This is a genomic window from Geomonas azotofigens, from assembly GCF_018919395.1.
In the GTDB taxonomy this organism is placed as follows: domain Bacteria; phylum Desulfobacterota; class Desulfuromonadia; order Geobacterales; family Geobacteraceae; genus Geomonas; species Geomonas azotofigens.
Genome location: NZ_JAHLME010000002.1, coordinates 403,559 through 518,901, shown reverse-complemented (window position 1 = coordinate 518,901; position 115,343 = coordinate 403,559). Strand labels below are relative to the sequence as shown.

General features: G+C 59.5%; 100 protein-coding genes and 2 tRNA genes (2 of these 102 running past the window's edge). 68 read left to right on the top strand and 34 right to left on the bottom strand.

Annotated elements, in window-relative coordinates; all coding sequences use genetic code 11:
• The 3 genes from KOL99_RS07280 to KOL99_RS07270 form a co-directional block, all read left to right on the top strand.
• Positions 1-159, top strand: partial view of a carotenoid biosynthesis protein gene (locus KOL99_RS07280; protein ID WP_216509812.1) — the final stretch only. 723 nt of this gene lie to the left of the window's left edge; 159 of the gene's 882 nt are visible here — the last part of the coding sequence; its start codon lies beyond the left edge, outside the window; it ends in the stop codon at positions 157-159.
• Between the two features lie 116 nt (positions 160-275).
• Positions 276-752 carry a cytochrome P460 family protein gene (locus tag KOL99_RS07275; protein WP_216509811.1) on the top strand — a complete coding sequence of 159 codons (477 nt, stop codon included), beginning with the start codon at positions 276-278 and terminating at the stop codon, positions 750-752.
• 141 nt (positions 753-893) lie between these two features.
• Positions 894-2,168, top strand: a complete 1,275-nt coding sequence (locus KOL99_RS07270; protein ID WP_216509810.1) for a M16 family metallopeptidase — start codon at positions 894-896, stop codon at positions 2,166-2,168.
• 308 nt (positions 2,169-2,476) lie between these two features.
• Here the strand turns inward: KOL99_RS07270 and KOL99_RS07265 are convergent, their stop codons facing one another.
• From KOL99_RS07265 to KOL99_RS07250, 4 genes are all read right to left on the bottom strand, one after another.
• Positions 2,477-4,009: a phospholipase D-like domain-containing protein gene (locus KOL99_RS07265; protein WP_216509809.1), complete on the bottom strand. Its 1,533-nt coding sequence runs from the start codon at positions 4,007-4,009 to the stop codon at positions 2,477-2,479.
• A complete protein-coding gene (locus tag KOL99_RS07260) occupies positions 4,006-4,746 on the bottom strand; it encodes an endonuclease/exonuclease/phosphatase family protein (protein WP_216509808.1) in 741 nt (246 codons plus the stop codon). The genes KOL99_RS07265 and KOL99_RS07260 overlap by 4 nt, the downstream gene beginning before the upstream one ends.
• Positions 4,747-4,926: 180 nt before the next feature.
• Entirely contained in the window at positions 4,927-6,402 is a 1,476-nt protein-coding gene (locus KOL99_RS07255; RefSeq protein ID WP_216509807.1) for a leucyl aminopeptidase, read from the bottom strand.
• A gap of 18 nt (positions 6,403-6,420) precedes the next feature.
• On the bottom strand, positions 6,421-7,773 hold the full coding sequence (locus tag KOL99_RS07250) for a class II 3-deoxy-7-phosphoheptulonate synthase (RefSeq protein WP_216509806.1): 1,353 nt from the start codon (positions 7,771-7,773) through the stop codon (positions 6,421-6,423).
• Positions 7,774-7,953: 180 nt separating this feature from the next.
• Between KOL99_RS07250 and KOL99_RS07245 the strand changes: the two genes are divergently transcribed.
• Positions 7,954-9,456 (top strand): C13 family peptidase, encoded by a 1,503-nt coding sequence (locus tag KOL99_RS07245; RefSeq protein WP_236025877.1) that lies wholly within the window; start codon positions 7,954-7,956, stop codon positions 9,454-9,456.
• A 114-nt stretch (positions 9,457-9,570) separates the two neighbouring features.
• On the opposite strand, the gene KOL99_RS07240 is transcribed toward KOL99_RS07245, so the two are convergent.
• Entirely contained in the window at positions 9,571-10,953 is a 1,383-nt protein-coding gene (locus KOL99_RS07240; RefSeq protein WP_216509805.1) for a TldD/PmbA family protein, read from the bottom strand.
• Entirely contained in the window at positions 10,938-11,177 is a 240-nt protein-coding gene (locus tag KOL99_RS07235) for a DUF4911 domain-containing protein (RefSeq protein WP_216509804.1), read from the bottom strand. The genes KOL99_RS07240 and KOL99_RS07235 overlap by 16 nt, the downstream gene beginning before the upstream one ends.
• Before the next feature lie 193 nt (positions 11,178-11,370).
• On the opposite strand from KOL99_RS07235, the gene KOL99_RS07230 reads away from it, so the two are divergent.
• The 5 genes from KOL99_RS07230 to KOL99_RS07210 all read left to right on the top strand — a co-directional run bounded on the left by KOL99_RS07230 (position 11,371) and on the right by KOL99_RS07210 (position 22,398).
• Entirely contained in the window at positions 11,371-12,600 is a 1,230-nt protein-coding gene (locus KOL99_RS07230) for a COG1470 family protein (RefSeq protein WP_236025875.1), read from the top strand.
• Between the two features lie 190 nt (positions 12,601-12,790).
• Positions 12,791-18,397, top strand: a complete 5,607-nt coding sequence (locus KOL99_RS07225) for an OmpA family protein (protein WP_236025873.1) — start codon at positions 12,791-12,793, stop codon at positions 18,395-18,397.
• Positions 18,394-19,617 (top strand): hypothetical protein, encoded by a 1,224-nt coding sequence (locus KOL99_RS07220; RefSeq protein ID WP_216509802.1) that lies wholly within the window; start codon positions 18,394-18,396, stop codon positions 19,615-19,617. The genes KOL99_RS07225 and KOL99_RS07220 overlap by 4 nt, the downstream gene beginning before the upstream one ends.
• A 12-nt stretch (positions 19,618-19,629) precedes the next feature.
• Positions 19,630-21,417, top strand: coding sequence for a sensor histidine kinase (locus tag KOL99_RS07215; RefSeq protein ID WP_216509801.1), 1,788 nt, complete (start codon positions 19,630-19,632; stop codon positions 21,415-21,417).
• Between the two features lie 12 nt (positions 21,418-21,429).
• The gene (locus KOL99_RS07210) at positions 21,430-22,398 is read left to right on the top strand and encodes a diguanylate cyclase (RefSeq protein WP_216509800.1); all 969 of its coding nucleotides are present in this window, start codon (positions 21,430-21,432) and stop codon (positions 22,396-22,398) included.
• On the opposite strand, the gene KOL99_RS07205 is transcribed toward KOL99_RS07210, so the two are convergent.
• Positions 22,376-23,623, bottom strand: a complete 1,248-nt coding sequence (locus tag KOL99_RS07205) for a peptidase U32 family protein (RefSeq protein ID WP_216510285.1) — start codon at positions 23,621-23,623, stop codon at positions 22,376-22,378. The genes KOL99_RS07210 and KOL99_RS07205 overlap by 23 nt on opposite strands.
• Positions 23,624-24,053: 430 nt before the next feature.
• Here KOL99_RS07205 and KOL99_RS07200 point away from each other — a divergent pair, with 430 nt between their 5' ends.
• The 8 genes from KOL99_RS07200 to KOL99_RS07165 all read left to right on the top strand — a co-directional run bounded on the left by KOL99_RS07200 (position 24,054) and on the right by KOL99_RS07165 (position 32,376).
• Entirely contained in the window at positions 24,054-25,055 is a 1,002-nt protein-coding gene (locus KOL99_RS07200) for a LysM peptidoglycan-binding domain-containing protein (protein ID WP_216509799.1), read from the top strand.
• A gap of 19 nt (positions 25,056-25,074) precedes the next feature.
• Positions 25,075-26,154 (top strand): DNA-processing protein DprA, encoded by a 1,080-nt coding sequence (gene dprA / locus KOL99_RS07195; protein WP_216509798.1) that lies wholly within the window; start codon positions 25,075-25,077, stop codon positions 26,152-26,154.
• Between the two features lie 25 nt (positions 26,155-26,179).
• On the top strand, positions 26,180-28,522 hold the full coding sequence (gene topA, locus KOL99_RS07190; protein ID WP_216509797.1) for a type I DNA topoisomerase: 2,343 nt from the start codon (positions 26,180-26,182) through the stop codon (positions 28,520-28,522).
• A gap of 395 nt (positions 28,523-28,917) precedes the next feature.
• Positions 28,918-30,228 carry a methylenetetrahydrofolate--tRNA-(uracil(54)-C(5))-methyltransferase (FADH(2)-oxidizing) TrmFO gene (gene trmFO / locus KOL99_RS07185; RefSeq protein WP_216509796.1) on the top strand — a complete coding sequence of 437 codons (1,311 nt, stop codon included), beginning with the start codon at positions 28,918-28,920 and terminating at the stop codon, positions 30,226-30,228.
• A 41-nt stretch (positions 30,229-30,269) separates the two neighbouring features.
• Complete coding sequence (locus KOL99_RS07180; RefSeq protein ID WP_216509795.1) at positions 30,270-30,470, top strand: hypothetical protein; 201 nt, start codon at positions 30,270-30,272, stop codon at positions 30,468-30,470.
• 372 nt (positions 30,471-30,842) lie between these two features.
• Positions 30,843-31,418 (top strand): Maf family nucleotide pyrophosphatase, encoded by a 576-nt coding sequence (locus KOL99_RS07175; protein ID WP_216509794.1) that lies wholly within the window; start codon positions 30,843-30,845, stop codon positions 31,416-31,418.
• 15 nt (positions 31,419-31,433) lie between these two features.
• The gene (locus KOL99_RS07170; protein ID WP_216509793.1) at positions 31,434-32,129 is read left to right on the top strand and encodes a YggS family pyridoxal phosphate-dependent enzyme; all 696 of its coding nucleotides are present in this window, start codon (positions 31,434-31,436) and stop codon (positions 32,127-32,129) included.
• Positions 32,130-32,142: 13 nt separating this feature from the next.
• Positions 32,143-32,376 (top strand): hypothetical protein, encoded by a 234-nt coding sequence (locus KOL99_RS07165; RefSeq protein WP_216509792.1) that lies wholly within the window; start codon positions 32,143-32,145, stop codon positions 32,374-32,376.
• On the opposite strand, the gene KOL99_RS07160 is transcribed toward KOL99_RS07165, so the two are convergent.
• Entirely contained in the window at positions 32,373-32,750 is a 378-nt protein-coding gene (locus KOL99_RS07160; RefSeq protein ID WP_216509791.1) for a hypothetical protein, read from the bottom strand. The genes KOL99_RS07165 and KOL99_RS07160 overlap by 4 nt on opposite strands.
• 486 nt (positions 32,751-33,236) lie before the next feature.
• Between KOL99_RS07160 and KOL99_RS07155 the strand changes: the two genes are divergently transcribed.
• From KOL99_RS07155 to KOL99_RS07145, 3 genes are all read left to right on the top strand, one after another.
• Positions 33,237-34,859: an ABC-F family ATP-binding cassette domain-containing protein gene (locus KOL99_RS07155; protein WP_216509790.1), complete on the top strand. Its 1,623-nt coding sequence runs from the start codon at positions 33,237-33,239 to the stop codon at positions 34,857-34,859.
• A gap of 125 nt (positions 34,860-34,984) precedes the next feature.
• Positions 34,985-35,362, top strand: coding sequence for a hypothetical protein (locus KOL99_RS07150; protein ID WP_216509789.1), 378 nt, complete (start codon positions 34,985-34,987; stop codon positions 35,360-35,362).
• A 284-nt stretch (positions 35,363-35,646) separates the two neighbouring features.
• Positions 35,647-36,846, top strand: coding sequence for a class I SAM-dependent rRNA methyltransferase (locus KOL99_RS07145; RefSeq protein WP_216509788.1), 1,200 nt, complete (start codon positions 35,647-35,649; stop codon positions 36,844-36,846).
• A 9-nt stretch (positions 36,847-36,855) separates the two neighbouring features.
• Here the strand turns inward: KOL99_RS07145 and KOL99_RS07140 are convergent, their stop codons facing one another.
• Positions 36,856-37,263, bottom strand: coding sequence for a bacteriohemerythrin (locus KOL99_RS07140; protein ID WP_216509787.1), 408 nt, complete (start codon positions 37,261-37,263; stop codon positions 36,856-36,858).
• Positions 37,264-37,380: 117 nt separating this feature from the next.
• Between KOL99_RS07140 and KOL99_RS07135 the strand changes: the two genes are divergently transcribed.
• Positions 37,381-37,977, top strand: a complete 597-nt coding sequence (locus tag KOL99_RS07135) for a hypothetical protein (protein WP_216509786.1) — start codon at positions 37,381-37,383, stop codon at positions 37,975-37,977.
• A gap of 72 nt (positions 37,978-38,049) precedes the next feature.
• Here KOL99_RS07135 and KOL99_RS07130 read toward each other — a convergent pair whose 3' ends face one another.
• Positions 38,050-38,235 (bottom strand): hypothetical protein, encoded by a 186-nt coding sequence (locus KOL99_RS07130; protein WP_216509785.1) that lies wholly within the window; start codon positions 38,233-38,235, stop codon positions 38,050-38,052.
• A gap of 74 nt (positions 38,236-38,309) precedes the next feature.
• Complete coding sequence (locus KOL99_RS07125) at positions 38,310-39,131, bottom strand: polysaccharide deacetylase family protein (RefSeq protein ID WP_216509784.1); 822 nt, start codon at positions 39,129-39,131, stop codon at positions 38,310-38,312.
• Between the two features lie 151 nt (positions 39,132-39,282).
• On the opposite strand from KOL99_RS07125, the gene KOL99_RS07120 reads away from it, so the two are divergent.
• The 8 genes from KOL99_RS07120 (at position 39,283) to KOL99_RS07085 (ending at position 47,231) form a co-directional block, all read left to right on the top strand.
• Entirely contained in the window at positions 39,283-39,729 is a 447-nt protein-coding gene (locus KOL99_RS07120; protein ID WP_216509783.1) for a thioredoxin family protein, read from the top strand.
• 100 nt (positions 39,730-39,829) lie between these two features.
• On the top strand, positions 39,830-39,976 hold the full coding sequence (locus tag KOL99_RS07115) for a hypothetical protein (protein WP_216509782.1): 147 nt from the start codon (positions 39,830-39,832) through the stop codon (positions 39,974-39,976).
• A gap of 129 nt (positions 39,977-40,105) precedes the next feature.
• Positions 40,106-41,887 carry a sensor histidine kinase gene (locus KOL99_RS07110; RefSeq protein WP_216509781.1) on the top strand — a complete coding sequence of 594 codons (1,782 nt, stop codon included), beginning with the start codon at positions 40,106-40,108 and terminating at the stop codon, positions 41,885-41,887.
• 1 nt (position 41,888) lies between these two features.
• Positions 41,889-42,299 (top strand): response regulator, encoded by a 411-nt coding sequence (locus KOL99_RS07105; protein ID WP_216509780.1) that lies wholly within the window; start codon positions 41,889-41,891, stop codon positions 42,297-42,299.
• Between the two features lie 142 nt (positions 42,300-42,441).
• Positions 42,442-43,104 (top strand): outer membrane protein, encoded by a 663-nt coding sequence (locus KOL99_RS07100; protein WP_216509779.1) that lies wholly within the window; start codon positions 42,442-42,444, stop codon positions 43,102-43,104.
• Between the two features lie 23 nt (positions 43,105-43,127).
• A complete protein-coding gene (locus KOL99_RS07095; protein WP_216509778.1) occupies positions 43,128-43,940 on the top strand; it encodes a PAS domain-containing protein in 813 nt (270 codons plus the stop codon).
• Between the two features lie 318 nt (positions 43,941-44,258).
• The gene (locus tag KOL99_RS07090) at positions 44,259-46,664 is read left to right on the top strand and encodes a PAS domain-containing sensor histidine kinase (RefSeq protein ID WP_216509777.1); all 2,406 of its coding nucleotides are present in this window, start codon (positions 44,259-44,261) and stop codon (positions 46,662-46,664) included.
• Between the two features lie 87 nt (positions 46,665-46,751).
• The gene (locus KOL99_RS07085) at positions 46,752-47,231 is read left to right on the top strand and encodes a WbuC family cupin fold metalloprotein (protein WP_216509776.1); all 480 of its coding nucleotides are present in this window, start codon (positions 46,752-46,754) and stop codon (positions 47,229-47,231) included.
• On the opposite strand, the gene KOL99_RS07080 is transcribed toward KOL99_RS07085, so the two are convergent.
• From KOL99_RS07080 to KOL99_RS07050, 7 genes are all read right to left on the bottom strand, one after another.
• A complete protein-coding gene (locus tag KOL99_RS07080; RefSeq protein ID WP_216509775.1) occupies positions 47,228-48,136 on the bottom strand; it encodes a polysaccharide deacetylase family protein in 909 nt (302 codons plus the stop codon). The genes KOL99_RS07085 and KOL99_RS07080 overlap by 4 nt on opposite strands.
• A 17-nt stretch (positions 48,137-48,153) precedes the next feature.
• Positions 48,154-49,065 (bottom strand): formyltransferase, encoded by a 912-nt coding sequence (locus KOL99_RS07075; RefSeq protein WP_216509774.1) that lies wholly within the window; start codon positions 49,063-49,065, stop codon positions 48,154-48,156.
• A complete protein-coding gene (locus KOL99_RS07070) occupies positions 49,055-49,993 on the bottom strand; it encodes a glycosyltransferase (RefSeq protein WP_216509773.1) in 939 nt (312 codons plus the stop codon). The genes KOL99_RS07075 and KOL99_RS07070 overlap by 11 nt, the downstream gene beginning before the upstream one ends.
• On the bottom strand, positions 49,990-51,153 hold the full coding sequence (locus KOL99_RS07065; RefSeq protein WP_216509772.1) for a DegT/DnrJ/EryC1/StrS family aminotransferase: 1,164 nt from the start codon (positions 51,151-51,153) through the stop codon (positions 49,990-49,992). Before KOL99_RS07065 ends, KOL99_RS07070 begins: the two co-directional genes overlap by 4 nt.
• Positions 51,154-51,167: 14 nt before the next feature.
• A complete protein-coding gene (locus KOL99_RS07060) occupies positions 51,168-52,208 on the bottom strand; it encodes a bifunctional UDP-4-keto-pentose/UDP-xylose synthase (protein ID WP_216509771.1) in 1,041 nt (346 codons plus the stop codon).
• Between the two features lie 58 nt (positions 52,209-52,266).
• Positions 52,267-53,928: a phospholipid carrier-dependent glycosyltransferase gene (locus KOL99_RS07055; protein WP_216509770.1), complete on the bottom strand. Its 1,662-nt coding sequence runs from the start codon at positions 53,926-53,928 to the stop codon at positions 52,267-52,269.
• A 323-nt stretch (positions 53,929-54,251) separates the two neighbouring features.
• Positions 54,252-54,326, bottom strand: a tRNA-Val gene (locus KOL99_RS07050).
• A 522-nt stretch (positions 54,327-54,848) separates the two neighbouring features.
• Here KOL99_RS07050 and cobO point away from each other — a divergent pair.
• The 11 genes from cobO to KOL99_RS06995 all read left to right on the top strand — a co-directional run bounded on the left by cobO (position 54,849) and on the right by KOL99_RS06995 (position 62,759).
• Positions 54,849-55,379 carry a cob(I)yrinic acid a,c-diamide adenosyltransferase gene (gene cobO, locus KOL99_RS07045; protein ID WP_216509769.1) on the top strand — a complete coding sequence of 177 codons (531 nt, stop codon included), beginning with the start codon at positions 54,849-54,851 and terminating at the stop codon, positions 55,377-55,379.
• A gap of 34 nt (positions 55,380-55,413) precedes the next feature.
• Positions 55,414-55,818, top strand: a complete 405-nt coding sequence (locus KOL99_RS07040) for a cobalamin B12-binding domain-containing protein (RefSeq protein WP_216509768.1) — start codon at positions 55,414-55,416, stop codon at positions 55,816-55,818.
• 188 nt (positions 55,819-56,006) lie between these two features.
• The gene (gene meaB / locus KOL99_RS07035; protein ID WP_216509767.1) at positions 56,007-56,951 is read left to right on the top strand and encodes a methylmalonyl Co-A mutase-associated GTPase MeaB; all 945 of its coding nucleotides are present in this window, start codon (positions 56,007-56,009) and stop codon (positions 56,949-56,951) included.
• 80 nt (positions 56,952-57,031) lie between these two features.
• On the top strand, positions 57,032-57,868 hold the full coding sequence (locus KOL99_RS07030) for a L,D-transpeptidase (RefSeq protein ID WP_216509766.1): 837 nt from the start codon (positions 57,032-57,034) through the stop codon (positions 57,866-57,868).
• Between the two features lie 72 nt (positions 57,869-57,940).
• Positions 57,941-58,579, top strand: a complete 639-nt coding sequence (locus tag KOL99_RS07025; RefSeq protein ID WP_216509765.1) for a DedA family protein — start codon at positions 57,941-57,943, stop codon at positions 58,577-58,579.
• Between the two features lie 178 nt (positions 58,580-58,757).
• The gene (locus KOL99_RS07020) at positions 58,758-59,495 is read left to right on the top strand and encodes an RNA methyltransferase (protein ID WP_216509764.1); all 738 of its coding nucleotides are present in this window, start codon (positions 58,758-58,760) and stop codon (positions 59,493-59,495) included.
• Positions 59,496-59,609: 114 nt separating this feature from the next.
• Positions 59,610-60,356 carry a 5'/3'-nucleotidase SurE gene (gene surE / locus KOL99_RS07015; protein WP_216509763.1) on the top strand — a complete coding sequence of 249 codons (747 nt, stop codon included), beginning with the start codon at positions 59,610-59,612 and terminating at the stop codon, positions 60,354-60,356.
• 59 nt (positions 60,357-60,415) lie between these two features.
• Positions 60,416-61,060: a protein-L-isoaspartate(D-aspartate) O-methyltransferase gene (locus tag KOL99_RS07010; RefSeq protein ID WP_216509762.1), complete on the top strand. Its 645-nt coding sequence runs from the start codon at positions 60,416-60,418 to the stop codon at positions 61,058-61,060.
• Positions 61,061-61,108: 48 nt separating this feature from the next.
• Positions 61,109-62,098, top strand: coding sequence for a sigma-70 family RNA polymerase sigma factor (locus KOL99_RS07005; protein ID WP_216509761.1), 990 nt, complete (start codon positions 61,109-61,111; stop codon positions 62,096-62,098).
• 17 nt (positions 62,099-62,115) lie between these two features.
• The gene (locus tag KOL99_RS07000) at positions 62,116-62,631 is read left to right on the top strand and encodes an adenine phosphoribosyltransferase (protein ID WP_216509760.1); all 516 of its coding nucleotides are present in this window, start codon (positions 62,116-62,118) and stop codon (positions 62,629-62,631) included.
• A 51-nt stretch (positions 62,632-62,682) separates the two neighbouring features.
• Positions 62,683-62,759: transfer RNA gene (locus KOL99_RS06995), tRNA-Arg, on the top strand.
• 95 nt (positions 62,760-62,854) lie between these two features.
• On the opposite strand, the gene KOL99_RS06990 is transcribed toward KOL99_RS06995, so the two are convergent.
• Positions 62,855-63,166, bottom strand: coding sequence for a helix-turn-helix transcriptional regulator (locus tag KOL99_RS06990; RefSeq protein ID WP_216509759.1), 312 nt, complete (start codon positions 63,164-63,166; stop codon positions 62,855-62,857).
• A gap of 827 nt (positions 63,167-63,993) precedes the next feature.
• On the opposite strand from KOL99_RS06990, the gene KOL99_RS06985 reads away from it, so the two are divergent.
• Positions 63,994-66,165: an Lcl domain-containing protein gene (locus KOL99_RS06985; protein ID WP_216509758.1), complete on the top strand. Its 2,172-nt coding sequence runs from the start codon at positions 63,994-63,996 to the stop codon at positions 66,163-66,165.
• 214 nt (positions 66,166-66,379) lie between these two features.
• On the opposite strand, the gene KOL99_RS06980 is transcribed toward KOL99_RS06985, so the two are convergent.
• On the bottom strand, positions 66,380-67,273 hold the full coding sequence (locus tag KOL99_RS06980) for a hypothetical protein (RefSeq protein WP_216509757.1): 894 nt from the start codon (positions 67,271-67,273) through the stop codon (positions 66,380-66,382).
• 363 nt (positions 67,274-67,636) lie between these two features.
• On the opposite strand from KOL99_RS06980, the gene KOL99_RS06975 reads away from it, so the two are divergent.
• The 4 genes from KOL99_RS06975 to KOL99_RS06960 are packed head-to-tail and all read left to right on the top strand — an operon-like array spanning position 67,637 to position 70,492.
• The gene (locus tag KOL99_RS06975) at positions 67,637-67,903 is read left to right on the top strand and encodes a hypothetical protein (RefSeq protein ID WP_216509756.1); all 267 of its coding nucleotides are present in this window, start codon (positions 67,637-67,639) and stop codon (positions 67,901-67,903) included.
• Positions 67,904-67,948: 45 nt separating this feature from the next.
• Complete coding sequence (locus KOL99_RS06970) at positions 67,949-68,614, top strand: SOS response-associated peptidase (protein ID WP_216509755.1); 666 nt, start codon at positions 67,949-67,951, stop codon at positions 68,612-68,614.
• A gap of 50 nt (positions 68,615-68,664) precedes the next feature.
• Entirely contained in the window at positions 68,665-69,933 is a 1,269-nt protein-coding gene (locus KOL99_RS06965) for a hypothetical protein (protein WP_216509754.1), read from the top strand.
• A 19-nt stretch (positions 69,934-69,952) separates the two neighbouring features.
• A complete protein-coding gene (locus KOL99_RS06960; RefSeq protein ID WP_328759932.1) occupies positions 69,953-70,492 on the top strand; it encodes a thermonuclease family protein in 540 nt (179 codons plus the stop codon).
• A gap of 288 nt (positions 70,493-70,780) precedes the next feature.
• Here the strand turns inward: KOL99_RS06960 and KOL99_RS06955 are convergent, their stop codons facing one another.
• Both KOL99_RS06955 and KOL99_RS06950 read right to left on the bottom strand, forming a co-directional pair.
• Positions 70,781-72,106, bottom strand: coding sequence for an amidohydrolase family protein (locus tag KOL99_RS06955; protein WP_216509753.1), 1,326 nt, complete (start codon positions 72,104-72,106; stop codon positions 70,781-70,783).
• A gap of 157 nt (positions 72,107-72,263) precedes the next feature.
• Positions 72,264-73,706, bottom strand: coding sequence for a hypothetical protein (locus KOL99_RS06950; protein ID WP_216509752.1), 1,443 nt, complete (start codon positions 73,704-73,706; stop codon positions 72,264-72,266).
• Positions 73,707-74,003: 297 nt separating this feature from the next.
• On the opposite strand from KOL99_RS06950, the gene KOL99_RS06945 reads away from it, so the two are divergent.
• From KOL99_RS06945 to KOL99_RS06870, 16 genes are all read left to right on the top strand, one after another.
• Positions 74,004-75,824, top strand: a complete 1,821-nt coding sequence (locus KOL99_RS06945) for a hypothetical protein (RefSeq protein WP_216509751.1) — start codon at positions 74,004-74,006, stop codon at positions 75,822-75,824.
• Positions 75,825-76,054: 230 nt separating this feature from the next.
• Positions 76,055-76,552, top strand: a complete 498-nt coding sequence (locus KOL99_RS06940) for a DUF1643 domain-containing protein (RefSeq protein WP_216509750.1) — start codon at positions 76,055-76,057, stop codon at positions 76,550-76,552.
• Between the two features lie 406 nt (positions 76,553-76,958).
• Positions 76,959-78,512, top strand: coding sequence for a P-loop ATPase, Sll1717 family (locus tag KOL99_RS06935; protein ID WP_216509749.1), 1,554 nt, complete (start codon positions 76,959-76,961; stop codon positions 78,510-78,512).
• A 1,213-nt stretch (positions 78,513-79,725) separates the two neighbouring features.
• Positions 79,726-80,694 (top strand): P-type conjugative transfer ATPase TrbB, encoded by a 969-nt coding sequence (gene trbB / locus KOL99_RS06930; RefSeq protein ID WP_216509748.1) that lies wholly within the window; start codon positions 79,726-79,728, stop codon positions 80,692-80,694.
• A 12-nt stretch (positions 80,695-80,706) separates the two neighbouring features.
• Entirely contained in the window at positions 80,707-81,183 is a 477-nt protein-coding gene (gene trbC / locus KOL99_RS06925) for a conjugal transfer system pilin TrbC (RefSeq protein ID WP_216509747.1), read from the top strand.
• A gap of 1 nt (position 81,184) precedes the next feature.
• Positions 81,185-81,496 carry a conjugal transfer protein TrbD gene (locus KOL99_RS06920; RefSeq protein ID WP_216509746.1) on the top strand — a complete coding sequence of 104 codons (312 nt, stop codon included), beginning with the start codon at positions 81,185-81,187 and terminating at the stop codon, positions 81,494-81,496.
• The gene (locus KOL99_RS06915; RefSeq protein WP_216509745.1) at positions 81,493-84,030 is read left to right on the top strand and encodes a VirB4 family type IV secretion/conjugal transfer ATPase; all 2,538 of its coding nucleotides are present in this window, start codon (positions 81,493-81,495) and stop codon (positions 84,028-84,030) included. The genes KOL99_RS06920 and KOL99_RS06915 overlap by 4 nt, the downstream gene beginning before the upstream one ends.
• Complete coding sequence (locus KOL99_RS06910) at positions 84,027-84,800, top strand: VirB8/TrbF family protein (protein ID WP_216509744.1); 774 nt, start codon at positions 84,027-84,029, stop codon at positions 84,798-84,800. Before KOL99_RS06915 ends, KOL99_RS06910 begins: the two co-directional genes overlap by 4 nt.
• A 12-nt stretch (positions 84,801-84,812) precedes the next feature.
• Positions 84,813-85,706 carry a P-type conjugative transfer protein TrbG gene (trbG, locus tag KOL99_RS06905; protein WP_216509743.1) on the top strand — a complete coding sequence of 298 codons (894 nt, stop codon included), beginning with the start codon at positions 84,813-84,815 and terminating at the stop codon, positions 85,704-85,706.
• A 2-nt stretch (positions 85,707-85,708) separates the two neighbouring features.
• Entirely contained in the window at positions 85,709-86,137 is a 429-nt protein-coding gene (locus KOL99_RS06900; protein ID WP_216509742.1) for a conjugal transfer protein TrbH, read from the top strand.
• A 3-nt stretch (positions 86,138-86,140) separates the two neighbouring features.
• A complete protein-coding gene (locus tag KOL99_RS06895) occupies positions 86,141-87,520 on the top strand; it encodes a TrbI/VirB10 family protein (RefSeq protein WP_328759925.1) in 1,380 nt (459 codons plus the stop codon).
• Positions 87,521-87,553: 33 nt separating this feature from the next.
• On the top strand, positions 87,554-88,312 hold the full coding sequence (trbJ, locus tag KOL99_RS06890) for a P-type conjugative transfer protein TrbJ (protein WP_216509741.1): 759 nt from the start codon (positions 87,554-87,556) through the stop codon (positions 88,310-88,312).
• Positions 88,313-88,345: 33 nt separating this feature from the next.
• On the top strand, positions 88,346-88,507 hold the full coding sequence (locus KOL99_RS06885; protein ID WP_216509740.1) for a hypothetical protein: 162 nt from the start codon (positions 88,346-88,348) through the stop codon (positions 88,505-88,507).
• A 24-nt stretch (positions 88,508-88,531) separates the two neighbouring features.
• Positions 88,532-90,232: a P-type conjugative transfer protein TrbL gene (gene trbL / locus KOL99_RS06880; protein WP_216509739.1), complete on the top strand. Its 1,701-nt coding sequence runs from the start codon at positions 88,532-88,534 to the stop codon at positions 90,230-90,232.
• Positions 90,214-90,837 carry a transglycosylase SLT domain-containing protein gene (locus KOL99_RS06875; protein WP_236025870.1) on the top strand — a complete coding sequence of 208 codons (624 nt, stop codon included), beginning with the start codon at positions 90,214-90,216 and terminating at the stop codon, positions 90,835-90,837. Before trbL ends, KOL99_RS06875 begins: the two co-directional genes overlap by 19 nt.
• Positions 90,838-91,270: 433 nt before the next feature.
• Entirely contained in the window at positions 91,271-91,834 is a 564-nt protein-coding gene (locus KOL99_RS06870; RefSeq protein ID WP_216509738.1) for a hypothetical protein, read from the top strand.
• A 656-nt stretch (positions 91,835-92,490) separates the two neighbouring features.
• Here KOL99_RS06870 and KOL99_RS21595 read toward each other — a convergent pair.
• From KOL99_RS21595 to traJ, 6 genes are all read right to left on the bottom strand, one after another.
• Positions 92,491-95,400 carry a zincin-like metallopeptidase domain-containing protein gene (locus tag KOL99_RS21595; protein WP_236025868.1) on the bottom strand — a complete coding sequence of 970 codons (2,910 nt, stop codon included), beginning with the start codon at positions 95,398-95,400 and terminating at the stop codon, positions 92,491-92,493.
• 28 nt (positions 95,401-95,428) lie between these two features.
• On the bottom strand, positions 95,429-95,683 hold the full coding sequence (locus KOL99_RS06860; RefSeq protein ID WP_236025866.1) for a protein TraD: 255 nt from the start codon (positions 95,681-95,683) through the stop codon (positions 95,429-95,431).
• 398 nt (positions 95,684-96,081) lie between these two features.
• Positions 96,082-96,606, bottom strand: coding sequence for a conjugative transfer signal peptidase TraF (gene traF / locus KOL99_RS06855; protein ID WP_216509737.1), 525 nt, complete (start codon positions 96,604-96,606; stop codon positions 96,082-96,084).
• Positions 96,603-98,591, bottom strand: a complete 1,989-nt coding sequence (locus KOL99_RS06850) for a type IV secretory system conjugative DNA transfer family protein (protein ID WP_216509736.1) — start codon at positions 98,589-98,591, stop codon at positions 96,603-96,605. Before KOL99_RS06850 ends, traF begins: the two co-directional genes overlap by 4 nt.
• Complete coding sequence (gene traI / locus KOL99_RS06845) at positions 98,588-100,873, bottom strand: TraI/MobA(P) family conjugative relaxase (protein WP_216509735.1); 2,286 nt, start codon at positions 100,871-100,873, stop codon at positions 98,588-98,590. The genes KOL99_RS06850 and traI overlap by 4 nt, the downstream gene beginning before the upstream one ends.
• A gap of 47 nt (positions 100,874-100,920) precedes the next feature.
• Positions 100,921-101,286, bottom strand: coding sequence for a conjugal transfer transcriptional regulator TraJ (traJ, locus tag KOL99_RS06840; protein WP_216509734.1), 366 nt, complete (start codon positions 101,284-101,286; stop codon positions 100,921-100,923).
• A 340-nt stretch (positions 101,287-101,626) separates the two neighbouring features.
• On the opposite strand from traJ, the gene KOL99_RS06835 reads away from it, so the two are divergent.
• The 6 genes from KOL99_RS06835 to KOL99_RS06810 all read left to right on the top strand — a co-directional run bounded on the left by KOL99_RS06835 (position 101,627) and on the right by KOL99_RS06810 (position 107,708).
• A complete protein-coding gene (locus KOL99_RS06835; RefSeq protein WP_216509733.1) occupies positions 101,627-102,025 on the top strand; it encodes a TraK family protein in 399 nt (132 codons plus the stop codon).
• Positions 102,025-102,750 carry a nucleotide-binding protein gene (locus KOL99_RS06830; protein WP_216509732.1) on the top strand — a complete coding sequence of 242 codons (726 nt, stop codon included), beginning with the start codon at positions 102,025-102,027 and terminating at the stop codon, positions 102,748-102,750. Before KOL99_RS06835 ends, KOL99_RS06830 begins: the two co-directional genes overlap by 1 nt.
• Positions 102,750-103,217: a conjugal transfer protein TraM gene (locus tag KOL99_RS06825; protein WP_216509731.1), complete on the top strand. Its 468-nt coding sequence runs from the start codon at positions 102,750-102,752 to the stop codon at positions 103,215-103,217. Before KOL99_RS06830 ends, KOL99_RS06825 begins: the two co-directional genes overlap by 1 nt.
• Before the next feature lie 556 nt (positions 103,218-103,773).
• Entirely contained in the window at positions 103,774-104,520 is a 747-nt protein-coding gene (locus tag KOL99_RS06820) for a hypothetical protein (protein WP_216509730.1), read from the top strand.
• 176 nt (positions 104,521-104,696) lie between these two features.
• Positions 104,697-105,455: a hypothetical protein gene (locus tag KOL99_RS06815; RefSeq protein WP_216509729.1), complete on the top strand. Its 759-nt coding sequence runs from the start codon at positions 104,697-104,699 to the stop codon at positions 105,453-105,455.
• The gene (locus tag KOL99_RS06810; protein ID WP_216509728.1) at positions 105,456-107,708 is read left to right on the top strand and encodes a ParB N-terminal domain-containing protein; all 2,253 of its coding nucleotides are present in this window, start codon (positions 105,456-105,458) and stop codon (positions 107,706-107,708) included.
• A gap of 32 nt (positions 107,709-107,740) precedes the next feature.
• Here the strand turns inward: KOL99_RS06810 and KOL99_RS06805 are convergent, their stop codons facing one another.
• The 5 genes from KOL99_RS06805 to dndB are packed head-to-tail and all read right to left on the bottom strand — an operon-like array spanning position 107,741 to position 113,553.
• Positions 107,741-108,520 carry an endonuclease NucS domain-containing protein gene (locus KOL99_RS06805; protein WP_216509727.1) on the bottom strand — a complete coding sequence of 260 codons (780 nt, stop codon included), beginning with the start codon at positions 108,518-108,520 and terminating at the stop codon, positions 107,741-107,743.
• A gap of 14 nt (positions 108,521-108,534) precedes the next feature.
• A complete protein-coding gene (gene dndE, locus KOL99_RS06800) occupies positions 108,535-108,909 on the bottom strand; it encodes a DNA sulfur modification protein DndE (RefSeq protein WP_216509726.1) in 375 nt (124 codons plus the stop codon).
• A complete protein-coding gene (dndD, locus tag KOL99_RS06795; RefSeq protein ID WP_216509725.1) occupies positions 108,906-110,879 on the bottom strand; it encodes a DNA sulfur modification protein DndD in 1,974 nt (657 codons plus the stop codon). Before dndD ends, dndE begins: the two co-directional genes overlap by 4 nt.
• Positions 110,876-112,459 carry a DNA phosphorothioation system sulfurtransferase DndC gene (gene dndC, locus KOL99_RS06790; protein WP_216509724.1) on the bottom strand — a complete coding sequence of 528 codons (1,584 nt, stop codon included), beginning with the start codon at positions 112,457-112,459 and terminating at the stop codon, positions 110,876-110,878. The genes dndD and dndC overlap by 4 nt, the downstream gene beginning before the upstream one ends.
• Positions 112,460-112,461: 2 nt before the next feature.
• Positions 112,462-113,553, bottom strand: a complete 1,092-nt coding sequence (gene dndB, locus KOL99_RS06785; RefSeq protein ID WP_216509723.1) for a DNA sulfur modification protein DndB — start codon at positions 113,551-113,553, stop codon at positions 112,462-112,464.
• Between the two features lie 119 nt (positions 113,554-113,672).
• On the opposite strand from dndB, the gene dndA reads away from it, so the two are divergent.
• The gene (gene dndA / locus KOL99_RS06780; RefSeq protein WP_216509722.1) at positions 113,673-114,806 is read left to right on the top strand and encodes a cysteine desulfurase DndA; all 1,134 of its coding nucleotides are present in this window, start codon (positions 113,673-113,675) and stop codon (positions 114,804-114,806) included.
• Between the two features lie 127 nt (positions 114,807-114,933).
• Here dndA and KOL99_RS06775 read toward each other — a convergent pair whose 3' ends face one another.
• Positions 114,934-115,343: the final stretch of a tyrosine-type recombinase/integrase gene (locus KOL99_RS06775; RefSeq protein WP_268898911.1), read on the bottom strand. Its footprint extends 847 nt past the window's final position; 410 of the gene's 1,257 nt are visible here — the last part of the coding sequence; its start codon lies off the right edge, out of view — the gene reads right to left on this strand; the stop codon is at positions 114,934-114,936.

Below are 115,343 nucleotides of genomic sequence, written 5' to 3'. Positions count from 1 at the left end.
ACCGGCATCTTCATCTTCACCCTGCCGGTGGTGATGGCCGTGGTGCTCTTTCGTCAGAAGCTGGACCGCTACCACAAGGACGAGCTCGCCGCCCACCTGGCCGACTATCCCTGGTCTCCGGCCGCTTCGGGAGCCGGCGGCCGCACTCAGGCAAAATGAAATTCATCCAACGCTTGTTTGAACGGGATGCCGCCTGTGGTATCCCTGTAGGGGCGAATGATCATTCGCCCGTCTTGTCCCACAAGGACCAACTCTCAACTCTTCGGAGGCCTGACATGAAAAAAACCCTTTCCGTTCTCACCCTCGCCACCATCCTCGGTACCGTCGGCGCTGCCTGCGCCGCCGACCAGGGCTCGCTCCCCAGAAACTACGAGAACTGGGACAAGAGCAAGGCCCGCGTCATCACCGACAAGAAGTCCATGTTTTACGGGATCCACTACATCTACGTGAACAAGAAGGCGATGCCCACCTACAAGTCCGGCGGCGCCAACTACCCGGACGGGAGCCGCTTCGTCGCCGTCAACTACTCCATCAAGGAGGAGGGGGGGAAGCAGGTGCCGGGCAAGAAGAGCATGATCGTCATGATGCAAAGGGACAAGAAGGCGCAGGACACGGGCGGCTGGCGTTTCGTCGGCTTCACCCCGGATGGCAAGCCCTCGGGGCTGGACGGCAAGCGCGACTGCTTCGGGTGCCACGAAAAGGACGCCAAGGACCGGGGCTTCGTCCTCTCCCGCTACGCCGACTTCAAGTAAGCTTCCCTACTTCTCCACCTCTAAAGCGCGCCTGCCGGGCCACCGGCAGGCGTATTTTTTCCCTGACTGTTTTCCTTAAGGCGCCGTGTTATAATTCCTGACATCCAAACCGAAACAATTCCGTAGCTTTAAGGAGCTTATATGTTTACTTCGTCGATGCCCCCCAAGCTTCGTCTCACTACGCTCCCCAACGGGGTGCGGGTAGTCAGCCAGCAGATACCCGGCATGCAGAGCGCCGCCATCGGTATCCGCATAGACAGCAGCACCCGGAACGAGGATCCCGACACCGGCGGCGCCTCCCACTTCATAGAGCATCTCCTCTTCAAGGGGACCCCGACCCGCACGGCGGACCAGATCACCGACGAGTTCAACAGCATCGGCGCCCGGGCCAACGCCTACACCAGTCAGGAGGAGGTCTTCTACTACGCCGTTTCCCTCGCCTCCATCATCCCCGCCACCTTCGACATCCTGGCCGACATGTTCGTCCATTCCTCGCTTCCCGAAGAGGAGGTGGAGAAGGAGCGCGGTGTCGTGCTGCAGGAGATCCTGATGAACCAGGACAATCCCGGCCGGTTCATCTATAACCAGTTCCACCAGGGGTTCTGGCAGGGGCACCCGCTGGGGACGCCGATCCTCGGAACCGCGGAGACCATCGGCGCCATCACCAGGGAGCGCCTGATGGAGCACAAGCTCGCCAACTACCTGACCAACGCCACCATCGTCTCGGTGGCGGGCAACGTCGACCACGACCAGGTCGCGGACCAGGCGGCCCGCCTTTTGGGGGAGCTCCCGACGGGGACGCCGCGCGGCAAGAAAGCGGCGTCCGGATATCACGTCGCGGTGGGCGAGCACATGCACTACACCCGCCCCATGGAGCAGACCCATTTCTACATGGGCTATCCCCTGCCGCCGGCGGGCAACGAGCATCGGCACAAGCTGGCGGTGTTCAACCAGATCCTTGGCAGCGGCATGAACTCGCGCCTGTTCCGCGAGGTGCGCGAGCGCAGGAGCCTCGCCTACACGGTCTACTCCATGATGTCCTCGTACACGGACTCCGCCGGCCTCATGATCTACGCCGGGACCGGTCCGGAGCGCGCGCAGGAGGCGGTTGACGTCTGCCACGCCGAGGTGTTGAGGTTCTGTGACGAGAAGGTGACCGAGGAGGTCCTGGTGGCCGCCAAGGAGCAGATCCGCTGCGCGAGGCTGATGGCCCTGGACGACTGCGAGACCCAGGTGCGCAGGATCTCCAACACCACCTCGCTCTTGGGAGCGCCGGAGCCGATCGAGTCCTCGCTGGAGGCCATCGCCGCGGTCAGCGCCGAAGAGGTGCGCGAGGTGGCCCAGTTGCTGTTCAAGGACGTGGTGCCGCGCGTGGAATCGGTGGGGCCGGGAGAAGGGCCGGGACTGCCCCGCTAGGGGAAACAGCTGCCACGGAAAATGGAAAGGGGCGAGATGACTCGCCCCTTTTTTTGCGTCTGCCGAACACGGCCTCTAGCTCATTTCGTCCGTGTCCCCGCACAGATGCGGGAAGTGCTCGTGGTGCATCTCGTGTTTCAACCCGGTTATGGTGCCGCACGAGGCGCAGAGATACCTTTCGCTTTGATCGCTGTACACGTTGCGTTCACAGGAAGAACTCCAAACCCTGACGTCGCAGGAATGATCATCCATCTCTACTCCCGTCTGTCTCCTTTCGTCTGTCATGTCGGTAGCCTCCTTTTCCCTTTCTAAAGCCCGATGATCATCTGGCTTAATTTAAATATACCCCTTGCGAAGGAACCAAGCTCCGATTTTGTGAGGCTCTCGAAGATGAGCTCGTTGCCGACGGGGTGTTCAGGGTCGACCACGCGCTGGATCGGCTCCAGGACGTCGGGCAGATCGCTGTTCTCGAAGGTGGTATCCGGCTGGTAGCGGCACAGGCGGGCGTCATGGTCGTCGGCCAGGCATTCGAGGTGCCGGGTCAGGTTCTCCACGTTCTCAAAGCGCCAATCCTCGCCGCACCCCAGAAGCCCCGCGTGCTCAGCGAGAAGCGAGGCCCGCAACGCGCGGATGGCGGCGGTCATCTCCTGTGCCCCACAGGAGGGATCCACCTCCCAGGCGACGTTCAGTTCCGTGTCCAGCCCCATGCTGCGGTTGGTGGCGTTGGCCGAACCGATGGTGAGGAAACGGTCGTCGACCAGGAGCAGCTTCGAGTGGATGAAGGTCATTTTGCGGTTGCCGTGGTCCATCTCGGCTGAGGAGTAGACGCTCAGCGTGTGACCGGTTTTCTCGGCTACCTGCTGCAGGGCCCGGATCATGCGCATCTGGGGGAGTCCCAGGAACAGCTCCTCGGTGAGCGGCAGCCGGTCCGGGAGCATCATGATGATCTGCAGGGGAGGGCGCTCCGCCATGCTCATCCGCGCGACCAGCGACCAGAACACCGCCTGCGAGCTGAAATACTGGTTTTCCAGGTAGATGAGGTGCTGCGCCGACATGATGGCGTTGACGAAAAGGTGCCGGATCTCATGGATTTCCCGCCGGTCGGCGAGGGGGGTGCGCGCCACGGTGCGGCAGACCGCGACCCGGGACGCGGGGAGGGGGAAGGCGCCGGCGGGAACCGTCGGGATCAAGGCCCCGGCCCGTGGCAGCTTGAGCTCGCCGCCTCCCGAATCGCGCCACCTTTGCCGGAACAGTTCGAGCAACACCCCGACAACGGGTCCGGTGTGGTAGGTCTGGATGTCGTGATAGGAACCGTACCTGGTGCCGTCCACGTCGACACGGTCCGGGTTGTCCTTCATGTGGCGGCGATCGTCCCAGCGCGATGAGCAGATGTCCATCCCCCCCAGGTAGGCGATGGCGCCGTCGGCGATGATGAATTTCTGGTGGTGGGTGGCGCCGCTCGCGTGGACGCTGTCGAAACGAAACTGCACCCGCTTGTTGGTGTTCCAGTTGAAGATGATGTCCTGGAACCACTCCCGTTCCAGCGAAAAGACGGCGCTGAAGTCCCAGGCGAGTATGTAGATGTGCAGCTGCGGTTTCGCCTGGCAGAGCCGCTCCAGAAACTTTAGGAACCGGGTGTCCCCCGCCGAGTCGTGTTCGTCGTCCCCGCGCAGAAGGCGCACCTCCGAGTCGAACTGCCACCCGGCGAGGAGGAGGTAGCTGCGAGCGGCCAGTGCGGTGTGGTAGAAGGCGCGATAGTAGTCCTCCGCGTCAACCAGCACCCCCGTTTCCTCGACCGGATAGATGCCCATGCAGTTGGTGCCGGGGTTCAGAACGGTCATGGCAACTCCAGCGTGACGACCAGCGGCAGGTGGTCCGAGGCGACCCTGGTGAGCGGGGTGCGCGGCACCGAGACCTGGCGCACCTTGAGTTCCCGCGAGACGAACATGTGGTCGATGCGCATGAACGGCAGCTGGGACGGCCAGGTACCGCGGGGCAGACGTCCCGTGAGGCCCCGCTGCACGTCGTGCAGTTGCCGGGTCAGCAGCCGGTAGACCTGCGAGCCGGCCATGGCGTTGAAATCGCCGCAGAGCACCACCGGGTGGCTGCATTCCGGATGCTCAAGCCATTCATGACCCGTCATCGCCCTGGCCTGCTGCACCCGTTCGCCGCGATTGAGCCCGAAGTGGGTGGCGAGCACCTGGATCACGTGACCGCGCAGCACCACCTCCGCCCAGACCGCGCCCCGGCGCTCGAACGAGGGACGCAGCGGGTCGGTCGGCACCGCGCCCGCCTTGATGAGCCGCACCTCGCCGCGGCTCAGGATCGCGTTGCCGTAGCCCCCTTCTTTTAAGTGGATGGAGGAGTGGAAGTGAAACGACATCTCCAGGGTCATGGCGATGAGGTGGGCCTGGTCGATCATCTGGGTGCGCGGCAGTCCGGCGTCGAGTTCCTGCAGCGCCACGATGTCCGGGTTGCACCGGTCGATGACCTCGGCGATGCGCAGCGGGGAGAGCTTCCGGTCGGTCCCGATGCAACTGTGGACGTTGTAGGTCATCACGGAGAATGTTTTGGGCATGGCGGGGTCCCGGGGCCCAAGTAAAATTAAAAAACTTTTATAGGGTAGCGGGAGCGGGGGGGATGTCAATTGAGGCCGGTCGGCTGAAGCTGGGGGGGGAGGGCTAGGGCAGAGCAGAGCGGGGTGGGGCGGGGCGACGTGATCCCCCTCCCCTTGCGGGAGGGGGAGGGACAAAGGCAGTTATCGTGCCTGCAAAAACTCCAGCAGCAGCCGGACACCGACGCCGGTGGCTCCCTTGGGGCCGTAGGGGCGGGCCTTGTCGTTCCAGGCCGTGCCGGCGATGTCCAGGTGGGCCCAGCGGGTGTCGCCGACGAACTGCTTCAAAAACCACCCCGCGCTGATGGCGCCGCCGTCACGGCTCCCGGCATTCTTCAGGTCGGCGACGTCGCTCTTCATGACCTCGCCGTACTCCTCCCAAAGCGGCAGCGGCCAGACCCGCTCGCCGGTCTCGTCGCCGGCCCGCTTCAGGGCGTCCACCAGGCGCTGGTCGTTACCCATCAGGCCGCTCGCCTCGTGCCCGAGGGCCACCACGCAGGCGCCGGTGAGGGTGGCGAGGTCCACCATGGCGGCGGGCTTGAACTGCTCCCGGGCGAAGTGGAGCGCGTCGCACAGGATCAGGCGCCCCTCCGCGTCGGTGTTGGTGATCTCGATGGTGGTCCCGGACAGGGAGGTGAGGATGTCGCCCGGCTTGAAGGCGTTGCCGTCCGGCATGTTCTCGGCGGTCGGGACGATTCCCACCAGGTTCACCGGGAGCTTCAGGCGCGCCGCGGCCTCCATGGTGCCAAGTACCGCCGCGCTCCCCGCCATGTCCGTCTTCATCGCCTCCATGCCGGCGCCGGGCTTGATCGATATGCCGCCGGAATCGAAGGTGATCCCCTTGCCGACCAGGGCGACCGGACGCCCCTTGCCCCCCTGGTACCGCAGCACGATGAGACGCGGCGCGACGGCGGCCCCCTTGCCGACGCCGACCAGGGCGTTCATCCCCATCCGCTCCAGTTCCTCCAACTCGTAGACCCGGCACTCCAGCCCGTTGCGCTCGGCCAGTTCCCGCGCCGCCTGGGCGAGATACACCGGCGTCACCACGTTGCCCGGGTGGGAAACGAGGTCGCGGGCCAGGGTGACCCCTTCGCTGACGATGCGCGCCCGTTCCAGCGCCTGGCGCTCGGCCTCGGCCTCCTCGCCGGAGTCCAGCAGCACGGTCACCGCGTCGAACGTGAAGCGCAGCTCTTTTTCCTTGGTCTTGTACTGCTCGAAACTGTAGCTGCCGAGGAGCATCCCCATCGCGACGGTCTCGGCGGCATGGGGCAGGGAGGCGGCGTGGTGCAGGGCGCTGCTGAACGACGCCACCCGTGCGCCGCGCAGCGCCGAAACCGCGTTGCCGGCACCCTGGCGCAGGCGCTCGGCGCTGATATCCTTCTTCTTCCCAAGTCCCACCAGCAGGAGCCGCTCGGCCGGGAGCCTGCCCAGCGTGTGCAAAAGCCGGGCTGAACCGTGCTTTCCGGTGAACTCGCGGCTCTCCGCAAGGCGCCCGAGCAGGCCGCCCAAGGCGGTGTCGCAGTCGTGGTACAACGGGTCCCTGTCATCCTCGAAGCAGCCGATGACCAGGGCGGGGGTGGCGTGCTCGAGCGGCTTCGCCGAGCCGATGTCGATTCTCATGGGAACCTCCCGGTATGGTTACTTGCAGGGGTGCAGCATCTCAGCGAGTTCGAAGGCGAGTTCGACGCTCTGCTCCGCGTTGAGGCGCGGGTCGCAGTTGGTCTGGTAGTTCTCGTGCAGGTGCTTGTCCAAAAGCTGCCGGCTCCCCCCCGTGCACTCGGTGACATGGTCGCCGGTCAGCTCCAGGTGCACGCCGCCGGCCACGGTCCCCTCGGCCTTGTGGATCTCCCAAAAGGTCTTGATCTCGCGCAGGATGTCCTCGAACTTTCTCGACTTCTGGCCGAACTCGTTCTGGTAGGTGTTGCCGTGCATGGGATCGCAACTCCAGACCACGCGGTACCCCTCGCTGGTCATCTCACGCAGCAGCTTGGGGAGGTGGTTGGCCACCTTGTCGGCGCCGAACCGGGTGATCAGGGTGAGGCGGCCCGGTTCGTTGTCCGGGTTCAGCCGCTCCACGATCGCCTTGATGTTGTCGGGGTCGTAGTTGGGGCCGATCTTCATGCCGAGTGGGTTCTTCACGCCGCGCAGGAACTCGATGTGGGCTCCGTCCAACTGCCGGGTGCGGTCGCCGATCCAGAGCATGTGGCCGCTGCAGTCGTACCAGCCGCCGGTGGTGGAATCCATTCGCGTGAGCGTCTCCTCGTAGTCGAGCAGCAGCGCCTCGTGCGAGGTGTACAGGGTCACCTGGTTCAACTGCGGGGTGTGCTGCGGGTCGAGGCCGATGGCGGTCATAAAGTTGATGGTCTTCCAGATCTGGCGCACCAGGTCCTCGTACTTCTGGCCGGCGGGGAGGGCGTCCAGCGAGGCGCGGTGCCAGGCCTGCACCCGGTCCAGCGCGGCGTAGCCGCCCAGGGTGAAGGAGCGTACCAGGTTCAGCGTGGCGGCGGCGCGGTAGTACCCCTCCAGCATGCGGCGCGGGTCGGGCGTTCTCGCCTCCAGGGTCGGCTCGGGGCTGTTCACCATGTCGCCGCGGTAGCTCGGGAGCTCGACCCCGTTCACCAGCTCCGTGTCCGAGGAGCGCGGCTTGGCGTACTGCCCCGCCATGCGCCCGATCTTGATGACCCGCTTTTCGCCGGCGTAGGCGACGACGACCGACATCTGCAGGATGACCTTCAGCAATTCGCGGATATCGGGACCGGTGCAGCGCGAGAAATCCTCGGCGCAGTCGCCGCACTGCAGCACGAAGGCGTTACCGTCGACCGCGTCGGCAAGCTGTGATTTAAGCGTCTGGCACTCGCCCGCGAACACCAGCGGCGGCAGCTGCGAGAGCGTTTTCAGCGATTCGTCCAGAGCCGGCCCCGCCGGCCACACCGGCTGCTGCAGGGCGGGAAACGAGCGCCAGCTCGATTTGCTCCATTTCGTGGTAGGCATGCTGAAACCTCTTTGATTCCTGGGATTGGGCATCCGGGGCGAGCGCGCAAGCGTGCCGGGGAACGCGTTGCAATGGTAGCAGGATTGACGCCGATTGAAAAACTAAAAAGTTAATAAAATCAATGAAGGTCATGTTAAAGACTCTTCCAAACCGGCGCCGTCGTGGTATGATGCACGACCATGAATGAGGATCACCCCACCGACATGACACCGACCAGCCCTACCGAATCACCCGCCGCAACAACGGCCGGCGCCGCCGCCCGCGCCGACGAGGACGGCTTGAACCATGCAACACCACCGGACCCGGTCACGCCGAGGAGCGTTCTGTCCCATCTCCGATTAGACCTTTACGGCGGTCTGCGCGGCGCATTCTTCCTGCGCTCCGGCTTCGAAACGCTCGATTCAACCCCGGCGAGCCTGGTGTTGCTGGTGCTCGCCGACCTGGTGCTGAACCTGCTGGTCTCCTTGCTGCTGGTCGGGCGCGGCGGAAGTTTCTCGTACTCTTCCATCCCGTATTTCCTGTTCTACCTTCCACTGTTCCTGCTCTTCGGGGTCGCGGCGCAGCGGCTGCTGCGGCGCCCCTCCGCGCTGGTCGGCGTGGTCTGCGCGCTGGTCGCCTTCAGCATTCCCATCGAGCTCTGCCACGGCCTCTTGGAGTGGCTCGCCCAGTGGCGCCCCTTCGAGGGGCTCTCCGATCACCTCGCCGCCCCGCACTACTACCGCTTCTTCGGCTGGTGGCTGGCGGCCTCGCTCGTCTTCCTGCTGCGTCTGGCGCGCCCGGGAGGTTGGCACCGCCGGCTCGAACTCGTCTTGCTGTTCCTGGTGCTGCTGGGTCCCCCCTTGTACTTTTACCAGCGCGGCGACCTCTGGGTGAGCAACGAGGGGGGGAACGAGAGCGGAGAGCTCTCCCTCACCGACCAGGTGCTCACCGCCCAGGACCACCTCCTCAACGACCAACTCGGCGCCCTGCTCCCGGGGCGTCCTGGCCACAGCGACCTCTACTTCATCGGGTTCGCCGGGGACGCCTCGCAGGATGTCTTCCTGAAGGAGCTGAGCGCGACCCGGCAGCTCTTCGACACCCGTTTCGGGACCGCTGGGCGTTCCGTGCTGCTGGTCAACAACCCGCAAAGCGCCACCACGCTCCCCTTCGCCACCGTGGGCAACCTCGAGCGGGCCCTGGTGCGGGTGGGCGAGGTGATGAACCGCGACGAGGACGTGCTCTTCCTCTACCTCAGCTCGCACGGCTCCAGGGACCAGGAGCTCGAGGTGAGCAACGCTCCGCTGGAGCTGAAGCAGGTGACGCCCGAGTCGCTGCGGCGCATGCTGCGCAAGGCGGGGATCAGGTACAAGGTGGTGGTGGTCTCTGCCTGTTTCTCGGGAGGGTTCATCCAGCCGTTGCAGGACGACGGCAGCCTCGTCATCACCGCCGCTGACGCGACCCACGAGTCGTTCGGCTGCGGCTTCGGGGAGAACTACACCTGGTTCGGGGAGGCCTTCGTGGGGGATGCGCTGCGGGGGACCTTCAGCTTCACCGATGCCTTCGAGAAGAGTCGCGACACCATCAGGAAATGGGAGGAGGAGCGGGGCGAGACCCCTTCCAACCCCCAGATCTGGGCCGGCAAGGAGATCTGGCCGGTGCTGAAGCGGCTGCAAAAGGAGCTGGAACAGCGGAAAGCAAAGTAGGTAGTGCCCCGGGGCGGGTGAGGGAGGTTGCCCGCGCCAACCCCCTCACCCTGGCCTCTCCCCGGGGGGAGAGGGAATTACCAACGGCGGAAGATCAGCCTGACCGGTCTTTGTCTAGCGCGCGCCGCCGACGGTGATGGCGGGGATGAGGAGCGTCGGCTGCGCGTCGGAGACCGGCACCCCCTGGCCGTCCTTGCCGCAGGTGCCGATGCCGAAACCGAGATCGTTCCCCACCATGGCGATCTGCCGCAGCACCTGTGGGCCGTTCCCCGCCAGGGTCGCCCCCCGGACCGGCTCGCCGATGGCGCCGTTCTCGATCAGGTACCCCTCGGTCACCTCGAAGACGAAGTCCCCGTTCACCGTGTTGACCTGACCACCCCCCATGCGCTTCACGAAAAGACCGTCGGACACGCTCCTCAAGATATCGGCCGGATCGCTCTTCCCCGGAGCGATCAGCGTGTTGGTCATACGCACGATGGGGCGGTTGCGGTAGGACTCGCGTCGGCCGTTGCCGGTGGACGCGCACCCCTCCTTAAGGGCCGAGAGCCGGTCGTACAGGTAACCCTTGAGGATGCCGTTTTCCACCAGCACCGTCTTTTGTGCCGGCGTCCCCTCGCTGTCGAAGCCGAAAGAGCCGCGCGCGTACGGGATGGTGGCATCGTCGACGACCGTGATCAGCCCGGAGGCGACCTGCTCGCCGATCCTCCCCCGATACACCGAACTCCCCGCCTGGACCAGGTCCGCCTCCAGCCCGTGGCCGATCGCCTCGTGCACCATGGTTCCCCCCGCCTCGCTGGAGAGGACCACCGGGAACTGCCCCGCCGGTGATTTCCTGGCCCCGAGCATCATCACGCCGCGTGCCGCTGCCCGCAGCGCCAGTTCCTCGGGTGGAAACTCGTCGAAGAGCTCGAAGCCCCGGGCGGCACCCACCGGCTCGTACCCGGTCTGGGTCACCGTGCCGTCCTGCGCCACGACCTGGGTCATGAACACGGTGGAGCAGGAACTCTCCTCGTGGAACTCCCCCAGCGAATTGACACTCTGGGTCTTGACCCGGGCATCGCGGTACACCGCGAGCACCTGCCGGACGCGCGGATCGAAGCCGCGTGCGGCGCGGTCGGCGCGGGTCACCAGCGCGACCTTTCGCACCAGCTCCACCTGGTCGGGGGGGATGGCCGCCGCGCACCCGCCCGCCGACCTCGGGGCGCAGAGGTTGAAATCGGGATGGGGCACCCCGCCGCGCACGCCGCGGCTCACCGTCTCGGCAAGTTCCAGAAGGGAGTCCAGGCTCAGCTGGTTGGTGTAGGCGTAGGCGGTCGAGAAGCCCGAAATGACGCGGATCCCGATGCCGCGGTCCGTCGCCGACAGCACCCGCTCCACCTTGCCGTCCTCGCAGGTGACCGAGGTATAGGCGCCGTCCTCGTAGTAGATGTCGGCGAACTCGCCGCCGGCGGCGAGGGCCCGTTTCAAGATCGCAGCGGCGTCTACGCTTTCGAGCACGGCTCACCTGCCTCGGTCACCTCGGTGACCTCTATTTCCTGCGCCAGCGCATGCATCATGGAGTCCACCTCGGCGGCGAAGCAGACCGGGTAGTTGACCCGCACGATGCCCCGTTTGCCGTCGATGGTGCTCATCATGGTGAGCCCTTCGTGGGCCTCCAGGATGTATTTCATGTACACGATGTCGCGGTTGGCCAGCTGGTAGTAGCGGTTGGCGGTATCCATCATTCCTCCCTCGGGCCCTTCGGCCCGGTTTTCGTACATACCATCTGGGCGTACAAAAGACAAATTTTCTTTCCCTCCGGTTGCCTATGCGCCACCGTCTGATATTTTCTAAGCCATGATATTAGTTGATTCTAATAAATTCCCGGTATCCCCTAAGACCCTGTCCCGACGGCTTGCGCAGCTCTGCTGCGTTTTGTTTTTCCTGTTCTTCATGGGAAACGGGGCCTTCGCCGCGGGCCGCCCCGACCTCATGGTCCGCCTCGCCAGCGAGACCGACGCCGCCTACATCGGCGAGGGGATCTACGAGAGCACCGCCACCGTGCAATCGCGCTCCCAGCCTTCCTACCCGGGGCTCCCGGCCCAGTTCCGGGTGCTCTTGAAGAATGCGGGTGACCAGCCGGACCGCTTCCTGCTCACCGCTCCGGGAAGCGGCGGCGCCATCACCGTCAGCTACCTCGACGCCACCGGCGCCGACCTGGCCAGCGCCTTGTCCGGCTCGGGATATCTGAGCGCACCCCTGGCGCCAGGTGAGTCGCTGGCGCTGCTGGTCCGGGTGAACCCGACCACCTTCACCCTGGGGGCGAGCTACCGCGTCGCCGTGACCGCGCTCTCCATCGGCGACCCGCAGGCGACCGACCAGGTGAAGACCGAGACCGTCGCCTGCGTGCAGACCGCCGCGGTCACCGTCTCGGCGCCGCCGGACGGCTCCGGCGCACCCGGCACCGTGGTCAACTACCCGTACACGGTGAAAAACGTCGGTAACGGCGATAACGCCTTCGCCCTCACCGTCACCATGGCAAGCGGCTGGAGGGGAGAGCTCTTCGCCGACGACGGCGCCGGGGGAGGGATCGCCGGCGACGGGGTACGCCAGTCCGGGGAGAGCCACGGCTGCCTGGGAACCGGGACGCTGGCGCCGGGAGCCTCCTACCGCTTCTTCCTGGCGGTCACCGTCCCCGAGGCGGGTGGCGACGGGGCGCGCGGCGAGTCGCTCCTCGCCGTATCAGGCACCGGTGCGAACGGGACCGACCAGGTCACCACCACCGTGGTGGCGGCCGCGGTATTCCTTACCGAAGGGGTGCGCAACCTCACCAGGGGGGGGATCTTCGCGGCCAACGCCGAGGCCGTCCCGGGGGACCTGCTTCAGTACCGGATGGCCGTCACCAACGGAGGCTCCGCCCCGGCGACCTCGGTCAGCATCGACAGCCCGATCCCCGCCGGCCTCGTGGTCGCACCCGACTCGCTGTTGCTGTCCCTCGCCTCCACCGGCGCGGGGGCCCCCTGCGCCGCGGCGGAATGCGGACAGGCCAGGATCGCGGACGGGAGCGTCATCGCGCAGCTCGGCGAGGGAGCCACGGTTTCCAGCGGCGGCACCCTCGCGCCCGGCAAGACCATCTACCTGTACTTCAAGGCGCAGGTCCAATAACGCATCAAGATGAGGCCTGATCCTCCGCTGCAGACATCCTAAATCCCCTCTCCCTCTGGGAGAGGGCTAGGGTGAGGGGATTGGCGCGTGAAACCGGCCATCACCGGCCCTTCGGGCACCCTCTCCCGGGGGGAGAGGGGACTAGTGGAAGATCTTGGGTAAGCAGGTACTACATTGATCGGGGAAAGTGATGACGGTCCCGGGATGGCGCAAGATGGGGGGGGAACTGGTCCTGGCATGCCTCCTTGGCATGGCACTCACGCTCGCCCTTCCCGCCGCCGCGCTCTCCCTTACCCCTTCCGGGACCGTGATCAGCCACGATTTCGCCGCCCGCTTCGCGACTCCCGCCCCGCGTCAGGTCCGCTCCAACCTGACCCAGATAACGATCAAGGACCTGGCGGACCCTGAGCTGGTCCCACCCCGGACCGCGACGGCGAAGGTGGGCGTTCCCGTCGATTTTCAGCATGTCCTGACCAACAGGGGGAACTTCCCCGACAGCTTCCAGGTGAAGGCGCTGCTCCCCCAGGGGGTGACCGAGAGCGGGCCCGCGCCGGCCTTGCGTTTCTACCAGGGCGACGGCGTGACGCCGGTGCCGACCGGCCCCGGGGGAATCCAGGTCGTCGGGCCCGTCCCCGCCGGCGCCTCGGTGGACCTGGTGCTGCGCGCCGTGCCCGCCGCGGGGAGCGAGGGGAGGGTGACGAGCATCGTGGTGTCGGCGACCTCGGTACTGGTTCCCGCCCGCAACAGCAGTGTCAACGACCAGTTGCAGGTTCCCGTCCCCGGGAGCGTCACCGTTTTGAAGAGCGTGAGCCCGGAGGGCGCGGTCCTGCCCGGCGCCGTGCTCTCCTTTGGACTCGCGCTCAGAAACGGTGGGGCCGCACCCGTCTCCGGGGTGCTGGTGGTGGACCCCCTGGATGAGCTTCTCGAGTACCAGCCCGGCAGCGCCGTCCTCCCCGATGGCCTCTCCGGCGCGGTGAGCTATGACGCGGGGAGCCGGTCGCTGCGCTTCGACATCCCGACCGTCCCGGCGGGGTATAGCGGCACGGTCACCTTTCGCGCCGCCGTGCGAGCGGACGCTCCCGGCAACGCCCCCATCGTCAACACCGCCGGCGTCACCAGCAGCCTGAGCGGCACGCCCGTTCTCAGCAACAGCACCTTCAACACGGTGCTCGCCCGCGCCCTGGTGGTGACCAAGCAGGCCGGCAGCGCCGTGGCCGAGGCGGGGGACATCGTGGCCTACACCGTGCGGGTGGAGAACGTCGGGGCGGCGCTTTTGGAACACGTCACGGTGGAGGACCGGATCCCCCGGGGCTTCCGCTACCTGAAGGGATCGAGCCACCTGGACGGCTTCGCCGTCGCCGACCCGGTGGGAGCGTCGCGGCAGTTGAGCTGGGACACGGGGAGCATGGCGCCCGGCGCGGTGAAGGTACTTTCCTACCGGCTGGTCCTCTCCGCCGAAGTCCCCGTCGGGACCAGCGTCAACTGGGCCCGGGCCTCAGGGGTCACCCAGGCCGGGAGTGCCAGCATCTCGCCTCCGGCCAGCGCGGCCATCAAGGTGCGCCCCTCCATCCTGGGGGACAAGGCGGTGATCATGGGAAGGATCTTCCGGGACAGTAACGGCAACGGCGTGCCCGATCCCCATGAGCCGGGCGAGCCCGGGGTCAGGATCTACCTGGAGGACGGCTCCTACGTGTTCAGCGACGGCGAGGGGAAGTACAGTTTCACCGGGGTCGCTTCCGGCGACCACGTCTTGAAGGTGGACCGCGGCACCCTGGATCCCGCGCTGCGCCCGCTGCCGTACAATACCGCCTTCGCCGGGGTGGGGTGGTCGCAGTTCGTGACGGTCCCCTTCGGCGGCCCGGCGCGGGGCGACTTCGCCCTGGTGGCGGCACCCGCCGCGCCATCTCCCCCGGACGCCGGCGCCGCGGGCGCTGCGCCCCCCACGCCGGTCGCTCCGACGGCTCCCCTGGTTCCCTCCGCTGCGGTGCCCCCCGCGCGCCCGGACCACCCCGCCGACTGGCTCCTGGTCGGGTTGGGCAGCGCCACCGTGGGCGCCAAGGCCGGTGGCGACGCGGGCGTTTTCCACGAGGAGCGTCTCGCCTTCTACACCCGCGGCACCCTCCTGGGCGACTACCGGCTCACCGCCGCCTACGACTCGGACAAGGAGCGCCGCGACGGGGTCTTCCAGGCCATCGACCCGGAGAAGTACTACCCGGTCTACGGCGACGCCAGCGACATCGGCTACGACGCCCAGTCCAGGGGGAAACTCTTCCTCAAGGTCGAGTCCGGCCGCTCCCACCTCATGGCGGGCGACTACCGCACCGACCTCTCCGAGAACGAGTTCTCCCGCTACGACCGCGCCCTGAACGGCGTGAAATTCGAGGTGAACCGGGACCACCTCACCGCCAAAGGGTTCGAAAGCCGCACCGAGGAGGCCATCATCCGCGACGAGATCCACGGCGACGGCACCTCCGGATACTACCTGTTGTCCCGAAAGCCCGTCTTCGAGAACAGCGAGCGGGTCCGCATCGAGGTGCGCGATCGCTACCACTCGGAGCGGGTCCTTTCCATCACCGAGAAGGTCCGTTACGCCGACTACTCCATCGATTACCTGGCGGGGACCATCCTCTTCAAGGAGCCGGTACCCTCGCTGGACCAGTTCCTGAACCCGGTCACCATCGTGGTCACCTACCAGGGGCTGGGGGGGGGCGAGCAACGCTACGTCTACGGCGGACGGGCCCAGTACCGCACCGACCAGGGCTCCTGGCTCGGAGGCACCGCGGTGGTCGAGGAGCACGCCGGCAAGGACACGTCCCTCTACGGTCTCGATGCCGGCTGGCGCCTCGGCTCCTGGCTCACCGTGAAGGGGGAGGGGGCGGTCAGCGAGAGCCTGGACAAGGGACGGGGGAGCGCCTGGAAGACCGACCTCACCCTGCGACCGATCGAGCCCCTCTCCCTCGGGCTTTACTACCGGAAGGTTGACGCGGATTTCTTCAACCCGTCCATGAGCGGCAACGAGACCGGCACCGAGAAGTTTGGCGGCCGGCTCGATTACCGCGCCCCCGGCGACACGCGGCTCTTCGCGGAGAGCTTCGTGCAGCGCGACGAGATCGCCGGGCGCAGGCTGGTCGGGAACCAGGTGGGGGCGACCCGCAGGTTCACCCTCCTCGACGCGGAAGCCGGGGTGAAGCTCGTGAGCCAGGAAAAGGATGGTAAGAACGGCGACTCGGACCTCGTCTACGGCGGCGTCAAGGGAAGCCTCACCCCGAGGCTCGACGCGACCCTGCGCCGCGAGCAGCTCCTCTTCGCCTCCACCATCCCGGAATACCAGTCCAAGACCTTCCTGAAGCTCGACTACCGCCTGAGCGACCGGACCAAGGCCTTCGTCACCGAGGAGTACCAGGAGGGCTCCCCGCTGATCCGGCACGCCACGCTTTTTGGCCTGGAGAGCAGGCTCTCCGAACGGATGCGCGTAACCACCGGCTACAGCCTGTCCAGCGGCGTCCTCGGCAACACCGAGCAAAGTAACGTCGACCTGCACAGCAAGCTGGTCGAGACGGACGGCTTCAGCCTCGCCTCCCGCACCGGCTACCAGCTGGAAAACTCCCTCTCCGGCGAGCGGGGGGAGGCGGTCCTGGGGCTTAACAGCCGCTACCGTGTGGCGCAGGGACTCTTCTTGAACTCGAGCTTCGAGCGGCTGCAGACGGTGCAGGGGGCGGATGGGACCCGCACCGCCTTCACCCTGGCCGGCGAATACCTGCGTGCCCGCGACGTAAAACTCACCGGCCGTTACGAGATCCGCACCGGTCCCGGCGAGACCGCCTCGCTCTACGGCGCCCACGCGGCCTACCGCCTGACCCCCTCGTTCACCCTTTTGGGCAAGGTTTCCCTCTGGGATCGCGACGCCGACGCGGGCAACGACGTCACCGTGGACAGCTACGTGGGCGGCGCCTTCCGCCCCCTGGCGGGGAACCCGCTCCATCTCCTCTCCCTGGTGCGTTACAAGGTGGATCGGCGGGGGACGCTGCCGGGCGCACCGGACAGCCGCAGCGTGATCGTCTCGGCGGAGCCCACCTACCGCCTGGTGAGCCGCTGGACCGCGCAGGGGAAGTACGCCGGGAAGGTGAGCTGGTCCGAGGGGACCGGGGGGGGCTGGAACAGCTACACCGACCTGGTCCTGGCGGGCCTCTCCTACGACCTCGCCGAGCGCTGGGAGCTGTCCGCCTACCTGAAGCTGTTGAACCAGTACGACGCGGGGATGCACTCGCTCGGCGCGGTCGGCAGCGCCGGGTACCGGGTCTACCGCAACGTGGTCGTGTCGGCCGGCTACAACTACGCGCGGCTGGACGACCGCGACCTGACCGGCGAGAGCTACCAGGGGCAGGGCCCCTTCTTCGGCATCAAGGTGAAGTTCGACGAGGACATGTTCGAGTCCGCCGCCGCCAAGGTGCCGCCGCCCCCTCCGCCACCCCCGGCGCCGTTGGCGGCACCCCTCCCGGACCCCGAACCGGAACTGGTCCCCGCCGTGCTGGTGACCCTGGAGCGCCTGGACGAGCCGCTGCTCTTGTCCGGCAGCGCTGAACTCTTCACCCTGCTGGTGAACGGCGAGGCGGCCCGGCTTCCGTCCACCGCGGTCAGCCTGTCCCGGGAACGGCTCGCCTCGCTCGATCTGAAGGGGGGACGCTTCGCGGAACCGCTGCGGCTTTTGACCAGCGTCGACGAGCCGGACCAGGTCCGCTCCTGGAGCGTCACCTTCCTGAACCGCGCCGGCGAGGAGATCCGGAAGATCGGCGGCAACGGCGCACCCCCCAAACGGGTCGCCTGGGAGGGGAAAACGGACCGGAGCCGGGTCGAGCGGGGGGAGATCTACCAAAGCCAGCTCCAGGTCACCTACCTGGACGGCTCGGTGTTCCGCACGGGCCGGGAACTCTTCGGGGTCAACCGCCGCGAGGCCGTGCTGCTGACCCTGGCCGGCGGAGCCTTCGTCTTCGACAAGGCGCTCCTGACCACCGAGGCCAAGCGTCTCCTGACCGGGGCGGCTCGCGTGCTGCGCGAGCATCCGGACGAGCAGGTGATCGTCGAGGGGCACACCGACGGCATCGGCGGCGTGGAGTACAACATGGCCCTCTCGAAACGGCGCTGCGACGCCGCCGCCGATTACCTGGTGCGGGTGGAGGGGATCGCCCCGTCCCGCCTGCTGCGGCGCTGGTTCGGCAAGTCCAGGCCGGTCGCGGACAACGCCACCACGCCGGGGCGCCGGCTGAACCGCCGGGTGGAGCTGAAGGGTGATTACCAGCAACTGCGCCCGACCGACCCCGACGACCGGTACCGGACCCGCCCCTTCGTCGTCATCAACGGGCGCGATGTCCCGGTCGACCCTCTCGGGCGCTACGAGACCTCCGTCCCCGGGGAGACCGCCCGACTCAAGGTGGAGATGGGGGACTCGCGCGGGAGGTTCCTGGCCACCGAGCTCCCGCTCCCGGAGCTGACCGTGGCGCAGCCCGACCGCTTTGTCCTGGTCCGCTACGGCGCGACCGTTTCCGGCGTCACGGTTTCCCCGGACGGCGCCATCTTCTGCCGGCTCTCGGGCCGCACGGGAGAAGGGGAGCGGATCGAACTGGACGGCCGCGAACTCCCCCGCACCCCGCTGGGCGCCTTCGCCCTCGACGTCCCGCTGGGGAGCGGGGACCGGGTGCTGGGGATGGTGGTCCGAAACGGCGCCGGGTGCTCCAAGCTCTTGAACCTGCGGCTGCGCTCCGAGAAGCAGCTGGTCGCGCCGACGGAGGTGCCGCCATGAGCGCCCGGGACCGCCTGAGAAGGCTCCTCGGGGTGGCGGCCGAGACGGCGCTCGCGCTCCTGCTCGTCCTCGCGCTCTTCTGGCTTTTCATCCTGTTCCTGTTCGCCGTGTTCCCCTCGGGGACCCCGATCAAGGAGCTGGTCGCCGATTCGGGCGAACGCTCTCCCCTGGCGCGCGGCGGCGCCAAGCGCCCCGAGGCGGCCCTGCAGTCCCTGGTGCGCGACGTCCGCTGCCGGCGCGGCGATTCCGTGGCGTGGGGTGACGCCAGCGAGGGGATGATCCTGTACAACCGCGACGCGGTGCAGACCTTCGACCGTTCCGGCGCCACCATCTCCTTCGCCCCCGGTGACGCCCTCGCCATGGGGAGTAACTCCATGGTGGTGGTGACCCGCCTGAACGAGACGCTGGAGGGGGGACCGCGGTCGTACCGGGTGCACGTGGAGGGGGAGTTGCGCGGCACGTTCTCCTCGGCCAAGAGGGTGCGCCTCGAGGTTGCCACCGCCGGGCACCTGGCCCGGGTCGTGCCGGGAGCATCGCGCTTCAGCTTCACCCCGCTCGGCGACAACGCCTCCAGCCTCACGGTCCTTGCCGGCGAGGTGCGGGTCCAGGGAGAGGACCGGGTGATCCGGGTTCCGGCCCGTTTTGGCGTGACGCTCAGGCGCGGGGTGCCGGTGGGGCCGGCGCTTCCCCTGCCGGGCGCACCGAGGCTTAAGAACGAGAACCTGCTCTACCGCTTCCGCCAGCTCCCTCCCAAGGTCCGCTTCAACTGGACCGGCGGCGAAGGGGTGTACCACTTCCAGCTCTCCGACGAGCCTCGCTTCCGGAAGGTGCTCATGGACAGCAGGGTGAACGGGGCCGAGCTCGACGCGGGGACCCTGGAGGCCGGGAACTACTACTGGCGGGTGAGCCGCATCGAGGAGGGGAGGGAAGGCCCCTTCAGCAGGACCGGGCGCTGCCGGCTGCTGCAGCTGTTGAACCCGCCGCGGCTTCAGGTCGACTTCCCGCCGACGACGATCGGCGTGGGGGGCTTCCGCCTGGCCGGCAGGTGTCAGCCCGGCTCCAGCGTCTACGTGAACGGGGCGGCGGCCACCATGGCCGAGGACGGCAGCTTCAGTCGCGAGATCGAGCTCAGCTCCGGGGTCAACCTGATCAGGGTCGAGGCGGTCGACGAGGCGGGTAACGCGAGCTACGCCTCGCGGGTGGTGTACGGCAAAGAATAGGGGAGGGCTTACATGCGAAGCAGACTGAAGTTCCCGCTCAGGTTCAAGATGCTGCTCTCACAGCTCCTGGTGGTCTCGGTGGTGCTGAGTCTCATCACCTTCACCATGGCGAACCTGTTCCAGGCCGACAAGACCGCCTACATCCACGACCTCACCTCGACCATGGTGCTGCACAGCGCCGAGGAGGCCAACACCCTGGTGGCGGGGTACACCGAGAAACTGAGGCTCTTCTCGCGGCTGATGGGGGACCAGGAGATGGGGGGGCGCGAGCAGGCGCTGCAGGGGCTATTCGAGGAGTTCGGCGAGTTCGTCATGGTGAGCCGCAGCGGCCCCGACGGCGAGCAGAACGTCTACGACCAGGGGGCGCTGGCGACCGCCGGGGTCACCCCGGAGCAGTTGCTCTCCTACCGCGAAAGCCACCCGCTTCCCCCGCCCGCGCCGGGGACGGGGCCACGCCTCGAGCTCTCCACGGTCGCCCCCGGGCTCCCCACCCTGACCCTCACCATCGCCGAGCCCGCCGCCACGGGTGAGGAACCGGTGGTGGCCTCCGGCGTGATCCGCCTGGACCGGCTGCAGCGCCTGGCGAGCCGCTCCCGGGTCTTCGATACCTTCCTGATCGACGCCTGCGGCAACTACCTGGCGAACGCCGACCGGGCCAGGATCGGGCAGCCGCCGAGGACCGGGTGGTGGGGCAAGGTGCGGGGCACCCCGCGCCTGAGCGGCCTTACCCTCGAGTACCAAAACGGCGACCGCGCCATGGTGGGAGGTTTCTCCCGCACCGAGGTGGGGGGGATCACCGTGGGGGTGCAGATCCCGAAAAGCGCGGCCTTCCTCACCTCCCGAGCACTTTTGGCGGACCTGCTGGTCCTCTCCCTGGTTCTCCTTGGGGGCGCGGCGCTCCTGAGCCAGTTCTGGTCGCGACGGCTCACCCGCCCCATCGAGAAGCTCTCCGAGGCGACCAGGATGGTCGGGCAGGGGCGCTTCGAGATCGAGGTGCCGGCGGTTTCCGGCGACGAGATCGGCGCCCTGGCCGGTTCCTTCAACCGGATGGCGGCGGAACTGAAACAGCGCGAGCAGGCCCTGAAGGACCTCTACGGGCAGCTGGTGCAGTCCGAGAAGATGGCGGCCTTCGGCGCGCTCGGCGCCGGCATCGCCCACGAGGTGAAGAACCCGCTCGCCGGCATCCTCGGCATCACCCAGCTCTCCCTGCGCGGCGTGGAGAGCGGCAATCCCTTGGAGAAGAACCTGCACATCATCGAGAAGGAGACCAAGCGCTGCAAGACCATCATCGAGAACCTCTTGAAGTTCGCCCGGCAGGAACAGGTGGAGTTCGCCGAGGTGGACCTGGCCCAGGTGGTCGCCGACGCGCTGGCCATCGTCGACCACCAGCTGGGGATCAACAGCGTCAAGGTGGAGCACGAGGTGGAGCCGGGGCTTCACGCCTGCCGCGGCAACGCGAACCAGCTGCAGCAGGTGCTCATGAACCTGATGATCAACGCCCAACAGGCCATGGGGGGGACGGCGGGGCTGGTGCGGCTCTCGGCGCGCCGGCTGGAGCAGGGGGGGCTGGAGCTGCGGGTTTCCGACAACGGCCCGGGGATCCCCAAGGAGATCCAGGCCAAGATCTTCGATCCCTTCTTCACCACCAAGCCGGCCGGGCAGGGGACGGGACTCGGGCTATCGGTAAGCTACGGCATCGTCAAGGACCACGGCGGTGAAATCCGCCTTGAGAGCGAGGAGGGGGTGGGGACGACCTTCATCATCACCCTCCCCCCTCCCGCCGCGGCCAACGCGGCATAGGGGAGGACGGACATGGATCTGTTAGTCGTCGACGACGAGGAGACCTTGAGAAGCGTGGTGTCGCAGGTGCTTTCGGCGGACGGGTTCACCGTCTCCGAGGCGGCCAGCGGGGAGGAGGCGCTGGAGGCGTTCCGGGCCGGCTCGCACCAGCTGGTGATCACCGACATCAGGATGGGCGGCATGAGCGGCATCGAGCTCTTGAACGAGATCAAGAGTCACAACCCGGACACCCAGGTGGTGATCATGACCAGCCACGCCTCGCTGGACAGCGCGCTCACGGCGCTGCGGGCCGGCGCCTACGACTACCTGGTGAAGCCGTTCGAGAGCCTGGACCTGATCTCGGCGGTGGCGGGGAGGGCGGCTGAGAAGGCGCGCCTGGTTGCGCAGAACCGCAAGTTATTGGAACAGTTGACCAAGGCCAACCGGGAACTGCAGGAGGCGAACCAGGCGCTCAAGGAGGTGGCGGTGCGCGACGGCCTCACCTCGCTGTACAACCACCGCTATTTCCAGGAGGCCTTCGCGCAGGAGGTGGCCCGCTCCAAGCGCTTCGACAAGCGCTGCAGCCTGATCTTCTTCGACGTGGACAACTTCAAGCACTACAACGACACCCACGGCCACCCCGAGGGTGACCGGCTCCTCAAGGGGCTGGCCCAGATCGTCATGTCCCACTCGAGGGCCTGCGACGTCGCCGCGCGCTACGGTGGTGAGGAGTTCGTGCTGCTCTTGCCGGAAACGGGGAAGGAAGGTGCCGTGAAGGCGGCCGAGGAGATGCGGGCGCGGGTGGCCGCGCATCCCTTCGCGGGAAGGGAGAGCCAGCCCCTGGGGCGGGTCACCGTGAGCGTCGGGGTGGCCTCCTTCCCCGAGGACGGCGGCGAGGCCCAGGCGCTCCTGGAACGTGCCGACCAGTACCTGTACCAGGCCAAGAACAGCGGCAAGAACCGTGTGGTGGCGGGGGGGGCTACGCCGTCTTCTCCCGCCTGATCAGGTCGAACTCGCCGGCGCCGGTCACCCCGGTTAGGACCACGTGCTGGTTGGGGTGGGCCACGGTGAGCGGGACCCCGTCCAGGTCGGTCATGGCGGACAGCGTGAAGCGGGTGAAATGGGCGCCCTGCCCGATCAGCTCGAGGACATCGCCGGCCTGGAGCCGGTTGCGCACCACCACCTGGACCCCCCCCTCCACCTCCTTTTCCACCAGCGCGACGAATTCGAAGGTGCGCACGTAGCAGGAGAGGTACTCGTGGTCCACGTCGCGCGGCTTGCCGAGCAGAAAGCCGGTGGTGTAGCCCCGGTGGCTCACCTTGGCCAGCTCCTCGAGCCACTCCGGCTTGAGCCGGTATCCCTGCGGGTCCTCCCAGTAGCGGTCCAGCGCCTCGCGGTAGATCCGGATCACGCTTGCCGCGTAGTAGATCCCCTTCATGCGCCCCTCGATCTTCAGCGAATCGACGCCGCACTCCACCAGCGCGGGAAGCTGCTCGATCAGGCAGAGATCCTTGGAGTTGAAGATGAAGGTGCCGCTTTCGTCCTCGTGGATCGGGAAGTACTCGCCGGGGCGGGTCTCCTCGACGATGGAGTAGTTCCAGCGGCAGGGCTGGGTGCACTCACCCTTGTTGGCGTCGCGCCCGGTCATCGCCGAGGAGAGCAGGCAGCGCCCCGAGTAGGAGATGCACATGGCGCCGTGGATGAAGACCTCGAGCTCCAGGTCGCAGCGCTGCGCCGTCTCCCTGATCGCGTCCAGGGACATCTCGCGGGCGAGGTTCACCCGTTTCACACCCTGGGCCTGCCAGAAGCGGGCGGCGCGCCAGTTGGTGGTGTTGGCCTGGGTGGAGAGGTGGATGTCGCGCCCCGGGCAGCGCTCGGCCAACAGGGCCACCACGCCGGGGTCGGCGGCGATGAAGGCGTCGAAGGGGATGTCGGCCACCTCGCACAGGTAGCGCTCCAGGGCCGGGAGATCATCGTTGTCGGCGAAGGCGTTGACGGTGAGGTAGACCTTCACCCCGTGCGCGTGCGCGTAGGACACCGCCTCGTCGAGCTCGATGCGGGTGAAGTTGCCCGCCAGGTTCCTGAGCCCGAACGCCTTGCCGCCCAGGTACACGGCGTCCGCGCCGTAGCGGATCGCCACCTTCAATTTCTCCATGTTGCCGGCGGGCGCCAGCAGCTCCGGTTTCACCCTCGGGCGTGCCACCCGCTCGTGCGGTAGCTCAGCCATCCCCAACTTCTCCAGCTCCTTCCCGTCACCAGTCAAACCATGCTCCTTGTCGGCGCTTCGCCGCCGGTTCGCCTTTCCGCTCAAGCGGCGCGCCCGTACACCGGGACAACCTAGCATACACCGGGCGGCTAAGGGAACCCCCCAAAGGCGCTTTCCCCTTGACATTGATAGGCAAAAGGCTTTAATTATGTTAAATTTTTTTCGGCACCAAGGGTTGCAAGTCCAAAAGATGGGCCAGCTAAGCTCGCGGTTTCAGGAGCTTATCCGGCGCCCATTTCCGGCTTTTTCCTGAAAACGCGTCCCGAAAACTAATGAATGGCTGGCCGCTGATCTGGTTACCAATGTCATGAGCGCTGTATCACTTTGCACGCCTCGCCGCGGGGTAAGGGCGAGGAGGAGGGTGGGGCGATTCGTGCCCCTAAAGGAGCCTATGAAAAAACACCTCTGTCTGGCACTGCTCTTCCTGGGCCTGACCGCCACCGCACCGTTCGCGGCGGCACAGGAACAACCCACCATTTACACCATCGTTCCCGGCGACACCCTGTGGGGGCTGTCGCAGCGCTTCCTGAAGGACCCCTACTACTGGCCCAACGTCTGGGCCAACAACCAGACCGTCGGCAATCCCCATTTCATCTATCCCGGCCAGAAGGTGCGCATCTACTCCGACCGCATCGAGATCGAGCCGGCGCCGGCTTCCGCCCCGGCGGCCCAGACCCCCGCACAACCGGACCTGCGCGAGGAACCGCAACCGGTGACCTTCTCGGTCAACGGCAGCGAAGGGTTCCTGATCGAGAACGGCATGAGGCCCTCCGGGACGGTGATCTCCCTGCACCAGAGCCGCGAGATGGCCGGCACGGACGACATCGTCTATACCGATATCGGGCGCGTCCATGGCGCCAACCCCGGCGACCGTTATCAGGTATTCAAGAAGATCGGTCCGGTGAGCCACCCGGTCACCAACGTGATCCTCGGGCAGCAGGTCGTCCCGCTGGGAGAGCTGCAGCTCTCCGAACTCGAAGACAAGGCCTCCAAGGCCATTGTCACCAAGTCTTTCCAGGAGATCAGCGCCGGCTCCTTCCTGCTTCCCTACCAGGAGCGCAAGCTGACCATCCCGCTCAAGTCCGCCGACCGCGACCTGACCGGCTACATCGTGCAGACCCAGACCGGGAACCAGGCCCTGGCGGTGAGCGACGTGGTCTTCCTCGACCTGGGCAAGGCGCAAGGGGTGCAGCCGGGCAACATGCTCTACATCGTGCGCGACGTGGTGCCCGACCAGCGCTATGCCAACGCCAAGATCGAGAAGCTCCCGGTCGAGGTGGTCGGCGCGCTGGTGGTGGTCAACATCGGCATGAACAGCTCCACCGCCGTGATCGTGAAGAGCGTGGACACCATATACCGCGGCGACCGCGTGGAGATGAAGAAGAGCAGGTGACGCCAAAGGGGGTAACCCCATGGATCACTACTACTGGTTCGCACTGAAATCGGTGCCGCAGGTGGGCAACGTCACCTTCCTGCGGCTGCTGGCGCATTTCGGGTCCCCCGAGAAGGCCCTCAGTGCCCCGTTCGACGAGCTCGCCTCGGTGAAGGGGGTGAGCGCGGCGGCGGCCCGTTCTATCGTCGAGCACGACCACCGCTCCGGTGCCGAGGCCGAATGCGAGCGGGTGCGGACCAGCGGCGCGCAGGTGGTCGACATCCTGTCGGAGCGCTACCCGCGCCTTTTGATGCAGATACCCGACCCGCCCCCCTTCTTCTATCTCAAGGGGTCGCTCGACGGGAGCGAGGCCGCGGTGGCCATGGTCGGGTCCCGGCACGCCTCCCAGTACGGCCTGTGCACCGCGACCCGCCTCGGCAAGGAACTGGCCGAGCAGGGGGTGACCGTCGTTTCGGGCATGGCGCGCGGCATCGACACCGCGAGCCACTGGGGGTGCCTCAAGGCGGGCGGGCGCAGCGTCGCCGTTCTTGGCTGCGGCGTCGACGTGATCTACCCGCCGGAGAACGACACCCTGTACCGCACGCTGTGCGAGCAAGGCGCCTTGATCAGCGAGTTCCCCATGGGGACCTCGCCGCTGCCGGAGAATTTCCCCCGGCGCAACCGCATCATCAGCGCCCTCGCCAAGGGGGTGCTGGTGGTCGAGGCTGGGGAGGGGAGCGGATCGCTGATCACGGCCCAGTACGCGCTGGAGCAGGGGCGGGAGGTCTTCGCCGTCCCCGGCAACGTCACCACGTCCGGCAGCCGCGGCGTCAACGGCCTCATCAAGCAGGGTGCCAAGCTGGTGGAACGGGTGGAGGATATCCTCGAGGAGCTTGCCATCGAGCCGCTGGCGACGCACCCCCTGGAAAAGCCCCCTTCCTTCCCGCTCACCCCGCAGGAAGCCGAGCTCTACGCCCTGCTCTGCCATGGCGCGCTGCAGATCGACGACATCATCGTGCAGTGCGCGTTGACAGCCGGCGAGGTTTCCGCTACCTTACTTCGCTTGGAAATGAAAGGGATCATCATCCAGCTTCCCGGCAAGCGCTTCGCGGTCGTCTGAACCAATACCGACACCAGGTGGACACATGTCTCAGAATCTCGTCATAGTCGAGTCTCCCGCCAAGGCGAAGACCATAGAAAAATTTCTCGGCCCCGATTACAAGGTGCTGGCGTCGTTCGGTCACGTGCGCGCGCTCCCCAGCAAGCAGGGGTCCGTGGACGTGGAGCACGATTTCGAGCCCAAGTACGCGGTGCTCCCCGAAAGCAAAAAACACATCGACGCCATCAAGAAGGAGATGAAGGGTATTTCCTCGCTGCTCCTGGCGACGGACCCCGACCGCGAGGGGGAGGCGATCTCCTGGCACCTTTTGGCGGCGCTCGGCTTGGAGGGTAAGAAGAAGATACCCTTCGACATCAAGCGGGTGGTGTTCCACGAGATCACCAAGGACGCCATCGTGCACGCGGTGCAGAACCCGCGCGGCATCTCCGAGCACCTGGTGGACGCGCAGCAGGCGCGCTCGGTCCTTGACTACCTGGTCGGCTTCACCCTCTCCCCGTTTCTCTGGAAGAAGATCCGCTACGGCCTCTCCGCCGGGCGCGTGCAGTCGGTCGCGCTGAGGCTCATCTGCGAGCGCGAGAAGGAGATCCAGGCTTTCAAGGAGCAGGAGTACTGGACCATCGGTGCCAAGCTTGAGACCGCGAAGAAGCAGGGACTCACCGCGGCGCTGGTCGAGGCGGCAGGGAAGAAGCTCGGCAAGTTCGACATCCCCAACCGCGAGGTGGCCTTCGGGCTCTACGAGAAACTGGGCGGCACGGGTCAATTCCCCAAACAGGAAGGTGACGACGGCGCGACGCCGCTGGTGGTGAAGACGCCGGCCACCCCCGAGTACCGCGTCGACAAGGTCACCAAGAGCGAGAGAAAGCGCTCGCCGTCGCCGCCGTTCACCACCTCCACCTTGCAGCAGGAGGCGGCCAGGAAACTCGGCTTCTCCGCCAAGAAGACCATGTCCACCGCGCAGAAGCTCTACGAGGGTATCGACGTCGGCGAAGGCGCGGTCGGTCTCATTACCTACATGCGTACCGACTCCGTGGCGCTCTCCAACGTGGCCCTCGAGGACGCGCGGCAGCTGATCACCTCGCTCTACGGCAAGGAGTACGCATTGGAGAAGCCCCGCTTCTTCAAGAACAAGTCCAAGAACGCCCAGGAAGCGCACGAGGCGGTCCGCCCGACCTACATCTCCAAGACCCCCATCGAGGTGAAGAAGTTCCTCACCTCGGACCAGTTCAAGCTCTACGACCTGATCTGGAAGCGGACCGTCGCCTGCCAGATGGCCGAGGCGCTCCTGGACCAGACCTCCGTCGAGATCACCGCCGGCGAGGGGTACCGCTTCCGCGTGGCCGGCACCGTGATCCGCTTCGCCGGCTTCATGAAGCTCTACATCGAGGGTGTCGACGACGAGGCCGAGGACAAGGAGAAGGAAGGGACGCTTCCGCCGCTTGCCGAGGGAGACATCCTCAAGCTGCAGCAGCTCCTCCCCGAGCGCCACTTCACCCAGCCGCCGCCGCGCTACACCGAGGCGACCCTGGTGAAGACCCTGGAGGAGTACGGCATCGGGCGTCCGTCCACCTACGCCTCCATCATGAACACCATCATCGAGCGCAAGTACGCGCGCCTGGACAAGAAGCGCTTCTTCCCCGAGGACGTGGGGATGGTGGTCTCGGACCTTCTGACCAACCACTTCAACCAGTACGTCGACTACAACTTCACCGCCAACCTCGAAGAGCAGCTCGACATGGTATCGCGCGGCGAGAAGCAGTGGCGGCCCTTGTTGCACGAATTCTGGGGTCCCTTCATCAACCTTTTGAAGCTGAAGGAAGGGGAGGTGAGCAAGTCCGACCTGACCACCGAGGCGACCGACGAGGTCTGCCCCGAGTGCGGCAAGCCGCTGGTGGTCAAGCTCGGCAAGTTCGGCAAGTTCTTCGCCTGCACCGGCTATCCCGAGTGCCGCTACATCCGTCCCCTGGACAAGGAGACCGGCGAGGTCGTCGAGCCGGTGATTTCCGAGGAAGTGTGCGACAAGTGCGGCAGCCACATGCTGATCAAGGACGGGCGCTTCGGCAAGTATCTGGCCTGCTCCGCGTACCCCAACTGCAAGAACATCCAGCCCCTGGTGAAGCCCAAGGGGACCGGTATCACCTGCACCGCCTGCGGCAAGGGGGAGCTGATCGAGAAGAAGTCCCGTTTCGGTAAGCTTTTCTACTCCTGCAACCGGTATCCCGAGTGCAAGTTCGCCCTGTGGGATCTCCCCGTGCAGAAGCCCTGTCCCAAGTGCGGTTTCCCGCTGTTGGTGAAGAAGGTCTACAAGCGTGAGGGCGAGTTCCTCAAGTGCCCGAAAGAAGGGTGTGACTACCAGAGCAACAAGGAGTAGGTGCGAGGGGACTGGCTCCGCAGGTGCCTGTCCCCTTTAGCGTGAGTAGCGTGCGCGGGGTCTTCGGACCCCGCTTTGATTTTGGCCGCGCAAAGAACAAAAGCTTCAACGCAAAGGCGCCAAGCCGCCAAGGCGCAAAGGGGAAAGCGGGTTAAAGACAAAGGCTTTTTGAAACGCAAAGCCGTAAAGGGAACCGCGGGTGTGGTTTTCCCCGGAAGTTTCCTTAGCGTCTTAGCGCCTCTGCGCCTTTGCGTTAAATAACTGTTTTGGGTTGTCGGTTTGTTTCTCTGCGCCTTTGCGTTAATAAAAGATTTTGTTTTCCGGTTTGTATCTTTGCGCCTTCGCGGCTTTGCGTCTTTGCGTTGAAGCTTTTGTTTAAAGATTTAGGAGAAAGAATGACCCAGCAGATCACGGTAATAGGCGGCGGACTGGCAGGATGCGAGGCGGCCTGGCAGGCGGCCAAACGCGGCGTCAAGGTCCGCCTGTACGAGATGAAGCCCGGCAAGTACTCCGAGGCACACCACCTCCCGGGCCTCTCCGAGCTGGTCTGCTCCAACTCCCTGCGCGGCGATTCCCTGGAGAACGCCGTCGGGCTCTTGAAGGAAGAACTGCGCCGCCTCGACTCGCTCTTCATGGAAGGGGCGCAGGCCACCAAGGTCCCCGCCGGTGGCGCGCTTGCCGTGGACCGCGAACTCTTCTCCAGCTACGTCACCGCTAAGATCGAGGAGCATCCCGACATCGAGGTGGTGCGCGAGGAGCTGACCCATATCCCCGAGGAGGGGATCGTGGTGGTCGCCTCCGGCCCGCTCACCAGCGGCCCATTGGCCGAGGAGATCGGCCGCCTGGCCGGCAGCTACCTCTACTTCTACGACGCCATCGCCCCCATCGTTGCCGCCGATTCCATCGACTACGACAAGGCCTTTCGCGCCTCCCGCTACGGCAAGGGGGACGGCGACGACTACCTGAACTGCCCCATGGACGAGGCCCAGTACCACGACTTCGTCAAGGAACTGCTGGCCGCCGAGAAGGTGGAACCGAAGAGCTTCGAGAAGGTCGTCCACTTCGAGGGGTGCATGCCCATCGAGGAGATGGCGAGCCGCGGCGTGGAGACGCTGCGCTTCGGCCCGATGAAGCCGGTGGGGCTTGCCGATCCCCGGGTCGGCGTGGAGCCCTACGCCGTGATCCAGTTGCGCCAGGAGAACCGCGAGGCCACCATGTTCAACCTGGTCGGGTTCCAGACCAAGCTCACCTGGCCCGAGCAGAAAAGGATCTTCCGCATGATCCCGGGGTTGGAACAGGCCCAGTTCCTGCGCCTTGGCTCCATGCACCGCAACACCTTCATCAACGCGCCGCAGCTCCTCTTGGCGACCTGCCAGTTGAAGAGCGATCCCCGGATCCTGTTCGCCGGGCAGATCACCGGCGTCGAGGGGTATGTGGAATCCGCTTCCAGCGGTTTCGTCGCCGGGGTCAACGCGGCGCGCCTGGCCAAGGGGGAGGAATTGATCATTCCCCCCGCCGAGACCGCCATCGGCGCGCTGGCGCGCCACATCACCAATACCGAAGCGGCGCACTTCCAGCCCATGAACGTCAACTACGGGCTCTTCCCGCCGCTGGTCGGGCGCATCAAGAAGAAGGAAAAGCGCGGGCTCCTGGCGCAGCGGGGCCTGGAGTCGCTGGCAGCGTGGCTCCCCGAGGTGAAGGGGTAGCCGCTTCGCGTCCCCGACGGGGCGCGCCCGAGGGAGGTGCTATGACGGGGAACAAGGAACAGCAGGAGATAAGCGTCGTTGGGCGGCTGCTTTCGCTGGAGGCCCTGGTCTTCGTGATGGGGGTGGCCTCCCTGGTGTATGGCGTTGTTACCGGCAGCCACTGGAAGACCATCCTCGGCGTGCTGGTGGTGCTGGCGATCGTTTTGATCTTCAGGTACTGCCGTCGTTGTCGGGGCGAATAATCATTCGCCCAGCCGCCGATGCCCCCGTCGCCGTTAGTAACGCGGCAGAGCCGGCCCGGCAACAACCGACCTGTCGGGGCGAATAATCCTTCGCCCAGCCGCCGATGCCCCCGTCGCCGTTAGTAACGCGGCAGAGCCGGCCCAGCAACAACCGACCTGTCGGGGCGAATAACCCTTCGCCCAGCCGCCGATGCCCCCGTCGCCGTTAGTAACGCGGCAGAGCCGGCCCGGCAACAACCGACCTGTAGGGGCGAATAATCATTCGCCCACCCCCCGATGCCCTGACCACCGCCGGGGCACGCCAGCCACTGACGCGGCAGAGGGGGGCGAATGATTATTCGCCCCTACAGTTTCCACGATCAAGGAGCAACCATGTCCGTAGCACCCATCGTCCTAGCCTCCGCCTCCCCCCGTCGCAGCGAACTCCTGGAATCCGCCGGGATCAGCTTCCGCGTCCTGCCCGCCGACATCTGCGAGGACCAACTCCCCGGCGAGGAGCCGGTCGATCACGTGCTGCGTCTGGCCGAAGGAAAGGCCCGGGCCGCCGCCGAAAAGACCGACGGGCGCTTCTTTCTGGGCGCCGACACCATCGTTCTTTGCGACGGCGAGATCATGGGCAAGCCCAAGGACCACGCCGACGCGCAGCGCATGCTGAGAAAACTCTCGGGCGTGCCCCACGAGGTGGTCACCGGCTTCGCCATCTACGACCGGCAGCGCGACGATGCCCTGGTGGAGGCGGTGCGCACCAAGGTGTTTTTCAAACCGCTGCGCGACGAGGAGATCGACGCCTACATCGCCACCGGCTGCCCCTTCGACAAGGCCGGCGGCTACGCCATCCAGGGGGGCGCCGCCCACATGGTGCAAAAGATCGACGGCTCGTACACAAACGTGGTGGGGCTGCCGCTGTGCGAGGTGGTCGAGAAGCTCAGGGTTCTGGGAGCGCTGTAAGGGAAGGGGGACGTGATGGGGGAGATTGAAGAACATCTCAGGGAGATCCGTGAACGCATCGCGCGGGCGGCCACGAGGGCCGGGCGCGATCCGGAGACGGTGCGTCTGGTCGCCGTTTCCAAGACCAAGCCTGCCGCCGCCATAGCGGAGGCCTTCGCGTGCGGCCAGGTCATCTTCGGCGAGAACTACGTGCAGGAACTGGTGGCGAAGCAGCCCGAGCTTCCCGCAGAGATCTCCTGGCATTTCATCGGCAGCCTGCAGAGCAACAAGGTGCGCCAGATCGCCGGCAAGGTGGACCTGGTCCACTCCGTCGACCGCCCAAGCCTCGCCCGCGAGATCGACCGGCAGTGGGGCGCCCTGGGCAAGGTGTGCGACATCCTGGTGCAGGTGAACATCTCCCGCGAGCAAACCAAGGGAGGAACCAGCAGCGAGGAGCTTCTCGGGCTGGTACGCGAGGTGGCGCAACTGCCGCACCTCAAGGTGAAGGGGCTGATGACCATGCCCCCCTTCTTCGACGACCCCGAGGGGGCGCGCCCCTACTTCCGCAAACTGCGCGAGCTGTCGGACGAGGTGAGGGAGGCGGCCATTCCCGGAGTGGAGATGCGGGAGCTGAGCATGGGGATGTCCGGCGATTTCGAAGCGGCCATCGAGGAAGGCGCCACCCTGGTGCGGGTCGGTTCCGCCTTGTTCGGCGAGCGCCAGTATCACTGAAACGGGGGGAGCCGTGGAGCCAGGGCAGGAAAAGCAGGTATCAAAGCTGCGGCGCCCCTTCGTGCTAGCGGGCGCCGTGGTCGGAGCGATGGTGAGCGGCTGGTATCTCTATCGTAACTTCGGCGGGAGCGGCGTCACGGCCGATCCCGTCTGGACCCGTTTCGTCAACGTCGCCCTCATCATGTTCGTGGCCATTTACCTGGCCAACCTGCTGCGACGCGGCGTCGAGTCCATCAGGAAACGCTAGTCTTCCTCGGCTATCTTGGCGCGGACCGGGACCAGCGCCAGGAAGTCGGAAACCCTCTGGGCGATGAGCGATTCCAGCACGGCGAAAGCCAGCGAGATGGTGGCGTAAATGGCCAGCGTCGCCTCCATCGAGGCGGGGATGGCGAGGTCATGCTGGGAGTTGCGCACCATCCAGATCATCGCGACCGCCACCGCTCCGCAGCCGAACTGCCGCCACACCCAGCTGTTCTGCTCGACCAGGAGCTGCATCAGGTTCTCGGTCTCCCCTTCCAGGAAGTACCGTTCAGCGACGATCCAGGACATGTAGATGCGAGGCAGCATGACTGCGGTCATGGTCATGGTGACGGTCATCATCAGTGCGCCGAACATGTTCATAAATTCCCCTCCCGCTACCGTTCAGATTCGTTTCCTTCGCTGTAGCACAAAGAAAGCCCAAAACCCCTCCTGGCGACATTATCTCTCATTAAGACAAAAAGTGTGTGGTAACACGATGTTACAGTAGAGGCGAGGGCAGCCAAGGGTAAGGTGGGGTGAGGTAGGGGGGCCACGCTGTACGGCTTTTGAACAGATGCTGTTCGGTTATTACGCGAAATCGCCCAAAGGCAAACCATTGGCCACGGAGAACATCTGAGGAAATCTGAGACGACGAACCCGAACTCTTTCAACCGTTCTTTCATCACAAGTCGTCAGATTTTTCTCTGGTAGTGGTTTGTCTTTTGCTTTGAGCTTTTCTCAGAACTTCTCAGATTTTCTCCGTGGCTAATGGTCCGGTTTTTAGGGTCTTTTACAAAAAATTAAGTTGTCACTGTTGCGGCTTCGTGCTAACGCTGGAAAGTTGCGAATTCAGCACAGGGAGAAAGCATGATCCATCTGTCCAACATAACCAAACAGCACGGCTCGCAGGTCCTTTTCCGCGATGCCAGCTTCCAGATATTGCCCAGTTCCCGGTCCGGCCTCGTGGGCCCCAACGGCGCGGGCAAGACCTCGCTGTTCAGGATCATCACCGGCGAGGAAGAGGTCGACGCCGGCGAAATCACCGTCGCCAAGAAAACGACCATCGGCTACTTCTCGCAGAACATCGGCGAAATGGCGGGACGCTCAGCCCTGGACGAGGTGATGGCGGTCTCGGCTGAGACGGTGCGGCTGGCCGCGGAACTGAAGCAGATGGAGGAGCAGATGGGGCTCCCCATGTCCGATGACGACATGGCGGCTCTCCTGGAGCGTTACGGTTCCGCCATGGAGGAGTTCGAGCACCGCGGCGGCTACGATCTCGACTCGCGCGCGAAGGAGGTCCTGACCGGCCTCGGCATCGGCCCGGACCGCTTCCACAACCCCGTGGAATCCTTCAGCGGCGGCTGGCGCATGCGCGTGGCGCTGGCCGGTATCCTCACCCTGCAGCCCGACGTGCTCCTCCTGGACGAGCCGACCAACCACCTCGACGTCGAATCGATCATCTGGCTCGAGGAGTGGATCGCCAACGAGTACAAGGGCGCGCTCCTCATGACGAGCCACGACCGCGACTTCATGAACCGCGTGGTGAACCGGGTCGTCGAGGTGGCCAACAAGACCGTGACCACCTATGGCGGCAACTACGACTTCTACGAGAGGGAGCGCGACATCCGCCGCGAGCAGCTCCTGGCGAGCCACAAGCGCCAGCAGGAGATGCTGGCCAAGGAGGAGGAGTTCATCGCCCGTTTCGCCGCCCGGGCCTCCCACGCCGCCCAGGTGCAGTCACGGGTGAAGAAGATCGAGAAGATCGAGCGCATCGAGATTCCGCCCGAGGAGCGGGTGGTGAAGTTCGAGTTCGCCACCCCGCCCAGAAGCGGCGACGACGTGGTGGTCATGGACAACCTGGGCAAGAGCTGGCTCAACCCGGACGGCAGCGTGCATCCCATCTTCTCCGGGGTCACCGGCGTCATCAAGCGCATGAGCAAGATCGCCGTGGTCGGGGTGAACGGCGCCGGCAAATCGACCTTCCTCAAAACCATCGCCGGCCAGACCGATGCCACCGAGGGGACGGTGAACCTCGGTGCCAACGTCGAACTCGGCTACTTCAGCCAGCACGCCATGGAGATCCTCGACCCCAAGAAGACCATTTTCGAAACGGTGCAGGACGTGATCCCGATGGCGACCATCGGGGTGATCCGCAACCTCCTGGGCGCCTTCCTGTTCCAGGGCGACGACGTCGACAAGCGCATCGAGAACCTCTCCGGCGGGGAGAAGAGCCGCGTGGTGCTGGCGACCCTGCTGGCGCGTCCGGTGAACTTCCTGGTGCTCGACGAGCCGACCAACCACCTGGACATCCGCTCGCGCGAGATCCTCCTGGATGCCCTGGAGAACTTCCAGGGAACGGTCATCCTGGTCAGCCACGACCGTCACTTTCTGCGCAAGCTGGTGGACCGGGTCATCGAGGTCGATCACGGCGAGATGAGACTCTACGAAGGGAACTACGATTACTACCTCTCCAAGACGGCGCACGCCTGATCGGAGGGTGAGCGCCGCGGCCGCCTGGAAGATTAACGGCGCTTACATTCATTGTTTGCCTTGAGCGGCCGCTCCGTGCTATAAGGATTCCCTGTAATTCAATGTCATCTACAAAGGAGATTGCAATGTCCAAAAAACAGAATGAAATGACCTTTAAATACATCTTCACCTACGATTACAACCCCATCTACGTCAACGGCGCGCACGGCGGGATCTCCCCGCGCGGCGAACTCGTGATCAACTTCTACCTCGAGCGCCAGCCGCTCCCGAACGCCATCAGCCATGAGATCACCCCGGCCGGCGCCATCGGTCCCGAGACCGAGGTGGAGCCGTCGGATCTGGGCCGCAGCCTGGTGCGCCAGGTCATCAACGGCGTCGTGGTGAACCACCAGACCGCACGCGAGCTGCACTTCTGGCTGGGCGAGAAGCTCAAGGAGCTCGACGCCATGGAGCAGGCGCGTCAGGCCATGGTGGCCGAGCAGGGCGCCCAGGTCACCCACTAGAGTCCCGCTGACAGCGAAGTACCAGGGGCGGCATCCCGTACGGGATCGCCGCCCCTGTTTATTTGACCACCGGTTCCGCTTGCGGGAACACGGTCCCGTACAGCGGCCGCGTCGCCTCGACGCGCATCTTCCCCAGCACCCATCTCTCCTCTCTCCCTCCGGGAGCGGGCGGGGTGAGGGCGCTGCACCAGAGAATGGCGCTTCCGGCAAGCCGCTCCCCGCGTGCCCTACGGGCACCGTCTCCACCTGGTGGAAGGGATGGTGGGGCACTATCAAGGAGTCACATGTCCAAACAGTACGTGGTAGGAAACGAGTCGGTGCGCATGATCGAGCTGGGACACCCCTGGATCATCGCGGATGCCTATACCAGGAAATGGCCCGCCGGCGAGGCGGGGGACCTGGTGGAGCTGGTGGACGGCTCCGGGCGCTTTCTCGCCACGGCCCTGCTCGACCCCAAGGATCGCATCGTGGCCCGCGTCCTGTCGCGCGAGCGCATGCGCCTGGATCAGCGCTGGGTACGGGCGCGCCTGGAGGCGGCCGTGGCGCTCAGGAAGAACCACGCGCAGCTGGACGACTCCGATGCCTACCGGCTGGTGAACGGCGAGGGGGACGGTCTCCCGGGGCTCACCGTGGACCGGTACGGCGACTACCTCATGGTGCAGGTCTACTGCTCGGGATGGCGCAAGCATCTGAAACTGGTGACCCAGGCGCTCGATGAGCTCCTGGCGCCGGCGGGGATCTACGAGAAAGGACGCCCCCAGAACACCCGGGAGCTTGAGGCGGAGAGCGACGACAAGAAGTACGGACGCCTGCTGGCGGGCACGGCGGCGCCCGAGCCCCTCCTGGTGCGCGAGAACGGGCTCACCTTCCGGGTCAGCCTGGAGCGCGGCCTCAATACCGGCCTGTTCCTCGACATGCGCAAGAACCGGAGCGACCTCATGGCGCGGGTGTTGGGCAAGCGCTTCCTGAACCTCTTCTCCTACACCGGCGCGTTTTCGGTCGCCGCGGCGGCCGCCGGAGCGAGCGTCGTCACCAGCGTGGACGCCTCTCCCACGTACATGGCGCAGGCCCGGGAGAACTTCGAGTTGAACCGGCTGAACCCCAAGCGCCACGAGTTCCTGGTGGGGGATTGCTTCACCCTCCTGGACGAGCTGGCCCGGCAGAAAAAGGTCTACGACGTGATCCTGATGGATCCCCCCTCCTTCTCCACCACGGCCAAGAGCCGCTTCACCACGCGCGGCGGCACCTCGGACCTGGTGGCCGCGGCGCTCAGGCTGCTCAAAAGCGGGGGGCTACTGATCTCGTCCTCCAACCACCAGAAGGTGGACCTGGCCGACTACCTAAAGGAACTGCGTCGCGGGGCGCTGCAGGTGGGGGACCAGTTGCAGGTGGTTTCCTTCAGCGGCCAGCCCGAGGACTTCCCGTACCCGGTCACCTTCCCCGAGGGACGCTACCTCAAGTACGTCGTCGCCGTGAAGGGGTGAACGGCGGGATCAGCTCACGCCGCAATCGTGCAGGAACTTCGCGTAACGCTTGTCGGTGAGCTCGATGTGGTTGAGCACCCAGCTGGACAGGAAGGTCAATAGCTCCAGGGCGAGCCCCGGACGCTTCGAACTCAGCCGCTCCTTGAAGGCGAACGCCTTGGCGATGAAACGCTGGTGCTCCAGTTCGTGCAGTGCCATCTCCGGATATTTGTGGGTGCGGAACAGCTCTTCCTCCACCGCGAAGTGGGCTTGGGCGTAGTTGAACAGGTTGGTGAGCACGTCTTCCACCACGTCGGCCGTCTCGTTGTTCCTGATCGCCTGGTCCAATTCTTCCATCAGCTGGATCAGCCTTTTGTGCTGCTCGTCCACCTTGCCGATTCCCACGCTCAGACTTTCCGACCACTCTATTATTTCCATGAACCTCTCCCTTTTGGGGCGTGTTAAACTCTCTGATCTTGCTCCGTAGCCAACCGGACCCACTCTGTGGTATCTTTGCCAATCGCCGCCAACTTCGCCGTGTCACCCGGAGCCTTCATGGCCGAGCCCCGACAGCATGAATTGGAAATCTCCTGCCAGCAGGTACTGCTGCCCGACTCCACGGTCTATTCCGTCCAGTGGATCGATCTCCCTCCCCATGCGGCGCCGCGGGCGACCCCCCCCTTCCTGCTGGAGTACTACTTCAAGGTGGTGCGGCGGTGCACCCTGGGGCTGATCACCCCGGTCCTCGACCCCCACGGCGTCGAGTTCCGGGTCACCGGGACCCGCTGCGCCCTGCTCGCCTTCAGCGCCGCCCGCTTCGAGGCCTTCGAGGGGACGCGGGCGGTCCACCTTTGCATCGGCGGCGGGGTGCTGGTCCAGCCCGGGGAGTGCGACCGCGGCATGTTCTCCCTGCTGAGCGCGCCCGGACCGGAAGGAGTGCGCGTCACGGTGCAGCTCTCCGACTACTGCCCGCTCCTTTTGGGGAGCCGGAACCCGTCGCGGCTGCGCAAGCTCTGCTACGGGATGACGCAGTCCTTCTTCCACAAGGTGGTCACCTTCAGGTACCTTGCCTCGCTCTACCGGGAACTGTGCGGCGTGAAGGCGCGGGTGAAGGTCAGGTACGTGGTGGTGCGGCAGGGTAAGGACATCTGACCCAAGCTACTTTTCGGATCTCGGGGATACTACTTGAGGGAATTGAGAAGGCGGGGCTGAAACAGGCGGGCGCTATTGCGGTTTCTTCCGGTTCAGGCTTTCGTAGAGCGCGATCTGCTCGGCGCTGGAGAGTTTCTTGACGGGTTTTTTGTGCCCCAGGCACATCCTGCACCGGTCGTCGGAACACCACTGGCAGAAGGTGCAGTCCGGGCAGGGGTGCTTCTTGCAGTTATCGGGGCGGTTTTTCTCTTCGTCCATGACACGTTCGCGACTCTGTGACAGGTAAAGCGGCGCCGGCACCATCGCCGTGCGCCGCTTCTGTCTTTGCGGTATCAGTACACCAGGTTCCGCTTGGGCGCGGTCCCCTCGACGATGCGGGCGAAGGATTTCCCCTGGTCCGCGTTGATGAGCAGGTAGCGCGGCAGCTTCATGGCCACATCGCTTGGGCCCGCGTGGTGCGCCTCGATGGTGAAGGTCGCGACGTAACCCGCCTCGGCCGCCTTCTTCAGCAGGTAGTCGTCGTAGATTCCGAACGGCCAGGCCAGGAGGTCGACCTTGGTGCCGAGCTTCTCTTCCAGCCTCGCCTTGGACTTCTTGAGCTGGATCTGCACCGACTTCTCGAACTCGGCGGGAGCCATCTTCTTCTTGTCGCGCTTGAAGTTGGGATGCCAGAAGGTGTGGGACTGGATGTCGAAGCCGTTCTTCTGCAGGGTCTTCAGCTGTTCCCAGGTCATGGCGTACTTGGCGTTGGAGATCGCGGAAGGGTAGACGAAGACGGTGACCGGGACGTTGTACTTCTTGGCCAGCGGCAGCATGTCGCTGTAGACGGACTTGTGCGCGTCGTCCTCGACGATGACCACCGACTTGGGTGCGGGGGCGGGCCCCTTCTTCAGGTAGTAGTCCACGAGCTTTTTAAGCGGGATCACGGTGTAGCCGTTGTCCCTTAGGTACTTCAGGTGTTCCTCGAAGACCGACGTCTTGATGGTCATGCCGTCGGCCACGGTGGGGCCGAAGCGGTGGTAAAGGAGTATGGGGACGTTGACCCCCTGGCTGGCGGCGGGCTGGGCCGGCTTGGCGGCGGGGGTGGTCGCCTGTGCGCCCGGTACGGCCAAAAGGGCGACGGCGAGGAGCAGGAGCAGGATGCGGTACTTCATGCGGTACGAAACCTCCGTTGAATTTTCAAACAACCCAACATACCAGAAAGCGCGCAAATGTGAAACGCGGAATTCGCCCTTGAAACAAAAGGGGGATGGACGGCCGGCGGGATGGTAGAATTCTGCAGTCCATCAAGCAAAGGAGGTAGCCATGGCATCGTTCCAACTGAACTGTCCCCGTTGCGGCGCCGCCAACCGCATCCCCGCCGACAAGGAGGGGGTGGCCGGTCGGTGCGGCAGCTGCCGCGCCCAACTCCCGCCTCTCTACAGCACGCCGCGCGCGCTCACCGATGCGACCTTCGACGCCTTCGTCGCCGCGTATCCCGGTCCGGTCCTCGCCGAGTTCTGGGCCCCCTGGTGACCGCACTGCGTGTCATTCGCACCGGCGGTGCGAAAGGTGGCGGAACTCCTGGCCGGGGCGGCCGCGGTGGTCCAGGTCAACACGGATGAAAGCCCGGCGCTGTCGGGGCGCTTCGGGGTGCGGGGCATCCCGGTACTGCATCTCGTGCGCGGGGGGAAGTCGGTGCAGCAACTGGCCGGTGCCCAGTCGGCTGAGTCAGTGCTCTCCTGGTTCAAGCGTTATACCGAAGGGCGGTGACACAGTCTCGGCGGTGACTATATGGAAGTCGCATTGACAGCTCGCCCGTGTTTGGCAGAATTGGTCTCTACAACTTCATAATGAGAATGGGGAGGTGGCGATGACGAGGGACCAACTGCAGATCCTTGAGAACCAGCTGGTGGCCAACTGTCAGTACAAAGGCGTTCAGACCACGCTGCACAAGCTGCTTGAGAGTCTCTTCGAGGGGAAGTCCCTCGACGCCATCCTCGCCGAAATGCTCGAGTGAACCCCGCCCGCGCGGGTATCAGATGACACAGGGGGCTCCCGCCTCCCGGCAAGGAATTCGATGTTTCGACACGCGAAGCCCACAATCCGTCTCCAGTTATCCATTCTCGTCGCCGCCTGCGTGTTGCCCGTGTGGCTGATAGCCGCCTTGATGGCGCGTCACGTCTACGTCACCAAGCTGGACCAGGTGAGCCGCGACCTGCTCGAGAACGCTCGCGCCATGGCCATGGCGGTCGATCGCGAGTTCGCCAACGTGCAGGCCTCGCTCACCGCGCTGGGAACCTCCCCGTCCTTCCGGGGGCGCGACTTCGTCGCCATCCATCTGCAGAGCAAGGAGATCCTCAAGAACTATCCCGGCGCCGACATCATCGTCGCCGACAAGGACGCCCAGCAACTGGTCAACACCTATCGCCCCCTGGGGAGCGCGCTCCCCAAACGCAACAACCCCGACATGGTGCGCCGCATCTTCGAGGGGGGCAAGCCCGTCGTCAGCGACCTCTTTTACGGCGCGATCACCAAGCGCCCCGTCATCGCCGTGGACGTGCCGGTCTTCATCGACGGCACGGTCGCCTACGACCTCTCCATGTCCTTCCCCTCCCACGTGCTCTCCTCGGTGCTGCAAAGCCAGAACGTGTTCAAGGAGTGGTACGGCACCGTCGTGGACCGAAAGGGCCTGATCACCGCCCGGACCCGCAACCTCGACGTCTTCGTCGGCAAGGAGTTAACCGCTGACCTGCGCGCGGCCATGGCGCGGGGGAACGAGGGGACGGTTTCGATCAAGACCGCCCAGGGCGGCACCGCCTTGTCCGCCTTCACCAAGTCCCCCCTCTCGGGATGGACCGTCGCCGTCGCGGTCCCCCGGGCAACCGCGCTCGGGGAAATCTATCGCTGGATGCGCTGGGCGGTGGGCGTGGGGGCCGCCATCTCGCTGCTCGGGATACTGCTCGCCTCGTGGATCGCGAGCCGCATCGCCCGTGACATCCAGTCCCTGGTGCAGCCCGCCCTGAACATCGGCCGCGGCGAAGTGGTGGCGGCGGTCGGCACCGACTCGGGCAAGGAGACCTCCGAGGTGGCCGAGGCCTTGGTGCAGGCCTCCGATCTCCTGCAGCGCCGGGCGGCGGAACGGGACCTGGCGGAACGGGAGCTTTCCCTGACCATAGAGGAGTTGCGGCGCGAGACCGCCGAGCGGATCCGCGCCATGGAGGAGGTGCGCCGACAGGAGCAGCTCCTCACCCAGCAAAGCCGGCAGGCCGCTCTCGGGGAGATGGTCGGCAATATCGCCCATCAGTGGCGTCAGCCGCTGAACGCACTGGGACTTTTGGTGCAGCAGCCGCTGCTGCTTCATGAACTTGGGCAATTGGACCGGGAGTTCCTGGAGGAGCACGTCGCCAAGTCCATGACGATCGTGAAGCACATGTCGCAGACCATCGACGATTTCAGGAATTTCTTCCGTCCGGACAAGGAGAAACTCCGCTTCCGGGTCTGCGACGAGGTCGCCAAGGCGCTGTCGCTGGTCGACGGCAGCCTGCAATCCCTCGGCGTCTCCCTTGACCTGCGCCAGGACGGGGATCCCACCATCGAGGGATACCCCAACGAGTTTGCCCAGGTCCTGCTCAACATCCTGATCAACGCCCGCGACGCCATCGCCGAGCGCGCGGTGGTCGCACCCAGGGTGCAGGTCCGCATCGCGGAACAGGGGGGGAGGGCGGTGGTGACCGTGACCGACAACGCCGGCGGGATACCCGAGGAGATCATGGACCGGATTTTCGACCCCTACTTCACCACCAAGGGGCCCCAGGCCGGGACCGGCGTCGGCCTGTTCATGTCCAAGACCATCATCGAGAAGAACATGGGTGGGCTGCTCACCGCGTGCAACGTGGACGGGGGCGCCCAGTTCAGGATAGAGGTGTGAGATGGCGACGACCATGATGCTCGTTGAAGACGACCGCGACACGCTGGAGATTCTTTCGGTCGTGCTGCGGCGAAAATACGGCGACCTGCTCCTGTGCACGGCGGACAACGGCCGCAAGGGCGTCGAGCTTTTCAGGGAACGGGAGGTGGACATCGTCATCACCGACGTCAACATGCCCGAGATGGGTGGCGTCGCCATGGTCCAGGAGATCAGGGGGATGAAGCCGCAGGTCCAGTTCATCTTCATCACCGCCGATGCCGGCAGGGCGACCCTGGAACACTCTGTCGGCGAAGGGTTCCAGCTGGATCATTACATCGAGAAGCCCGTCGACTACCGTCATCTTTTCGCCGCCATCGATCAGTCGCTGGCAAAGGTGAGGTCTGTGCCACCCGACGGCGGGGGCCATGACTGAAACGGTTCGCCCCCGAGGAGCGTTATGAAATATGGTGAATAACGAAGTCGTGTACAAGAGGGCATTCAAGCTGTATACTTTCGTCGTTTGCCGCTGACAGGATGTTATGAAAGAGACCCCGCAACAACCAAGGAGGACGTCCATGAAAAAGAACCTGTTCGCTCTACTCGTTTTGGCCCTGCTCGCTCTTCCCGCGGTCGCTTCGGCGACGCCGCTGTACCCCGGCCCCTACGTTTCCGGCTTTGTCGGGGTGACCATCCCGGAGACCACCAACGCCACCAGTTTCACCGGAGGCACCGTTTTCGACGACCGAATCAAGTTCGACCCCGGCCTCAACGTCGGCGGAACACTCGGCTACGACTTCGGCTTCATGCGTTTCGAGGGGGAGATCTCCTACAAGGACCTGCAGCTGAACACGGTGACCGACAGGGGTACCGGTGAGCGGTTCCGGGTCACCGATGGCAACGTTGATACCACCGCCTTCATGGCCAACGTCTTCGTCGACTTGCACAACGACACCCCCATCACCCCCTACGTCGGGGGGGGCGTCGGATTCGCGGCCTTGCACATGAACGATGTCGTGGGCTACTCCTTGAGCACCCCCGGCGTTACGGGATTGTACATGGCCGACGACCAGGTCGTCTTCGCCTACCAGGCGGGCGGCGGCCTGGAGCTCGCTTTGAACCGGCAGCTTTCCCTGGATCTCGCCTATCGCTACTTCGGCACCTCGCAGGCGTCCTTCATCAGCACCGAGTTCGAAGTCAAATCGCACAACGCATCGGTGGGGCTCAGACTGAAGTTCTGAGGCGGGACGGAGCCAGGGAAGCCATGAACGATCTCAACGCTCACAATCAGGAACTGGAACGGCAAAACCAGCAGCTTCTCGATGCCTACGCCCAGTTGGACAAAGCCCTCGCCCAGTATGCCGAACTCTACGACTTCGCGCCGGTAGGGTACCTGACCCTGGGGGAAGGGCGGCGCATCGTCAGGGCCAACCTCACCTGCTGCGCCATGATGCAGAGGGACCGCGTCGTCCTGCAAGGCAAGGAGTTCGTTGATTTGGTTCTGAAGGAGGACCGCCAGACCCTGCTTGATTACCTGGGGCGGCTGTGCCAGGGGACCGGGAAGGTGGACTGCGAAGTCAGGTTGCATAACGGCACCCCGGTACGGCTGGAGTCGGCGGTTTCCCAGGGGCAGCGGGAGTGTCGCATCATCATGCTGGACATAAGCCGCCAAAAGGAGGTCGAGGCGGCCCTGAGGGAGAGCGAGAAGCGTTTCAAGGCGCTGGTGGAGGTGACCTCGGACTGGGTCTGGGAGGTGAACGACGCCGGCGTCTACACCTACTCCAGCCCGAAGGTGTTCGACCTCCTCGGCTACACCCAGGAGGAGGTGGTGGGGAAGACCCCTTTCGACTTCATGCCGCGGCGCGAGGCCGACCGACTGCTCCTGGTCTTCGGCGACCTGATCGCCCGCAAGGAAGCGTTCCACAATCTCGAAAACGTGAACCTGAGGAAGGACGGCAGGGAGGTACTCCTGGAGACGAGCGCGGTCCCCATCTTCGACGCCGATGGCGCCTTTTGCGGGTTCCGGGGCATCGACCGGGACATCAGCCAGCGCAACTCCCCCGGCCCGAAAGCGTAGACCCTCTTCGCCGCGCCCGGATGATCCATGAGAAAGGCCAGGTCTGACGACCTGGCCTTTCTCTTTACAGCGCTTCACTCGATCGTGACCTTCCCGACGTACTCCGCCAAAGCTTCACCGCATATTATTTCTATGTAATAAGCCTCTTGTATGATATTTTGGCCACCACAATGACGGGCTTCGTCCAGCCGGTGCCGCCATTTCTGTCGCGAGGAAGCTGACCATGCGTCACCTTGCACCATCGGCGCCTCCATCGGCAGGTTCTGGTTCCGCCAAGGCAACCTTTGCCACGCAGGCTGTTGTTAATGGTGATTGATTATGTACTGGTTTGGTAACATCGCCGCGCCTCTGCTCGTCTGCTTCACGACGCTGATCGCGACCCTTTACTGGGCGGACCCCCGGGTGGTTTTGGAGCCGACCGCGCTGCTTCCCCTCCTGAATACCGTATTCCTCGCCGTAACCCCTTTCTGCATCGTCTTCATCTCTACAAAGCTCTTTCTGGCCGTCGGCCGTCTTCCCCTGCTCATGCTGGGGTGCGGCATGCTCGCCCTTGGGGGCGGTGGGGCGGTCTCCGGATGGTTCATAGCTGAAAGCAACGGCCCCAACACCACCGTCACCATCTACAACTGTGGAGCCCTGCTGAGCGGTCTCCTGCTCCTGGCAAGCGTCGTCGTTCGGTTGCTCGAGCCCAAGGATTACCCGCCACGGGGCCGGTTCCCCCTGGTCCTTACGTCCTATCTCGGCGTGGTGCTGCTGTCGTGCGGCGTCGTCGTCGCCGCGGTCACCGAACGGTTCCCGCCGTTCATCGTGCAGGGGTCCGGCCCAACCATGACCGGCCGGGCGATACTGGCCGCCGCGATCGCTTGTTACGCGGCGACCGCGGCCTTGTCCGTGAGGCAGTACCTGAAATCCCGGGTGGAACAGCTGCGCTGGTACGCTACCGGCCTCGCCCTTTTCGCAACCGGGTTGGTCGGCGTGCTCTTGCAGAAGTCGGTGGGGAGTCCCATCGGGTGGGCCGGGAGGACGGCTCAATACACCGGCGGGGTCTGCATCCTCATCGGAGTGCTGACCTTCTGGAAGACCATCATCAGTACCGGGCGCCCCATCGCGGAGGCCTTCGGGGAGGTCTCCCGCAGGCGCATCAGCGAACTGGAACAGATGAACGCCCAACTGAAGGAGATGATGCAGGAGCAGAGCATCATCCTCCAAAACGTCCCCATCGCCATATTCAAGATTGTGGACCGCAAGCAGGTCTGGATCAACCGCAAGGCGGAGGAACTCTTCCAGTACTCGAAGACGGAGATGGAGTACCAGACGACACGCAAGCTTTACCCGTCCGAGGAGGCCTATGAGCTTTTGGGGCGGGAAGCCTATCCGGTCCTGACCCAGGGGCTGCCGTTTGAAACGGAACAGGAGCTGATACGCAGGGACGGCGGGCGCCTGCGCGTCAGGTACATCGGCAAGGCCATCGATCCGCCGGACCTTTCCAAGGGGACGCTGTGGCTTTTGGAGGACGTGACCGAGCGCAGGACGCTGGAGTCGAAACTCGCGGAGAGCGAGGCGAAGTTTCGCAGCCTGGTGATGAACGCGCCGTTTCTGGTCACCAACGTGGACCGCGCCGGGACCATCGAATTCATCAACAGGTGTTCGGACGGTTTCGATGCCGATGCCGTAACCGGGACCAGTTCGTACGACTACCTGGAGGGTGACAGCAAGGAGATCTACCGCGCCGCGCTGGAGCGGACCTTCGCGGAGCAGACGCCGCAAAGGATCATGGTGGCGGGCCTTGGCGACAACGGCGCCACGCGCTGGTTCGAGACGGTGCTGGGGCCGCTGGTGACGGACGGGAGGATCGAATCCGCCATCCAGGTCACCATCGACATCACCGAGCGCAAGCTGGCGGAAATGGCCCTGGAGAACGCACGCGACGAGTTGGAGCGGCAGGTCGCGGCGAGGACGGAATCCCTGACCGCGGCCAACCTCCGGCTGCGTGCCGAGGTCGAGGAGCGCATGCGGGCCGAAGACCAGATTCTCGAGCACCAGAAGAAAATGGAGGCGCTGACCCAGGAACTCTCCCTCACCGAGGAGCGCGAGCGCGAACGGATCGCCGGGGAGTTGCACGACCAGGTCGGCCAGCACCTCATCCTGGTGAAGCTCAAGCTGCAGTGGCTCGCCAACGAGCTCGCCTCCGAGAAGGAGATCGCGGTAGCAGAGGAGATCGACAAGCTCCTGTCCCAGTCGATCCAGGACATCCGGTCCCTGACCTTCCAGTTGAGGCCCCCCATACTGGCCAACGCGGGGCTGGGAGCGGCCATCAAATGGTTGGCGGAAGAGCTCAGGGAGACCCACGGACTCGACTTCGAGCTTGTCGACAACCACACCCCCTTGAGCCTCAGGTACGAGGTCCGCTCCTCGATCTTCCAGGCGGTGCGAGAGATCCTTTTGAACGTGGTCAAGCATTCGCGGTGTAGCCTGGCCCGCATCAGGTTGAGCGGTGACGGCGGGCGGATGCTGATCGAGATATCCGATAACGGGACCGGTTTCGACCCGGTCGAGGCGGCCAGGAAAAAGAGTCGCACCGGCGGTTTCGGCCTGTTCAACGTGCGCAAGAAGATCGAGTACCTGGGGGGCGAGTTCCGGATCGAGACCGAACCTGGGGCGGGGACGCGGGTGGTGGTCCTCGTGCCGGCCGACCTGGCCGGCTCGGCAGAGCCACACCAGTAATAAGGGCCGGGGCGGCAAGGCACCCGGCGGCACGGCGGCAGCAGGAATCGGCGCACGCGCCTCATCTACGTGTTACGGAGCAGCAATATGAAAACAATCGCTTACGACGACCTAGCCACCCTGAGCGCCGAGGCACGGCGGTCGCCACGCCAGCGCATGAACCTGAACCTTCATGCGGATCTGGCCGACCCCGTCCAGCGCCTGGCCATCGCCATGGAGCCGGGGACCTACATCCGTCCCCATCACCATGGGCAGACCTGGGAGGTGCTTACCCCGCTTAGGGGGCGCTTTGTGGTGTTGATCTTCGATGATAGCGGTGTGGTGGTGGGACGTGCCGTGCTGGGTGAAGATGCCTGCGTCGTCGAAATACCCGTGGGGGGGTGGCACGCGGTGCTTTCTCTTGATGCCGGGGGTGTCATCTTCGAGGTCAAATGCGGCCCCTATGCGCCCTTCAAGGAGGAAGACTTCGCCTCCTGGTCCCCTGCCGCCGAGGAGGACGCGCACGGCGGACTGATGCGCTGGTTCCGCACCGCCGCGGTGGGTGAGCGCTGGCCCGGCCGCGCTTAGAGCGCGGGTCCCTGCAAGGCGACCGGCATCGCACGGCCGGCGGTAAGCCCCATTGCCACCGCGCAGTCGGGGGCACCGGCACCGTACGCGGCGGCGGCCTCCCCGAGCGTCATGAGGCGCACGCCGCGCCCGGTCAGCCGGCTGAGCAGGTCTTCGAAGGTGGCGAGGAGGGCGTTACCCTCGAGTTCCGCGTGGATGGTGTGCACGTTCAACCCGGACCGAAGGCGCCTGAGGTAGATGTCGTTCACCGTGTCGGCTCTGACCCCGTTCTCCCCGATCAACTCGTCCATGGTGGGCCAGGTGGAAGGAACCTGCAGGGTCTTATAGCGCCTGCCGTTCAACACGGGGTAGAAGGGGAACTCTCCCCTGGTGTCGCTGCAGTAGGCAAGGCCGAGTGCGTCCTGGACCTCGAAGGACGCGGCACTCACCGTCCAGCCGGGGGCGGCGCAGGTGGCAGCGGGACGGCCGAAGATCTCCTCGAAGCTGGCACGGGCGCGCGCGAGCTCGGCCTCGACCTGTTCGCGGGAGAGCCGGTGCAGGTGGTCGTGCCATTCCACGTGATCCCAGCAGTGGATGCCGATTTCGTGCCCGGCATCCTGAACGCTCCTGATCACCTCGTGAAGTTCCCGGCCGATCACCGGCGCGGGGAGCACGGTCCCGTAGAGCATGGTTTTCAGGCCGTACATGGCCGGTGCCTTGGTGCGCAGCATCTTGGCCAGGAACCCCTTGTGCAGGAGGCGGCGCACCGCCTTGCCGGAGTTGTCGGGCCCCAGGGAGAAGTAGAAGGTGGCACGGACCCCGAACGCTTCGAACAGCCGCAGCAGGTTCGGGATCCCGTCACGGGTGCCGCAGTAGGTGTCGACATCCACCTTGAGCGCTACGGTCTGTGGTTCGTACTGGTGCATGCGGTCTCGCTCCCGGTTCAGGTGAAAAGCTCGCCGTGGCAGGGCGTCGTTCGTACGAAGTCGGCGGCGCACAGCTCCGCTTCCCCCTCGAACTGCAGGCGCCTCAGTTCCAGCACCCCGCTGCCGGTGCCTACCAGGAGCGGCTGCGTGGAGAGCACCCGCCCCGGGTCCCCCGTCCCCTCGACGGGATAAGCCTGCCAGACGAGGAGCTTTTTCCCGGCCAGGGTGGTGAAGGCGCCGGGGTAGGGGTGGGTGACGCCGCGCACCAGGTTGTAGATCTCCACCGCGCTCATGTTCCAGTCGATGCGGCCGTCCTCGGGCTTGCGGCCACGGCAGTAGTTGCCGGCTGTGAGATCCATCGGGATGCGCGGCGCCGTCCCCGCCACCAGAAGCGGCCACGAGCGGCGCAGCACCGTCAACGCGGCCTCGGTCACCTTGTTGAAGACGTCGAAGGCCGTATCTTCGAAGGCGATCTCCACCTGCTCCTGGTCGACGATCTCGCCGGCGTCCGGCTTCTCCACCATGTAGTGCAGCGTGGCCCCCGTGGTACCTTCTCCCTTGATGACCGCCCAGTTGACCGGCACCCGGCCCCGGAAGCGCGGCAGGTAGGAGCCGTGCAGGTTGAGCGCGCCGCGCGTAGCCAGTGCCAGCACCTGCGGGGTGATCATGTTGCGGTAGTAGAAAGAGAGCAGAAAGTCGGGGGCGAGTTCCGCGAGGATGGCCCGGTTCTCGGCATCGTTGATACTGCTGGTGATGCACGGGATGCCGTGGCGCGCGGCCAGGTCACGCACCGACTGGAACCAGATCTCCTCTCCGGGGGAGTCCTCATGGCTGAATACGAGGCGGACGTCGGCTCCCTGCCGGAGCAGTTCCTCCAGGCAGCGGTAGCCGACGTTATGGTAGGCGCAGACGACCACCTTATCCTTCATCGCTTCCCCCGTAGACCCTTCGTACCACGTAACGCGGCCTGCGCCGCACCTCCTGGTAGATCCTGCCCACGTATTCCCCGACGATCCCGATCCCGAAGATGGTGATGCCGATGAAGAAGAACAGGATGGCGAACAGGGTGAAGACCCCCTCCACCTCGGCGCCGACCATGAAGCGCCTGACGAGCAGGAACAGGGCGAAGGCGACGGCGCCCAGCGCGGTGACGATGCCGGTCAGGGCGAAGAGCTGCAGCGGCACCACGGAGAACCCGGTCATCAGGTCGAAATTGAGGCGGATCAGCTTGTAGAAGGAGTACTTGCTCTCCCCGGCGCTGCGCTCAGCGTGCGCCACCTCGATCTCGCTGGGGCTCGAGGCGAAGGTCTGCGCCAGGGCCGGGATGAAGGTGCTCGCCTCGTGGCAGCGGTTGATGTTGTTCACCACGTTTCTGTGATAGGCCCGGAGCATGCAGCCGTAGTCGGTCATCTTCATGCCGGTCATCTTGCGGGTGGTGATGTTGACCAGGCGCGAGGCGCTCTTGCGGAAGACCGAGTCCTGGCGGTTGTGCCGGATGGTGCCCACCACGTCGTGGCCGTTCTCCATCTCCGCCACCAGCTTGGGGATCTCCTCGGGCGGGTTCTGCAGGTCGGCGTCCAGGGTGACCACGATCTCGCCCCGGCTGATCTCGAAGGCGGCCATGATGGCCATGTGCTGGCCGAAGTTGCCGTTGAACTCGATCACCCGCACCTCGGGGTACTCCTTGGCCAGGCGCTTCAGGATCTCCAGGGAACGGTCGCGGCTGCCGTCGTCGGTGAAGATGATCTCGAAGGGGCGCTTCATCCCCGTCAGTGCCGGGTAGAGGCGCTGCATCAGGTTGTCCAGGTTCCCTTCCTCGTTGTAAACGGGAACCACGACGGAAAGGTAGGGGGTCATTTGCGGTTCCTTGCTATCACGTTTTTCACCGCCTCGACCACGTCGCGGGCGTCATCCTCGGTCATCTTCGGGAACAGCGGCAGCGACAGTATCCGGTCCGAGGCGTAGTCGGCGTTGGGCAGCGAGTTTTCCGGCTGCGGCAGGTTGGCCTGGTACCAGGCATGGCGGTGCACCGCCTTGTAGTGCAGGCCGCTGCCGATGTTGAGCTCCTTCAGCTTGACCATGAAGCCGTCCCGGTCGATGGCGAGCCGTTCGATCTTCACCAGCGGGGTGTAGAGATGCCAGGCGTGGCGCTGCGGGTAGGGGGCGTACGCGGGGAGGCACAGTTCCGCGACGTCGGCCAGCGCCTCGTTGTAGAAATGGGCGATCTCGGTGCGCCGGTCGATGAAGCCGTCCAGCTTGGGCAGCTGGTGGATGCCGATGGCTGCCTGGATGTCCATCATGTTGTACTTGAAGCCGGGGAGCACGATGTCGTAGTTGGGGGTGCCGCTGGCGGCGAAGCGTTTCCATGCCTCGCGGCTCATGCCGTGGAACTTCAGCAGCGACACCTCCTCGGCCAGCGCCTCGTCGGCGGTGCAGACCATGCCCCCTTCGCCGGTGGTGATGTTCTTGTTGGGGTGAAAGGAGAAGATGGAGACGCTGTCGAGGGAGCCGATCCTGCGCCCCTTGTACTCGGTCCCGGCGGCGTGGGCCGCGTCCTCGATCACGGTGAGGTTGAACTCGCGTGCCAGTTGAAAGATCGGGTCCATGTCGCAGGGCTGGCCGGCAAAGTGCACCGGTATGATGGCCCGGGTGCGGGGGGTGATCTTCTCGCGCACCCGGGATACGTCGAGGTTGAGGGTGCCCGGCTCGATGTCGACCAGGACCGGTTTCAGTCCGCACAGGACGCAGATGCTCACCGTGGAGGCGAAGGTCATCGGCGTGGTGATCACCTCGTCCCCCTCCTGGAACTTCAGGGCGAGCAGGGTGAGGTGCAGCCCGGCAGTCGCCGAGGACAAGGGCACCGCGAACGGGGCCCCCACGTAAGCGCGGAATTCCTCCTCGAAGCGTTTCACCTTGGGGCCGGTGGTGATCCAGCCCGACTTCAAGGAGTCGACCACCTCGTTGATTTCGGCGTCCTCGATGGTCGGTTTGGAAAAGGGTAGAAACTCGCTACGCACGTGGCCTCCGGAGATTATAAAAGGTGCTGGATGGTTTCCCGCTGCTCGATCAGGTAAAAGTCCATGGTCCGCTTCAGGGCGTCGTCCACGGAGGTGGTCGGCTCCCAGCCCAGGTGCGTCTTCGCGTTTTGCACCGAGGGGACGCGGTTCAGCATGTCCTGGTACCCCTTGCCGTAGTACTCGCCAGAGGTGACCTCGACGATGCGGCAGTTTTGCGCCTTGTCACGGTAATCGGGATACTGTTGTACCAGTTCCAGCAGCTTGTGCGCCAGTTCTTTCACGGAGAGGTCGTTGCCGGGGTTGCCGATGTTGAAGATGCGCGCGTCGGCGCAGCCGTCGCGGTTCTCGATGATCCGCATCAGGCAGTCGATGCCGTCCTCGAGGAAGGTGAAGGAGCGCCGCTGCTCGCCGCCGTCCACGAGCTGGATCGGCTCTCCGGCCAGGATGTTGTAGAGGAACTGGGTCAGCACGCGGGAACTCCCCTCCTTGGCGGTGCTGATCGAGTCTAGCTTGGGGCCGATCCAGTTGAAGGGGCGGAACAGGGTGTAGCGCAGCCCCTCGTGGGCCCCGTAGGCGTAGATGACCCGGTCCAGCATCTGCTTGGCGCAGGAGTAGATCCAGCGCTCCTTGTTGATCGGGCCGAGCATGAGCGGCGAGCTCTCCTCGTCGAACTCGCGGTCGGGGCTCATGCCGTAGACCTCGGAGGTGGAGGGGAAGATGACGCGCTTGTTGTACTTGGCGCAGAGGCGGATCACCTTGAGGTTTTCCTCGAAGTCGAGCTCGAAGACCCGCAGCGGGTCCTTGACGTAGGTGATGGGGGTGGCGATGGCCACCAGCGGGAGCACCACGTCGCACTTCTTTATGTTGTATTCGATCCACTCCTTGTTGATGGTGATGTCACCTTCGAGGAAGTGGAAACGCTGATGCCCCATGGACCGTTCCAGCTTGTCGCAGGCCATGTCGAGGCCGTGGACTTCCCAGTCGGTGGTGGTCAGGATGCGGTGGGTAAGGGCGTTGCCGATGAAACCGTTCACACCCAGGATCAGTACCTTCATATGTTCTCCTCTGCCACTGATTACCTCTGGCGGGCTGAGCAAGCCGGAACTTGATTGGTTATCTGTTGGTGACGAGGTAGTGCTTCGAACTCTGCCACAGGATGCGCGGCTTTATGCTGGACCCCTCCGACAGCTTTTCCAGGTAGTCGCGCAGTATCATGGCGTACACGGGTTTGGGGCCGTTCCAGAGCGCACGGAGGCCGTCGCGGTTCAAAAACCAGGCGGATTGGTCGCCGATCTTGCTGCCGAACTCGATCTCGCCGGGGCCGTCGAAGATAACGCAGCGGCGCTCCGCGTAGTAGCTCAGTCCCTGTCGCAACCCCTGGCTCACCAGCACCGCGTCCGGCGCGGCCAGCTTTTTCACGATTGTCCCGGGTTCGCGGTACGATTTGCGCTCCACGAAGAGCGGGAAGACGATGAGGGGTGCGGTCAGAAAGAGAAGGATGGAACCGACAAGGAGGCCGCAAAAGAGCTGGCGCGGGTCCTGGCGCTTCACCGCGGCGAGCCCGACCGCTCCCTGCATGATGACGATGGAGCCGATCACCAGCCCCCCGATAGGACCGACCACCGCTCGGTGTGCCACCAGCGGGTAGAGCAGCGCAGCGCACCCCAGCAGGACCATGAGCCAGCCAGAGGCAAGCGCGGGACGGCGCAGGGGGCGGAAGTCGCCGTTGAAGGCCCGGTCGAACAGCCCGGCGATCAGGATGGCCAGCGCCGGGTACACCGGCAGGATGTACGCCGGCAGCTTTGAGTTCGACTTGGAGAAAAACGCGAAGATGATGATGGCCCAAAGGGCGAGGTAAAGGCGTGCTTCTCCCCCTGCAGCGTTCCGGTTGCGCCAGAAGTTGCGCAGCGCGCTGGGAATGAACAAGGACCAGGGGATCATGAAGCCGAGCAGGATGGGGATGAAGTACCAGAAGGGTTGGTAACGGCGGTGCACCTTGGTCAGGAAGCGCTCGAAGTGTTCGTGGATGAAGAAGAACTGGAAGAACTCCGGGTTGCGCTGGCACACCAGTACGAACCAGGGTGCTGCAACGGCCAGAAACAGCAGTAGCCCCGTGACCAGGCGCATTTCCTTCAGGATGCGCCAGCGGCGGGTCAGCACGATGTGCCAGAAGATGATGGCGCCAGGAAGGACGATGCCGATGAGTCCCTTGGCCAGTACCGCCAGCGCAGCGAAGAGGTAAAAGAGGTAGTAATAGCCGGGCCTGGGCTGGTCGGCGTCGCGGGCGGCCAGGATGTAACTCCCCAGCGCCACGGTCATGGTGAAGGTAAGCGGTATGTCGGTGATGTTGATACGCGCCTGGATCAGGAACCCGGTGCAGCCGCCGAGGATGAGGGCGGCGAGGAGTCCGGTGCGGCGGCCGAAGAGCTCGCGGCCGAGGTGGTAGCTGAAGAGCACGGTGCCGAGGCCGCTCAGGGCGCAGGCGAGTCGGGCGGTGAATTCGCTGATACCGAACAGATAGAAGGACGCGGCGTTCAGCCAGTACAGCAGCACCGGTTTCTCGAAGTACTTTACGTAATTGAGTAGCGGGGTGATCAGGTCGCCGCGTTCGAGCATCTCCCTGGGGATCTCGGCATAGCGTGTCTCGTCCGGGTCGATGAGGGGGAAGTGGCCCAGGAGTTGGAGAAAGAGCAGGCCGAACAGTACGGTGAGCAGCAACAGGTCCCGTCGCCGCGATTCGTGCGACCGGGTAAGGTAGTCCAGCTGAAGTGGCATGCGGGTGGCTCCCCCTAGTGACTGCATCGTCACGCGACGGCGGGTGTGATCGGTAAACGGTCGTCCATGTTAGGGTAAACTGCATTACCTGTGTATGACATGTATATTACAATACTGTCATAAAACAAGGTGCGTGCTGTGCTTGACTGTTAAAAATAAGTTGTTTGTGGATGATTAGTGGGTGGTGATGTTCGTTGCGGGAGCGCTGGTGGTCGTCGTAGTGGATGATCAACTAGAAGTAGAGAGTGGTGGTGGGAAGTGTACGTGGGATGTGCAGTAAAGAAAAAAGGCCAAGTCATTGGACTTGGCCTTGGTTGTTTGCATGGTGGGCGATACTGGGTTCGAACCAGTGACCCCTGCCGTGTGAAGGCAGTGCTCTCCCGCTGAGCTAATCGCCCATGCGTCCTGTCTATTTAGCAGATGCCTTTTTCGATGTCAAGGCTTGTTTGTGGCGGCGTTCGCTGCCTCAGAGCGGTTCTTGCCGTAACTATGTAAAGAACCGCGCACTGTTATTGCCAAAGCACAAGTTGAAAAAGGTCCAAAGCATCATTTCAACGCAAAGCCGCTAGACGAACTTCTGAGTTTTTTGCCGTATGCCTGCTTTGCGCCTCTGCGCCTTTGCGTTAAAAATGCAGTTACGGTCCACCTGTGCAGGTGGGCGATCCCTCAATCTGTCCACGAAGCCCAGCACGAGCCCTCGCGTCCTCCCCTTTGCGAAGGGGAGACAGAGGGGATTTGCCTTGCTATTTGATATGCGCGAACTCGTTACTCATTACCCTAACGTTGTTCTAGATATGGCCTCTTTGGCCTTGACACTTTCCGTGGCCAGTTGCTATAGTGCTGCGTCGCCGCGGAGCTTCCGTTAGCGTCAGCGCAAACCGTCCAAGGCGGCCGCGGCCAAAACACCACCGGGGGATATCTTGAAACTGGAACGCGGTCTTATTCAGGTGTATACCGGCAACGGCAAGGGGAAGACCACGGCTTCGCTGGGACTCGCGCTGCGCGCCACCGGCCGCGAACTGAAGGTCTGCATGATCCAGTTCATGAAAGGTGGCGGGCCGTACGGCGAGCAGATGGCCGCCGAGAAGCTCGCTCCTTTTCTCACCATCATCCAGACCGGGCGGCCGGGATGGGTCAACAAGGACAACCCCGCCCAGGCCGACAAGGATCTCGCCGCCCAGGCGCTCGAGCTTGCGACCGAGAAGGTGTGCGGGGGCGAGTACGACCTGGTCATCCTGGACGAGGTGAACGGCGCGGTTTCCATGGGACTCCTCCCGGTGGAGCGATTGCTGGAGCTTATGGCCGCCAAGCCGCCCCTGGTCGAACTGGTTCTGACCGGCCGCAACGCCCACGAGAAGGTCATCGAGGCGGCGGACCTGGTCACCGAGATGCGCGAGATCAAGCACTATTACAAAGCCGGCGTCGACGCGCGCGTCGGCATCGAGAAATAGATTCCATTGAATTTACTGATATCGGAGGTTTGCCATGGCTGAAAGAAGAATTCGCGTGCTGGTGGGAAAGCCTGGTCTTGACGGCCACGACAGGGGTGCCAAGATCATCGCCCGCGCGTTTCGCGATGCGGGTTTCGAGGTAATCTACACCGGTCTGCACCAGACCCCGGAGCAGATCGTCTCCGCCGCCATCCAGGAGGACGTGGACCTGGTTGCCCTTTCCATCCTCTCCGGCGCCCACAACACCCTGCTCCCCGCGGTGAAGGAGATCATGAAGGAAAAGGGTGCCGCCGACATCGTGCTGATGGCGGGCGGCGTCATCCCCGAGGATGACATCCCGGGCTTGAAGGCGGCCGGCATCGCCGAGGTCTTCACCCCTGGCACCTCCACCGAGACCATCGTCGGCTGGGTCCGCGACAACATCACGCCCCACGCCTAAACCTAAAGAACGTTCTACGTTCTGTGTTCTAGGTTCTACGTTAAGACCGGTACTGAAACATGTGCGCCGCGCAGCTGCCAAGAGCAGCCCGCGGCGTATCACTTGGTGCCAGGTTGTTGCAGTTTCAACGTAGAACGTAGAACGTAGAACGTAGAACGTAGAACCTAGAACGGATTCTGGAGCCTCCCATGACCCTGGCCGAACGCGTGCTCGACGGCGACATACGCGCCGCCGCGCGCCTGATGCGCGACATCGATGACCGCTTCAAAAGCGCCATCGAGGAGTTGAAAACCCTCTACCCCCACACCGGCAACGCCTATATCATCGGCATCACCGGCCCCCCGGGGGCGGGAAAGTCGACCCTGGTGGACCAGATCGTCTCCGCCTACCGGAAAAAGGACCTCCTGGTCGGCGTCGTGGCCATCGACCCCACCAGCCCCTTCTCGGGCGGCGCCATCCTCGGCGACCGCATCAGGATGAACCGCCACGCCGACGATGCCGGCGTCTTCATCCGCAGCCTCGCCACCCGCGGTGCGCTGGGAGGGCTCTCCCGCTCCACCACCGACGTGGTCAACGTCATGGACGCCATGGGGATGGACGTCATCGTCATCGAGACGGTCGGGGTAGGGCAGGACGAGGTGGACATCGTGAGCACCGCGCATACCACCGTGGTGGTCATGGTCCCGGGGCTTGGCGACGACATCCAGGCCATCAAGGCCGGTATCCTCGAGATCGGCGACGTTTTCGTGGTCAACAAGGCCGACCGCGACGGCGCCGACCGCACCGCCCGCGAGCTCACCACCATGCTGGAGATGAAGCACCCGGACCCGGCCGGATGGGCGCCGCGCGTGCTGCAGACCGAAGGGGCACGGGGCGTGGGCATCGAGGCGCTGGTAGAGGAGTTCGACGCGCACCACATCTACCTGAAGGAGTCGGGCGCCCTGCAGCGCCTCATCGAGGAGAGAAACGCCAAGCTCTTCGCCGACACCCTCCGGGAGGAGCTCTTCGAGACCGTGTTCGGCGCCATCAAGGGCAACGGCAAGTACGACGAGATCCTGGCCGGGATGCGCGACAAGAGCATCGACCCCTACAGCGCGGTGCAGGAAGTCATGGCGGGACGCGCTTTTCCTTGACCGAGCGTGGCAAAGGTGTTAATTAAGAACGAAATGGGGCGTAGGCCCCATTAGTCGTTTCTCGGTTGGGAGCAGGCAAGATGTTACGTAAGGTTTTGGTTTTTGTTGTCCTCGCGGTCCTTTTTTCCATAGTGGTCTATAACCCCACTGCCACTTCCGAGCCCGGCGCGAACCCGCAGGATCCGGCCAAGGAAGACCTCTCCCGGGTAGAATATCCAAGCCTCGCCAAGGTCCCCTGGCGCGCCCATTTCATAGAACCGCAGGAAACGCTGGAATCCCTCTTCGGTGCCGACTGGGTCACCGTGGCCCGCTTCAACCGCATCGACCGCCGCCACGTCTATCCCGGCATGACCATCAAGGTCCCGGTCGACATCGTCGCGGCCCGCAGCTACACCCCGATGCCCGAGGAGTATCCCGCGGCGAAGGGGCACGGCAAGTACATCCTGATCGACATGACCGAACAGTGGATGGGGGCCTACGAAAACGGCAAACTCAAGTTCTCCGCCCCCGCCGCGACCGGCGCCCCCGGCCATGAGACCCCGGTCGGCGTCTTCCGCATCGATGCCCGCCACCGCAACCACACCTCCTCCCTCTACAAGACCGAGGACGAGACCGGCCAGTACCCGATGGACAACGCCATGCGCTTCCACATCGGTCCCGACAATGTCTCCTACTGGATCCACGCCCGCGACCTCCCTGGCAAGCCCGCCTCGCACGGCTGCGTCGGACTCTATGACGAGGGGATGCAGAACCGGGTCTACGGCATCCCGGACAAGCCGCAGCTGATCGACTCGCAGAAGTTCTACGCCTGGGCCGTCGGCGAGAATGAGTACGAGGACGACACCGGCGAACTTGAGGAACTGGAAGACGCCCCCGTCGTCGAAGTCAGGGGCACCAACCCGGTTTACCGGAAGTAATAAGGCGCTATACTCTCCAGATGTGCCCGTCACTGGATCTGCGGCGATTCCACTGTCACAGCTGGAGCTTTTGTGCAGGAACTCTTCAAAGAATACCTGCAGGTGCACGGCTACTGGGTGCTCTTCCTCGGGACCTTCCTGGAAGGGGAGGCCATCCTCATCTTCGCCGGTTTCCTCGCTTTCCAGGGCTACCTCGACATCTACCTGGTCATGCTTGCCGCGCTGGTCGGCTCCTTCCTCGGGGACCAGTTCTACTTCCATATCGGCCGTATCAAGGGACCGCAGCTGTTGCGGCTGTTTACCACCTTCGCCCGAAAGTTCAGAAAGGCCCTGCGGCTCATCGAGCGCTACGGGACCTTCGTCGCCTTCGTGTCCCGCTACACCTACGGCTTCCGCATCGTGCTTCCCGTCATCCTCGGCATGACCACCTTCCCGTCGCGCCGTTTTCTCTATCTCAATTTTCTCTCCGCCCTGGCCTGGTCCATCGTGTTCTCCCTGGCCGGCTACCTCTTCGGCAAGACCGCCTCCCTGTTCATCGAGGACCTGCGCAGCTACGAGCCCTACCTGATGCTGGGCCTGGCCGGTATCATCCTCTGTCTGTGGTCCAGCCACTTCGTGGTTCATAGGTGGCGCAAGCGGCACGCGCGCGCCCGGCTCAAGCGCATCAAGTCCCGCCCCCGCCGCCCCAAAACCGGCCACAACCACCGTTAGGAGAAAAGGGGACTGGCTCCGCAGGTGCCTGTCCCTTTTGCCTCTGTCCCTTTGCTTTTCGTCACCGCTTCTCGTTGTCAAACGCCAATTGTCAATTGTCAATTGCCTTAGGTTGTGGTCTAATGCCGCCCGCGCCCACGCTTCGGGCCGCTTATTCCGCTACAACGAAGGGCATTGCATGGATTTGAAGGAAAGAGTTTCCATCGTCTTGGTCGGGACCCAGAGCCCCGGCAACATAGGGATGGTCTGCCGGGCCATGAAGAACATGGGGCTGCGCGACCTGCGCCTGGTCAACCCCTGCCAGGTGGACCACCTGGACGCGATCAAATTCGCCGTCTCCGCGCGCGACCTCCTGGAGAGCGCCCGCATCTTCACCTCCCTGGAGGAGGCCATTGCCGACAGCGAGTACTCGGTGGCCACCACCAGACGCCACGGCAAGTACCGCGCCGAGATCTCGACCCCTCCGGAGATCGTGGAGCGCTTCGCCGGTTGCGCACCCACCAGCCGCCTCGCCCTCGTCTTCGGGCGCGAGGACAGCGGGCTCACCACGGACGAGGTGGCGCTTTGCCGCTGGCAGTCGACCATCGAGACCGCCGACGAGTTCGGCTCGCTGAACCTGTCCCAGGCCGTGCTCATCTTCTGCTATGAGTTCCTGAAGGGCGCCGCACCCGCGCCGGTCAAGGCCGCGCGGGAATTGGCCGGCTCGGCTTCGCTGGAACCGATGTACGGCCACATGGAAAAGACCTTCCTGCGGATCGGCTACCTGAACCCGCAGAACCCTGACCACATGATGCGTACCATGCGGCGCATCTTCGCCCGTGCCGAACTGGACGAGCGCGAGGTGGCTTCGCTGCGCGGCCTTTTGTCCCAGATCGACTGGGCCTGCGCCGAGTTCAAGGGGAAGAAGGGCGCCTGATTCCCTTCATGATTAAAATGTGCTAAAGTTTGTCTCCGCGCCGCCGAAGCGAGAGGGGTAAGGCTGGCGCGCATCCGGACCTGTTCTGCTGTAACTGACTGCGAGGGGCCTACCGTGAAGATTCTCCTTACCAACGACGACGGTGTCCATTCCCCCGGCCTGGCGGCCCTGATCAAGCGGGTGTCCCAGGTGGCGGAAGTGGTCGTGGTGGCGCCGGACCGCGAGCAAAGCGCGGTCTCCCACGCGCTCACGCTGCACCATCCTCTGCGCGCCGCGCGCATCGCCGACAACATCTACGCCGTCGAGGGGACACCCACCGACTGCGTCAACCTCGGCATCCACAGCCTCCTTTCCTTCCGCCCCGACCTGGTCATCTCCGGGGTGAACCGCGGCGCCAACCTGGGCGACGACGTCACCTACTCCGGCACGGTAGCGGCCGCCCTGGAGGCGACCTTGATGGGGATTCCCGCCATCGCCGTGTCGCTGGTCACCCGCAGCACCGGGGAGAACTTCGACTCCGCCGCCGCCTTCGCGGCGCACCTGGCCCAAAGCGTCTTAAGTCGCGGCCTCCCCCGTGACACCTATCTCAACGTGAACGTGCCCGACCTTCCCGCTGAAAAGCTCCTCCCAGCGCAGATCACCTGCCAGGGGAAGAGGAGCTACGAGGGGACCATCGTTGACAAGGTCGATCCCAGGGGCAGGAACTACTACTGGATCGGCACCGTGGACCTCAGCTTCCAGGACGTTCCCGGCACCGATTACCACGCCGTCTCGCGCGGTCACATCTCCATCTCGCCCCTGCACATAGACCTCACCAACCACGCCGCCATCGGTGAGCTGAAGGGGTGGGAACTGCCGTGATGCTGGACTTTTAGCACGTCATTTGTTATATTTCCCCGCTGCCAAAGATCGGGGGGGGAATGAATTCAGCTGTAGCACGCAAGAGGATGGTCGCCGAACTGGTGAAACGCGGCATCAAGGACCAGCGGGTGATCAGCACCATGCTCGAATTGCCCAGGCACATATTCGTCGAGGAGGCGATGGCCGCCCAGGCCTACAGCGACGGATCGCTCCCCATCGGAGAGAAACAGACCATATCGCAGCCCTACATCGTGGCGCGCATGACCGAGCTCTTAGCCCTTACCGGGCGGGAGAAGGTGTTGGAACTGGGCACCGGTTCCGGGTACCAGGCCGCCGTCCTGGCCTCCCTGGCCGACCGGGTCTGCACCGTCGAGAGGATTCGCCCTCTCGCCATGAAGGCGCGCAAGGCGCTGGACAGCCTGAGGCTATTGAACGTGAACCTGAAGATCGGGGACGGCACCGAGGGATGGCCCGAGGAGGCGCCCTTCGACGCCATCCTGGTCACCGCCGGCGCTCCCGGTCTTCCCGAGTGCCTGGTCGAGCAGTTGGCGCCCGGCGGGCGGCTGGTCATCCCGGTCGGTGACCGAGTGGACCAGAAACTGTTGGTGATACGGAAGGGGATGGACGGCACCGTTTCCCGCGAGGAAGCGGATGACTGCCGTTTCGTGAGGCTGATCGGCAAAAACGGCTGGAACGACGAGTAGCGGCAGAAGTTGCGTCACAACACTCTGGCTTTGCCAAAGGAGTCTGGCATGGAAAACGAAGAGCTTTTAGAGGAGAAGGAACCTCTCTTTCTTGATGGCGAACATGACCCTGATCCGGACTCACTCGAACTCGAGGAGGTCGAAGAAGTCGAAGAGGCCGAGGTCGAGGAAGAAGAAATCAAGGCCGCCGTCGTGGAGCACTTCGACGACGCCATCAAGCTCTACCTGCGCGAGATCCAAAAGACCAAGCTTTTGACCGCCGACGAGGAGAAGGAACTCGCCGCGCGCATCGACCTGGGCGACAAGGCGGCGCGCGACCGGATGATCGTCTCCAACCTGCGCCTGGTGGTCAAGATCGCCAAGCGCTACATAAACCGCGGCCTTCCCTTCCTCGACCTGATCGAAGAGGGGAACATGGGGCTGATAAAGGCGGTGGAGCGTTTCAAGCTCTCCAAGGAGTGCCGCTTCTCCACCTACGCCACCTGGTGGATCAGGCAGTCCATCGAGCGCGCCCTGGTGAACCAGTCGCGCACCATCCGCCTGCCGGTGCACGTCTCCGACGACATCAACAAGATGCTCAGGGTGACCCGCGAGTTGGTGCAGAAGATGAACCGGGAGCCGAGCGTCAAGGAAGTAGCCGACGCCCTCGAGGTGAACGTCACCTACGTGCGCCGGCTCATGGTGCTGTTGAAGAAGACCTACTCCATCGAGCGCCCCATGGGTGAGAACAACGACTACTTCCTCATCGATACCATCGAGGATACCTCGACCATCTCGCCCGCCGTGCTTCTGGAGGACCTGAACAAGTACGAGCTGGTCTCCAAGTGGTTCGAGACCCTCTCCGACGCTGAGAAAAAGATCCTGACGCTGCGTTTCGGTCTCGATGATAAGGACCCGCAGACGCTGGACACCATCGGTCGCAGTTTCGGCGTGACCCGGGAGAGGATTCGCCAGATCGAGGCGAAGTCCCTTGAGAAACTGAGAAAAATCGTAGAAGCCACCGACATAATGGGGCGCAGTGCAACTACTGGTAATTAAAGGAGCGGCCGTTGGATATGGAAGATCTTAAAAGCATCATCAGGAATATTCCCGATTTCCCCAAGAAGGGGATCCTCTTCAAAGACATCACCACGCTTTTAGGGGACGCCAAGTCGTTTCAGCGCATGGTCGACCTTTTGTCCCACCGTTACGTCGGGCAGAAGATCGACAAGGTCGTGGGGGTCGAGGCGCGTGGTTTCATCATCGGCGCCGCCCTCGCATACAAACTTGGTGCCGGCATCGTGCTGGTGAGAAAGCCCGGCAAGCTTCCGTCCACCACCTTCAAGAAGACCTACGATCTCGAGTACGGCACCGATACTCTCGAGATTCACACCGACGCCTTCAACAAGGGTGACCGTGTGCTGATCGCCGACGACCTCCTGGCCACCGGCGGCACCATGGCCGCCGTCGTCGACATGATCAAAAGCATGGACGTCGAGTTGGTCGAGTGCTGCTTCATGGCCGAGCTCGAGTTCCTGGAAGGGGCCAAGAAGCTTCCCGAAGGTAAGGTGTTCTCGCTGTTGAAGTTTTAATAAAACTTCTTGCCAAACAGACGGTGGTATTGTATAAAGTCCGTCTGACTTGTCCCCGTAGCTCAGCCGGATAGAGCACTTCCCTCCTAAGGAAGGGGTCGGACGTTCGAATCGTCTCGGGGACGCCAATAATAATAAAGGGTTACGGTTTTAAGCCGTAACCCTTTTTTGTTTGAGTGAACTTTTGAGTGAACTTTTCGCCAGGGTGGTGAACTATCCGGTTTCACTCATCTGACCCTCCGGGGTCCAGGCGGGTATTCTGGCCAAGGGCAAGAGGAAGCGTGCTGTCGACACCCAGCTGACTCCCCACAATGCTTCCCGAGGCTTTTGGTACAGGTCCCCCCTCTGGTGCGCCCCTCAAAACCCTTTCACGATCCTCAAGCCATTTTTCAACTTCCACCAGGTGCCAGCCTACGAGGCCCTTTCCGATTCTTACCCGTGCAGGAAATTGCCCCGCTCGCTCCATACGCCACTGGGTCGTGGAGCTGACGCCGATGAGTTCCAGCAGCTGTTTTCGCCTGACTACTCTGTCCATGGTTGGCCTCCGAGTTTTTCGCTGAGGGCGGTTCGCGCTCGGTTTGCTCGGCCGACATTTTCGCTGTCGGATTCTGTTAAGGGCGAGGTGGGCAGCAGCGACCTTTAAGAGGGGAAGCCTCATATATGGCATTCAAAGACACTCCCCCCCTTGTTCAGCCATCGGCTTTTGCGGCATACTCCCAAGGAGTATATTTAGAATACTTTAATTCTCAACTCGTGCATGCCATTTCTTGCTGTGGGGGGAGAGGTTGGCCTGAAGGTGCGGTCGCGTGCGTTCGCTCCTTCAGGTGCTTTTGTGGGTTTCCGGCTGTCGGCCTGCCTGAACGGCTGGCGGGGAGACGGTGTTGTGAGGAAAGCCGGTTTTCGGGAGACCGGCGGAGCTGGAGCGAAGGCGGAAGAGACGACGGGGGCACGGAAACGGGCTGAGGCCGGTAACGCGGCCAGAAGGGATCTCCTTCTGGCGGCATTGGCCCATCTGCTGGGTTTCGGGGGCGTTGCGGGGACCTCCCCGCAGAGGGGGGAGCGGGAAACGTCAGGGGGCTTTCGCCCTGGCGGTTCCCGCGGGGGGGAGACTTCCCCCTTTTACCACTGCTTTTTGCTGTTGAATTTTGGGGAACCCAAGCGAGGAACTTAAGCCAAACAAGAAGCAGTTATGGCACACAATGCGGTCAATAATGCCCTCATTAAAATGAAATTTATCTTACTTTATAGTGCAGTTACTGGTATATGATACCGTATCTTCGTTTTACACTAACCAAGCAAAGCGGGTCATAAGCAGTTACGTTAAAAATTTGTGATTAAAAAGTATATTTTGGGAGGGCTGCAATGATTGGTATTAAACCTACTGTGATAGCACTTGCAATAACAATGTGTGCTGCAACCACATCACCTGCTGGCAGCATTCAGCTCCCTCAGACTGGCCAAACTAAATGTTATGACTCCCTCGGGACAGAAATTAACTGTACTGGTACTGGCCAAGATGGAGAATTGCGGGCAGGGGTCGCCTGGACATTTCCTCGCACTATCATTAATAGCGATGGCACAATTACAGACACCTTCACCGGTCTAATCTGGAGTAGGAATGCACAAGTGGCAACGGGACTCAGCTGGCAGCAGGCCGTTGACTATGTAATAGCTCTCAATGATCAAAAATATCTAGGTCACAACGATTGGCGGTTGCCCAATGTGGTTGAATTGCGAAGTTTAACAAACTTCCAAAGCTCAGGCTCAGGAGACGTCTGGCTCAGCACCCTTGGATTTTTAAATACCAAATATGGATCTTGGTGGTCATCTACATCTAGTGCTAATAATCCGGCTTCAGCTTGGCTAGTGGATATGAGTGGTCAGCATATGATCGTTGGCAAGACCCTTTTGCGTTCTGTTTTACCAGTTCGTACGAACGCGGAAATCTCTGGCACCATCAGGCTGCCAAAAACAGGACAAACGTCGTGCTACGACAATCTGGGCCTTACTGACTGTGCTGGCACAGGGCAAGATGGAGACCTGCAGATGGGTGAACCGTGGCCCTACCCTCGCTTTACCGTCAATGATCAAACTATATCCGACAACCTAACAGGGCTAATGTGGAGTAAAACCTCAACACCAGACGTTGCAGATCCTTGGAATTACCGTATGACCTGGCAGAACGCCATTGATTATGTAAAATTACTGAATGCACAAATTTATTTGGGTTATAGTGACTGGCGACTGCCTAACATCTACGAACTAGATAGTTTAAATGACATGAGCCAACCCAATCTAGGCTTATGGCTAAGAAGTCAAGGTTTTCCACCCGTCTGGGATACATACTGGTCATCAACCTCCGTAGTTACAACTGGTTATACTAATTACGCTTACTCGTTTTCTTCAGCCGGCAGCGTCATGGCCCGAGCCAAGGATCAACTAATTTTTATGAGACCGGTGCGTGGCGGGAGGATTTCTATAGGCAAGTTAGAAATCAATCCACGTGCAATTAACTTTGGTGAACAGGAAAACGGCACACGCTCTAATTCGCCACAAGTAATATCATTGTCAAATTCAGGGAATTACGATTTAAAAATTTCACAAATCACAGTAATGGATTCCCAAAATTTCCTTTTAAACGTCTCTGGTCCGCAGCCATGTAATTCAATTGATACAACTATAGCACCAGGAGACTTCTGCACATTCGGAATTAGTTTTACACCATCCATATTGGGAACATTAAGCAGTTACATAACAATATCGTCTAACGAGTCAAGCAGCCCAAAGGTTGTGCAGGTTTCCGGAGTAGGAATAAACCACCCTTCCATCTCCATCAACAACTTTGCCCAAAAGAGCCAAATTAACAGCAAACGAGACGCATATTTTGACATTTTCATAGAAAACACTGGCGGTGAGCCTTTTACGAATGTAGATGTGCGAGATGAACAGTGCGATCATTTTAGTGAAATTGACCACGTTGGCGATAACGTCTTTGACCCTGGTGAAAAGTGGCATTATAGATGTATAAAATATAAAGTAATATATGATCAGGTAAACACTGCAACAGTAAAAGCAACTACAAGCACTGGGGTTTCTCGAACAGGATATGCTGTGGCCACTGTAAAAGTAGATCACGCAGCACAATGTGATCCAACTTTATACACTAATCTTTGCGACCAAAAAGGACAACTTGTAACTGGATCTTATACGTTATCAAAAAAAGAGCTTGAGACATTTAAGTGTAAACCTGGTGCGAAAGAGGAAGATCTGAAAAACGGGGATAGAGTCTGTAGTGAGACCGTTGTTGTCGGTGAAGAGAGCACAGGTTGTCTAGGCCGTTGTGGTCCGGGATGCAATGACTCTATTTTCTCCTGGAACATTCAAGAGCGTTATACCCAAGAATGCCTGAATCATGATCTCTGTGTGCGCGCTACCGACAAAAACAGCGCACCATGGAACGGAGGGGGGCCATGTGAAGATGAATTTAATGATGCTGAAGAGGGTTATACAATCTGTGGCCCCACATGTCCCTAGCTCGCCGTTATGCCAGAGCCTCTTGGAGCACCAAGGCCCCACGTCCATGCGACTGTCCGTGCCGCTGTGGCAGCCGACCTACTTTCCCTAGGCCTCAGGTAGCGGTCGCGGTATGAAGAGTTGCCTACATAAAAATGGGTTACAGCGTTCCGACTGTAACCCATTGGCATTTCAGGTGCCGTTTTCATTCATGTTTTGCGGGGGCAGAGAAGCATTACAGCAAAATTACGGGCGACTCAATCTGGGGACATGCTTTCTTTTTCTTGTACGAGGTAAATGCTTTCCAGCCGCCATAACCCACTGCAAGGCCCGCAGCACCACCAGCAATTATGGGCCACACCGGAGCGGATACCAATCCCAGTGAAAGTGCCACTGCTCCTAGACCATGTGACCCGAGTACAGTGACGCTTCCTGTAGCTAAACACCCGCCAATTGCCGCACCTGTTATGCCTGCAGTGCCAGAAATTACCTGAGATTCAGGAGCGTCTGACATCTCTTTGAGAATTGCCTGTAACTCTTCCCACGTTTTCAGTGGTATCTCAGATGAAGCGGAAACAAGTTGAATGACATCGTCCTTAAGCCTAGAAGCGGTTTCCAGGACGGAATCGTCTGTTGCTACGCGCCTTGCGCCGTCGATCAGAAGGGCCAAACCAACAGCGGTTACAGAGGCACCTTCTAAATAGTCACTGAAGCCCGGTCCGAAAAAGTCCTCTGCAATTCCGGCAGTGGTATACCCGCACGCGCCGAATATCATAGCTCCGCCGCTTACCAGCAGTATGGCTGGAATAGCTGGTACCATGGTGACTCCTGATATTCCGGAAATACCGCCAATAAACACCGACTTCAAAAGGGTTGCAGCGATTGCGGGGACACCGATTGCCCCTGCTCCAGCGGACACCACACCACCTACATCCGCCCACTTGCTGCCGACAATGTCGGTGCCCAAGTCGACAAGACCATTCTGTAGGCCCCATGCGATAATACCTGCTCCGAGAGCCATCTCTGCCACGCCGGCGATGACTTGATGCTCATTACCCCAGCTGATACAGTAGTCGAGCCCTTTCCTGAAAGCGGTCTTGTCATTTTCATACAGCGCGATTTCCTGCATTGCTCGCCCTCCTTAAGTTAGGTGTGGAAGTGGTAGATGATGTTGATGGTCACAAAAGATGAATCTGAATCTAATCAGTCCGTATGGGAAAAACAATGGTCGTGAATAATTAAATATGTATAATATTTTGCTTCGTTTTTATATGTAAACTTGATATGTCGGGCGTGTTGACAGTGAGGCCTGCGAGCAGACTGTGTTGTGGGGAAGCGTTTGGTAGGCAAGGGGTCGCAAACGGTCTTGAATAAGGAACGGAGTGGAAGGCTACCCAAGGGTGCCAAGGCTCACTGAATGTCCCAACCGGATTGAAGTATCCTTAATTTACATGTACTATAACAGTCCCTGGCAAAGCTGTACTGGATGTCAATGCTGCCAAAAGTTACCAGCTTAAAACTTGAAGGAGCTATCGTGCGCAAACAGCAAGGCTATATCCGACTGAATGGGATTTCGGAAACAGGGGACACAAAACAGGCCCAGGCATTGCGGCTCTTTCTACAGGGGACGACTAAAGAGGAGTATGCCATCTCCTTACGCGGCTACACAAAATCCTTCGATGAGATGCTAAGGTTTTTCATCGCCAATGGCTATTCCTCATCGTCCGATGGCACCAGAACGTACCTGAAAAAGCAATAGGCGGTTCTTCGCCGCCTCTTGCCTTTGAAATGGAGGCAGTGCAACGTGTGTGGACGATTCGCAGCAGATGTTGCTCCCGAGGTGGTGTCGGAGATCTTTGGTTTGTCAGAGATTCCCACTATAAGACCTCGATACAACGTGGCACCTACACAGGAAGTCGGTGTAGTGAGGGAGGGCGCGGACGGCCGAAACCGGCTCGACCTTTTGCACTGGGGGTTGATTCCGGCCTGGGCGAAAGAGCGGTCTATCGCGTATAAGATGATCAACGCTCGGTCTGAGACGCTCCAGGAGAAGCCCTCGTTCCGCCAGGCATACAAGTACCGCCGCTGCGTGGTGCCGGTATCCGGGTTCTATGAGTGGCGGCATGAAGGGAAGGCGAAGCTTCCACATTTCATTCGAATTCGGGACGGGCATCCTATGCTGTTTGCCGGGCTGTGGGAGAACTGGAAATTACCAGAGGGGGAGGTGGTGGAGTCGTTCACCATTCTCACCACCAGCGCAAACAAGCTTTTGGAGTCGATACATGAGCGCATGCCGGTTATCCTGCACCCGGCCGAGTGTGGACGCTGGCTTGATCGCAGTATTACCAACCCGTCAGGGCTTGCTACACTGTTCCAGCCTTACCCTGCTGACCTGTTGGAGATGTGGCAGGTGTCGCCGTTGGTAAACACGGTAAAGCATGACAGTTACGAGTTGATTGCGCCGATTTAGGCTCCTATGAAGCACTTTTTAATTTCATGTTCTGCAAGAGGGAATTTACGATGGAAACAACTAGTCCGATAGCTGCCTATATCCACGATATCATGACCGATACCGCCGCTTTTCTAAGACGGTCTCTGGACGTGTACTGGCCTACCAATGTCGGCTCTTTGAATGATCTTCCGGAAAGGAATCTCTCCGCTCACTTTAGCCATGCGGTTTTATCGCGTAATTTTCATCTTTTTGCCGAGGTAAACAACCAATACAAGAGCGAAAAGGAGCTCCTTGATATCTTATGCATCTCGCCGGACAAAAGATACCACCTGACGTGCGAGTTCAAAACCTACACGAACGGCAGCATGAGAAGGTCCGTCCGAGACATAGACCGCGTCCATTCTTTCCCCCTCAATGTCGGCCTCTGCCCTGAAATCTTTGGTAGCACCTTCGTCAACACGTTGCAGCAATGCCAATCGCGAATTGGCGTTATCGCTGGAGTCCTTTGGAGGAAGAGCTTCGAATCTCCGTCACTCAATAGCGCAGCTCAGCAAGCATTTGCGAGACGGGTTGAGGAACTAAACGGTGTGATAACAGATGATCCGATTTTGGTGAGGGAGTACAGGCCGGGCAGCGGGTCTCCCTTCTCGTCATGGGAAGGAGCGTACTACCTTTACTACGCCCTGGTCGGCGACCTCCATATTGAGGTGGATCACCTGGGGAATCAAGTGGGGGGGGGGGAGGCAGCCTCCCTAAACGGCTTCGTTTTCCCTCAATCGTACCCACCAGTCGCTGCGAATGAAGTCCATCCGATTCAAAAGGGCAGCGAGCCTGAGTTTACCGTTGACGCAGCGAATGTGTGCAACGGAGCCAGTAACTGTAATCCGGTAGGAAATGCAGAATTTACCATTCAAGGAGCTGTCGCAGCTCCAAAGGTATCTGCGTGTTCCACTCACACAAGTGATGACATGCCTGCGTTGCTCTTTCACCCCAATTACCGCAGGAGACTTACTGATGCAGAGGGAAAACGCCTTGCTGAACTCGACTCCAAGAGTGACTTGAACCCTTCTGAGAAAAGTGAGTTTGCGTCTCTTAGGAGGATTAAAGGTTTAAGCTTCAGTGGGGCACAACCTCACTCTCTGTTTAACAAGAAAATAAAGACGTACCGGCAGGGCTGCTTTGACGACGGCAAGTACCTCTTTTACTCTCCGACTTTCTGTAACCAAAAAAAGGGGGCGGGGCCGCCAACGACCTGGGTGGCCACTTACGATCAAACGGGAACACCCGTTTGGGTGTGTTCCGGGTGCCTAAGCGTCTATCCCCGAAAAGAGAAATAGTTTTTATGGGAGAAGTTCTGTGAAATCAGCGGCCTTGATGGCTATCATCCTTATTTTTAATGTTACTCCTGCTTTGGCGAGGCCCCCTGTTAGGACCATTGACGCTTTTGTCTCCAAGGTCAGCGACGGGGATACGGTGCAGGTGCAGGATGCCCTGGGGACCAAGTTAAAGGTCCGGCTGTACGGCATCGACGCGCCGGAGACGGAGAAGAAGAACCGGAAGACGGGCAGGGTCTCCAAGTCGGGACAGCCTTACGGGGAAGAGGCGTTTCAGGCCCTTAAGGGGAAGATCGGCGGGCAAAGGGTGAGGGTTGAGGTGCGGGATGTCGACAGGTACCGGCGGGCTGTCTCTGTGGTGCGCCTTGGGGGGCGGGACATCAACCAGGAGATGGTGCGAGAGGGGTTTGCCTGGGCATACCGGCAGTATCTGGACCGGCCGTATGCTTCCGAGTACATCCGGGCGGAGGAAGAGGCAAGGGGGGAGAGGCAGGGGCTTTGGCGGCTGGGCAACCCACAGCCGCCTTGGGAATTTAGAAAAACGATCAGGAGACAGCAATAGGTGCAAGATACGAAGTGGAAATGCCCCGGCCCGCGACACGAGGTTTGAAGCAGCAAGAGAGAGAAAAGAAAAAAACGACAGGCGGTCACCGAGGTCAACAATTCGTTAGCAAACGGAACTCCCTAAAATCAAGCGGCTTGAGAGTCCATTTCCGACTGAGGCAAAAGAGGATGCTCGTTACTGACTTTGCCTTTCTTTAGCAAAGTGGAGTTCCTGGTGGCCTACGCCTCGCAAAAAGGAGCCGGCTAAATACTCCTCCCGGCTTCAAGTGTGATAAAAGTTTCCCCATCAAGTACACCTATTAGCTAGCCCAAGGAACGTTTTCGGGGTATCGCAAACCAACCCTCGGAGGACCTTGGCCCGCAATTCACCGACATCAGAGAGGTCGCTGAAATCAGGAAAGTCCCAGTACTGAGTCTGATCAGTAAAGGTAAGCGCGTCAGCACACTCTTGGTAGAGGTTTGCGTACTTGGTGTCGTTGCCATCCTTCCTCTTCAGTGGCATGGGGTAGTCTGACCCCCACAAAAGCTTCGTCAAAATAGAATGCGTCCCCAGATCGTCGAAATCTCCGTTCAGGTCGTGGTAGAGCACCCAGTGCAGGGCAGCTACGGCCTCTCTATCAGAAAAATCGAAGGCGGAGAGATCGGCATAAGTGTTCTCGTATTTCCTGAGCAGTTGAACAATTCGGCCGGTCCAACTGTCAAGGACGGGACTTCCCCTGTATTGCTTGGGGCGTCCCTCGACACCAGGCCCTTCTTGAGGGCGATCAACGAAGGGGATCATCGCCTTGACGCCTTCCTCTCCACCGAAATGTGCGAAGTTGATCCTGAGATTTGGGACCTTTTCAAGGACTTTCTGCCACTTCTTTGGATGACTTAGCTTGCCACCGTCTTTCACCAATTCGAGCCCGGAATTCTGGCAATGAACCGTTAAAGGGAGCCCCCTGTTGCTGAAAAGCTGGTAGACGGCCAAGATGTCATCCCGGAGTTCATCCTCCTCCGGAAGAGGGTCGAAACCGAGCGGAGGATAAAGCTTGATTCCAATGAAATCGCCAGTAGCGACACCTCCCGAACTGGTTTCATTTTCACGATCCGGTATCGATTTTACCTTACCGTCCCATGAGCCGAGAGTGAGGTTGTCCAGAAGGTATTCAATGGACGCGGCACCCCGCCTTGGATCAAGTCCGAGGAATGGAAGCACTAGGACGCCCGTCCACTGGATGTTGATGATAGCGCTGCGAAGCCTGCCGGCTTGCGAGATGAGTTTGTCATGCGGGTCATTGGGGTCGTAAAAATCCATGACCAGCGGTGTCACAACGACCTTCCCCGCCTTAAATACTCCCCCGTCTGCGCCCGCTTTGGCTATCTCGCTCAATTCCTCAAGAACCTGTGTGCACGCCTCCAGGGGCTCTTTTTCAAAGAAGGTCATGAACTTTCGTAGAGCGGCCACCTTCTTGGGAACGTCCATAGCCGGCACAATCAGCGAGAAGAAGGGAACCATAAGCTTTTTCGCGATGGTCGCCCGCTGCGCCATCGCATAGGTTGATCTGTAAAGCGGCAGATCTGTCACGGTAAACATGTGACAGTGGCAATCGACGAAATACTCAACCTCCATTGTTTCCCTCCTTGTCTCGCTGGCGGAATGCTTTATCTGCCATCCGACTGCCATATCCAATATTCATACCCTGCAAACCCAATGTCATTACTCTAGCCAGACAAGATCCGCCCTTTGAGGCCTCTGCGGCACTCACTTTTTGTTTCGCTCGTTAAGATCAATAGGTAAGGGCGAACCCGGCCCCAACGGACGTGGTTGACGCGGAATAATCCGATAGCCTCTCCATCGGACCCAAATGCGCCTTTACCATAAACGGTATATTCCATCCGGTGGTTTCCGATAGAAAAGGGAACAACAGAAAGAAGTCTATGGAATGGCCGCTGAATCCATTTCCTCCAAGGCGATACTCTAGGCCGATGCTGGTGGTGGGAAGATGTTGGCATCTAACAAAAAAGGTGTCTGACGCCTTCACGCGCAGCAGATCGAAATCCTTGAAGTTTGTTCCCGTACCAGCGTACCGCCCCCAAGTGATGGTCGACTCCTGGGTCGGCAAATACATCTTACCCCCCACCTCTAATTTTCCTGTGTTGCTGAATTGCCAGCCATGCACAAGCTCGAAATAGTCGGCACTAGTGCTTAATCGATCGAAATACTCGTGATTCCCCCTGTTATACTCAACGGCGGAGATGTACTGGCCGAAAAAGGGGGAGGTCGCATCCGTTACTCTATCTTTAGAATCAACAGTCTGCCCATTGGATCTATGTTGGTAAGAGAAATCAAACCATTTAGGCATCCCGTTTGTCAGGTCATAATCAACAGTGACATGCCCCGCCGGATTGCTTGTCCTATTAATAACTGGTCCCGATTCCCTGCTGCCGACGTAAAAGTCGAACTTGCCAGTGTAAGTGAACGAAACATTCACTTTCGTATCCGCATTTTTCCTACATCCAAGAAAGCGGTTCTCGTCTACGAATTCGCAGTTATACAAAAGGAATTTGCCAGAGTATTGGACCTCAATTGCACTATCGTCCCTTTCTGTAGATTGGTAGATTATGTAGTTCATATCATGTGGCTTGAACCGCTTTTGCCATCCAGTCGAGATGACATAGGTTCGATCCTGCATTTCCAATGGTCCCTCAATTGATCGATCATATAAAGCAACGATTGCATCTCTTTTTTCATCGGGAGATTCAGAGCCAGAGGATATCGCTGCTGCCTTTTCCTCCAGTTCGGTGCGCTTAACCTTCAGCTTTACGGCCCTAACAGGTGCAGCCCCCTTCTTTCTGATTGGTATTAAATATGTCTCATTTCTGTCACGATGAGGGATGTCGATGGTAACAACTTGATTATCGTCTATGACACAGCCCACTCCTTTTTCATGCAGATATCCTTCAAAAGTAAGAACAGGAGGTGCACCGCCGTCTACAAAACCGGACATTAGATCGAGCGAACCGCTTGGGGGCGATATAGTCTGAAAAGGATAAGTGAACAAGTCACGACAGGTATCGACGATATTGACACGAAGGGTTCCACCTACCGGGACCTCAGCGTCGACGATGACATCTCCATCTTTATGATGGTTAAAGGTCAGGCTGGGTGGATCATAAGCAAAAGCGATGTTTGCAAAGAAACACAAAAGTAGAGCAGTTTTTCGTAACATAAGGCTCCAGTAATAATAAAAAAATTGGAAATATTTAATTTTTAACCGTGTGACTGGCTAATCGAGCTTTTGTTCTGATGCGGTGAGGTGACATGTAGGATTATTTTATTGACTCACTCACATTATTTCAAGTAAATTTATCACAAACTAATCAATTTCTATAGGGGCGGGGCGCTATGAGTAAAAATCAGTTTTGCCAGTGCCCCGCTTGCTTCCAGAGATCCCCCCGCAGCATCATCTTCACATAGTGAGGTACAAATGCTCTTAAATGGAAAATTAGTGTTACGTGCGGCAGGTATGGCACTCGCAATGTTGGTTCTCATGGGTTCTCCCGCTTTCGCGGAGCCAGACAATAAGGGGTGTCCATACGGGGGAGATCCGACATACATCGTGTGGCCTTGGGAGCAAGGGCCAAAGAAGTCCGAAGAGATAAAAAACGAGTTTCATGCGTTTCATGCGATCCCAGAACTGAAGGAGCTTTCCCAGTTTTCTTCATCTGCCGCTAAGCTGGAAGATTTTGCGGCAAACGGGGGGAGGGGAGATACGCTCTCCCCCCTCAAGCTGGATGGTACCACCTGGATCCTCGGGCTTGCTGAGTTTCTCTCGGCTCGAGCTCAATCCGAACTTAGACACTGGGTGGTTGGAAAGGTTTTAGAGGATACCTGCGAGAACAGTGTATGGTATTTTCCGAATCTCTGTCTTTTGAACCAGAATTATTCCGCCGGAATCCTCCCATCAAACAGAGGACTGGCCCAAGCCGTCCGTGCCGATATGGAGACACTCCCTGCTTGTGTTATCTGGAACAGCAAAAGAGGAATGCATGCAGAATGGGGGTATTTTTTGACCAGCGCCATCAAAGAGATCCGTGACGGTGCCCCTCCGCTTAAGATAATCGCCGGAATGGCAGAAAACCAAACACTTATAGAAAATTGCAATGCCCTATCCCCCGATTGCTCAGTTTACTTGGCAGGGGTATTGATGCAATCTTTCTTGTCGATTCACAACAGTGAATCTTTAAATGACGACCAACTGGGCAGGTTATTTTTGATGTCTGTTTACACCAAGCTTATAAAGGACAAAAAATATGACGTGTTGAACAAGATACTGCCACCCAATGAAGACTTTGCGATATATGTGAAGCAGGTGGCTCGCGTGATCAAGTCCATGATCACCAAGACAAAAAGTCTGGAGGCAAAGACTGAAGCATTGGACAAATTGATCAAGGACAAAATCCCGGAGGACCCCACTAAGAGGGAAGAATGGGAAAAACGGGCCGTCGTGCTGTCGCTGCAAATATCCGACGATATACTGGAGATCCTCCGGATACAGGCGAAAATTGTTAAAGATAAGGACATTATGATGGCTATGGAGCGTCTTGACGCCATAGCACAAGCCATCATATATGTAGAAACAAAAAGATATTCTGAGGCGCTCACCGATCTACTTATTCTCATCAGGTGCGTAGGCCATAAGAATATGCAGACAGAGGCGGCATGTAAGCCGTGGCAAGATTACTTTGAGAATCGGAAAACGGATGCGCTGGCAAAGACGGCAAGGTACTTCCCCATTTTCGACGGATTGGCCTCAGCCAAAAAACCAGAGGATTTCGCTAATGTGTTGGATAGTGCTGCTTCCCCAGTCGGGGCATGGCGAACCAAGCGCGAGAAAGGGATGACCTCTATAGGGGCGCTGGTTGGAATAAGTGCTGGAGGCGAATACCTTTCTAGGAAAGGGGCGCCCTCGGCGTGGGGTGGGGCTGCGGGGATGATGGCTGCGTTGGGATTGGATATCTCTACGCCCTCAGACTGTTTTACCAAAGACGGCACCTTTGGTGCTTTCCTTTCCGTGTTAGATGTCGGCAACCTTATGTCCGTCAGGTTCACCAATGACTCCGCGATTCAGGTCGATAAAAAAGCAAACGTAAACTTTGCCCAGATTGTTTCACCCGGACTGTTTTTAAGGTGGGGCTTAGGAAGATCACCGGTAGTGGTAGGGGTCGGTGCCTCGCTCACGCCGGGGCTTAGAAACGCAAAACTTGATAATGGTGACACAGTAAAAATGGACAGTTTCCGCGCAGCTGCCTTCCTGGCCATAGACCTCACACTGTTCCCATTCTAATGTTTTGGTATTTCTGAGACTTTACCGACAGTATCTTGAGCGGCTGTATCGTTCAACCTACATTCAGGCGGAGGAAGAGGCGAGGCGTAAGAGACGTAAGAGGCGGGGAGCTTCGGTGCTGCGAAAAGATCAGCGGCGCTTGGAAACAATCCTAATGCTTCGGAAAGAGCCTCAGGTTTTCTGGGCGCACCATATGAAATGTCCGGAGGGATTTTGAAAGGGGGTGGCGTATGGAAACAGTTGTTAAAACAGCTACTATTCGATCTGAAGCAGTCATGTCGGAGTGCGGCTATTTTCGCTACTCCCTAAAAAGGATATGGTGCGAAGACAAGCCGGTGGGGGCTTTTCTATGTGAGAACCCCTCGAAGGCAGATCATATTCGTTCTGATCTGACCATGTCAAACTGCAATAACTTGGCAGTTCAATGGGGGTGGGGTGGTTTTTGGCTTCTGAACCTTTACCCCGGTTATTCAACGGACCCTAGCAAGCTCCAAGTTGATGTAGATACAACTAAGAAGAATGACGAAGTTATTGCGGAGGTGTTTCATAAGGTCGACGTCATTGTTCTTGCATGTGGCATGGGGCATAAGAGAAAACTGAGGAAGGTTCTTCACGAGGTCTCCAGGAAAAAGCTCTTTTGCATTGGCGAAAATGCTGATGGCAGTTTTCTTCACCCGTCTCGCATACACGTCGAGAAATACCTGAGCCCGCTCAAGGCCTATATCTGATTTCCCCCCTGTCACTTTCTCCTCAACCCTCTGCCATGCCTCTATCGCGGGGACTCCATCTCCCACTCTGGTGGTTTCGGTTTTGCTGGTTACGCTCGCTGGCTTAGCTCACAGAATTGGTCAGTTCGAGAATCGTCATGACATCGCACCTCCCACCCTAGATCCTTCATGACTTCCTAGCCATAACCATCCGCCTCATCAGTTCCCCTTCCGAGCAAGCGGATTAACGGCCTAGGTTTGTGGACCCTGCATTAATGGTTGACAAAAGAACAATTTTCTGGTTACGCTCGGCGGGAATATTTAATTTTTTTCAATCTGTAATTCTACATACTGACCACCTTTGGGTCGAAATCTGTATCACAACCGCTAACTTAATCTCAATCCTGGGGTTGCTTGGGGGGAAGGCATGGACTCGGAAAGATCTTTAGGTTACCTAGATGCTTATGAGGATGGAGTCTTTCTTTCACCATGTTTTATAGAGACGATCTGCTACGAAAAGGCCTTATCACCTGCAACAAACTACATTTGCGGGAGACGGGGGACTGGTAAATCAGCCATAGTTTTACGACTAATGAGCGACAAAAGGTTTAAATACCATGACGAGGTGAAAGGACATGAGTTTTATCAGCAACTTTTGATTGAACTTAAAAGCCAAAACGCTGCTGAAATAAATAAAAGATTTTTTTTCCAGCGCGTTTGGAAACACTTGATACTAGTTGCTGCGATGAATGCAATAGTCAAGGACATGAAGGATACAGATTTTGCCGGTCAGTTGAGTCCAATCTATGAGTATTTGAAAGCAAATAGATATTTCAACAAGCGTCCGCTCACTCTATGGCAAAAAATCATTGCAAGTACTAGTAGCTTTATTCGTAAATACAGAGGAAAATCAGACCTTTCCAATATGGTTTTGACATACCTTACTGAATTGTTGGAAAGCAATCAATTTATTGATGCTGAAGCTGCTTTAAAGGCGCATTTATCCAAAGAGTCTAAGTGCTTAGTAGTGGTTGACACAATTATGGACCAGTTTGAGCGTGATGAGGTCTTTGTTGCTTGTGTAGAAGGGTTATTGATGGCTGTACTTGAACTTACCTGCAAGAAATACTCCGAATTCCTACAAATTAAATGTTGCATCCCAGGAGAATTGTATAATCACATTCATTTATACGAACAATCCAAAATCAGAGATCATGTTGTCGAACTCACATGGAAACCGAAAGACCTTATCCGTCTACTTTCTAAGCGTTATTATTACTACTTGTTGCTTAGCAAACAAATTACACAACTTGAGTTCGATGGTATTAGTTGGAAAAGCTATAACTGTGTCAAAGAAAAGGTGTGGGATAAATATATACCTAAAAACATCACCAACGGACGGAATATAGATGAACCTACACATGTTTACATCATGCGACACTCACAGCATACACCACGAGAGCTGATAAGTATATTCAACAACATTATGTCTGAAAACGAGATAAATGAACGTAAAGGTTTCTCAAGGTCAATAATAACAGGAATTCATGAAACAATTGGGAATACTGTCAGGGAACTGATTATCTCAAATCAGTTTTTGATTCCGAATTTGGAACAGATAATGGATGTTTCCTTCAGTGGCAAAACAAAAATAATGAGTGCAGGGGAAATTAGAAAAGCTTTGGGGCATTCCAAGTCTTTCTGGAAAGTGGATGCAGGTGATCCTTTTACAGAAGATATCCTAGTAAAACACCTAATTTCCATAGGTTTTCTGGGCGTTGTTGTAGGTGAGGATATTGAAAACAAGCATGTTATTAAATGCAAGTTTTCCTATATGGCCCCCGACGCTTTATCTATGGGACGAGACACTCAATACGCCATTCATCCGATATTTTATGACAGATTCAACATTCTGCCTGTTGCAGGAAAGGTGGTCTATCCAATACGGCAGTATGCTGACCGATGGGATGAGGTCTTTTAACGGAAAGTTGCCAGCTGGTGAAGGCCAAAGAGATGCAAATCAACCAGCACCCCGGACTGTTTCAAGGGTGTGATTTGAAAATATGAATATCAATTGGAAATGGTGAGGGAGAGGTATCCGTTGGCTCTTGGCCTATCGGCGGCATCTTTTTCGCCCTTTGCATGGAGTACATGCAGGCCAAAGAGTATGCCCCGACGGGTAAGGCGGGTACCCTCCCCGGTCAAGGCTGAGGTTATGGATATCGACCGGCATAAGCGTCTCATTCCCGTGGTGTCGTTGACCCTTGTCTATAGTTCCAATTTAATTGGACTTACTTTAATCTCTGCGCGGGCGGGCTGCGCTTCGGTCGTCTATGAAGCTCCTGCGAAAATGGATGCTTGCATGTCTACTCTGTAATGACCTTGGCCGCAAGGTCAGCGTAGGCCCTGATTAGATGTTGTTACACGGTTGATCTGCGGGGGACGGGAAGCGGAACGCAGCGGACCGGCCTCGGCGTACCTGCGTCCCTAGGGGGATAGTGGTGCCGCTTTTCCGGTGGCACACCTTTGGGGTTGTTAAATTGCGCCCCCCCCTTGAGGGTGTAGCGGAAAAATGCAGGACGAAGGTCCGGGTAACGAGTCATCGGCTTTTGCTTGATTTTCTCTTTCGGATCTGCCGGCTGAAGATAGCAAGGACAGTTATCACGACCGCGAAAGAAGCGATGACAACGGCGGCGATACTTGAAGGGGGTCCTCCTCTCAAGGAAATGGACGTGATGCCGAGTAAGAGACCCGCAACCGCGCATACCATTCCAACGGTACACCATATACTCCAGCACCTATCCTCCATACTGCGACTCCCCTTTTCCCCATACACGGCCTACCTTCCGACCAGTGCCACCCGCAAACGTCCATCAGGTTCCTTTCGGCTTCCTAGCCATCATCGTCACATCGCAACGAGGCGGAGCCTTCAAGAGTTTACTGGCGATCCTCCGACCGTCCAGAGTATAGGTCCGACCACACCGGGGGGCAAGATACCGGTTCTCAAAAAAACTAGCCGTGGCGTGAGAAAAACTTACCTCGACTAAGTGCATTCCTTGGTGGTGCGGTTACAATTGGCTAGGTTTGTTTTTTTTAATTTAGCTGCGGTGGCCGGTCATGGTTCACCGACAATGCAGCACCCCTTAAGAAAATTCCAGCGGCAAAAACTCCGTGCCCTGCGTGCTGGGGGGATGATGTCGGAACACGACTCCGAAGACAACTTCATCAGCATCAAGGACCGCGCCAAGCATAAGCTGGAGCGAGATATGGGGCCGTTGCTGCTGGCAGCGTTGCAGGATCCCAGGACCGTCGAGCTCATGCTCAATACCGACGGCAGACTTTGGCAGGAGCGCCTGGGGGAAAGCATGTCGTGTATCGGCGCGCTCCGCCCCGCACAGGCGGAAGCCATCATCAAGACCGTTGCCGGCTACCACGGCAAGGAAGTCACCCGTGCCAAGCCGATCATCGAAGGGGAACTCCCCCTGGACGGATCGCGCTTCGCGGGGCAGCTTCCTCCCGTCGTTCTGGCACCAACCTTTGCCATCAGGAAAAAGGCCGTCGCCATTTTCACGCTGGAAGAGTACCTGACGGCCGGCACCATCTCCGAAGCGCAATACCACACCTTGAAAGCGGCCGTGCGGGACCACCTCAACATCCTGGTGGTCGGCGGCACCGGGAGCGGCAAGACCACCCTGATCAACGCGATCATCAACGAGATGGTGCTTTGCAACCCCTGCGAACGGGTCTGCATCATCGAAGACACCGGGGAGATCCAGTGTGCCGCGGAAAACTTCGTGCAGTACCACACCTCGCTCGAGGTGAACATGACCACGCTCCTCAAGGTCATCCTGCGCATGCGTCCCGACCGCATCTTGGTCGGTGAGGTGCGGGGGGCTGAGGCGCTGGATCTACTCGACGCCTGGAACACCGGTCACGAAGGAGGGGCGGCGACCCTCCACGCCAACAACTCTCTGGCGGGGCTGATCCGCCTGAAATCGCTCATTACGCGCAACGAATCGGCCCCCTCGGATATCGAGGCGCTGATCGGCGAGGCGGTCCAGATTGTGGTTCACATCGCCCGCACTCCGGGCGGCCGCAGGGTACAGGAGATCGTCGCCATCGACGGCTATGAAAACGGCCGTTACATCCATTCCACCCTTTAAGGAGAGACTGTCATGGAAACTCCGACCCCGGCGGTAGCCGGCAAAGGCAAAGGCTATGTGACCACTCTTGAGTCCAATCATCGCGCCCTGCGCATCGACCGCACTGTCCTCCTGGTGGCCGGCACCGCGTCTCTCCTCCTGTTGTTCATGCTCCTCGTTCCTTACCACGCCGCCGCCTCCACGGGTACGGGCGGTTCCCTCCCTTACGAATCCTGGCTGACCAACCTGCAAAACTCCGTCACCGGGCCGGTGGCGTTCGCGCTGTCCATCGTCGGCATCGTGGTCGCCGGAGGCGTCCTCATCTTCGGAGGGGACCTGAACGGGTTTTTCCGCACCCTGATCTTCATCGTTCTGGTCATGGCCTTTCTGGTCGGTGCCCAGAACATCATGAGCTCGTTCTTTGGCCGTGGCGCCGAAATCGGCAGCCCGGGCGGCACCGCGCTAACACCGGTGCGCACCGCCGAGCCTCCCGCGGGGACCGGGGCATAGCATGCCCCTGCGCACGATACCCATTCACCGGGTCGGCAACAGGCACAACCTGTTCATGGGCGGGGACCGCGAACTTGTGATGTTTTCCGGCATGTTGGCGTTCGCGCTTATTTTCAGTGCGCAAGAGCTGAGGGCGACGATTTTCGGACTTGCACTCTGGTTCGGCGCGCTCTTCGCCTGCCGGCTCATGGCGAAGTCCGATGTCCAGATGCGCTTCGTCTACCTGAGAAGCCGCAAGTACAGGAAGTATTACCCGGCCCGGAGCACGCCGTTTCGGACCAACCCGAAAAGCCAGGGCGACCAATACCGATGATCACCGCCATCCCCATAACCGTCGCGGTCCTGGGCACGGCCATGCTGCTCATCCTGTATGCGCGCATCAGGACCTTGAACGCCGAGATCGGCCTGCGCAAGCACCGCGCACAGGACGCCGGCTTTGCCGACCTCCTGAACTACGCCGCCGTGGTCGACGACGGCGTGATCGTGGGCAAAAACGGCGCCTTCATGGCCGCCTGGCTGTACCAGGGGGAGGACAACGCAAGCAGCACCGACGAACAGCGGGACATGGTCTCTTTCCGCATCAACCAGGCCTTCAGCGGTCTGGGAAACGGCTGGATGATCCACGTCGACGCGGTGCGCCGGCCGGCTCCCAGATACTCGGAGCGGTCACTGTCGCATTTCCCGGACCCGGTGTCGCAGGCGATCGACGAAGAGCGGCGGCGGCTGTTCGAACGACTGGGGACAATGTACGAGGGGTATTTCGTCCTCACCGTCACCTATTTTCCGCCTCTGCTGGCGCAGGCAAAACTGGTGGATCTCATGTTCGAGGACGACAGCGTCACCCTGGACCACAAGGCGTGCACGGAGGATCTGATCGGCCGCTTCAAGCGTGAATGCATGAATATTGAATCCCACCTGTCGGCCGCAGTGAGGCTCACCCGCCTGTGCGGTAAAAAGGTCACGGAGGAGGACGGGTCCACCGTCACCCATGACGAGTTCCTGCGCTGGCTGCAGTTTTGCTGCACCGGCCTTAACCACCCGGTGCGGCTCCCCGACAACCCCATGTACATCGACATGCTGGTAGGCGGCGTGGAAATGTGGTCCGGCGTGGTGCCCCGAATCGGGCGAAAGTTCGTGCAGGTCGTTGCCATCGGTGGGTTGCCACTTGAGGGAACTCCGGGCATGCTGACTGCGCTGGGCGAGCAGCCGTGCGAATACCGCTGGTCGTCGCGCTTCATCTTCATGGATTCTGTCGAAGCGGTCGCGCACCTGGAGAAGTACCGCAAGAAGTGGAAGCAGAAAATCCGCGGCTTCTTCGACCAGGTTTTTAACACCAATACCGGTCACATCGATCAGGACGCCCTGTCCATGGTCCAGGATGCCGAATCGGCCATCGCGGAGATCAACAGCGGCCTGGTGGCCGCAGGCTATTACACCAGCGTCGTCGTGCTCATGGATGAGAACCGGGACCGCCTGGAAACGGCGGCCCGGTTTGTCGAGAAGGCGGTAAGCCAGCTTGGTTTCTGCGCCTACGTGGAAACCATCAACACTCAGGACGCCTTTTTCGGATCGCTGCCGGGTCACGGCGTGGAAAACGTGCGGCGGCCGATCATCAACACCATGAACCTGGCCGACCTTCTCCCCACCAGCACCATCTGGACCGGCACGAACACCGCACCCTGCCCGATGTACCCGCCGCTCGCCCCGCCGCTCATGGAATGCGTCACCCACGGCGCCACCCCTTTCCGGTTCAACCTGCATACCCGCGATCTGGGGCATACGCTTATGTTCGGCCCGACGCGGGCCGGCAAATCGACGCACCTCGGCATAATCGCGCTGCAGCTTCTGCGCTATGAGGGGATGTCCATCTATGTCTTCGACAAGGGGATGTCGATGTATCCCACGACCAAGGCGGTGGGGGGCGCTCATTTCTCGGTCGCCGCCGATGACAGCCGGCTCGCCTTCTGCCCGCTGCAGTTTCTGGAAACCAAGGGGGACCGCGCCTGGGCCATGGAATGGATCGACACCATACTGGCTCTCAACGGCGTGGCTACCACCCCCGGCCAGCGCAACGAAATCGGCAATGCCGTCATGAGCATGCACGAGAGCGGGGCGCACACCATGTCCGAGTTTTGGCTGACCATCCAGGACGAACCGATCCGCGAGGCGCTCAAGCAGTACACGGTCGACGGCATGATGGGGAACCTGCTCGACGCCGAAAGCGATGGCCTCGCCCTCTCCAGGTTCACCACCTTCGAGATCGAGGAGCTGATGAACCTGGGAGAAAAGTTCGCGCTCCCCGTGCTGTTGTACCTTTTTCGGCGCATCGAGCGCAGTCTGCGCGGCCAGCCTGCCGCGCTCATTATCGATGAAGCCTGGATCGCGCTGGGACACGCCGCCTTCCGCGACAAGATCAGGGAATGGCTCAAGGCCTTTGCCAAGAAGAACTGTCTCGTGCTGCTGGCGACGCAAAGCCTCACCGACGCCGCCAACAGCGGCATCCTCGACGTGATAGTGGAATCCACGGCTACCAAGATCTTTCTCCCCAACGTCTACGCCCGCGATGTCGACACGGCCGCCCTCTACCGCCGCATGGGGCTCAATACGCGCCAGATTGAAATTCTCGCAACCGCCGTCCCGAAGCGTCACTATTACTGCGTTTCTGAAGGGGGGCGCCGCCTTTACGACCTGGCGCTCGGCCCGCTGGCGCTCTCCTTCGTAGGAGCGACCGACAAGGAATCCATCGCCTCCCTAAAACGCCTGGAGGCGAAGTACGGCGACGGCTGGAGAGATGAGTGGCTGGCAGGGAGGGGACTGAAACTTGCCGATTACGGGGTGACCATATGAATCTTGCAGCGGCCGTCACTGCGGCCAGAAAGCTGATCTTCGGGCTCCCGGCGGAGGAGGGGGACGGCAGCGGTCCGGTTACCGGCGGCAGACGCCAGGGGGAGAACGAGAATCCCTATCTAGCGGCCCGACGCACCTGGAACAGCCTGATGGTCGCCAGCATCGCCAACCGGCAGATGTGGCAGCTCTTCGGCATCCTCTCCCTGATGATCACTCTCGCCTCCGTCGGCGGCATGATCTACATCGGCAGCCAGTCGAGATTCGTTCCGTATGTGGTCGAGGTGGACAAGCACGGCGGCACCATCGCCATCGCCCCGGCGCAGCGCGCGGTCAAGGCCGATCCGCGCGTCGTGCACTTCAATGTCGCTTCCTTCATCAGCGACTTACGGTTGGTGACCCCCGACATCGCCCTGCAGCGCAAGGCCATCTACCGCGTCTACTCCATGCTCTCCATCAAGGACCCGGCCACCGCCAAGGCGAACGAGTGGCTAAACGGCACCGAAGAGAGCAGTCCCTTCAAGCGGGCCGAGAAGGAGACGGTGAGCGTCGAGATCAGCTCGGTGCTGCCCCAAACACCGGACACCTGGCAGGTGGACTGGATCGAAGCCGTCTACGACCGGCAGGGGGTAATGAAAGCGCAGCCCTACAGGATGCGCGCCTTGGTAACGGTCTATACCCTGCCGGCAACGACGCAAACCACCGAAGAACAGATCCGCAACAACCCGCTCGGCACCTACGTGCGTGATTTTTCCTGGTCGAGACAGCTTTGAGAGGGGGAGGGCATGAGAAAATACGTGGTCGCCATGATTTTGTGGATGTTGCCTCTCTTCGCCTCGGCCGCCAGCGACAACCCGGCCGACCAGTATTTCTCGAAGCAGAACCCCGTCCTGACTCCCCAGGAAAAGGCCGCCATCGCGATTGCACGGAAATGGCAGGATGAGAACGCCAAGGGTGTACGACCCGTTGCGGGACCGGAAGGATCGGTTCTTTTCATGTACGGCGCGCAGCAGATCAACGTGGTGTGCGCCGTGCTCCAGATCTGCGACATCGAGCTCCAGGCCGGGGAACAGGTGAACAACCTGCATGTGGGCGACCCGCGCTTTACCGTCGAGCCGGCGGTAACCGGCGTCGGACCGGCAGAAATCCAGCACCTCATCATCAAGCCTCTGGACGTTGGCCTTAAGACCTCGCTCATCGTCACCACCAACCGTCGCACCTACCATATCAACCTGCGTTCCCACCGGACGGAATTCATGCCGCGGGTGGCGTTCACCTATACGGAAGATGCCCTGGCCAAATGGGACGGTCTCAGGAGCCGGGAGGCGAAGGAAAAGCAGGAGAACACCATCCCGGGTACGGGCGAGTATCTGGGAAACCTCAACTTCGATTACGAGATCACCGGGAGCGCGGCCTGGAAACCGATCCGGGTCTACAACGACGGGGCGAAAACGATCATCGAAATGCCTCCCGCGATGGCAAAAACCGAGGCTCCCACGCTCCTGGTGGTGCGAAAGGAGGGGGGCTTCTTCAAAGAGGACGAAACCGTGATGGTCAACTACCGGGTGCAGGGGAACCGGTACATCGTGGATACGGTCTTCGAGAAGGCGATCCTCATCACCGGCGTTGGCACCGGGCAGGACCGCGTCACCATCACCAAGGCTGCCAGGAGGAGATGAAGATGCGCAAGCTGCTGCTCCTGGCACTGTTCATCAGCCTGGTCGCGTGCGCCGCCCGCTACGGCAACTTCATGCGTAACACGACGCAGGCCAACGACAAAAAGATGGCCGACGACGTGGCGAAAAAACTGGTGACGCTGTATCCGCCGGCTCTTACCCGCTTCGACCTTCAGCATGCCACATCCGATTATTTCGGCACCTGTCTGGTGGCATCCATGCGGAACAAGGGTTACGCCGTACTGGAATACAAGGCCAAGAGGAAGCAGGGGAGGGCGGGGGTGGCTCTTTCCTACACCGTGGATCAGCTCAAGGATACCGGGCTGTACCGGGTCACGGTGCTGATCGACCGCCAGCAAGCCCTGAACCGGGTGTACAAGGTGGCGAAGGACGGGGTGCTCTACCCGGCCGGGTACTGGGTACGAAAGGAGTAGGCCGTGGCTTCCAGACCAGACCAGATGTCGCCCGAAGCATCACCGGACCAGGCTGGCGAAAAAATCGGCAATCGCCGTGTCAACAGCATGCCGATGTACATCGTCGGTACCGTGATGACCGCCTTCCTGCTGGTCATGGTGCTGGTCGCTGCCAACCGTGCGGCGAAACAAAAGCAGCCGCCGAAGCCGGCGGCGGAGAAGGTCGAGAATACCAGCATGTTTGCCAAGGCGGTCGCCGGGGACCGGCAGAGCGGGATCGTCCAGCCGAAGACGCCTCAAGCGGCGGCGTCTCCTACGGCGCCCGGTGGGGCTGCCATGCCGTCGTCTTCTGAGCCGGCACCCGGTGCCGTAACCATCGTCCGTCCGGCCAACCCCGATGCTCCACCGACACCTCCCAATTCTTCCGGCGTCCAGCGATCAAACGGCCCCGGCGGCGGTTCCGGCGGGGCGGGGGGCGACGCGGCGGACCGTATCCGGATTATGAAGATGCAACAGTTTGACGAGGCGGTGAAGGCGAAAACGGGCCTCAGCGTGACGCCGCCGCGCAGCGCGGGTTCCAGCCCCGCCGTCAACGGTGCCAGCGGCGGCAGCGGTTCCCTCCAGCAACCCGGTGATCCTCTGGAAATCTACAAGAGCCAGCTGGCCCTGGTTCAGAATTCGGGGCTGGCAGGAACGGGCGGGGCTTCAGCGCAGCCGGGACAGGCGGCGCCGGGCAACGGCACCGGCGTAGCCCCGTTCGGAAATTCGGGGGCGGGCGACCGCTGGAAACTCGAATCCAAGGTGCAGCCTCCGCGCTCGCGCTACGAACTGCGCGCGGGATACGTGGTACCGGCCACCCTTATTTCGGGCATCAACTCGGAACTCCCCGGCCAGATCATGGCCCAGGTCTCCCAGAACGTCTACGACACCGCAACTGGCAGATACCTCCTGATCCCGCAGGGGTGCCGCCTGGTCGGCACGTATGCCAGCAACGTCGCCTACGGCCAAGCCTGGCTGCTGGTCGCCTGGCAACGCATCGTTTTTCCCGACGGCAAGGCGATGGACATCGGTTCCATGCCCGGTGCCAACAGCGCCGGTTATGCGGGCTTCAAGGATCGGGTGAACAACCACTATTTCCGGATTTTCGGGTCCGCACTCCTCATGTCCGGCGTCATTGCCGGCGTCGCAACCAGCCAGCCGCCGCAGGACGCCAATTCGGCTCCCACGGTCAGCAGCGCCATGAGCCAGGCCCTGGGGCTTGAGTTCGGCCAGGTTGCCGCACAGATGATCGCCAAGAACCTGAACGTCGCCCCGACGCTCGAGATCCGCCCGGGCTACCGCTTCAACGTCATGGTTACCAAGGACCTGAACTTTTCCAAGCCGTACCAGCCGTTCGACTACTAGTTGCGCAAGGAGTCCGGCAGAGGGGGGAAGCCAATGATAAATCCAACCGCTAGAATCGTGCTGGTGACGGTCGCGATGCTTGCCGCTTGGCCGGCCCATGCCGGTATTCCCGTGATCGACGGGGCCAACCTTTCCCAGAACGTGGTGACCGCGCTCCAAAGCGTGGCGATGACGATCAAGCAGGTGGAACAGTACAGAATACAGCTGCAACAGTACCAAAACATGCTGCAAAACACGGCCGCTCCCAGCACCAACACCTGGGACGAGGCCCAAGCGACCATGAGGCAGCTCAATTCCTCCATCAACTCGCTGGAGTATTACAGGAACCAGCTCGGGAGCATCGACAATTACCTCGCCAGGTTCCCGGACACTGCCGCCTATATGAATTCGCCCTGCTATAGCCCGGCTGGCTGCGCGCCGGAACAGTGGGCCGCGATGGCGGAATCCCGGAACTTGGCCGACCAGTCCCAGAAGAGGGCAAACGACGCCCTTTTTCGGGGTCTGGACCTGCAGCAAAAAAACATGGTGAAAGACGCAACTACCTTGCAGCGGCTCCAGGGGAGCGCGCAAGGTGCGCAGGGGCAGGTGGAGGCAATAGGATACGCGAACCAGCTTGCCAGCCACATGGCTAACCAGCTCCTGCAGATCCGCGGCCTGCTGATCGCCCAGCAAAACGTGATCGCCACGCGCAACCAGGCGCAGGCAAACAAGGAAGCGCAGGAAGCCGCGGCGGCGGCGCAGCTTCGTAAAGGTACGGGTACTTTTCAACCCAGTCGAAGAAAGAGCTATTAGCGGAGCGTGACACTGCCAAAGGAGGTTATATCGATGAAACTACGATTATTACTCGCTTTCCTGATATTAGTCTTGTGTATGGTCAGTTTGGCTGGCTGCGGTAAAACATCGGAGCAAGAGCTAGCCGAAAAGAAAGCCAAAGACCTTGGCCAAGGCACGGGACAATTCAAACCTACTCCAAGAAAAAGTTATTGACTGGACCACGGCAGGCTCTGCTCTATGTCAACTACCACACAAGCCAAAATAGCAATACTCGTGGCTGTTTTATGGTTGGTTCTTCTCACTCTCGATGCGCACGCCGGGATCGACATCAATCCAGGAGTGCTCGACATCGTTCTGGACAGGTTCCAGTCCACGGCAAGCACCTGGAGCACCGTCATTTCGGCACGTGCCTCGTGGCTATTCTGGGTGCTGGTCACGATTAGCATGGTGTGGACGTTTGGCATGATGGCCCTACGCAAAGCCGACATCGGAGAATTCTTCGCAGAATTTATTCGCTTTACGGTCACCACTGGTTTGTTCTGGTGGCTGCTAGTTAACGGCCCGACCTTCGCCAGATCGATCATGGACGGATTACGCCAGATGGCGTCAAATGCCAGCGGCAACCCTGCGACGTTCACGCCATCCAACATCGTCGATATCGGCTTTGCGATATTTTTCAGAGTGCTCGATCAGTCGTCGGTGTGGTCGCCGATCGACAGTACTTGTGCCATCCTGATAAGTGGAACTATCCTCGTCGTGCTGGCCTTAGTTGGCACCAATATGCTGATCCTCCTTGTAAGCGGATGGATCTTGGCTTATGCCGGAATCTTCTTTCTTGGTTTCGGTGGTTCCAGGTGGACGTCGGACATGGCTATCGGATATTTCAAGAATGTACTCAGCCTAGCTGCCCAACTCATGACCATGGTTTTGTTGGTCGGCATAGGTCAGTCGTTCGTGGATCAGTACTACACCGCCATGAGCGCCGGCATCAGTTACAAGGAATTGGGTGTCATGCTGGTGGTCGCCGTCGTACTGCTCGCCCTGGTCAACAAGGTGCCCCCCATCATTGGTGGGATGGCCGGTGGCAACATCCAAGCCTTGGGAGGCGGTTTCGGTGCCGGGGCCGTGGTTGGAGCGGCGGCTGCAGGAGGTGCCGCCCTTTCCACTGCAGGCGCTGCACTGGCGGCCGGTGCGGCCAATATGGGAGGTGGTGCGCAGGCGCTGATGGCGGCCTTTTCGAAGGCCAATGCCACCGAAAGCGGCGGGGGAGGTTTAGGGGGCGGCGACTTGATGGCTGCTGTGGGAAATCCAGGCGGCAGCGGTTCCGACAGCGGTGGTGGCAGCTCCCTTGCTGCAGCGATGGGGGATAGTGGTGGCAGTCTCTCATCGATGACTTCGAGTGGTGAATCGTTAGGCGATGGGGCGGGAACCGGTTCGACCGACGGCGGCAGTGCGACAACAGGTGGTGGAGAGGGGGACCGTGGCGGTTCGGCTGGTGGCGGTTCGTCTGGCGGGGAAACGTCAGGCGGCGAAACGTCAAGCCTTGAAGGGGGCGAACCGAAGGACAGCGGGGGGACGAGTGCGTCCGGCGAAACTAAATCGGGAGGATCGAGCGCCGCCGAGACAGCCGCGAAGATCGGCAGGGTCGCCAAGGGAACGGTAGGAAACCTGGCACAAGGGGCATGGGACGTGACCAAGGCCAAGGTCAAGGATCGCGTAGCTGATACCGCGGGCGGGAGGATCGCGGCGGCCATTGAAGCTCGGGCCCAAACCAAAGTAAAAGCCTGGGGCGAAGCCAAGCCTGAGGCGGCAGCGATATTCGACGGTAACAGTCTTTCGGCCGGTGATGAGAAAGAGGCCGATCCGGCATCAGAAGTGGCCGCGTTTCGGGATAAGACCACGGAACAGGAGTTATCCTTATGCGACACAAAAAGCTGATCCTGGTGGCCGTTTTGTGGGTGGGGACGATGCTGAATACTCCGCTTACGGCTGACGCGCAACACGCTCCGCCACCTGCGGCCAAAAAAGCGGGTCGCTTTGCTGACCTTCCGTCCCGGCTTCAGGAGCGGGTCGTCTGCTCCATTGCCGCTTCGATCAAATACGACATCCCCGCCAACGTCCTGCTGGCGGTCGCGGAAATGGAGGGGGGGAAACCGGGACAGTGGGTCTCCAACACGAACGGCACGCACGATGTCGGGCCGATGCAGTTCAACACGGCGTACTTGAGGGGCCTTACCAGATACGGCATCGCGGCCAGCGACGTGGCAGCTGCTGGCTGTTATTCCTACGATCTAGCGGCCTGGCGGCTGCGCCGGCACATCAAACAGGATTCTGGCGATCTGTGGACGAGGGTGGCTAATTACCACTCCCGGACCCACGTGTACAATGCAGCGTACCGAAAGGGACTGATGGAGAAGGCGGGCAAGTGGGCCGATTGGCTGGAAAACCGGATGTCCGTCAGTGAGGTGGCCGAACCCGAAGTTCCCGAAGCCCCACTGAACGCCTCCGTGTACGTTCCGCGAAAGATCAGTAGCGAGCCATGAAATTGGCTGACAGCTACCGCCGCTGGCTTGAGTCACAAGCCAAAAGCCCAGGAGACTATCTTCTTTTGGGGCTTGGCCCGTTGTTCCTTGTAAGTCTGCTGCTTTGGATGTTACCGGCACGGTGGGGAAGGCTCGGGGCTTTCACTCTGGCTGTCCCGGCGCTTTATGTCGCGTTGGTGGTTTTGGGTGGCTACGCGCGTCACTATGGGCGCAAGTAACCATGGCTTGCGTGAACGTGATAGGCTGGCCTCGTCTGGCCGTTTCGGACGGTGCGCTCGAGGCGTTGAAGTGGCTGGCCTCAGTGGAGAGATCTTCGGTCAGGCAATAGCGGCTACCCTACGTGGCACTACAATCTTGTGTCAAATACTATTTTTTTGTAGTTGACTATTGAAAAGTAATATTATATTATTGCCCTGCTATTAAAGGAGGGCATATGGAAATCTCAGAATTGCTTAAGGGGAAAGAACTAGATACCCGAACCACGTGCACATTGACGGAAGAAGGTCATAAGGCGTTAACCTGTTTAATGAAGGAGTTCGGCATCACTCAGAAGAAAATTTTTGCTGCGGTGTTTAATCAAAAATCTGCGGTCGAGACCGTTCTCACCCTTGCCAAGCAAACTACGGATAACTTCAACGGCCGTGAATTCCGTAAGAGCTTAGTGATCGGCAAAAAGGACTTGGTTTTTTTAAACCGGATATGCAAGGAGAATGAGATTTCTCGCGATAGGATGATCGACAGCATTATGAGATTTCTAGCGGCAGTTCTTGAAAATGACCAAGAATCAAGGTTCAAAAAACATCGGAAAGTTCTCGTTAGATTTACCCAGTTATCTCAAGAATTGGTGGATGTTGAAAAGGAAATATCAGGATACCTCCTCCAGGATGACCCGATTCTTGAAAGATATGGCAAGGTTGTTGTAGTTCTGGGCAACCTCATCAGTGCCATTGAGGAAGAGATAGCTACGGGGGCTGTAATAGATCCAGACGGTATTTAAAAATCAAATTTCACACCTGAGCTAGTCTCTCCATTCAAGAGTTCCTAAGACAGGATCATATCCATGGTGCATCTAACTCTTAGGCCGGACAAGATGTATTACAGGAGACACTTATGCAAGTTCCAAGTGACTACAGGATTAAACGCCTCCAGCGCGGCAGCATTGGTAGCATTGAGCAAAATGAATTTGTTGAAATCATAATTGATTTCCTTAAGTTCGCTGGTGGTCGGGCTAGGAGACAGACCGTGATCAACAAAATCCACGAAGTTTACTCAAATCAGTTCACACCGGCCGACAATTATCTCCTTGTAAGCCAAAACCCACCTAAAGAGCGGTGGATCCACAATATAGATTGGGCAAAGAGGAAACTAGTACAGCAAGGTGTATTGCTGAGCCCATCTAAATCACCTTACGGGACTTGGGTCCTGTCGAAGCTAGATTAAAGGCAGAGAAGGGTTCCCAGTCGTTGTCGGTTGGCAGGGGACCCTTCAATCCGGTCAGCGGCGTTGGGGGTGAAGGAACGCGACCGTGTTTTACTGTATCACCACTGCGGCACCAAGGTTTGTATTTCTCAAATTTGACTCGGCTGTTCAGCGAGCGGTCGGTTTTGGTATCGTTGGGAAATCAGGCCTGCTCGTGATTGACACAAGATCCCGTTACGCGGGTTTCACCCTGCGGTGGGTTTTGGCCTGGCGTGGTTGCTTTAATTGTTTTTTTTCCTTTGGTTTTTCCTGCAACTCCTCAACGTGCGTGGGGCGCTCCTTGGCAGTTATTCCACTCGTTTCATTGTATTTCTCAATCTCAGCCATGATGATGGAGTTGGCCTGGCGCCGGAGCCCTTCCATCCCCAATTGACTTCGGGTCACAAGATCGTTGAAGTCGGTATGCTGTTTCATCCTGTCTAGCGCCGCCAACTGCTCCGGACTGAGCAGTACGCGCCTCAGTTCGGTCGCCTGCGGCTCGGTGAGGCGCCCAGGTTCTTTTTGTGCATCCTCCAGAACTTTCGCGGCATTGATATGGTTGCGATAAGCCAGCGGTGTGACCGGTGACAGCTCCTCCGGATAGGCCGCCTCACCCGGCGCGAAAATCGGCAGCAGGATTTTGCCTCCCACAGCCCTCGCGGCTTCTTCCGCCTTGCTGCGGCCGGGGTTTATGCCGTGCGTCATTTCCAAATGTCTGTCGTCGTCCCCGGCGATAATCACGGGCTTGTCCGGGAACTTCTGGTGCAGGGCCGTGGCGACCGGCAGCAAGTTGCCCGAGTCGAACGCTGCCACGGTGGCGTAACCCAGTATTTGGGCCAAAGTGCCGGCCGTTGCATAACCTTCGCCGATGACCAGGGCCGGGGCCTGTGCCAAAGCCTCCAGGCCGCCTACGACATGGAAACAGCCCGCCTTGCGGCTGTCCTTCGCGAACCGCTTGGTGCCGTCCTCCTGGATATACTGCATCGTCCATTGCTTGCCGTCGACGTCTATGGCCGGGATGAAGGTTTCCCGCCCCTCCTTGTCCGTCATCACGCCGGGGTGCGGTTCAAGACCCTTCGCCCTCAGGTATGCCGTGGGGAGGGTTACTGGCACCAGGTCGGCCATCTGCAGGCTGACACGCTGTGCGGTCTGCTCGTGCCGCCTCGCCTGTTCCGTTTCCCGGGCTTGCAGCTTCGTCGCGGCTTGTGCCTGCAATTGCGCCTTCTCTTCAGGAGAGAGGACGTAGCCTTTGGATTTCCACTTCATGTCGACGCCGGTCCGGTTGTTCTTGATGTAGCCGGCCGGGTGCCCGTCCAGGTGCCCGACGTAAAAACCGGCATGCTCGCCTTTCACGTCGCCGGTAACCGCAATCCGATGTTTCTCACCGTCCATCACCGGGTGTTCTCCCTCGACGATGCATCCCATGGAGGCAAGTGCCTCGGCGAACTCCTCCTGCGGTGTCATCGCCGGCATTTGCTGCCCCGGCACCTTGTCCGCAGCCCAGCGCTCCAGCATCGCCATGTCGGCTTTCGGCCCGGCATACCAGGAGCGGGCTGCCTGGTCCCAGACGGCACCGGCCGCCTTGGCTGCCTTGCGCTCGCCGTAAGGGACGGCGAGGTACACGCGCTCGCCTCCGGATTTCCTGGCCTCGCGGGCGGCCGAGGCGTCTTTCTGCTTCCATTTTGCGAAAGCCGAGTCCTCCTTGTCGGCGGGGATGTACCATAACTGCTTCTGCCGGTCCCATTTCGCACCCAACGCCTTCGCCTCTTCCTTCTCACGGTAAGGGACATCGATGTAAATCCTGACGCCAGTGGGGATGATGTCGGACATGATCTTTGCCTCCTGGGCCGGCTTCCGGTTGTTCATCCGGATTACGGCGTTGTTCAAGGCCGCGCTTTGCCATTCGTGGTCGGACGTGCAGCTGGTGCCCGGCACGTGTTCGCCATTGACACAGGTGAGGGCCTTGCCGTCCTGGAAAAGCTCGCTGGTGATGGACGTCTTGTGGCCGGCTCGGTCGGTGTAGGTGATGAGATAAGGCGGGTCATAATGGCCGGCGCCGCCCCGGCCGATTGAAGCTGAGAGGCCGTTGGACTCAGCTACCGTTTGCAGGTTGTTCCAGGTCTCCAAGGGGCTGAACCCATCGTATGCGGCCAGGTGCAACTTCTGTAGCTCGGTGAGGACTTCATCCTGCTCCTCGGCCTGCTCTTCCTGGATCTGTTTCTGTTCGAGGTGCAGCACATACTCCTGGATCTTCTCGGCATCGGCTGCAGCGCGGAAGATTTCCAGCGGGTCTTCTTCCAGCGATTTGATCCAGGAAGCGACATACGCGGCGTGCTGGCCGGGGTCGTGCCCGATTCCCAGTTCATCGCCGAGGATCATGCTGGCGATCTCTGCTCGCAGCTCTTCCCGGGCATACCCTTCGCTCCCGAACGGGTGCGCCAGGTCGCGGTTGAGGCGGGATTGGTGGCCTGTCCAGTGCCCAAGCTCGTGGAGGGCGGTCGCGTAGTAGCTGTCCGCGGTCGGAAACTGGGCCGCGTCGGGGAGATGGATGCTGTCCGTCGCCGGCCGGTAGAAGGCGCGGTCTCGCTCGCCGTGCTTGATGGCGGCACCCGACGCCAGCAGGATGTCCTGCACCCTTTTTACCGGGTTCCATTCCCGTACCTTGCGCGGCGCCGCGGGGGGCAGTCCGTCTATTTGTTCCGCGTTGAAAACGGTGGCGAAGAAGACCCGTGGGCGCTCGAGCCTGACACTCTGCTTGACCGGCTCCCCCGAATCATCCAGGACCGGTTTGCCGTCGGCATCAAGTTTCGTTCGTTCGTCGGTGAACTTCCAGTATTCGATGGGGGTGCCTTTCTCCCCCTTGCGTACCTGGGCGTTGATTGCGGCAGCCTGCTTGTAGGTCATCCAGCGCTGGTCGGAACGGTCCTGACTCATCAGGAGGATCGCGTTGATGCCCCTATACCGTTGGCCGGTGGTCGGGTTGATAGGGATGAACGATTCCGCTGCACCGGGCTGCCATGGTTTCTGCCAGGGCGCGGTTCCCTCTTTCTGTTTCTCGATCAGCTTTTCGGCAACCTTTTCGTGGAAAAGCTTTCTGGATTCCATGCCGTCCTCCTTCCTCTGGGAGACTGGATCACTGTGGAAAAACTCCGAGTTCTTCCAAGGCGGCGGTAAGGTCGTCGGTACTCCCCGCCGCGTCCTCTTCGGTCAGGGCGGTTTCGTGGAACGCACCGGCCTGTTCCGCCTCCTCGGGATCCAGCTCCGCCTGGAAGCCGGGTGTCAGCGCGTCGGCGAGCTTATCGCGCAGCGTGGCAAATTTGATGGTGTCGTGGAACGTCGCGTTTTCCGTCAAGTCTTCGCCGTCGTCCTGGATGGTTTCTGTTGTCATGCGATGCTCCTCCCTTCTTTGTGTGTACTGATTCGGTGGGAAACCGGCTCCCAGCGGTCAGCTCCACGTTGTCTATCGCCACCTTTCGCAATCCACTGGTTGCCCGATTCATCGACGGCGATACAGCCGGGAGCCCAATGGTTAGGGTCGCGCAACTCGTTTACCCAACTGTTAACAAAGCCGTCGAATATGACGATGACTCCACCTCTGCCGGTGTATCCTTTTTCTGTTCTCCACGCTGCTGCTATGTCAGTTGGATTCATTTCACACCCCTTCCCATCATTGACGATTGTGTGCTTCATCAGCGCTAGTGGTTGCCTGTGCCGTATTCGGGGCTCTGGCAATGGCTTCTGCTACCGATGGTTTTTCCGCGATGAAAAGGCGCATCTGGCCTCCCTCTACCAGGTGATCGTGGGGACAATCACGGTCTTTATCTGGGAACGGTTGATCGGACCGAAATAGCGGCCGTCGAATGAAAACGAGTTTCGATCGGTCATGAGCAGCACCTGGTGCTCGTTGAGCGTGTAGCTGTCGGCCTGGTACCGGGGAAGCGGCCGGCCGGCCTGGTCCGCCTTGAGTGGCACGCTGAACGGCAGCAACCGGCCGTTGACGCGAACGCCGTCGTCGGCAACCGTCACCTTGTCGTTTTCAGCGGCCATAATCCGCTTCATCAGATAGCCGTAGCCACCGGGGCAAAACCCGGCCCGGATGTAGCCGCGTTCCTTGGCCATGTCGAAGACCTCCAACGGGGGAGGGCAGACAAGGACGTAGTCGCCTTTCCCGGCAGGCTTCCTGCTCGTCCAGTACAGCCCCACCGGAATGCTCCCCGTGGTGTTGACGCGGGCTCCGACGGCATAGCAGGCGCCCCCCAAAAGGAGCAGGATGATCGTGCCGGCGGCGATCTGCCTCAAGAGCAGGTTCATAGCGTAATGCCGGCCTTTGGCGCCTCCAAGGGGGGGCGCAGCCTGTCGCTTACCGAAGGGGCCGGTACGGCAGCGCGTGCGGTGAAAATTTCGTCCTGGAAGTAGAGCGGCTGCCGCCCGTAGATGGCGGGGAACCCGGCGACGTAGATCACCATGTCCCCGGCTTCCGTGATCTGCCCGTCGGCATCCTTTTTTGGCCCCGGCATCCGCAGACACTCGTCCGGCGTCAGCAGAGGGCGCTGCACCTCCTGCGTGGTCCGCGAGACCTGTCCCATGAGTGCGGCCATGCGGTTCCCGCTGGTGGTGATCTGCTCCTTCACCACGGTCGTCTGGCCGGTAAGTTTCGAGAGGTGCTCGGCGGTTTCCAGCCGGTTCGGCGGGAAGGCGTTTTGGACGTGGCAGTTCGAGGTGATGGTCTCGTCGGGGCCGTAACCGGTTTCGCGGCTTTTGAGCTGGTTCAGGTCCTGGCAGATCAGGTATAACTTGATGCCGTAGCCGGCGACGAAGGCGAGCGATTCCTGGAGGATTTCAAGCCTCCCGAGGCTCGGGAACTCGTCGATCATGCCCAGCAGGCGATGCCGGTACGTTCTTTTGGGGCGCACGTGTGACTGGCCGCTGTCATGGTGCAACCCCATCGCGGCAGCCGTCCGCCGCCACCATGAGGGTGTAGCTGCGATCCGCTCGAACTCCAGCTTGTCTGCCAGAAGACGAAAGATCATGTTCACCATGATGCGCACCAGCGGGCGCAGGCGGGTCTTGTCGTTGGGTTGGGTGACGATGTAGAGGCTTACCGGGTCGTCGTGGTTCATCAGATCCTTGATGCGGAACTCGGATCTGCTCACGTTGTGCGCCACCACCGGGTCGCGGTAGAGCGCCAGGTACGATTTCGCCGTGGACAGGACGGAACCGGCTTCCTCCTCGGGCCTGTCCATCATGTCCCGCGCCGCCGAACCGACGGCCGGATGCACGCGGCCGTTCAGGTGGCCGTAGGTGGTCATTTCCAGCCACAAGTCTGTTACATCGCGCTCCGGATCGGACAGCATGGCATCGACCGCCGGCAGCGAGGCTGTGCCTCCTTCGTGCCTGGCTTTGTAGATGGCATGAAGAACCACGCCCACCAGCAAGGCCTGGCTGGTCTTCTGCCAGTGGGTTTCCAGCCCCCTGCCGTCCGGGTCCACGATCAGGGTCGCCAGATTCTGCACGTCGCCCACTTCGTGTTCGGTCCCGATGCGCAGTTCGTCGAGCGGGTTCCAACCGGCGCTGCCATTCAGGGTGGCCGGTTCGAAGCGGATCACCTTGTTCCTGGCATGCTTTTGCCGCCACCCCGCCGTCATGGCCCACAATTCCCCTTTCAGGTCCGTGATGACCGCGCTGTCGGGCCAGGAGAGCAGGGTGGGCACGACCAGGCCGACGCCCTTGCCCGAACGGGTCGGCGCGTAGGTGAGGACATGCTCGGGGCCGCTGTGCCTGAGATAGCGGAGGGTTCCGGACCGGTCCAGCCAGGCGCCGACATAGACGCCGGAGGCTGCGCCGGTTTCCCGCCCTTGTCGGCCCCACTGCCAGAACGGAGGCCGGCGCGATAAGAGCCCGGAGCGGTAGATATCCTCGAGGTTCGCCCAGCGGGCGGAACCGTGCAGGTATTCGTTGACTGTGCTCGAGTTCGCCCGGATCATTTTCGCGACGGCCAGAACGAGCAGCCCCAGCCCGGCAACGACGATACCGACGCTGCCGGCGCGCATGACCGCCTGCGGATACTCGTGGTACCACCTGGCGGCCCAGCGCAGAATGCTCCAGGGGAGGTAAAAACCGTGGATGTTCCATCCCAGCACCGGCTGGTATCGGAAATCCTGAGCGAAAAACTGGCTGGCCGTTTGCAGCCCGGCGACGAGGGAGACCACGGCAAAAAAGGGTATGATCTTGGTTTTTCGCTTTTTGGTCCGCGCCTGCACCTGCGGTCCCACCGCGTTGTTGAAGTGGTCTTTCATATCTTCCGCCCCCTGGCTCTTGTGACGGAGCCGTTTGCGGTCACGGTGACGGTGTCGCCGACCGGCACGCGCTTGAGCCGCTGGGCGATGCCGGCGCCGACGGGGAGGACCAGGATCTCGTCTCCTCGTTTCAATAGGGCCAGAAACTCCCCTTCCACCTTGCGGGTCCCGGCGAATGCCGCGCTGCTCCCGTCTTCGTGATCGTAAAGCCGGTGTTTAGGCACGCCTGAGGCCTTGAGCCGCATGGCCTCCCTTTCTGCGACATACTTTACTGCGGCGGCCTGCCCTGCCGTCATCTCTCCTGGCCGAGGAACACCCCGTCGCACGCGGTGATCCGGTTTGGCACCTTGTCGCTCCAGACGATCAGGAACATCACGCGGCAGTAGCACCTGACCTCCGCCGGCGAGGTGAACCACACCGAGTTCGGACAGCTCTCGCAGGCGGTTCTGGCCTTGGGGCGGCGGCTTTCGTCCAACGCCTCCAACGTAGGGCTTACAGTGACGGGCAGCGCCTCGCTCGGCTGTTGTTCCTCGGGTGGTTCCCCTTGGATGGATTGCGGCAGCGGCGCATCCATGGCTGCCAGCGCCGCGGTTATCAAATCCTCCGTCGACTCCTGGTCGTCCGCTGGCGGTTCGTGCTCCCGCTTGGTTGTCGTGTCCACTGGCTTTCTCCCTGAGGACTCCCGGTCCCAGCAGTTCCTGGCGGTGGCGCTCCAATGCTGCATCGTCAAAGGTAATGGGCAATCTGCCGGCGGCCGCCGCCCGGGCAACCTGTTCCTTGAAGGCGCCGGTACCGTTGACGGCGATGCAACTGCCATAGTGTTCTGACGCCAAGAGTAGAGCGGCTTGCAGTCCCTCCATGTTCGCCCCCCGCGAAACCTGGAGCCTGTCCCCGTCGTCGCGTACCGCGATTGTGCCGACGTGATAGATAATCGTCCCTTTTTTGGTGATGCAGTCCCGTTCTGCCGCTAGCGGCGCATGCTTACGGTGGCCCTTGCCGGTTATGGTGTCCCCCTTCAGGCCGGTTGCCGCCTCGCGGGCGCGCAAAGCGGCCAGCGCCTCACGGTCCCCTTCGACGGCCTTCGCTCTCAGCCAGTCGGCCCATGGACGCCAAGGATATTTGCTGTCGACCGCCAGGCGGTCGGCGGTACATTGCCTGTTGATCCTACGAATTTCCTCTTGCAGCGTGTTGCTGATCGCGCCGTAGAGGATTCTTTTAACTGCCCCGTTCACTCTGACGGCCTTGGCCGCAGCCCGTTTGAGTTTTGCCCTTCGTTTGGCCGCCTCCGTTAGGCTTTTTCTGCGGTCCGCTATCTTAGCTCTTTCGGCTGCCCGTGCCGTCCTGGCTTCTTGCTGCTCCTCCTGGTAGCTGCCGTACAGCTTGGCTGTGTCGTACCGCGAAGGCATTGGCTGCCCTCGGTACCGCAGGCCGCCAGTTGCGACCCGTTCAAGCTGCGAGGGATTTCGCAGGATGTTTTGAGTTTGCGGTGGAGCCTGTATGACGTCCTTAAGCCTGTCAGCCTGCTTGAAGGAGCCCAAGCGTTTCTCCAAGCGAGGTTTCGAGAAGTGTCTTGCGACCGAACCGGCTTTGACGCCAAGCCCGGTACCGTCAGTGATAACTAAACCGTTGCCTCGCTCTTGAAGTTGCAACCCTTTTTCAGCCATCAGGGCGTGCAGCTCGGCCCAGCTTTCTGCCTGCTGCATTTGCTCGGCGCACTCGCGCTGAATCCATCCCAACAGGCTTTGCACCCCGGCGTGCCGCTCCATGTCGGCAGCCCGGCTCTCGCTTCCATTTCTCAACACTTGGTGGTTATCGGCTGCTAAGCCGTGTTGCCGTTCGAGCTTTTCGCAGAGTTTTCCCAGCGTAACGTGATCATAGTAAGGGTCGTGAATGGTGTGGCGTGTCGGGTGAATCTTATTGATGGCAATGTGGAAGTGAAGATTGTCCGTGTCATGGTGAACAACACAAATGCGCTGATGTTCGCTGTAACCCAGTTCGTAGCAGATCCTTTCCTCGATCGCTTTCAAAATGGCGCCGCCGGGTTCTTCCCCCGCGCGTAAACTGACTATCAGGTGATAGGTTTTGTCCGATAAGGCCCGTGTGTTGCGTGACTGAGTGTTGAGAACTTCGATGACGGCTGCCTGCCACTCTTGCGAATGGCAGTTGCTGACTGAGACATACCCGAGACGCTGATACTTTCCTTGTTTGTCGGTTAGGTACTTCACTAAACCATCGTAATCGCTCCTCCCCACTGACCTCATCCGCACTTTCTTGGCGATCATGCTGCAGTCTCCAGGACGTTTGGGTTTTAGCGGCTAAATTTAGAGTTTCACCGCAAAGCCTTTGGTATGACAACAGACCGCATGATCTCCTGCATCTTGTCCTGAGTGCTTTCGATTTTAGTTAGGAGGGCGCGTATCAGTCTCTCGCCGTACTGCGCCGTGCGCGGGTCGTCAGTGAGCCACAGCTTTAGGAGACCGCCCAGACGCCCAAGGTCCCCGTTGATGCGTGCCAGCTCTTCAACGCGTTCGTTGTCCAGGATGTTATGCAACTGATATCCCAAGCCTACATTCCGCAGATAGGCGGCGACGGGTAGGCCCGTCGAAGCCGCCATCTTTTTGATCGCAGCTCTTTCGTCTGGCCGCACTGGGACGTGCAGCTGGTGGGTACGTGTTGCCGTGTTCTTTTCAGCCATAATTGCCCTCTGTGAGGAGTCGGCTTCATACGTTGACGGCGGTAGCCGTCTAGCCTCGCAGAGCAGGATACCCGTTGAGCACGCAGTGCGAATAAGGGGAGGTGAAGTTAGCTAACCGGCTTGCCGGATAGCTAACTTCACATATCCTGCCCCGCTCCGAGTGACGATTTCCTAAATACGACTTTCGACCACGTCGCAATTTTACCCTGATTTTCCGAAAATAATGAGGCTACTAATAAAAAATCTCAAATAATATGGTAAGATCTCTCACAAATATCCTCCGATATATTGAATATGGTTAAGATAGCCTGCCAATCGCGGAAAATCTCGGTACGACATCATGAACAAAACCATCTCCGATCGATTAGCGGCCAAGGCCGCCGGCAAAAAGCCGCTCGCCTCCAATAGGAATCAAAACCGGGCCATCTTCCTGGCCCTGCGCCAGGAAATCATACAGGCGCTCGGCGATGGTTGGTCTATCAAGAGTATCTGGGGAATCCTGCACGAAGAGGGGAAAGTGGCCTTCGGCTATGCTTCTTTTTGGAACTACACCAAGCGTCTGATCCAAACTCCGCCCGGCCCCCCCATGGAAGAACGTGCTACTGAACGCGGCAGCACAGGCGACACAAGCAAGACCGCGAAGCCCGCGACGGCCGCGACGGCCGCACCGGAGAAGGAGATACCCGAGATAAAGGGCTTCACCTTTAATCCTTCACCAAAAAAGGAGGACTTGATCTGATGGCCAAAATCCATATCGTGCTGCAGGGGAAGGGGGGCGTCGGCAAATCAGTTGTAGCTGCAGTCCTTGCCCAGTTCAAAGTCAGCCAAGGGGAATCGCCGCTTTGCATCGATACCGACCCGGTCAACGCGACCTTCGAGGGGTACAAGGCCCTTAACGTGCGCCGGCTCAACATCCTGGACGGGGATGAAATCAACACCAGGAATTTCGATGCCTTGATCGAGATGATCGCGGCAGCCAAGGGCGACGTCATCATCGACAACGGCGCCAGTTCCTTTGTCCCGCTGTCCCACTACTTGATCAGCAACCAGGTGCCGGCTCTCCTTGACGAGATGGGACACGAGTTCGTGGTGCACACCGTCATAACCGGCAGCCAGGCCCTGGTCGACACGGTGAACGGTTTTACCCAACTGGTGACCCAGTTCCCGGCCGAGTGCCTGTTCGTGGTCTGGCTCAACCCCTATTGGGGACCCATCGAGGATGGCGGGAAGAACTTTGAGCAGATGAAGTCGTACACGACCAACAAGGCCCGTGTAACCGCGATCATCAGGATGCCTGCGTTGAAGGAAGAGACCTACGGCCGGGATTTTTCCGAGATGCTCCAGGAACGGCTCACCTTTGATGAGGCGCTGGCGACGGCGTCCAAATCGATCATGACCAGGCAGCGGCTCAAGCTGGTCAAGAGCCAGTTGTTCGCGCAACTCGAAAATGCGACGGTGCTGTGATGAACGATGACATCGAGGAGCTGATAAAGGAAATTGCGGCGAAGCACGGTATCGCCGTTTCGCGCGATGACCCAATTCTCGTCCTGCAAACGATCAACAAGCGGCTCATTGAGGACAGCTCCAAGGCCCAACGGGTGCAGCTTGACCGCTACAAGGAAGAATTGGAAGACCTTGCCGCCCGATGGGGAAGCGACGCCAGGAACAAGGCGGAAAGGATCCTAAACGCAGCCCTGCTGGCCGGCAAAGAGGCGATGGACCAGCAGATGAATGACGGCGCCAAAGCGCTGGCTATGGCGGTTAGAACCGAGATCGATGCCTCCCTTGCAGGCGTTGCCGACCGGGCTCGCGACGCCAGGCGCGTGGCAATCTTCAATGTGGTGGCAGCATGCATCACGCTGCTTGCGGCAGGTGTGGCTCTGTGGGTTGCCCTACGAGGGGGTGCTGCGGGTCCTACCTTTACGAATTGAGGCATCTATCACTGGGCAGGTCAAGATGCAAACCGCACTGTTCGCTTCCTAGGTTTACTCCCTTTCTTTCCGGACTACATAATAAAGCCTGATGCGTCCCCCTTAAAACGTCCCATCCCAATCTTTTACCAATAAAGGGTCTTTGGCCTGCAGCTTGCGGGCCGCCTGTTCCTATATGTGAGGGCCACTGGGCGGACTCTAAAGAGGTGTCTCAGTTGTGGCGGTCTATTCCGAGGAATTGAGCAACAAGTAGGAGTGGCAAGAAGCAAAGAGATTTTAGGTGAATCATTAGAATATGCTGTTGAGCTTCGGGCTTAAATGGTGTACTGTGCCGTGGTTAGGAGTACTGGTCACTCCTGCCTCTGGGCCTACTGGGAAAATCGTCCAGAAAGGGCTCTTCAGTGCAGGCCGTGGGGAGACGGCGTGGCTCGATCACACCGAGTACCGGATCATTTTTAGCTTTGCAAACATGTTTCGCATTTCCCGTATGTTATAGGCACTTGTCGGGCAAAGACGAGAACAATATATTTAACAGGGGTTGTTAATGAGATGGAGTGTGGAAGTTCAAAAATCGGGTCTCGATCCCCGAAACCTCGGCGATCTTTTAAATGGAATCGGTTACGTGCTTGTCAAGGGAGAAACCTTAAATGAAATTACTTCTCCTACGTTCGATGCATGTCTAAGCTGTGATGAGGTCTGGACTGAAGCTAAACGTTTACGTGATGTCTTCACCGGACCAGCTCAAATTGATCTTGATTTCACGTTGGGCAGTGTCGTCGATTACAGCACCTCCCCGCCGAGCCGAAGCGGATTTATTGAAGCTGCTTCCTGCCAAATTGCAATCATGGGAGGCGTTGCGACAATAGAAGTAGCCCCCCCCACGAATCTCACCGACGAGCAACTCGAAAAATGGCACGCCGACCGGTTAGAAGAAAAATATCAGGCAAAGCTTGAAGCTCAACGCAGTAGACTCGAACCCGCATTTTTGTCTGTAAGGGCCTCAAAGGTGTTAGAACTGTTGGATGTGGACAACCCGACAGGTGAAATTGTATATAAAATCTATGAGTTGGCTGAGGGACATCCGAATAACCGGCGCAATTTTCAAGTGACATTCGGCATAACTCAAGACCAGTTTTCTCGCTTTAAGGATGTGGTCCACAATCCGACCGTCTCAGGTGATTGGGCAAGGCACGGTTATGAGGACGTACCAAAAACCAGTAATCCAATGACGAAAGAAGAAGCGATTGACTTTGTCCGCGTCCTTGCAAAGCAATGGCTAAGCGTAATAAGGGGCAGACCATAGCACAACTTACAGTTTTATCATTCAAAGACAGGTGCTTTCCTCAATAAGCTAATCAGATGGCTGATCGTTTGTCGGTTGTAATGTTTTCCATGCTGAAATTAAGGATAGTTTCAGTGATTTCACAAAGCAGCATACAACAGAGTTGGTGCGTTCCCATCAGGCGAAAAGGACATTAAATGGGATCCTTTGATTTCACCGGTATTGATGTACTAGACTTTAACGAGATAGAAAAAGCAACCGTTAGCCCAGGACTCTATGCGTGGTATGGTAAAACACACATTGCGGTGCCTGACTTTAAGAGGGCAGTAGATAACGATGGCGTTGACTACGGTGAGATAAGGTTACGAAACTCTATCGCAAAACACACGCTTCGTTATCAACTCTCGCCATTTGATTTACACGGAAAAGGGGCCTTCGGTACTAAATGGAAAGGATCGCTTGATGACCTAAGCCGCGATTACCACCAGAACATAATATTGGGTCGTGTCAATGAACAAGAAATTAACGCAAAAGACGATAGGGATTTTTACAAATTCCTAAAGGACGTCACAAAAAATCAGGCTTCGAGGCAGTTTTTAGTGAAAGTGCTGACTGCAGCAGCCCCTTTTCTGACATCCCCAATTTATTTAGGCGTCTCTAAAAACCTGAAAGACAGATTGTCTGATCATGTCAAGTTATATCTGAGCCTCAAAGAACACACCTCACAAAACGACGACTATTTAAGGCAACTTAAAGAACGGATTTTAGAGGGTGGGACCGATTTTGCTCACAGAGCGGTGGCTATGGATTTTAATCCAGAACATTTATTTGTTGTTACGCTTGACATGAAACGATTCGTGCAAAGTGAATATGATATTGATACTTTGCGGAAATTCGCTGGAACAGCTGAATGGCTTTTGAATAGATGGCATAGACCTTTCGCAGGGAGGCGTTGAATGGATGGCTTTTTAGATGAAAAACTCGATCAGGAACTTACCATTGAGTATGAACAGTCTGTCTTTGGAACATGGGGCACATTTAAGACTCCAGCTGGAGAAGTTCAGTTTCTAGAAACAAAGGCCAGAATTGGCAAAATGGCTAAGGATAAGGAAAAAAGGCTCACCAACTATTTGCGTCCAGTGCGTGAGGTATTGCCCACCACTAATATGGATTTCAACCAACTTCTTCAGAGAGATCTGGACGATCATCGTGTTGCCACCGGACTAGTGCCGTATGTGCTAAATCAGGTGAATAGACCAGCATTTTTCCCGCCGATTGTAGCGGCTATCCTTCCCTTCGAAGGTAACGACCCCCTGAAAAGTTTTCCGATGGGCAGTGATATTAAGAAATACAAAGATACCATAGCTTATTGGAAAGGAGAAAGATACGACACTGCTTATAAAATTGAACGTATGCAAGATAGCACCACTGATTCCGATTCTGTTGTAAAGTTAGGTAGGTTATCCTGGAACCCGGAAGAGGCTAAATTTGTCGTTATAGACGGGCAGCATCGCGCAATGGCACTGTTGGCTATCGACAGAACCATAAATAATACTTGGGGTGAGAAAGGAGAAAAGTATAAATACTTCTATGAGCCTGTAATCAAAGAACTTCTGAGGAATAAATCTGAAGAAGAACGTAAGCAATTATTTAATCAGTTAGAGTTTGCCGTCACCTTAGTGTGGTTTCCTGCTGGAGAGAGTAATTTGGAACCTCACGCAGCAGCAAGAAAATTATTTGTAGATGTTAATCAGAACGCACGAAATCCTAGCGAATCGCGGATACTGCTCCTATCTGACGCAGAACTTATTAGTATTTTCACTCGACGTCTCTTGAATGACTTTAGAGAGGATACCTCAACTCTACAAATTTATGCTATCGAATATGACCATCCAGGAAGAGACCAGGCATCATCTTCAAAGTGGAGCGTAATTTCCAACGTAATAATTTTGAGAGATTGCATTTCAAGAAGCGTATTCGGCCCAGATAAATATTTCATAAATCTCAATCTAGGGTTTGGCGGTCGCGAAAGCGAATATGAAAAGTCGCTCTTTATGCAATCTACTCTTGCGGTAGATGCCGAAATTGAAGAAGTTGTAGAGGATATAAAACGCAACGAGATTTCAAATACTAAGTTTCCTAACAGTAAAATTGAGTTCCTTCAGAACCAGCTGATGAAGGGGTGGGGAAACCTAATAGTAAGAATGTTGAGTGATCTTGTACCATATCATGCACACGGGCAATCACTGGAAACGTTCAAGAATGGATGGGCTACCGCCGGAACAACCGATACTTTGGCTAAAGACGCAATATTCGAAGGTGTTGGAATGTTTTGGACTATCAGGGATAGTTATCAACATTGGGAAAGAACAAACCAGTTTCGAGCAGATTTAAAGCTCAAACCTTTGGACAAAACCGATATAGTGAGCACTTGGGAAACGCTTGAGCTGAAAAAGAAGATTTTTTATGAGCTAAGGTGCAAGACATATTTGGGGAAGACTGATCAGACGTCGATCGAACTATCTAATGGCATCTTCGATGTATTTTCAACAAATGCTTGTCAACTTGGGTTCGTCCTAGCTGCAAGGACCTTGGGGTATCGGGCAAACATAAGCCTTTCGGACATGGAAAATTTTACTTCTAATGTAATTCAGGCTGCAAATGCAGGACTGCTAGGTGGCCCCAAAACGTTTCCTGGCCGTAAAGCGATTTTTTACAAAGGTATAGATGAGCCTTTAAATAGAATACCGAAACTCGATACCCAATATGCTGCCCATTTCAGATATTTTTGGTTGGAATTACTATCTACATCTGAGGCATTAGATCACTTATCTCTGTCTATTAAGAGTGAAATTACAACTGAGTCACGAGATTCCGCACGGTACTTCTATTACTCATATCTTGTAAAGGAAATGCTTAAAGGCATTGAGAAGACAAACACTAAAAATGAAGGCAAAGCGGTTTTGTTGGGAAAAGCAAAGAGTATGGCAGCAGAAACGCTTAGGAAATCCCTGTTGAAATGGTTTGGAATCACGAAGTCCGTCTTTGAAGAATGGCTTGGTAAAATGGAATCGGCATCTGTCGATATAACCGATCAAGGCATGGAGAAAGAAAATGGCAATGGAGGCGAAGAGACCTTTCAAGAGGAACAGAATGAAGGTGGGTTGTCGTTTACAGAACTTTTAGACATAACAGTTGAAAAGGATTGAGTGAACAGAGGAAGCGCCTGTGGACGCATTTACTAACGCTCCACAGGTGCTGTCTCTGAGTGTTTTTTAGATGATTCGCCAAATTCTACATTAAACATTAATTGCTGATAAAAAATATGATCTTTAATCGGTCTAATTGCATACATTAGTCTCTTGTCTATATGCTGGGCTATTATCATGCCATATACTGATGTCTGTTTGTTTACTGCTAGATTTTCTTCGACCCACCCAACATACCTGCACACCTGACCAACTGTCTCATCAGTACCTTTTCTTTTCAGCTCAATAACGATTATGTCTCCTTTTGCACTTTTCAGCAGTAAGTCAATCTCGCCAACTTCCTTCGTGTCGTACTTACCCATTACATTTTTCTGCTTCTCTCTGTCAAATAAAGTACAATGGCCAAACCCTAGTCCTATCAGTCCATTTTCTTCAAGGTTCTTAAAAAGCCACTGATGCCATTCCTTCTCCAAGAAAAGACTTGTATCCAGCTTTGACGCGTCAGGTGAGTAGCACTCCTGGAAGCTAAGGATTTCTTCCTCCATCTCCAACTGTTCGACGTCATTGTCTGAAAGCCAAGCTAATAAGCCGAACGTTGCTGGCCCGGCTTTGTAAAAGATTTTCTCTTTACTTGAAACGGCAGCGTTAAAGCCTTTGGAACTTCTTATGAGTTGGGCGCTTAAGGCACCCTTAGGGTCTTTGGCGCCAAAAGAGTAAAAACCATTTTCTATAATCACCTCAAGAATATTATCTAGCTTTGAAGGAATGCCGAGGATCTGAAGGCTTTTTCTAGCCGCTTCATTTATGGTCATTTTGTCACCATATCCTAGTTCGCATTGGTGCACAGGCGAGATAAGTCCTTTACATTCTGCAAGCTAGAGATCCCCCTCTCCAGATGTCTCTTGAAGTACTCGGGCAAAGAGTCTTTCTTGGTTAAATCAATATTATCGATATTTGCTCTGAGTATAATAAGAGCAGCGAGTTCCTCTTTGTAGGCACCAGCAAAAGTCTTCCATTCAATTTCAATGTTGCTTTCACCGGATTTTTCGTATTTTGGTGGTTTTGTCGGATTGGCAAGTGACCTGCACAAGGCAATTCTGCAGATCTCGTTCCAGTGTTCCAACCCGGTATGGCGCTTAACTTTTATAAGGATTTCCCTGCCTCTAGCACTCACTCTAACATGCTCAACTGGTGGTCTCATTTTTCGAAATATCCTTCTTTTATGTTGGTCTGGGTCAACTTTTCATCATGATCGAGAAGATAACAGCGAGAAATGAAGGGCTTTATTGCTTGATAGTAAGGGCCAATTATTTCTTCATCAGTAGATAAAAGAAGTACCTGGTGGGACGCATTTGGAAAATAGCGTTGGACCAAATGCTTCCGGTGTGACGAGTCCAGGCGCCCTAACGGAGTGTCTATAATTGTTGGTACAGGGCGGCCTGAGGCACGTGCTAGCCCCCAGAGCATAGAGGTTGCCAACAGCTGCTTTTCACCTGCTGACAAACGATCAAAGGGTAGGGCGGTGCCCTCTTTGGTGGTCAGGATCGTTTCAAAGCTTTCTGGGTCAATAGTGAGTCCGGTTACCAAATCTTTTTTTCTTAGCAATTTTTGGAAGGAATCCAGCATTAAGTTTTCCATTCCCTCTGTGTGCCGCTGGACGACCAATTTTCGAAATTCCGTCAAGGTGGTGCGGACCTTCTGGGAATGCTTGATCATTCTGAGGCGGGCGTCCTCGGTAAAATTGGCATCAATGTTGTGAGCTGCAATCTTATCAACCCTCGCTTCGGCCAATAGTTTCTGACGCCGCAGGGCTTCCTGTCTAACCTTAAGGGCCTCAAGTTCGAGCAATTTTTCTTGATGTGCTCTTTGAACCAGATTCAATTCTTGTTGTATATCGGCTATGCGGTCTGCCGTGGGGACACGCTCTAATTCGTTCTCCACGCGGGCGATTTTTTCGGCTAATGCAGATATTCGTGCCGAAAATGTATGAGCCTGCTGCCTTGCTGAGGGCAAAACTTTTTCTCGAAGATTCCCAATGCGTAGTGCAAGGGCATCATCTGCGTTGAGCACCAGGCACTCTTGGGCCAAGCCTGCACGTCCAGCACGGTCTTCCTCCAAAATTGTCCCCATTGCACTTAGGGAATTAGCAGGCAACTTGGACTTTTTCAGGGCCGATAGTACTGACTTGTCGCGAGCCTCCAATACCGTAAGCAAAAGTCGTGCACGCTTAATATCGGTTTCATGAAGCACTGCCCGTTCGACCTCGCCCAACAGGTGGTCGACCAGCGAGAGTGGCAACGGTCCGGCTATCAGTTCCCTGTATTGTGCTTCAGCCTCAGCTTTTTCAGCTTTTAGGCTGGTCAATTCCTCTTCCAGCTCTTGACGCCGAAGGAAAAGTTCGCCCCCTTCTTCCCGAAATCGTTCTTCTTTAGCCCGTAAGTCTTTTGCCAAGCGCCCGGTTTCATTGACCAGTGCTCCCTCTTGCATGGCTGTTATCGCTTGTTGGTGATCAATTTCCTCCAACTCGCCTCGCGCCTGTGCCAATTTCTGAGACGTTTCAGGGTCAAGACCTTCTCCTTTTTTCTTTCTTTCAAATACTTTAAGATCTGTTTCTAGGCGGTCCACTAAGTCAAGGCCGAGTAAGGAACGGATAGCAGTACCAAGGATTTCAGCTGCATGACCTCCTTCCGCCAATTCCTTAATTTGTTCACCGTCGAAGAAAAAGAGATGGGAAATGCTGCTGGGAAGATAAGCCTCTATCGCCTCTTCCCAATGCTCGGATATAATCTCATCAATACTTCCATCCTCATAGACTCGGACACTCTCCTCAATACCCTTGACGCCATGGCACCAACTTCTGATCAGTTCAAATTGTCTAGTCTGACCTTCGATGACCCGCCGAAATCCAACGGTGATGCTAGCACCGTCAACGTGTCCTTTACGATGGATGGATTGTCGTAAATATTCCTTGTAGGGCAATCTTCCCCGGTTCGAGGTATGAGCCTTCGAACCATAGAATGCCAATTGAATGGCGTCAAGCAGGGTGGTTTTGCCTCCACCATTCATTCCGCCAAAAAGAATTATGGGTTTACCTGGTTTGGGGGAAAGATCAGCTTCCTGCCTACCGCCGTAGACCCCAAAATTTTCAAGTACAACTTTATCGAGGATCATACCTTGTCCTCCTGTGAGGTTTCAGATGACCCTTGGGACACGCATGGTAATTCTGACCTAATCCGCTTTTTCTGTTCGGCGATGAGGTTTGCTCTGGAAACCGCGTCATCGCGGTTATCATAGAAATGGCGGGAAAAGGTCTTCTCTAAACGTTCATGCAAGCCAGCCCTACGTGTTGTAGACCGCTGCTGCACTGTAAGGCTTATGAGTTCTCGACTCAGTTCGTAATGAAGGTGGTCGTCACCGCATAGCTGTGCAAGTATGCTCATCTCTTCTTCGCCTATTACCAAGTTATCATCAAGTGAGCGCCCAGGATATTCCTCCCCGGTAGCATTCCGGTAGATCCGCGGAAGGGAGTCCTCCAACTCATGTTTATCGACTACCCATATTCGCCGTATTTCTTGCAACTCTGCTAGTGTTATTAGTTCAAACCCTCTTACCTCATCCGGCCCATTGTTGCGAATGTAAGTCTGGGCAATAAGTAACTTTTTAAGCCATTCTTCGCGTGCGCTCTGAATGTAGGGACCATGGATGGGGCGTCCACCGGACATTACTTGTACGGCCCCGCTCATTCGTCGGAAATCCCGGATGTCGTAATCTGCGTTCTCTGCGTATTCCCCCTCATGGTCCCGGCGGAAATCCAGTGCGTCCCGAAGGTCTAAAAGTGGCATCATCCATTCTTTTTCTTCATCATTCTGGATCATAGCGGTCATTGATTTATCTTTGTCGACCAAGGTGCACACCCAACAGCCAAAACGAGAATCACCGCAACTTGGTGTTGAATCATCAACTACAAGTGGGCACTCGCCGTCCGCAGATGCTCCTGCATACATGCCTAGCAAGTCATGGTTATTGTTTCCCCATGGATTCTTGACCTGCATAAGATAAAACCAAACATCCTCGTTGGTCCAATCCTCGATTGGAGTATAGACAAGGGACCCAGGCAGGCTTGAATTCGGGCTAAGCCTGTCACGAAAACGTTTCTTTTCATGAGCAGCCATATTCGCTGCTCGTTTCGAGCTTTCAGCTTTACGGGTGCCGAGAACAAGGATTGCCTCACTACTTGACGAAACAACATTATTGATGAAGGTGTTGGAAGGTTGGATTTTAAGACGTGCTGTACACCAGCGGAATTTGTTTCGAGGGGCCGGGTACCCTTTACCAATCAGGTTTACCCAAAATGAGTCTGCCAGTGCAGGCGTGAGCCGTATCGGTTCAATAGGCATTTCCTGCTTGCTGGCAGACTGCTTCATTAGGCTAAGGGAGTTTGCTACCCACACCGCTACAACGGGATTTTCAACCATAGTGTCGGTGGATATGACATAGACTGTTTTTCGCCGTTGTTCTAGCGGAAGGGTGGCTAGAGCGGTCCAAACTAACTGAAGAATGGCTGTGGAATCTTTTCCGCCTGAGTAACCGATGATCCAAGGCACCTCGTCGGCAGTATAGAGGGCGCAGACCTCCTCTTGCAAGCTGCGGATGGTAGACTGAAAACCACTGTTGTTAAATGCGGACTTGTGCTGTCTCGTGGGAATTGAAGTTGTGTCGCCAGTATTTTTAGTTTTAGGTCTCGATGTCATGGTCACTCGTTAGCAAGATCTTTGCGGTTGAAAGCGGTCTCTACGCGCTGCTCCTCTTCGCTGATTGGCAGCGACAACGCACGTTTTATTACATTTGTAGTCAGCACGACGTTAGTGGTAACTTTCGAAACTTTCCCACCTATTAGAGCTCGACCCTCCCAAAGTTTGGCGTTTTTGCGTGACCAATCAATCTGCTCTAGTCCTTTAAGGCGCTTACGCCAGTTGTTGGGGGAGTTAAGGAGTAGGGCATTACCTGCCTTACCAATGGCTTGAATAGCAATGCCGTGGGAATGTATAAATCCTTCCCGGACCTCACTCGCAGGTAGTTTGCCGTCCCGTACTTGGAGCCACTGGGGAAAGTGCTCAGCAATGGCCTCCCAGAAAGAACGAGCTATGTTAGCATCTTCTGTAAGATCGCCCGTGGCTATTCCGTTTACAAGGTCTGCACACGCGTTGTAAAATGCCGAAAGAGTGAACAGTTTTCGGGATCGAGGAGCGAGGGACGACTTTTCCATGTCCACCAGCTCCCGGAAAACCTCTGACTTCATGATTACTAATTTTGCCAGGCGCGCTTTGTCGTTACGGTGGTCGTATAGAAGGCCCAATGAACGGCTGGGGCGTATTGCATAGCGATTCAGATCGGCAAACATCTGCTGGCAACGCTCTAATCCGATGTCCAGAAAAAAGACTACGGCTATGGTCTCATGCTCTAACTCCGGACGCTGTTTCAGTGCCTCGATAATGGCTGCCCGTCGGTGTTGGCCATCATTGATTATGAAGTGTGCATCCATAGGGACCCGAAGGACACCAAGGCGGTCCTGTCCCGGTAATGCCTCAAACACAACCTCAGAGTCAATGGAAACCGTAAGAGCGGAGAAAACGTAGTCATCCGGGTTGTTCAGAATATAATCAGAGATTTCAGGAATACGACCTTTGTTGAGGATGCGTTGTGCGCGCAACTCCGGTGGCAATTCGTCCTCGTCAAAAATGGAAATTTGGCGAAGCATTCTCAGTGTCCACATCGCGACATAATATTCGCGGCGAGCTTGGAGACCCCGAATTACAGGGAAACTAAGGGTTGAGTTGGTGTCCATGGGACCTCTTAAATGGGCGAAGGGGGCAAAAAACGGTTTGTTAAAATTCCGATCTAGTTTATAATAAATGTTTTTTTGTATGTCAATGTGAAAATCAAAAAAGACATACAGGAGGTTTCATGGCTGTTGTTTACCTGGATTGCAACGCTACAACTCCTCTGGCCCCCGAAGTGCGTGATATCATGATCCACTACCTGACCGATGAGTTTGGGAATGAGGGAAGCAGGACCCACGAATATGGAGCTCGGGCCAAGAGTGCTGTGCAGAAAGCGAGGGATCAAGTCGCTGCTGTTGTCGGAGCAAAGCGGGACGAGGTCATTTTCACAAGCGGGGCAACCGAGAGTAATAATCTCGCGATTCTCGGGCTTCGTGGGGCTGGAATCGAGCAGGGAAAACGCCATGTGATCACAACGGCAATTGAGCACAAGGCGGTGTTGGAACCCTGTGATGCCTTAGAGAGGGAGGGGTTTGAGGTTACACGGTTGCCGGTGGGAGAAAACGGCGCGGTTGACCCTGAAGCGGTGCGTGACGCCTTGCGGCCCGATACCTTGCTTGTATCGGTGATGCAGGTGAATAACGAAACCGGAATCTGCCAGCCGATTGCGGAGATTGTAGATATTCTGCAGGACCATGAGGCCTTTTTTCACACCGATGCCGCACAGGGATTCGGGAAGGAGTTAGACTCACTCAAGCATCCCAGGGTTGACCTGATAAGTATTAGCGGACATAAAATTCACGCACCGAAAGGCGTTGGGGCCCTGATAACGCGCCGGAGAGGGTATGCCCGACTGCCACTGACTCCACTAACTTTCGGCGGCGGGCAGGAGCGAGGCTTGCGACCGGGAACATTACCTGTTCCCCTAATTGCTGCCCTTGGGGCAGCAGCGGAAATTGCCGTTCGCGATCATCACAAACGACAACAGGCTTGTGCGATGCTCCGGAATACGGCTCTGGGATCTCTAGCCCCCCTGAACCCGAAACTCACTGGGGATCAATCGAAGGCGATGAACCACGTGCTTAACATATCCTTCGCTGGTTTGGATTCGGAAGCCCTTATTGTTGCTTTAAAGGACTTGATTGCCATCTCCAACGGCTCGGCTTGCACCTCAAGCAGCTACACCCCAAGTCACGTATTAAAAGCGATGGGTATGAGCGATGAGGACGCAAACGCTTGTGTACGCATCAGCTGGTGCCACTTAACACCGGCGGTTGACTGGGAACAGATCGCCCAGAGAATTCGCACCTTGTACTGATCTGTCGGCCGGGTTGTGGTTCAGGAAGTGGCAACAAATCCCCTTGCCGGCGGCACACCCTAGTACGGTCGCCACCGGACGGGTACTTCTCAAGGCAATCCTTAGCGAAAGAAGATTAGGGGGAGGATCACGGCACCTTGGGTTGCATGGGTACGATGTTGCTTTGAGTGCCGGTGAGGATGTTGGTCAACCGTCGCGCCCATGATTCGAGTGCTGCCTGTTTCTGCGAATCGTATTTGAACTGATTATAGACTCTGATGATTCCCTGCTTGGCGTGGTTAAGGACGGCATCGATGACCTCGTCCATCTCGCCGGATTCGGCCATGAACGTTGCGGCGGTGCGCCGGAGGTCGTGGGGGGTGAAGCTGGCGACCCCCAGCACGGTCAGGCCGTCGCCGGACTCGTTGCGCTTCAGGGCCTTGCTGAGGGCGTGGCGCTCGATCGGTTTGTCCTTGGCGCGGTGGGGGCAGGGGAAGATGTAGCCGACGTACTCCTGATCGTCGGGGACTTCACGCGCGATCTTGTTCTGCGTGATGC

Excerpts from the sequence above, each read along its gene's own strand:
- KOL99_RS07275 (WP_216509811.1), top strand. The coding sequence starts at position 276 with ATGAAAAAAACCCTTTCCGTTCTCACCCTCGCCACCATCCTCGGTACC.
- KOL99_RS07270 (WP_216509810.1), top strand. The coding sequence starts at position 894 with ATGTTTACTTCGTCGATGCCCCCCAAGCTTCGTCTCACTACGCTCCCC.
- KOL99_RS07265 (WP_216509809.1), bottom strand. The coding sequence starts at position 4,009 with ATGACCGTTCTGAACCCCGGCACCAACTGCATGGGCATCTATCCGGTC.
- KOL99_RS07260 (WP_216509808.1), bottom strand. The coding sequence starts at position 4,746 with ATGCCCAAAACATTCTCCGTGATGACCTACAACGTCCACAGTTGCATC.
- KOL99_RS07255 (WP_216509807.1), bottom strand. The coding sequence starts at position 6,402 with ATGAGAATCGACATCGGCTCGGCGAAGCCGCTCGAGCACGCCACCCCC.
- KOL99_RS07250 (WP_216509806.1), bottom strand. The coding sequence starts at position 7,773 with ATGCCTACCACGAAATGGAGCAAATCGAGCTGGCGCTCGTTTCCCGCC.
- KOL99_RS07245 (WP_236025877.1), top strand. The coding sequence starts at position 7,954 with ATGAATGAGGATCACCCCACCGACATGACACCGACCAGCCCTACCGAA.
- KOL99_RS07235 (WP_216509804.1), bottom strand. The coding sequence starts at position 11,177 with ATGGATACCGCCAACCGCTACTACCAGCTGGCCAACCGCGACATCGTG.
- KOL99_RS07225 (WP_236025873.1), top strand. The coding sequence starts at position 12,791 with ATGACGGTCCCGGGATGGCGCAAGATGGGGGGGGAACTGGTCCTGGCA.
- KOL99_RS07220 (WP_216509802.1), top strand. The coding sequence starts at position 18,394 with ATGAGCGCCCGGGACCGCCTGAGAAGGCTCCTCGGGGTGGCGGCCGAG.
- KOL99_RS07215 (WP_216509801.1), top strand. The coding sequence starts at position 19,630 with ATGCGAAGCAGACTGAAGTTCCCGCTCAGGTTCAAGATGCTGCTCTCA.
- KOL99_RS07210 (WP_216509800.1), top strand. The coding sequence starts at position 21,430 with ATGGATCTGTTAGTCGTCGACGACGAGGAGACCTTGAGAAGCGTGGTG.
- KOL99_RS07205 (WP_216510285.1), bottom strand. The coding sequence starts at position 23,623 with ATGGCTGAGCTACCGCACGAGCGGGTGGCACGCCCGAGGGTGAAACCG.
- KOL99_RS07200 (WP_216509799.1), top strand. The coding sequence starts at position 24,054 with ATGAAAAAACACCTCTGTCTGGCACTGCTCTTCCTGGGCCTGACCGCC.
- dprA (WP_216509798.1), top strand. The coding sequence starts at position 25,075 with ATGGATCACTACTACTGGTTCGCACTGAAATCGGTGCCGCAGGTGGGC.
- topA (WP_216509797.1), top strand. The coding sequence starts at position 26,180 with ATGTCTCAGAATCTCGTCATAGTCGAGTCTCCCGCCAAGGCGAAGACC.
- trmFO (WP_216509796.1), top strand. The coding sequence starts at position 28,918 with ATGACCCAGCAGATCACGGTAATAGGCGGCGGACTGGCAGGATGCGAG.
- KOL99_RS07180 (WP_216509795.1), top strand. The coding sequence starts at position 30,270 with ATGACGGGGAACAAGGAACAGCAGGAGATAAGCGTCGTTGGGCGGCTG.
- KOL99_RS07175 (WP_216509794.1), top strand. The coding sequence starts at position 30,843 with ATGTCCGTAGCACCCATCGTCCTAGCCTCCGCCTCCCCCCGTCGCAGC.
- KOL99_RS07170 (WP_216509793.1), top strand. The coding sequence starts at position 31,434 with ATGGGGGAGATTGAAGAACATCTCAGGGAGATCCGTGAACGCATCGCG.
- KOL99_RS07160 (WP_216509791.1), bottom strand. The coding sequence starts at position 32,750 with ATGAACATGTTCGGCGCACTGATGATGACCGTCACCATGACCATGACC.
- KOL99_RS07155 (WP_216509790.1), top strand. The coding sequence starts at position 33,237 with ATGATCCATCTGTCCAACATAACCAAACAGCACGGCTCGCAGGTCCTT.
- KOL99_RS07150 (WP_216509789.1), top strand. The coding sequence starts at position 34,985 with ATGTCCAAAAAACAGAATGAAATGACCTTTAAATACATCTTCACCTAC.
- KOL99_RS07145 (WP_216509788.1), top strand. The coding sequence starts at position 35,647 with ATGTCCAAACAGTACGTGGTAGGAAACGAGTCGGTGCGCATGATCGAG.
- KOL99_RS07140 (WP_216509787.1), bottom strand. The coding sequence starts at position 37,263 with ATGGAAATAATAGAGTGGTCGGAAAGTCTGAGCGTGGGAATCGGCAAG.
- KOL99_RS07135 (WP_216509786.1), top strand. The coding sequence starts at position 37,381 with ATGGCCGAGCCCCGACAGCATGAATTGGAAATCTCCTGCCAGCAGGTA.
- KOL99_RS07130 (WP_216509785.1), bottom strand. The coding sequence starts at position 38,235 with ATGGACGAAGAGAAAAACCGCCCCGATAACTGCAAGAAGCACCCCTGC.
- KOL99_RS07125 (WP_216509784.1), bottom strand. The coding sequence starts at position 39,131 with ATGAAGTACCGCATCCTGCTCCTGCTCCTCGCCGTCGCCCTTTTGGCC.
- KOL99_RS07115 (WP_216509782.1), top strand. The coding sequence starts at position 39,830 with ATGACGAGGGACCAACTGCAGATCCTTGAGAACCAGCTGGTGGCCAAC.
- KOL99_RS07105 (WP_216509780.1), top strand. The coding sequence starts at position 41,889 with ATGGCGACGACCATGATGCTCGTTGAAGACGACCGCGACACGCTGGAG.
- KOL99_RS07100 (WP_216509779.1), top strand. The coding sequence starts at position 42,442 with ATGAAAAAGAACCTGTTCGCTCTACTCGTTTTGGCCCTGCTCGCTCTT.
- KOL99_RS07095 (WP_216509778.1), top strand. The coding sequence starts at position 43,128 with ATGAACGATCTCAACGCTCACAATCAGGAACTGGAACGGCAAAACCAG.
- KOL99_RS07090 (WP_216509777.1), top strand. The coding sequence starts at position 44,259 with ATGTACTGGTTTGGTAACATCGCCGCGCCTCTGCTCGTCTGCTTCACG.
- KOL99_RS07085 (WP_216509776.1), top strand. The coding sequence starts at position 46,752 with ATGAAAACAATCGCTTACGACGACCTAGCCACCCTGAGCGCCGAGGCA.
- KOL99_RS07080 (WP_216509775.1), bottom strand. The coding sequence starts at position 48,136 with ATGCACCAGTACGAACCACAGACCGTAGCGCTCAAGGTGGATGTCGAC.
- KOL99_RS07075 (WP_216509774.1), bottom strand. The coding sequence starts at position 49,065 with ATGAAGGATAAGGTGGTCGTCTGCGCCTACCATAACGTCGGCTACCGC.
- KOL99_RS07070 (WP_216509773.1), bottom strand. The coding sequence starts at position 49,993 with ATGACCCCCTACCTTTCCGTCGTGGTTCCCGTTTACAACGAGGAAGGG.
- KOL99_RS07060 (WP_216509771.1), bottom strand. The coding sequence starts at position 52,208 with ATGAAGGTACTGATCCTGGGTGTGAACGGTTTCATCGGCAACGCCCTT.
- KOL99_RS07055 (WP_216509770.1), bottom strand. The coding sequence starts at position 53,928 with ATGCCACTTCAGCTGGACTACCTTACCCGGTCGCACGAATCGCGGCGA.
- KOL99_RS07040 (WP_216509768.1), top strand. The coding sequence starts at position 55,414 with ATGGCTGAAAGAAGAATTCGCGTGCTGGTGGGAAAGCCTGGTCTTGAC.
- meaB (WP_216509767.1), top strand. The coding sequence starts at position 56,007 with ATGACCCTGGCCGAACGCGTGCTCGACGGCGACATACGCGCCGCCGCG.
- KOL99_RS07030 (WP_216509766.1), top strand. The coding sequence starts at position 57,032 with ATGTTACGTAAGGTTTTGGTTTTTGTTGTCCTCGCGGTCCTTTTTTCC.
- KOL99_RS07020 (WP_216509764.1), top strand. The coding sequence starts at position 58,758 with ATGGATTTGAAGGAAAGAGTTTCCATCGTCTTGGTCGGGACCCAGAGC.
- KOL99_RS07010 (WP_216509762.1), top strand. The coding sequence starts at position 60,416 with ATGAATTCAGCTGTAGCACGCAAGAGGATGGTCGCCGAACTGGTGAAA.
- KOL99_RS07005 (WP_216509761.1), top strand. The coding sequence starts at position 61,109 with ATGGAAAACGAAGAGCTTTTAGAGGAGAAGGAACCTCTCTTTCTTGAT.
- KOL99_RS07000 (WP_216509760.1), top strand. The coding sequence starts at position 62,116 with ATGGAAGATCTTAAAAGCATCATCAGGAATATTCCCGATTTCCCCAAG.
- KOL99_RS06990 (WP_216509759.1), bottom strand. The coding sequence starts at position 63,166 with ATGGACAGAGTAGTCAGGCGAAAACAGCTGCTGGAACTCATCGGCGTC.
- KOL99_RS06985 (WP_216509758.1), top strand. The coding sequence starts at position 63,994 with ATGATTGGTATTAAACCTACTGTGATAGCACTTGCAATAACAATGTGT.
- KOL99_RS06980 (WP_216509757.1), bottom strand. The coding sequence starts at position 67,273 with ATGCAGGAAATCGCGCTGTATGAAAATGACAAGACCGCTTTCAGGAAA.
- KOL99_RS06975 (WP_216509756.1), top strand. The coding sequence starts at position 67,637 with ATGCTGCCAAAAGTTACCAGCTTAAAACTTGAAGGAGCTATCGTGCGC.
- KOL99_RS06965 (WP_216509754.1), top strand. The coding sequence starts at position 68,665 with ATGGAAACAACTAGTCCGATAGCTGCCTATATCCACGATATCATGACC.
- KOL99_RS06955 (WP_216509753.1), bottom strand. The coding sequence starts at position 72,106 with ATGGAGGTTGAGTATTTCGTCGATTGCCACTGTCACATGTTTACCGTG.
- KOL99_RS06950 (WP_216509752.1), bottom strand. The coding sequence starts at position 73,706 with ATGTTACGAAAAACTGCTCTACTTTTGTGTTTCTTTGCAAACATCGCT.
- KOL99_RS06945 (WP_216509751.1), top strand. The coding sequence starts at position 74,004 with ATGGCACTCGCAATGTTGGTTCTCATGGGTTCTCCCGCTTTCGCGGAG.
- KOL99_RS06940 (WP_216509750.1), top strand. The coding sequence starts at position 76,055 with ATGGAAACAGTTGTTAAAACAGCTACTATTCGATCTGAAGCAGTCATG.
- KOL99_RS06935 (WP_216509749.1), top strand. The coding sequence starts at position 76,959 with ATGGACTCGGAAAGATCTTTAGGTTACCTAGATGCTTATGAGGATGGA.
- trbB (WP_216509748.1), top strand. The coding sequence starts at position 79,726 with ATGTCGGAACACGACTCCGAAGACAACTTCATCAGCATCAAGGACCGC.
- trbC (WP_216509747.1), top strand. The coding sequence starts at position 80,707 with ATGGAAACTCCGACCCCGGCGGTAGCCGGCAAAGGCAAAGGCTATGTG.
- KOL99_RS06920 (WP_216509746.1), top strand. The coding sequence starts at position 81,185 with ATGCCCCTGCGCACGATACCCATTCACCGGGTCGGCAACAGGCACAAC.
- KOL99_RS06915 (WP_216509745.1), top strand. The coding sequence starts at position 81,493 with ATGATCACCGCCATCCCCATAACCGTCGCGGTCCTGGGCACGGCCATG.
- KOL99_RS06910 (WP_216509744.1), top strand. The coding sequence starts at position 84,027 with ATGAATCTTGCAGCGGCCGTCACTGCGGCCAGAAAGCTGATCTTCGGG.
- trbG (WP_216509743.1), top strand. The coding sequence starts at position 84,813 with ATGAGAAAATACGTGGTCGCCATGATTTTGTGGATGTTGCCTCTCTTC.
- KOL99_RS06900 (WP_216509742.1), top strand. The coding sequence starts at position 85,709 with ATGCGCAAGCTGCTGCTCCTGGCACTGTTCATCAGCCTGGTCGCGTGC.
- trbJ (WP_216509741.1), top strand. The coding sequence starts at position 87,554 with ATGATAAATCCAACCGCTAGAATCGTGCTGGTGACGGTCGCGATGCTT.
- KOL99_RS06885 (WP_216509740.1), top strand. The coding sequence starts at position 88,346 with ATGAAACTACGATTATTACTCGCTTTCCTGATATTAGTCTTGTGTATG.
- trbL (WP_216509739.1), top strand. The coding sequence starts at position 88,532 with ATGTCAACTACCACACAAGCCAAAATAGCAATACTCGTGGCTGTTTTA.
- KOL99_RS06875 (WP_236025870.1), top strand. The coding sequence starts at position 90,214 with ATGCGACACAAAAAGCTGATCCTGGTGGCCGTTTTGTGGGTGGGGACG.
- KOL99_RS06870 (WP_216509738.1), top strand. The coding sequence starts at position 91,271 with ATGGAAATCTCAGAATTGCTTAAGGGGAAAGAACTAGATACCCGAACC.
- KOL99_RS21595 (WP_236025868.1), bottom strand. The coding sequence starts at position 95,400 with ATGGAATCCAGAAAGCTTTTCCACGAAAAGGTTGCCGAAAAGCTGATC.
- KOL99_RS06860 (WP_236025866.1), bottom strand. The coding sequence starts at position 95,683 with ATGACAACAGAAACCATCCAGGACGACGGCGAAGACTTGACGGAAAAC.
- traF (WP_216509737.1), bottom strand. The coding sequence starts at position 96,606 with ATGAACCTGCTCTTGAGGCAGATCGCCGCCGGCACGATCATCCTGCTC.
- KOL99_RS06850 (WP_216509736.1), bottom strand. The coding sequence starts at position 98,591 with ATGAAAGACCACTTCAACAACGCGGTGGGACCGCAGGTGCAGGCGCGG.
- traI (WP_216509735.1), bottom strand. The coding sequence starts at position 100,873 with ATGATCGCCAAGAAAGTGCGGATGAGGTCAGTGGGGAGGAGCGATTAC.
- traJ (WP_216509734.1), bottom strand. The coding sequence starts at position 101,286 with ATGGCTGAAAAGAACACGGCAACACGTACCCACCAGCTGCACGTCCCA.
- KOL99_RS06835 (WP_216509733.1), top strand. The coding sequence starts at position 101,627 with ATGAACAAAACCATCTCCGATCGATTAGCGGCCAAGGCCGCCGGCAAA.
- KOL99_RS06830 (WP_216509732.1), top strand. The coding sequence starts at position 102,025 with ATGGCCAAAATCCATATCGTGCTGCAGGGGAAGGGGGGCGTCGGCAAA.
- KOL99_RS06825 (WP_216509731.1), top strand. The coding sequence starts at position 102,750 with ATGAACGATGACATCGAGGAGCTGATAAAGGAAATTGCGGCGAAGCAC.
- KOL99_RS06815 (WP_216509729.1), top strand. The coding sequence starts at position 104,697 with ATGGGATCCTTTGATTTCACCGGTATTGATGTACTAGACTTTAACGAG.
- KOL99_RS06810 (WP_216509728.1), top strand. The coding sequence starts at position 105,456 with ATGGATGGCTTTTTAGATGAAAAACTCGATCAGGAACTTACCATTGAG.
- KOL99_RS06805 (WP_216509727.1), bottom strand. The coding sequence starts at position 108,520 with ATGACCATAAATGAAGCGGCTAGAAAAAGCCTTCAGATCCTCGGCATT.
- dndE (WP_216509726.1), bottom strand. The coding sequence starts at position 108,909 with ATGAGACCACCAGTTGAGCATGTTAGAGTGAGTGCTAGAGGCAGGGAA.
- dndD (WP_216509725.1), bottom strand. The coding sequence starts at position 110,879 with ATGATCCTCGATAAAGTTGTACTTGAAAATTTTGGGGTCTACGGCGGT.
- dndC (WP_216509724.1), bottom strand. The coding sequence starts at position 112,459 with ATGACATCGAGACCTAAAACTAAAAATACTGGCGACACAACTTCAATT.
- dndB (WP_216509723.1), bottom strand. The coding sequence starts at position 113,553 with ATGGACACCAACTCAACCCTTAGTTTCCCTGTAATTCGGGGTCTCCAA.
- dndA (WP_216509722.1), top strand. The coding sequence starts at position 113,673 with ATGGCTGTTGTTTACCTGGATTGCAACGCTACAACTCCTCTGGCCCCC.